The following is a 115,343-nucleotide window of genomic DNA, read 5'->3' as shown; positions in this document are numbered from 1 at the left end:
TAAGCGCTGGATGTCGAATAGCTATGTAGATATCAAGAACGAGGGGCCTGTGAAAGCCAAGCAGGTGATTTTGAATGAACGGCGCAAATCCCTCATCTTGAGAAATACCCGATGGATGGATATCAAACGTCTCAGTACCGAAACGGAGTATGCTGTGAAATTAAGCCGAAAACTAGGCGATCAAACCTTTGAATTAGCCAAGGGTGATCTCCGTTTTGCCTTTCTTATTCCGATAAGGGTCGTTAACCAAGCTAGTACTATTCAGCAAAATCCAAGATAATAAATCGAATTTTTTAGTCACTTCTAAAAAACAAACATAAAAAATGAAAAATTTTATAAAATATATCTGCATCAGTTGCATGCTTTTAAACAATATAGTGTCCATGGCGCAGGAACAAAAACTGTCTATACGAAATCCTATCAAATGGCAAAAAAATTATAAGCTATTAGATGGCAAGGAAGAGTTGCCGGTTAAAAAGTTTGGATCTAAGCTGGTGCTGCTGGATTTTTTTACCACTTCCTGTACCTCATGCATAGCGTCATTTCCATTTATGAATGATCTTCAAGTAAAATTTAAAGATCGGGTTCAGGTGTTGATGGTCACGCCCGAAACTAAGGCCGTTGTGGCTAAGTTTTTCGGCAAGAACGACTTTGTGAAAGCGAATAAGCTACCTATTGTGATTGAAGATAAGTGGTTTAGTGAATCGTTTCCGCATAAAGGCGTTCCTCACGTTGCCTGGATTTATCAGGATACTGTAGTAGCGATTACGGGTAAAGACATGGTGACTATGGATAATATCGACAAAGTATTGACCAAAAAAGATCTATCCAAATGGCCTATTAAAGATGACTTTGCAATTGATGCCGCTATGGATGATAATTCACAGGAGGAGGATAGCTACAGTTCAATGTTTGGCCCCTACAAAATCGGCTACCCGCTTAAATATCGGATCGACAGCACTTCGCAAAAGATAGCCTATCATATGACCAATGTAGATGCTATTCCTGCCGTACTCTATACGATTGGTTTGGAAAGGAAGTTGCCCTTGATGAAAAAGGAGCGGATTATATTGAACGTTCGTAATCGGGATAGATTTGTGAATGTTGATAGTATCCCTAAATCCTTTTGGTCACAAAAAAATGCTTTTTGTTTTTCTTCGGAATGGCCTTTTGAGATGGATGCTTCCCAGAGGCATGGAGCATTGTTAAAAGAACTGACTAACAGACTAAACATTCGTGTTACCTATGAACCTCGGGATGTTAAAGTTTGGGTTATTAGACCAAGTAAGCAGAAAAGCGATGCCTTATCAGCGGGGGATATGGAGATCGGAAATTGGTTGACTTTTGTGGAAGTTACTAATCCGCATCTGCCACCCCTGATTATAGAAGGTATTCCGTTAAGTACTAAAGCAGTCTCGTCATATGAAATAAGTGATCTAGCGAGTTTGAAAAAAGCCATGGAAGCAAACGGTCTAACGGTTGAAGAAACGGCGCGCAAAATTGACTGTCTGATCATTGATGATAATTAATATAACAAAAGGCTGGAGTTTTTAATTCCAGCCTTCGCTAAATCGGGTCAGTAGAGGTAGGGATTAAGCGTCTTTTAAGGAAACGTTAGTTGTATTTGAATGTGTATTCAATGCAGTAACCATTTCACTTAAAATTGCGCTATCTAGTACTGGTCTTCCTGAACCGTCATTTGCAGCTTCGATCGTACAAATGTTTTGGTCGCCTACACACGAAGGTGTTCCTGAAGCTAATGAATAGCTTGAAGGATTCGATGGCGCACTTTGATTGTTCAATTGAAATAAAGCCATGTTGCAAAATTTTAATCAATCAATTTCTGTTAATTAATCAGATATAGCTGAGATAGATCCGGTTTCACAGATTCTGCCGGGCTGGCCGAAACACCTTACTGAGCCAGTCCTTTTTGAGTATTGCTTTATTGTACCGCCACGCGGGAATGTCGTAAACCTGCGTCCATGCCGATCACGTACAGGGCCGGCACAGCAACAGGTAGCTGGTTGCAAAAGCTCCATCTTAGCCAAGCCGGAGTACTTTCGCTGCACCAATTGTGAAGGCCATTGCCGACGCGGGGTTCTCAAATCCGCGGCGAATGGTTTCTCATCGAGAGAATGTATCCTGACTCGTCCTGTACGCTGTATATGCTCTTGCTTGATCATACTTTTCTGTTTATAAATTCACCCAGTCCTAGGGGTATATATTTCATTGATCCTAAGATAGCGGCAAAAATGTCCTGGTTTTTGATTGAATACATACTTTGATTTGGTCAAACCCATAATTAATCTTCGGTTTTGGGGGGCAATAGGGATCTCATGTATTCACTCGGTGTCAGGCCGGTATGCCGCTTAAAGAAATGACAGAAGCTGGACTGATCACTAAAGCCACATCGGCTGGTGGTTATTTTGATCGATAGATGCTGCTCCAGGCAATGTTTGGCTTTTTTCAATCGCTCCTGATTACTGTAATGCGTTATCGGTACGCCATAGCGCTCTTTATGGAGATAATTTAGATATTGAGATTCGATAAATAAACTTTCGGCAATGTGGGTGATCAATAGGAGATCGTCACTTTCGGCGATCCGACTGATGATAAGCTCCCGTGCCAGATGTACGATCAGATCAGGATGGCGCAATAGGCCCTTTGCTTTGAGCATTTTGTCCTTGCTCAAGTAAAGCAGCTCCTGAATTTTTTTTAGGATACATATTTTCGGGATCAGGGGTCTTTTAAGCAGCTCGGTGCTTAGTTCGCCCAGGATACGCCGGGTATGCTCCATGGCCTCAAAATCAAGGCTCACCCGATATTGTGGATGCTGCTGCCTATTGGCGGCCACAATTTCATCCAGGTAATCAAAGCCTGACAATCCATTCAGGTCAAGCAGCTCCAGGGGTAATGTAAAACCTTGGATATGATACTTGCCTGGCTCAAAATGTAAGGTAATAATCGTTAGGGGCGCATAGAAAAATGCACCGTGAAAAGGACGGAAGAGAAACTCTTCCTGAATCTGGGGCTGGTGATAATGCACGGGTTTGCGCCCATCCAGGTGATAAAGTAGGTGAGTCTGCGGGCTGAGGATCTCAAAACTGATGTGGGTAGAGGCGCTGGCTTCGATGGCATAACTGTAACTTTCCAGATTGCCTGTTTTTAAATATTCTTCGTAAATACTGATCTGGTTATTGCTGAGCAGTCTTGTCCGGCTACCTGGTAGCCGCTGATGAAAGGATTTTGTGAGCGTACTCTTGCTCACAAAATCCATTTCTGCTTCTATCAACTTGAATGATTGGGTCTGCATATAGCTGTTGATTTTGGGGAATTTCCACGTTTGTTTCGGAGAAACATGGATTAGCGATAGGCTGAATTCCGATAAACAATGCGGATAGAAAAATAACCGGTCGGCAGCAAGCTGCTAGCGACAGGTGGGGTACTGGATGAATTGTATCGTGAAAGGATGATGTCCTTGGGTGTATCTTCCTCCTCATCGGCCATACTGCTTTCTTTTTGGAAATCGACAGCCAGATTGTTAATCCAGCTATCGGCGATACCGATGCTAAGTGCTGTTTTGAGTGCGGTGGACATATTATTCAGGTATTGGATCTGGCTGGGGCTAAGATCAAAGTAGGCCAGTATAAAACCCACAAAATCGCTCATCACAAAATTGATGATGGCAAGGCGGTCGTCAAAAATGGTCGTCAATACTTCTTCTTGCAGGTCGAATACACCTGCCGTGTTAAATGTTCTTTTCATATTTTTCCGTTTGAGTAAAACCACAAATAAAATGGCAAAAACTGCGAAAAGCAAGCGCTTGGATCAGATATGACAGGATTCCGTAAATTTTGACGGAATGTTTCAGGCCGAAATAAATTGGTAATTAAAGGAAATTTTGTAAATTTGAGATAAGTGTTTTTTGCAGGGGTGATCCTGATAAGAGGATGATGTATGGTAGTTTGGTGCGATAATACTCCTTAAAACACCTGTTTATTTGTTTTGAAGCCAATTACCTAAAGATTATCCAACAATTATGTGGCCTGAAAAATTAAAGAAAAGTAAAGGGGTATTTTCGTATTTATTAAATAATACTGCTGGGCAAAGGAGCGAAATATTCTTTTATCTGGTTTATATTTTCTGTTGTGCCATTTTTTCACTGTGGATAAACCTAGGCTCTGCAGGGCTTAACGCGGCTGAACGTATGGCAAATAAGCGCTTTATATCGGTATGGATTGGTACTATTTTATTGCTGTTGTTGTATGCTATTCTGATTAAATATATACATACAGCTTTGGTAATCCGTCGAAGATTTACAGGGAATGCCAAGCTGAATTTTAGCATCTATGTGCTGTACTCGTTATGCATTGTCCTGGCCATTCATGGGCTTATACTTGAAATTTTACTACCCCATAAGCCGGGATTGATCTTGTTTTCTTATGCTTACCTGACCACAGACTTTTGGTTTTTCTTTCCGATAGTGGTCGACTATATACTGTTTATCCACTGGTTTCCGGGTTGGGCATTGCTGCAATTTCCGCTCTTTGGCCAGATTAAAATTTATAAGCCTATCCCAGAGCCTGTGGCTCGTCCTACTGAAGTACTGTTATTGACGGCGGGGGTACAATCTGGGGAGCATCAGGCAGCAGATGAAAGTCAAAATCCTGTAGTTCAGCTGGATGAAAGCTTAATGGAGCCACCACTGGAGGATAGCGCTCAAACAACGGTAGACTTTTCGCATCAAAATGAGACGGCATCACAGGATACACTACTGGATTTATGGAAGCGGGATCGGGATAGGCCTGCATTGATGGTCTACCTGCTGCGCAAATGGGAGATTGAAGAGCTATTAGACTCTACGACTATAAAATGTCTGCACGCTGTGATCATCTATAAAGAACAGCGTACGGCGGATGTGTATATGCATGATGGCAAATTCTGCCGAATAGATGTGACCACCAAAGAACTGCAGGAAAATCCCTGGTTGGTAAAAATACGGGCGCGGGTGTATGTCAATATGTTGTACTTTCGGGTGCCTGTAAACCGGCCTAATAAGTTGGAACTTAATGCTGAGATAAAGGAGAAACTGGAACGATGGTTGCCGGAGGACAAACTCAAAATGTTGATCACGCCCTCCCGTGACCTCAGCAAAAACTTAAAAGATTTTTGGGGAATATTAAAATCGCTGGATGAAACAAAATTGGAGGAAGAGTTTAATCTGGCTTAAAATGGAAGTATTGTTTAACGCTGTGGTGATGGAGCCCCTGTACAATGCCAATTGTGTGAAGCGGCTCGTTTCGGCGACCAGCATGTCTAATTGCATGGTTATGTTAAATTTAATGAATCGCATATGTGACCTGTTGGAGGTCATATCTTCTTTGCTGCAAGCGATATTGAAGTATATAACGGAAGAGATGAATAAAGTTCCCACAGAAACGGTGGACGCATCTGCCGAATTGGAACATATGCTTGATATCACGCATGTACTCGATAAATTGGGTATTTCTGAATCAAAGTATTATCGGCTGGTCCGCGAGGGAAAGCTCAGGCCGAGGAAGCTCGGCAAAAGACATTATTACTACCTGTCAGACCTGCACCAGCAGCTCGAGGAGAGTAGGCGGAAGGGGCGGATTTAGTTCATTCAAAAGGGGAGCCGAGCGGCTCCCCTTTTTAGTATAGGGCCTTTGCTAATGCTGGTTTATAAAATATATTTTTATTTTTTCAATCACCGGATTATGTGCTGGATTTACCGGTAGAGCTTTGCTGATATTCGGCTTGCTTTCGACAGCGCTTCGGCTCTCGTTTGGCTCCGCTTCGGGACTGCTTCGACCCATGCTCGGGTCTCCTTCGGCTGGGCTTCGACTTCCAGCCGAACAGTACCCGAACGGCACCCGAATAGTACTCGAACAGCAGCCGAGGCGGAGCCGAACCTGTCCGCACCCCGAGTCGAACATGGCCTGAAGGACAGCCAATAATTACCCCAATAGTAGCCGGGCCACCGACCTCATTGGGGATGATAACTTCCAGGTCTTTCGCAATGCCAAATTCCCTGAATGGCTACGCCAATCTGTTATCCAGCATTCAATATATGGTTCAAATCTGACAGGCAATGACAGTCCTTCCAATCATTTAAAATCAATCCCTGTACTTCTTCGCTTAAGGCCAAAAGTACTCCTAATTTAGCTCTTGCTAGCAAAACAAAGACTGCGCATGCCAGTCGTAATTATTTATAAATCAAACATGTATAATCATGGCAAGATTCTTAAAAGGTATACACGGAGCTTACTCTGGGAAAGTAGGTAGTGTAATAGGAAGTAGTTGGCGAGGAGTGGATTATGTACGCTCACTCTCCAAGATCACAAACAAAAAAGCAAGTGAAGGACAGATCGCTCAGCGGGCTAAATTTGCGATGGCGGTAGCCTTTCTGTCGCCGATCATGGATCTGCTCAACCTGGGCTACTCGGACAAGCTGCAGGGGAAAGCAACGGGCTATAACAAGGCGCTGCAATATTTGATGAACAATGGCGGCGTGACGGGTACGTACCCAACGCTGGAAATCGATTATTCAAAGATCGTGATTGCCAAAGGCTCATTGTCCAATCTGATGGCGCCCGAATGGTCAGAGCCTTTTCCGCAGGAGGTCGCGCTGACCTGGGCACCGGAACTCAACAAATACAACTCCTTTGCTGATGATTCGGTCATCCTGCTCATGTACAACAAGAACAAGAATTTCTTTAGTATTCTGGAGTCTTCGACCAGGGCGGCTGCAAATCTGAGTTTCACACTGCCGGCCAGCTATGCGGGTGATGTGCTCGAAGGCTGGGTCTTTACCGGTCATCGGGATGGCGTAAAAACCTCACCGAGTTTCCACCTGGGCGAACTGACCATTAGCTAATATGGCTGTCCAACACACCCTGCTGCTCCTACGAAAGTATGGAGCACAGGGAACTAATGGAACAATCAGCTATCGGGGTGAGCATATCTGCCATACCATCGAATTGCCGGATCATAACAACCTCCCCAGGATCAGCTGTATTCCGGTAGGTCGGTACCGGCTGGAAAAACGGCGCTATCCAAAGCATGGGGAGCAGATTGGTATCCCCAATGTGCTGGGACGCGAAGCGATATTAATCCACGCGGCTAACAATGCGTTGAAGGAATTGCATGGCTGTATCGCACCGGTAACGACCTTAACAGGTGAGGGGACGGGGGATTACAGTGGTAAAGCTTTAGCAAAACTTAAAGCATTGGTGTATAGTCTGTGGGATATGGGGGATGAGGTGTATTTGAATATTCGATAACAATGGGAGGACATGAATTTGCGCTGCATTCCTTTGTGCCGTCTTCTTAGCAAGATGACGGCATAAATCAAACTCGCTTCGCTTAGACAGTGATTTATGCTACCGTCATATTGCGTCAACGATTGGCAGTCGAAATGCAATGCTTTCAATTCTTTGTCCTCCTATATTGTTCGAATAAAGATTGGGACGAGGGGATGGGAGAGAAAGCTATATTTTCTATTCCTGGCCCTTCATATTTATCGAAGCGGGTTGTTGGAGTGAGAGGGTATACTGTCTATTTAAAAGTATCAATCATGAAAAAAATCTTAGACAAAATAGGAGCAGTGCTGCAGGTGGTTCTCGCAGCGCCGCTCAAACTGCCGGGTAAGGCATCGAATATACTGAAGTACATTGCACTGGGGCTAGGGATACTAGAAACGGTGATGAAAGAAGATAAGTCACCGCCCGAAGAAGCTGATCGGCCGGAGGGCAATACTGATCCAAACGATGCTGCTAGGGCGGAAAGGAGCGGGACAGATGAAAATCAATGATATCCGCGTTTCGGCCATCGGGGGAACCATCTGTTCCATCTGGGCCAGTATCTCGCTGGGTGATGTGCTGCAAACGGTAGTGACAGCGGCATTGGGCACCCTGGTCAGTTTCCTAACGAGTCGGCTGATCGGACGATGGAATAACAGGGGCCGAAAACGGCCGTAAATAGGATAAAAAGAAAGCGCACTAGGGGGTGCGCTTTCCTTCTGAACGCCATGTGCGATCAATAGCCTGCTGGAAGAATCATCAATGTACCAGTGCGCTGGACTCGCTCATCAGCGTTGTCATGGCATGATAATCTATTTTTCCATTGCTGGTCCGTAATATCGAGGGCAGCTGCTGAAAACGGATCACCTGGGGCAGGATATGCACCCGCTTAAACAGCAATTCTTTGATCGTTTCCTGCTGAACGTTGGGGTCTACATAACAGATGCTGATGTATTTATCCGAACTGCCTACACAGACCAGTTCTTTGCCGGGAAACTGGGCCGCCAGCAATTGTTCTACTTCATCCAGATTGATCCGGATACCAAAAAGTTTGACAATCCGCTTGAGCCGTCCGGTAATATAATAGTAGCCGTCTTGGTCCTGACGGGCCAGGTCACCCGTGGCTAAGGACTTGGGCGGATCAAAATGTTGAAGATCTGCCAGCCCCTCGGCGTAGCCCCCAAAAACATTAGGGCCCGTATAATGGAGTTCGGAGCTCTCTGGATCGATTGTAAACTGACCGTTTTTAATGGGTTTGCCAATCGCACCCAGTTTGTCCAGCAACTGCCCGGGCGGCAGAAAGGACATCCGGGCCGTAGCTTCGGTCTGTCCGTACATCACAAAGAAGTCAAGCTGTTTCTCCTGTGCATACTGGGCAAATTGGGCCAGTAAGTCCTTGTTGAGCTTGCCTCCAGCCTGGGTCAGGTAACGCAAATGGGGATATTCTTTCTTCATAAATCCCAGCCGGGCAAGTAGCTCATAGACATAAGGGACTCCGGCAAGGCTCGTGTAGCCGAAACGTTCCATTTCCCACCAGAATTCTTTTTGCATGACCTCGCTATTGGTACAGACGAGTTTACCCCCGCCAATGGAGTTGCTTGTAAAGACCGAGAGTCCATAGGAATAAAACAGCGGAAGATTTAAGGGGGTCACATCCGTGGGTCTTATGGGTAAATAATCCATGATGGAAAGGGCATTGGCGATTATATTGTGCTCGGAGAGCTTCACAAACTTGGGTGAGCCCGTTGTTCCCGATGTACTGAGCAGTAGCTTTAAATTTGGATGCAGTTGCTGCTCAAGCTGTCGGTCGGCATAGAAAAGTCCGGCTTTGTGACGCCAAAGCGCTTTGGTATATCCGTTTAGACTGCCACGCTGTGGGTCGTAGATCAGATTGGGCTGGTAGCGCAGTTCAAGCCGCTCTTTGAAAGGAACGGCCATATTGGGCGGCAAGAGTGCAATGGCCCAGTTTTCCCGAAAGAAATGGAGCAAAAGGCTGACGGATTCAATCGAGTTGTCGAGGTATAGAAAGGCGAGCCCCCGGCTGCAGGGCAGCGCAAGGGAAGTTGCCAGATCACTGAGGCTGTAAGAATCGCCATGCGTATCCAGGTAGCGGAGCGACTTGTTACCGCTCAGCAACTGGGATAAATTGCTTTGTGAAGTGCTGATCATATCATTAGGGGATTTAGATGCTGACATCGTATTTTTTTAAGACAGTGGTGATACGCTGATAACTGGACATCTCCAGGATATCTTCGGTTTCAATCTGGATCTGGAAGGTTTCTTCCAGCGCGGCAATCAGAAAAAGATGCGACATGGAATCCCATGCGGTAATCCCCTGATAGGCTAGATCGGTATGAATGGCGTTCGCCGGAATGGATAGGCCCTGCGCGAAGGCTTGATGTAATTTTTCGGTATTGTTCATTTCTTTTTTAAATTTTAATTTTCTTCCAGTTTCCCTTTTTGAAAACCAGCACACAGGCGGTCGCCAGCACGATCTCCGACAGGGTAATGGCGATAAAAATGCCGGTAGACTGCCAGTTCAGGCTGATCGCCAGCAGGTAGGCCAGGGGCAACTGGACAACGTAAAACATCAGGATATTTAATAAGGATACAGTGTTGACTGCTCCTGAGGCATTCAGCGAACGTGAAATCACCATGGTGTACCCAAAGAAAAAATAGGCAATGGCCATATATTTCAGGTAGGTAGCCGTGGTCTGCAGGATCAGGGGGTCTTTGGTGAAAATAGCCGCCAGGGACTCCCCGTAAAAAAGTAGGAGTGCAGCCATGAGGCCGAGGTAACAGAGATTGGCCTTGCCCGTCTTCCAGACGGATTCCTCCGCCCGCTCGGGCTGGGAGGCCCCCAGGTTTTGTCCGGTGAGTACACCTGCAGCATTGGCGATGCCCCAGGCTGGCAATACCGTAAACATAATGATGCGGTTGGCCAATATATAGCCGGCCAAGGTGCTCTCACCGAGTTTGGCGACAATCATAATCATCAGAAAACGGCTGGAGGAGGGGATCAGGTACTGCAGGGTGCCCGCGGAAGCCAATCTCAGGATACGCTTGATCAGTGCGGGGACGAGCAGCAGCTGCTGTCTGCCTATGCGCAGTCGCCGGTTGCGGAAGAGCAGGTGCCAGAGCTGATAGAGCACCACAATAAAGTTGGCACTCACCATGGCGATCCCGGCGCCCAGAATTCCTAAAGCGGGAAAGGGGCCCAATCCATAAATCAAGGTGGCACAGAGGATCAGGTTCAGCGCATTGGCGATCAACAGCGCCCGCATGGCGCGGGCGGCATCGCCGGATCCACGAAAGATACCGTTTAAAATAATCCGTAAGATCATCAGAAATGCGCCGGCAAACATCACCTGGGTGTAGCGGGAGCCATAGGCGATCAACTGCTCGTTGGCGCCGGAGAAGCGCACAATCTCGCTGCTGAAAAAGTAGGCCGCAAGGCTGCAGCATAGGCCGATAAAGAGTCCTGTATAGAGGATCTGTATGGCGATAAGGCCGGCTTCTTTCGGTTTTTGCTGCCCGATACGGCGCGAGATCATTGCCGTGGCGGCAATACCCAGCCCCGTTGCGACGGACTGCATCAAGATCAGCACCGAATTATTGATGCCCACGATGGTAATGGCCTTTTCCCCCAGACTGCTGACAAAGAGCAGGTCGACAATGACAAAAAGGGACTCCAGGCTGAGCTCCAGCATCGTTGGAATGGCCAGCAGGAAGGCTGCCCGGTTGACGTTTCCCCGCGTGAAGTTTTGCTCCGTTCCCTGCAGGGCAATCCAGAACAGCTGCACAAAGGCTTTAATTTTGAGTAGCATACCTGACCGGATTAAGCTTTTTCAATCTGTGGATCTGCAAATACGGCCCTGCTGTCGTTTTTTTTCGGCGCTGCTGCTGACAAGGCTGTCGTGCCGAAGGACTGAAAGGCAATGGCCTGCTCCACGGGATAGACGCTGCGCCCGAGGATTTCCCGAAGGATATAGGAGTTGCGGTAGGCACCCATCCCGAGGTCGGGTGTGGCAATACCATGTGTCTGGAGCTCGGCATTCTGCACAAAGATCTCCTGCTGCTGCTTGTCAATGGCATAATTGCGCGCCACCTGAAATGTTCCCTTGGGTGTGCGTGCAATGCGCTCCTGGATATTGCGCAGAAAAGCGGGTTCCTGGTATTTGTAACCGGTAGCCATAATCACAAAATCCGTTGGGATAACATAGCTTTCTTCTTGCTCTTTCTGTATAAAATGGAGCTGATAGCTGCCGTCGGCAGCGGTCTGCAGATCCTGCAATTCGCTGTTGGCAATCAGCTTGACATTGACTTGGCCATCGGCAGTTTCCATGGTATACAGTGTATTGAAAATTTCATTGATCAGATCGTAATTGATCCCCTTATACAGGATACTCTGTTCTTTCAGTAGTTGGTCGCGCTTTTGGTCGGGCAGTGAATAGAAATAGTCCACATACTCCGGCGAGGTCATTTCCAGGGTAAGCCGGGCATGATTTTCCAAGGGGAAGAAGCGGTCCGAACGTGTCACCCAGTTGAGCTGTAGGCCATCGCGGGTATGGGGCAGCAGGTCGCGGACAATTTCGGCAGCACTCTGTCCCGAACCGACAACGGTGACCGAACGCTGCTGCAAAAGCTGCTCCTTGCGGTAGAGGTACGATGCGGTATGGATCACCTTGTCCAAATCGCGGTTCTTGATGAAACCTGGCATAAAGGGGGAGGTGCCTGTTCCCAATACGATTTTTCGGGTGCTGTACTGGCTGATCTCCTGGCTGCTTTTGTTCAGCACCGTGACTTGGTAGTGTGGATCAAGATAGACGATATCCAATACCTCGTGGCCGAATTTACATTGCTCCAGCTGATCGGCAACCCATTTACAGTATTGGTTGTACTCGCGGCGCAAAATAAAAAAGTTCTCGCGGATATAAAACTTATAGATCCGCCCGCTCTGTTTCAGGTAGTTGAGAAAGGAATAGGGGCTGCTGGGGTCGGCCATGGTCACCAGGTCCGCCATAAAGGGAACCTGTAAGGTGGCATCGTCGAGCATCAATCCCAGGTGCCAGTTAAACTGCTCGGTGCGATCAAAGAAGATGGCTTTACAGTCTGCTATGGGTTGTGTCAATGCCGCAAGCCCCAGGTTGAAAGGACCGATGCCAATGCCAATAAAATCATATGTGTAATTTGTGTTATTATCCATTTTTTGTTTTTTTTAAGTGTTCGTTTCCTTAATAGATCTCGGTCGCTTCCGGATAGGTTTGCGTCAGTTCGGGTTCCAGTTCCTGGGGTTTGTTGGCCGGAAATTTCTCCCAGTACCACTCCCGGTAGCAGAAATTGAGATGTGCCTTTTTATGGGGCATCTCAATAACTCCCTGCAGCTTAAACCCGACATGAATTTTATTCATCAGGGCTGCCATGGATTCGATGGCGCCTTCGCCGACCAGGCGGCCTACTTTGGGCTGGGCGAACAGCCAGCTCAGGATGCTCTGCATGGTCAGCGAGGGGAACTTTTTCTCCTTGTCTGTCGGGGCGATAAAAAGATGGGTGCCATAATCTGTTGGCAGCACATCGAAATAGTTGCCGACGATATCGCGGGTAGCCCAATAGACCTCCATATTGAAGGTCGGAATGCCATTGATCTCGCCGATGTAAGCATGCCCGGCTTTGTCGGCAAGCAGGCTGCGGTAAAATTGCTCCAGCCGGGGGAGATCCCAGTTCATCTGCCAGATGGCTTTGGCATGATCCCGGTGAAACCAGCGGTGTACCATCTCCAGATCGCGGTCCAGATCAAAAGGCCGAATGCTGACCGTCACCTGCTCGTGGACGTAAGTTTTGGAGAATACGGGGGCAAGTCCCTGGGGTCTTAACAGCGTCGCATCCCAATAAACCTCGTGCAGTGGATTGGGAATGCTGCAGCTGGCCTTTGCTGAATCCTTGGCGAAGCGGTCGCGGATGTTAAAATGACGCGCCGCAATAAGAAGGGCTGCCAGCGAATCTTGCTGCTTGCGGGATCGCCGCTGATAATACTGATAAGTCAAGGTGATCAGCGCTTCTTCATCCTGTAAGCTATAGCGGCCGATCAGGCCGATCAATGGGAACAGATGACCAATAAGGACGAGCTCAATCCATTGGGATCTGGCCGCGGGATCGTCGCCGGATATTTCCTTCCCCTCGATTGCTGCCGGAAATCCATTTTCATCGACCGTCAGGACGGCATCCAGCTGCTTGTAGCCCAAAATCCGGAGGTACTGGTGAAACCAGTGCAGCATGGCATCCCGACGGTGGCGCCGGCTTGCGCTGTATTGCTCGATATACTGGAGTATGGGGGCTAACTGCTCCTCGGGCATGTCGGTAGAGGCCAAAGCGCCCGCCGCTACACCCGCGAGGGTACAAAAGCGGTCCAGGGTCAATTCGGTGATGGTTTTACTGACCAGCTGCCGCTCAAAGGCCGGAAACTGAAACTGATGCTGGCCCACAGCTGAATCATAGACCAGGGGAATATAAACCTCGGTGGATGTTTCCGGAAAATCGATCCGTAGATGCATTTCTGTCTTCGATTTCGCCAGGTAATGGGCCAGTTTAGCATCGTATCGCGGAATTCCCCGATAATGGGTCCAATTGGAATACTGCCGGCAGTAGGCATTGAGCAGTCCCTCGAATTTAATTTGATTGCTGTCCATGCTGCTGTCCCGTTACTTTGATTTTGTGAAAGATATCGTGGAGGTCTGCAGTCGTCAGCAGGGGATTGAAAATGGTGAATTTGAGGTAAAATTTGCCATTGACCTTGGTGCTGGCGAGCAGGACCTGCCCATTGTGAAACAGTTGTTTTTTGATCTGCTGGTTGACGGCGCAGCGCTGCTCTTCGGGCAGGCTTTCGGGGGCGTAGCGGAACAGCAGGATGCTGATATCCGAATCGCTCAGCAGCTCCAAGTCCGGATCAAACCTGACGATCTCGGCGGCTTCTTTGCAGCGGCTGATCAAGGTTTCGATGTATTCACCCAGCTTGTTGCGTCCGATCAGCCGTAGGGTGAACCAGAGTTTAAGGGCATCAAAACGACGGGTACTCTGAGTAATCGATTTGTTGATCTGGGCAGGATACTCTTCGTAATCCTGATCTTCGGGATTGAGGTAATCCGCATGGTGTTTGATGATCTGCAGCAGTGTTTTGTCGCGCACAATAAAGGCACTGCCACTAATGGGCTGAAAGAAAGATTTATGGTAGTCGATGGTCACCGAATGGGAGCGTTCGATGCCATTGAGCAGGTATCGATGGTTATCGGTCAGCAGCAGACCACATCCGTAGGCTGCATCGACATGCATCCAAAGGCCATATTGGGCCGCGAGATCGGCGATGTCGCTCAAGGGATCAATATTGCCAAAATCTGTGGTGCCGGCGGTACCGACAATGGCAATGGGGATATTGCCGAGGGCGATTTCAGTTTCAATGGCCGCTTCCAGGGCGTCCATGCGCATACGGAAACGGCTATCGGTCGCTACCGAAACAATACTCTGCTCACCCAATCCCATCAATGCCGCATTTTTCTGATTGCTAAAATGGGATTTTTCGGATACGAAAATACGGAAACGGTGTGCCGCAAGTGGGTTGCCATCCTGTTTGATGTTGTGCCCATAGCGGTTGAGCGCAAAATGATCGCGGGCAAGAAGCAGCCCCATCAGATTGCTTTGGGAGCCACCTGCCGTAAATATCCCATCGGCCTGGGGGGCATAGCCGATCTGTTGTGCGGTCCAGTCGATCAGGCGACGTTCCATCAGCGTACCGCCTGCACTCTGGTCATAGGTATCCTGTGACGAATTGATGGCGCTGACCAGCACCTCAGCCGCTAAGGCCGGAATGACAACGGGGCAGTTGAGATGGGCAATGTAATGGGGCAAATGAAATGCAGTGGCATGTTGCACATACAATTGGTCGACTTCATGAAAAAGCTCGGGATAGGAGGCGAGGGGGACATTGAGGTCCACCTGTTCAAACAGCAGGTTTAGCTGGGCCGGACTGATACCACTGAAAGGCTTTTTCTGACGGTTTAAAAAAGTGATAACAAGTTCTTTGGCTTGATTTATAGCAGCGTCGTAGTCTGCACTGCTATGTTGGCTAAAGATGTCTGCAAACAAAGACTGTTCAGGCAGTTGCGCGTCAATAGCTTCGACGGATGATAATTGAAGTGTGTTGTTGTCCATGATCTAAGTTTTTGTAAGGGGATTTTATTGGGGATTGATTGTTGATGGATGCGGGGTGAAGCCGCTGACTTTTTCGCTGATTGGCGTTCTACGTTTTTTTGTATGCGCCTTATTTGGGCTGGGGTGGCCAATGAAGAACAGCCCGAAGGATTGCTCCCGATCTTGGTGGATAAAGCGTCTGACATAGTCAATCGCAGATCCTCCAGAAGCCCAATAAGATCCAAGCCCCATCGCCGTACAGGTCAACGCCATATTTTGGACGGCCGAGGAAATGGCGGCAATCTCTTCCCATTCGGGTAAGACAATACGCGTACTGGGCTGAAAGATGATGCCAATGATCACTGCTGCATGAAGGGGATAGTTTCGCAGGTATTCGAATTTGAGCAGGCGGTCTTGGGGGGAAAGGTTTGGGTAGTGATCCCGGTAATATTCGCACATGTACCGGCCGTAGTCCGACTGCTGTTCGGCTGACAAAACGACAAAACGCCAAGGTTCGGTCATTTTATGGGTCGGTGCCCAGGTGGCGTTGGTCAGAATTTCCTCCAATTGTTGCGGACTAATCTCTTTTTTATCGTAAGCGTCGGCATAGATACTGCGGCGTTGCCGGATGACGCTTGTTACAATTGCAGCGCGTTCGGCGAACGTTCGATTAGGGGCTGAATTCAGTGAATAAGACGATTTCATGATGATATTTTTTTAATCTTTATTTAAGATTTTCAAAAAAAAATTTGCTGTTTTCAATTTTAGCAAATACATTTGTTCTGTAGTTCTTATTTAGACTGATTACATATAACGATAAAACAAAGATAAGAGGAGAATGGAATAATGCAAGAAAAAAATAAAATTTTGACATTTCTTCAGTCTGTATTTTTGTTTTAATGTATTGTCTTTTAAGATTTTACAATTGGAAAGGGAGTGGTGCAAATTAATTTACATGTTTTACAAAAAAATAAGCAAGACTTATGCAACCAATGCAATTCCAGGGCAGCCAAATGTATTTAGCGGACAAAAAACCGTTAATGCCCGCTCCAGCGCCGCGAGCGCCACAACTGATCGATGTTAAGTTTGAGGAAAAAATGGCCTTGATGAAAGTAGCGCGGCAACTCGCTGATGAATTTGGCCATTATGAAGATCCGACTTATATCCAAACCTTACATTTATACGCTTATCAGCTCTTGCCCCAACGTATTGCCCGGCTGCTGACACAATTTGGATCTGATTTTTCGGCCAGCCAATATGGGGCCCTTGTCCTGCGGGGACTTGTCGAGGTGGATCAGGAAAAACTGGGTCCGACACCGCCTTCCTGGAAAGCTTATGATCCGGAAAAACTGCTGTTGTACGGCTTTATCTGCTCCTTGCTCCATGGCGCAGTACCGGCCAAACCGGTGCAATATTACGTACAGCGCAAAGGGGGCGGCCTGCTGCACCCGATTATTCCAGATGAATCCATGAGCATGTCGCAGACGGGATCGGGATCAAAAACAGATCTTTTTGTGCATACAGAGGATGCTTTCCTGTTTAATCAGGCTGATTTTCTAAGTTTTCTTTACCTGCGCAATGAGGAGCAGGTGCAGTCCACACTGTATTCGATCCGCTCGCATCCTGCGATTAACGCAAATATGGAGCAGCTGTTCAGACCTATTTTTCGCTGTCCCAAAGATGCCAATTTCAAAGATGAGCAGCCAGCTGGAACAGATGTGATGACCAGCATTCTGTATGGAAACCGGCAAACTCCTTTTATCCGCTTTGATGCTGCCGAACAGCTGTACAACGCTGATGCAGGGCAGAGCCCGGAGGCACTGGAGATCCTTTCCCGGTTTTGGACAGAGGCCAAAGAATATATCTACAATGATTTTATCCCACAATCGGGCGATCTGGTTTTTGTCAACAATCACCTCTGTGCGCATGGAAGATCGGCCTTTAAGGCGGGTATGAAGCAGGTCGGTGGGGAATGGGTCAAGTGTGAAAGGCGGCAGATGCTGCGCATGATGAGCAAAACCAACCTGCTGCAGATCCGCGAAATGACCCATCCTGACAACCCTTATTTTATCATCGAAGACCATTACGGAAAGATTGCCAAATTCTAAAACCAGAACCAAAGACATGAATAACTTACTTTATCAACCGGACCTCGCCGCAGCACATCTCTCACCGGCGGTATGGCGATCCGTGAATATACAGCTCTTGCAAAAGATGCTTAGTGAATTTTCCCATGAGATGCTTATCGTACCTCAACTGATTGCCGGGAAGGGCAACTGGGATGTCTATGAGGTAAAACATACTGAAAAGCCGGTTTATTACCGCTTTTCGGCACGTGTACTCAGCCTGGATCATTGGGATATCGATGCTTTTTCCATCAGCAAGGTCGACAATGGCCAGACAGCTGAGCTGGACGCCGTCGCATTTATTGTTGAATTTGCCGATCAATTGGGGCTGGAACAGGAAAACATAGGAACTTATCTCGAGGAGATCATCAGTGTCCTGTTCACCTATGCCTATATGCGTGATCAAAATCGGATGGGCGTGGATGAATTGATCAAATCGGACTATCAGGAGATCGAACATGCCATGTCTGCTGGGCATCCTTGTTTTGTTGCCAATAGCGCACGGATCGGTTTTGATGCCATAGATTATCAGAATTATGCGCCCGAAGCGGCGTCTCCACTGGCCCTTGTATGGCTCGCGGGGCATCGTGACCGTACCGAATTTACCAGCATAGCGGGGGTATCCTATGACGATACCATCCGCCAGGAATTAGGCGGGGAGCATGTGGCTGCATTGGACAAAATGTTGACCGATGAGGGCTTAGATCCGCAGGACTATTTCTTTTTCCCGGTGCACCCCTGGCAATGGTTCAACAAGCTGTCGCACATCTTTGCGGCGGACATCGCCAGCCAGAAATTGGTCTGTCTGGGATACTCAAAAGATCTTTATCTGCCACAGCAATCGGTACGGACACTGTTCAATGTCAGCAATCCGCAGCGGTCTTATGTCAAATCTGCTCTTTCGATCCTCAATATGGGCTTTATGCGCGGGCTGTCGCCGTACTTTATGCGGACAACACCGGCCATCAATACTTGGGTATATGACCTGGTGGCCAATGATGCTTATCTGCAACGCCGGGGCTTCACGGTGCTGCGTGAGTTTGCTACGGTGGGGTATACCAATGCCTATTTCGAGGAAGCGATGCAGATCGATACGCCGTATAAAAAAATGCTGTCCACACTTTGGCGCGAAAGTCCATTTACCGGAGTTCATGAGGGGCAGCAGCTGATGACCATGGCGGCATTATTACATATTGACGTTTATGGAAAAGCATTTTTACCGGCGCTCATCAGCTCCTCGGATTTAAGCACCGCCGATTGGTTGCGGCATTACCTGAACAGCTACCTGAGTCCGCTACTGCATTGTTATTATTACCACGATATGCGCTTTATGCCCCATGGTGAAAACCTGATCCTGGTCATGGAAAACCATGTCCCGGTCAAGGTGATCATGAAGGATATCGGTGAGGAGGTGGCGGTGCTGTCACCGGAGGTTTCCTTGCCGCCTGATGTGGAGCGCATCCGCATCCCGGTTCCGGAGGAACTCAAGATTCTGTCCATCTTTACACAGGCCTTTGACTGCTTCTTCCGTTTTTTAAATCAGGTCCTGGTCGCGCATGCCGATTTTCCGGAAGCGGAATTCTGGGAACTTGTTACCGAATGTATCCTGGCTTACCAACAGGAATTTCCAGAACTGCAGGAGCGCTTTGACCGATATGATCTTTTTGCGGCCGAAATTCCTAAAACCTGCCTGAATAGACTGCAGCTGAAAAACAATAAAAAGATGATCGACGGCTCCAATCCATTTAAACATCAGCAATTTGCCGGAAATCTCAAAAACCCACTTGCGGTATACAAAACAACACTTATTTGATGCAGACTCTCATTTGTAAATTTTATGAAAATAGCTTATCCGATTCAACCAAAGCAGGCTGTCGCGCATTTAAATGCGGACAGCTGGCAGCTTATCAACCGACGACATATCCGAAAAATACTGGCCGAATTTGCCCATGAAGGGATTATTCTGCCCCAGCTCCTCCGTACACATGCAGACGGGGGAAGCTACCAGCTAGCAGTGCCTTCCAAACCGGAGGTCATCTATTATTTTGACGCCAGCATACTGGCACTCAACCATTGGTCCATTGACCCGGATTCGATCGTCAAACAGCAGTCGGGCCAGACGGTGCCCCTGGATAGTTTGGCCTTTGTGGTCGAGTTTAATAGTGAGATGGGGATTGAGCAGGAGATGTTACCCGTGTATATGGAGGAGATCAGCAGCACTTTGTCCGGAAGTACGTACACTTATTTTCAGGGCAAAAAATCGGCTGATGAACTCGTCGGCGCTAGGTATCAGGAGATCGAGGGTACCATGACGGGGCACCCGCGTTTCGCGGCTAATAATGGCCGTGTGGGATTTGATGCGGCGGATTATCAGTATTATGCACCGGAGGCCGCCAGTCCCTTTCCCTTATTGTGGCTTGCAGGCCATAAAAGCGGCGGTGAGTTTACCGGTATTGCGGGGCTTGATTACGATCAAGTGATGCAACAGGAACTGGGACCGGAGTTGCTGGCGCAGTTTTCCGAAAAAATTAAAGCGAAGGGATTCGTACCGGAAGATTATTATTATTTCCCCGTACATCCCTGGCAATGGTTTAATAAACTGGCCAATATTTTTTCGCCCGCCATTGCCACTGGTCATCTGCTGTGCCTGGGCTATAGTACAGATCATTACCTGCCGCAGCAGTCTATCCGAACGTTTTACAATGTGAGTAATCCAACAAGATTGTACGCAAAGACGGCACTCTCTATCCTGAATATGGGTTATGTGCGGGGCTTGTCGCCCTTCTTTATGCGGACCAATCCGGGGATCAACCAATGGATTTACGAACTCACGCTGGATGATCCCTATCTACAGGATGTGGGTTTTTGCATCTTGCGGGAAGTGGCCAGTGTCAGCTATAGCCATAGTTATTTTGAACAGGCGCTGTCTGTCGATAGTCCCTATAAGAAAATGCTGGCCTGCCTCTGGCGGGAAAGCCCGGCCAGCGTGCTGCGTGAAGGCCAGCAATTAATGACCATGGCGGCACTTTTGCATGTGGACGATAATGGAAAGGCTTTGCTACCGGCACTGATCCAGGCCTCGGGACTAGCTATTGACGAATGGTTACAGACCTATTTTAACTGTTACCTGAGCCCACTGCTGCACTGCTTTTACAAATGGGATATGGTCTTTATGCCGCATGGCGAAAACCTGATTCTGGTACTTGAAAACCATATTCCCGTACGGGCAATTATGAAAGATATCGGTGAGGAGGTTTCCTTGCTGAACAGCGATCTGGATGTACCGGAGGTTGCGGAACGGCTGAAAGTTTCGGTTCTGGAAGAAAACAAAACCCTGCCCATATTTACCCAGGTATTTGATTCCATTTTCCGTTTTGTGGCCGCGATCCTGGTGGAACAGGCGGGGTATCCGGAGCAAGCCTTCTGGAAAAATGTCGCTGCCTGCATACAGGCTTATCAGCAGGCACATCCTGAGTTTAAAGCGGCTTACGAAAGGTATGATTTCTTTGTGGATTCCTTTCATTCAGATGCCTTAAACCGGATGCAGCTACGCAACAATAGGCAGCTGCGCGACCGAAAAGATCCTTATAATGGCCGCACGAATGTCGGTATACTCATAAACCCCATTGCTCAATTTAAAAACAATAAATAATAACATCAAAAAAAACATGTATCTATCTTTGAAAAACAGTAAATCAATTTTCTTTTTTTTGTGTTTGCTTGCTTTCCTATTTGCTGGAAATGTGCTGGCACAAAAGAACACGAATAATCTTATCCAGGGACAGGTGACCACCCGTGATGGGAGTCCTGCGGCCTACAGCACCATTAAGCTCTCGAATGGGAGGAGTGCGCGGGTCGACAAGGAGGGGCGGTATACCTTTCGTGGTCTCCTCCCCGGAACGTATGTGGTGACGGTGAGCTTTGTGGGTTTGCCGGAGCAGTCGCAGACCTTATCGCTTGCAGTAGGTGAAAGTGCTGTGGCGGATTTTGTTTTATCCGCCGATGGAAAGACACTGGATGAGATTCTGATCATTGGCCAGAAATATGCTATTACCTCCAAAAAGGAAAGTGACTATGTGGCGCGGCTGCCGCTCAAAAACCTTGAAAATCCCCAGGTATATAGTGTAGTAGACAAGGAACTGATCAAGGAGCAGATGGCGCTCACGTTGGAGGAGTCCTTTCGGAATGTGCCGGGAGCGGCTCCATCGAAGACCGGAGCCGGAATGCCTTCTTTCTTTTCGCGTGGCTTTCAGACCAGCGAAAATTTTAGAAACGGGATGGCGACTTACTTGCGTACAGGGATTGACCTGGCGCAGGTGGAACGCGTGGAAACCATAAAAGGCCCAACGTCGACACTATTTGGTGCACAAATGACTTCCTTTGGCGGGATTGTGAATTATATTACAAAAAAGCCTTATGAAACATTTGGCGGAGAGGTGGGGTACAGCATGGGAAGCTGGGACATGAATAGGCTGACGGCGGATATCAATGCGCCGATTGCTGCCGAGGAGGGTTTGCTCTTTCGCGTGAACCTCGCACGGCAGAAAGAAAATACATTTCAGGACCAGGGCAATAATGCGACTGTGCTGATCGCACCAAGCCTTTCTTATCAGGTCAACGATCGGCTCAAACTGTCCCTGGATGCTGATTTCTATGCGGTAAAAGGAATTACTCCTGCCGGTTGGATGATTGATCCGAAACTTGGGAAAACAAGCTTTGACCAGCTGCACCTCGATTATAGGCAGTCGCTGAACGACAATTCGCTGGTAAGCCGGCAGTCATCGAGCAATATCTTGTTTCAGGCCGACTACAAACTGTCCGATCAATGGCAGTCGCAGACCAAGTATGCCTGGGGCGGTGGAAGCTACGATGATCTCTATATCTTTGATATGATCTGGAAAACAGATAGTTTGGTGAATAGGATTCTGCGCACCTTTACCGACGAGGAATCTGCCCGTAAAAATTTCCAGCAAAATTTTATTGGCGATTTTAAGATCGGCCAATTTAGGAACCGCATGGTCATCGGACTGGACTATATGTCTAATTACCGGAAGACACGCTATGACGGACTGGGCTACGGTGGTGACGTGTTTGCGCCGGCGCAGCTCTATAACCTTCCGGGTACACCCGTAATCCGGATCGAAGATGTCAATGCGGTACTGGCCAAACGGAATACAGGCCAGAATGTGACCAAAGAAGCCAGTTACAGTGCTTATGTATCAGATGTCTTTAATGTGACCGACCGTTTATTGGCGATGGCTAGCCTACGGGTAGATCGCTTTATCAGTGAGGGGACGACAAATACACTGAGCCGGAAACAGACGGGTAATTATAACCAAACGGCCCTATCACCAAAATTTGGGCTGGTTTATGAAGTATTGAAAGAGCGGGTTTCTTTATTTGCGAACTATATGAATGGTTTTAAAAATGTACCTAATTACATCAACCCGACCGACAATGTTGTGCAGGTGTTTAAGCCCCAGCGGGCCAATCAGCTGGAAGGCGGTGTGAAAGTTGAATTGTCTGATCTATTCAATGCTACGGTCAGTTACTACAATATTGATGTCACCAATAGTATCCGTGTTGACGGAACAAATAGAATACAGGATGGAAAACAAAAAAGCAAAGGATTTGAAGTTGAGCTGATCGGTAAGCCATTCACAGGCTTTAATTATGTAGCCAGCTATGGGTACAACGACAATGAATTTGTCAATGGAGCAGCGGCCGGTAAACGAGCCTTAGGGACACCGGAGCATGTGTTCAATATCTGGGCAAGTTATGCCTTGACAGCCGGTAGGGCCAAAGGCCTTGGTCTCGGGGTCGGTAATTCCTACATTTCCAAAGCCTTTCTGGATGCCGCCAATACCTTTACTTTAGGTGCCTATAATCTATTGGATGCAACAGTCTTCTATAACCGGCCAAAATATAGTGTCCGTGTAAAGGCAAATAATATCTTGGATAAAAAATACTGGGTCAGCGACGGCTACTATGCCCGCCCGCAAAAGCCATTCAATTTTATGGCCAGTGTAGCCTATAAGTTTTAAATTTCTTTGGCTTCTGGGAACAGCCTGTTTCCGGAAGCCAAATGATAAGATTCAGACAAGCGATTCATGGATTGCCATCCTTTAATATCAGCAGCTTATGTGGATTAGACTTTCCTATCCAAAACAGGATCCACGCAATCTTTTACTGGGGATTGTGCTCGCCTTCGCGATGCTGGATCATACCCGGATGTTTTTTTATTACTGGAACGTGAATCCGACAGCGATCGGGGATACCGGCATCTTGCTGTTTCTAACACGTTTCCTTTCTCATTTTTTCGCACCCACCATTTTTCTACTGTTGGGGATAGAAATTTATCAGTATGGTCAGCGTTATGGATCGTCAAGATTAACAAAAGCCTTGTGTTATACGGCTGTGATGCTGTTGGCTTTGGAACTTGTGGTCAATAATTTTCTTTACACCTTTGATCCGTACTATCGAACCATCGGTCTGTTTATTCTCGGCCTGCTCGGCCTCTGTTTTTTTTGTATGGCCGGATTGCAGTACCTGGGGCCTAAGTCGCTGCTCGTCATTAGTCTGCTGCTGCTGTCAGGGCATCATTTGCTGGATGGGATCCAGCGCGAAGGGAATTCCTTCGGGTCAATCTGCTGGTACTTGCTGCATCAGCAGAAATTTATTCCCCTCCCGGATCGTTTATTTATCGTGAATTATACGCTTATTCCCTGGTTGGGGGTACTGATGCTGGGCTATGGCATGGGAAAGCTATTTCTGCCTCATGCGGACCCGCTGAGGCGCAAGCGTGCCTTGCTTAGGCTGGGCTACGCAAGTCTTGCTTTGTTTTTTATGCTGCGTTTCACAAATGTTTATGGGGATCCTGTCGGCTGGAATGCCTATGCGGATCCAGTGAAATCAGTGCTATCTTTTCTGAATCTGACAAAGTATCCGGCTTCGTTGGCTTACCTCTCGCTCACTTTGGCTGCTGTATTTCTTTTCCTGGGCTACACGACAAATTGCCGGGGCGACAAAATTTTCCTGTTTTATGCGTTGGGTAGAAGACCCTTGTTTATCTATCTGTTCAGCACATTTTTAATTCATTTTATGGCAATGGTTTTACTGTGGCTAACAGGAAAAGATCCAGCAGCAATGCTGATTACTTCAAAGTCTTATACTTCGGCAGGCCCTTTAACGCAATATGGTTATTCCATTGGGGTGGTATACCTCGTCTGGACCGGAATCCTTCTGCTCTGTTGTGCGATAAATGGCCTGATCGACAAATGGGCTGTCAAATTGTAAACAAACCTTGCTTGCGTTTAAAACGAATCAGGGGAAGAAATAGACAGTAAATTTCTGTTGATCTACTTCTTTAGGATAAATGCATGATCTGATGTTTTTTGATGTAAGGGGATAATGAGTGGAAAAAAATGCTCCTGGCTCTTGGTCTCGGCCAATTACCTCGTTAATTGATCTAATAATTCGATTTAGTTGCTTGTTTTCTTATATTTGAGTGATAAACCAACCTTTGCTTATAACTGAATTGAAATGATGAACCGAATGAAATGTCGACTGATAATCCTACTCATGGCGTGCTTAGCACTCGAAGTGGCAAAAGCGCAATCCCTAGCTGATTTTACACTGCCGACCCCTTGGACGGCCGAGGCATTAAAAGCTGAGATACCGCTGCCGGAATATCCGCGTCCGCAAATGCAGCGTAGCGAATGGCAAAATCTCAACGGACGATGGGATTATATGGGCGGCAGTTCGCTGCAAGATCCGCGTCAAGCTGGCGCTCCACCAACATTTCCGAAAAAAGCCGAATCCATCCGTGTGCCTTTTGCTCCTGAGTCGGAACTGTCCGGAATTGCCCGCAGCGGGGAGAAATTTCTCTGGTACAGACGCGCTCTTACCATTCCATCCACATGGAAGGGTAAACGTATTTTATTGCATTTCGGTGCCGTAGACCAATATGCGGTGATCTTTGTTAACGGTAAAAAGGTCGGTGATCATATAGGTGGATACCATGCTTTTAGCCTGGATATTTCGGATTTTCTAAAGGCGGGCGACAATACCCTTGTCGTGGGTGCCTATGACGCAAATGATGGTAAAACGGCATCTGGAAAGAACGGCGATAAAGGTGATTATACCTTTAGCTCCGGCATCTGGCAGACAGTCTGGATGGAACCTGTACAGCAAAAATACATCAGCCAGCTGAAACTGATCCCTGAGCTAAAAAATAACCGCTTGCAGCTAACGGCGCTCACTGAAGGCAAAGACCTCAGGGTTGTTGCTACCGCGTATGCGGATAACAAGCTGGTGGCGACAGCGACAGGAACGGATCACAAAGCATTTTACCTCGATATCAGTAATCCACATCCATGGAGTCCCGGAGATCCCTTTCTCTATCAGCTGAAAGTGGAACTTAAAGATAAAGAGGGGCGTATAGTGGATCAGGTGGACTCTTACTTCGCGATGCGCTCAATCAGTATTGGTAAGGTGGATGGCATCAATAGGACTTTGCTAAATGGCAAATTCCAATTTCAGATCGGCGTGCTTGATCAAGGCTATTGGCCTGATGGCATTTTTACGGCACCCACCGAAGCGGCTTTGCTGTACGATATTGAACTGGCGAAAAAGGCGGGATTTAACGTCATCCGTAAACATATCAAAGTGGAGCCCATGCGCTGGTACTATCACTGTGACCGGCTTGGCTTAATGGTCTGGCAGGACATGCCCAACTTGTGGTATCCGGACGATACGGATTCAGTAGCGGTACGTCAACAGTTTAGGACCGAACTGAAGCAAATGATGGATCAGCTGGTTAGTGTTCCCTCGATCGTCACATGGGTACCTTTCAATGAAAACTGGGGGGCATTTGAAGTGGCAGATATAACCAAATGGACAAAAGCATATGATCCTACGCGCTTAGTAAACGGCAATTCGGGCTATAATTACGCACCTGGATATCGGCCTCCGCAGGGTGACCCCGGGAATGGCGACTTTGTGGACAGGCACCACTATGGAAAGATGGAAGATAAAGCCTTTCCGCAGCCAGACCAAAATCGGGCCGCATCGTTGGGCGAATTCGGAGGGAAGGGTCTTTTTGTGCGCGACCATATGTGGCCTGTGGCAAATAACGCCTATGAAATCCTTATCAATAAAGATATACTGTCGGATACCTACGTTTACCTGCTCAATGAGATCGAACAACGTATGTTGTACAGGGGTTTAAGCTGTGCGATCTTTACACAAACGTCAGATGTGGAGCATGAAATCAACGGGTTGGTGACCTATGATCGGCAGGTGGAAAAGTTCGACATGAAGAAAGTGAAGGAGATAAATCAAGCAATCATCCGCAACAGCGAAAGATTAGGGAAAAAGAAAAAAATAAGTTCTATTTCAAGGCTGTATCCGGTGGAGTAGCGCTGTAATCGTTCCATCATAAATTGCTGTTGTTTAAAAAGAAAGGCAAAGTTAGGGATTTAAATCCGGCGGCGAAGCCTTCGCGCCGGATAGATATTGGATTTCTTTGTTCGGATTAGGCTGTGCTGGCCTGTTGCGTACGGAGCAATCGCAGGTCGTCGGATGCCGGTAGTTCAAATACCTGCAGGTGAAAGTGTTTAATGGCAGCCAGTAGATGGTCAAAAATATCGGCCATTGTATCTTCGAAATAAGCCCATTGTGTACCCTTGGTAAACATGTAGAGTTCCAGCGGAATGCCGTATTCACTCGGTGCGAGCTGGCGCACTAACAGGGTTAATTCCTGATGGATATTGGGGTTATGCTTGGCATAGGCGAGTACATAGGCCCTGAACAGACCGATATTGGTCATCCTGCGGCCATTGACAGGCGAAGAGCTGTCAGTATTCCAGGTTTTATTGTAATCAGCAATCTCGCGTTCACGTTTTTCGATATAGGGAGCCAGCAAGCGGATCTTTTTTAATGCCCTGATTTCCTCCTTACTGAGGTAGCGCACCGAAGCCATTTTAATGTTCAATGCCCGTTTTATCCGACGGCCGCCCGTCTCTTGCATCCCACGATAGTTTTTGAATGAATCGCTTAGCAAGGTATAGGTCGGTATGGTGACAATAGTCTTGTCCCAGTTCTGTATCTTCACATTGTTGAGGTTGATCTGCAACACGTCGCCGTCCACACCATATTTGGGCATTTCTATCCAGTCTCCCACGCGGACCGAGTCATTGGCCGAGACCTGAATACTGGCCACAAAGCCCAGAATAGTGTCCTTAAATACCAGCATGAGGATGGCGGACGCCGCCCCCAACGATACCAGAAAAGACCATGGCGAATTGCCCGTCAGCAGGGAAACGGCCAGCGTGCCGATTACAAAAATCAAAAAGATCTGTACCACCTGCAGGTAGCTGTCGATGGGCTTGTCTTTGAACGCATTGGAGCTGCGAAAAATATCGCGGCAGGTTTTTAACAGGCTATTGACCAGATGATAGATGGTCAGCAACACCACGATATCCAGCAACTTGACAAGGGCAGCGGTCAGCACCGGAAAACCAAGGAAGATCATCGGAAGCAGCTGCCGTGTGAGCAGCACGAGTATAGTACGGCTCAGGCGTACATGCACCTTGTTTTTCAACAGAAAATCGTCCCATTTGGTTGAGGTCCGCCGGGCAATCCTGTTCAATGCGGAATAAAAGACCTTGCGCATGATGTAATCGAATGCATAGAGCAGCACCGCGAAAGCGAAAAGTAATCCAGCAGCCGTAATAATATGCGCCTGCTGATCGGGTAAACCTAATTTGGCAAAGAGATCGAAAATGTACTGATAAATTGAACTTGTTGGTTGTTCACTGAAGTTAAGCATGTCTAAATTTTTCATATGAACAGACAAATTTACGGAGAAATATAAAAACGGGTTTTGAGGTGTAAAATACCCTTTTACACCTATTTTTACGCTTAAAGTTTGCTTATTGATTAATTTTTACGTATATTTGTAAATTAATAGATAACCCGATAGCGAAAATTTTCTGTTTCGCGTCTTAAAAACCCCCAACGATTTGAATGAGATTAGTGTGATAGGTGGTGGGAGTTGGGCCACGGCCCTGGTTAAAATTTTGACAGAAAATAGCATTTATACCAACTGGTACATGCGGCGTTCCGAGCAGGTGCGCGCGATAAACCAGGATGCTATTAACCCTGACTACCTATCGTTTTTAAAACTTGACAATACAAAAATTTATGCGTCCGATCAGCTGGACGAGATCGTGGCCCGATCGAAAGTAATTCTTTTCGTCGTGCCCAGTGCGCATCTGGACAGTGTTTGCGCCGCAATCCCCAAAGAGGACCTTGCTGAAAAATTTGTCATCACCGCCATTAAAGGGACCGTCGGCCCTGACAATCTGCTCCCAAGTGCTTACCTAGCACGGTATTTTGAGCTGAATGATTTTCAGCAGGCGATCATTGCAGGGCCTTGCCATGCCGAAGAAATCGCGCGGAACAAGAAAACCTATATGACTCTGTGCGGTCCGAATGAAACCTTTATCAGTAAGATTGCCAAGGGCTTCGCTTCATGCTATATGCAGGTGAATTATAGTCCCGACACCCTGGGTGTGGAGTACGCAGCCATTTACAAAAATGTGGTCGGCATTGTCTGTGGCATGGCCGAAGGACTGCATTATGGCGATAATTTTATGGCGGTGCTGGTTGCCAATGCCATTGACGAACTGGGGCTGCTGCTGCGTGCCGTCGGTGCACCCCATGTCCGGCTGGGCAGCTCTACCTATTTGGGCGACTTATTGGTGACGGGTTACTCCGCACATAGCCGCAACCGGACTTTTGGTAAATACCTTGGCCAGGGGTATTCGGTTTTCGAAGCCCGTCAGCTCATGGGCATGGTCGCCGAAGGATATTTTGCAACCAACGGGCTGATGGCGACGGTCACGAGCCTTCGACTCAATTTACCCTTGTTACAGACAGCCTACCGTGTGCTATACAACCATATGGCTGCAATTGATGAATTTAAACTTTTAGAAAGGAATATAAGATAATATGCTATTAGCAACAGATTTAGACGGAACTTTTTTAGGCGGGAAGATGGAAGACCGCCTCAGATTATATAGACTGATCAAGGCCAGCCCGAATATGCAGCTGGTTTTTGTAACCGGAAGAGGACTGGAGTCGGTATTGCCGCTACTGAGCGATCCGCTCATTCCGGTGCCGGACTTCATTATTGCGGATGTAGGCGCCACGGTCGTTAACGGCCATAGCCTGGAAGCGATTGAGCCGCTGCAGAGTGAGATTGAGGAAAAATGGCCGCAGACTTATGCGATCCGGGCAGCGCTGGAGGAAATACCGCAGTTGAATTACCAACATGTGCCACAGCAGCGCCGCAGTTCATTTTATTATGAAGCAGGGGTTGACCATCGTCTGGTGCAGCAGGTGGCCGACAGGTATGACTGTGATATTATTACTTCGGCCGATAAATACCTGGACTTGCTCCCCAGAGGTGTGAATAAGGGGACAACATTAAAGAAGCTGGTTGAATTTTTGGCTGTCGATCCGGATGATGTGATGGTGGCCGGTGATACCCTTAATGACCTGGCCTTATTTCAGATCGGTTTTCGGGGTGTTGCGGTCGGAAAGTCCGAACCGGGGTTGCTGCAGGCCATTGATCAATTGGATACAGCGTACAGCGCAGAAGCTGCCGGGGCAGGCGGTATACTGGAATATATGGGCAAATACCGCCCGTTTCAGCAGTTGATTCGTGGAGAACAAAAATTAGTGCCTCAAAAAAGAAAGTCCAAAAAATCCGATCAGCTGGTGATGGTCTACCATCGGCTGCCGTTTGAAAAGGAATCGGTCAATGGTAAGACGGTGCGGGTAGCACCCAAAAGTCCAAATGGCATTATTCCCTCGCTGCTGGGCTTATTTGAAAAAGGACGGTCTGGTCTCTGGATCGGGGAGGAAGTCATCCAGCAGGATGGCCAGCCGGTTCCAAATCAGCTGGTGGATGAAAGCCGATATCCTAATCTAGTCGCTTCCACCATATCACTGTCAAAAGAGGATATCGATAAGTTCTATCGTGTATTCTCCAAGGAGGCGTTCTGGCCGACGATCTTTTCCTTTGTGGACCGGGCAAAGTTCAACCGCGAGGACTGGGACCATTACCTGATGATCAACAAGCGCTTTGCCGAGCGGATCGCTCGCGAGGCAGACGAGGAGGCGCTGGTCTGGATCCATGAGTATAATCTGTGGATGGTACCTTCTTTTTTAAAGACCATGCGCCCCGATCTGAAAATTGGCTTTTTTCACCATACGGCATTTCCGGCAGCAGATATTTTTAATATTATTCCCTAGCGCAAGGAGATCATCGGCAGCCTGCTGCTCTGTGATTTTGTCAGTTTTCATATCCCACGTTATGTGGAGAATTTTGTGGATGTGATCCGCAGTCATACGCCGTTTAAAGTGGTCAAAAAAGTAGACGTCGCCAATCAGTTTCTGACCTACAGCTGTGCGCTGGGTGTCGATCAGATGACCAAGATCATTGAGGTGGACGGGCGGCAGATCAGGTTGGGGGCACAGCCGGTGGGTATCAACAGGGATCATATCGAACAGATTTTGACGGATGATAACGTGAAAGCGGAGATCCATACGCTCAAAGAGCGCAAAGCTGAATCGGGAATAACGCGTATCATATCCATCGAGCGCCTGGATTATGTCAAAGGACCATTGGAAAAAATTCAGGCTTTTGGCGAATTTCTTGCCGAGTATCCGGAATTTAGGGGCAAGATTGAACTGGTCAATGTCTGTACACCGCCATCGCAAGGGATGACGATCTATGATGAAATCCGCGACCAGGTGAATCAGGCCGTGGGTGAGATCAATGGTAAATATGCGACGATGAACTGGACCCCGATCCAATATTTTTACAGGGCACTGCCCTTTGAGGAAGTGGTCAAGCACTATGCGTTGAGCGATATTGCCTGGATTACGCCTTTGCGTGACGGGCTGAATCTGGTCGCCAAGGAATACATTGCAACCCATGGACTACTGGAAACTGCTGGGGTCCTTGTGCTTTCGGAATTTGCGGGTGCTTCGGTTGAGTTGCCCTATGCCATATTGACCAATCCCTATGACCGCAAGAGCATGAAAGATGCGCTGCTGAAAGCTTTGGTCATGGAACCCGGAGAGGCCCAGGTCAGAGCGCGTAGGCTGTATGAGCATATTGAGCACTACGATATCCATTATTGGGGGCGGGATTTTGTCAAAGAGCTCGAGAAATCGGGCAAGCGACCATAAATAACAAAGCGGGGGCTAATCTAGCCCCCGCTTTGTTTAACGCAATAAGCCAAGGGTTAAACTGGCGGTATAGCGTGACCGGCCTCTTTCAATGATCCCCAGAAACTGGAAAAGGCAGCCTCCTCTGGCTGCCTTTTCTCGTGCTTGTATTTTACCGTAATCATCCCGTTGTGATGCATCCATCTAAGGGATTAGTGAAACAACACGTTCTTGCGATTGCGTATTGAATTATAAATTGATCAAACGATATTAATGGCTCAGCTGTAATTTTCCGATAAAGGGGCGGCTATCGATCGTCGTAATCGCTTCTTTAATGGAATAGCATAGCTGGTAGTTTTCGCCCAGTATTTTTTTGCTAGATTCTATTTTGTTGCTTTCAACCTTATCGACAATCCAGGTTGGGTTTAACGGATCTGAATTAAATTTGGTGATTAATACTGTAAATCCTTCTTTCTGAGCACTGATTAAAGTGTCTTTTGTGATTTCTACTATTTTCATAGTGAGATAATATACGAAAAAAAAAAGGAAATAGGGTTTGCCTAGTTTAGTTGATGTGCTTGTCAACATCCTTACAATTGAACGGAAATATAGCTTCTTTAATGGATCCGGGCCTAAAATTAGCAGGTTCAGCGATCGGTCTATCCATCGTGAAGCAGATCGCAAAATAAATTAAATGTAACTAAAGGTGGTCTGTATATGCATTATTCTACTGGTTTTAGTAGAAATCCATCATAAATTGACTTTCCTAAAAATAAAGCCTAATTTTGAGTGATCAACAATAACTAAACTATCAGGATGAATGTAACACATGTCAGACAACTGTTTACCCAGCTTTACGAAGAAAATTGGGTGAAGTTGTATGTACATGTTTTCCGGATGTTAAATGATCGGGACGAGGCCCGTGATATTGTACAGGAAATTTTTGCAAACCTCTGGGACCGTATGGAACGGCTGGAAATCGAGCATTCTTATCAGTCTTATCTTTTTCGTTCGGCCCGTAATTTGGTGATCAATCGCATCGCAAGCCAGGATGTGGGGCGGAAATATGAAAATTACCTCGAACATGCTGCCCCAGCATTTGAAATGATGCCCGACGAGTTGCTGCGGGAGAAAGAATTAGCCGAGCAGATCGATCAAGCGATTGAAAAGCTGCCGCGCAAAATGGCGCTGATCTTCAAAAAAAGCCGTTTCGAGCAACGGAGTTATCGGGAGATCGCCGAGGAACTCGATATCTCTGAGCAGACTGTCAAAAAGCAGATATACAACGCGTTGACAGTCCTAAGAAAAAAAATACGAACTATTTTCATTTTTTTCTACCACTAAACGGGCGCTATCCTGTCTTCTAAGCTGTAAACAGGATAGAACCTATGAAACAACGATTATCGAAACAATTACTGCAGAAGTATCAGCAGGGGATGTGCAGCGCCGAGGAAATTGCGTTTGTCGAGAGTTGGTACAACCAACTTAGCAAGACAAATAACGCAAAAGATATCCCGGAACTTGATCTGGCTGCCGAAGATCGCTATTTCCAACAACATGTTTTTGGTCCCGAATTGCGAGCCAATCGCAATAGAAGAGCCTACCTGAAGGTCGCAGCCAGTATTGTATTCTTTTTGATGGCTGGAGCAGCGATGTACTTCTTTTCTGGACGCCAGCGATCTCCACAGCCACTGCCTTTTAGTGTCGGTCAATTCCAGGCTGATCTGCTGATCGGAAACGAAGTGGTCCGCCTGGACGAAAAGAAGCAGTTCAGCCCGGCATTGATGGAGCAGCGCAAGGGGGATCAAGTGGCAATCAAGACCAAAAAGGGGCAAGAATTCAAGATGGAGCTTCCGGACGGTACGACGGTGTGGTTAAATGCGGACAGTAAGCTGGAAATCGGGCCGGGATACAACGTACAGGAGCGCTCGGTATTATTGACGGGTGAAGCCTACTTTAAGGTGGCAAAAAATAAAGCGAAGCCCTTTATTGTTCATGTAGGCAAGACGAGCATTGAAGCCCTGGGGACAGCTTTCAATGTCAAGTTGTATCCGAATGATAGTCAGCTCTTGACCACGCAGCTCGACGAAGGAAAAATACGTGTCAGCAATGCCGGCCTGCAGGAGATTCTGCTCCCTGGACAGATCATCCAGCTGAATGTGCTGAATGGGGACTTCCAGCTTCAGCAAGAAAACAAACAGCAGGATGCTGCCAACTGGAAAGACGGTTACTTTGAATTTGACCAGACACCGCTTCCTGAGATTTTGGCTGATCTTGCCCGTTGGTACAATTTCACCTATAGCCTGTCACCTGTCTATAAAAATAAAGTGCTTAGCGGAAAAATCAGCAAAAAAGAGTCCTTTGAGGAAGTGCTGAAGATATTGCGGTTCGCCGGCATAAATTATACAATCGACAAGGACAGGCTCTTACTTGTTCCCTAACCAAAGACCAAACAAACGAATTTTCAATCTAAATACCCTATGAAACAGTCTGTAAAAACACTGCTATTTATGCTGATGCATGTCAATGGCTATGCCTTTAGCCAGCAGGGAGACAAGCCATCCGACCATGTTCAATTTAAACAGCTCGTCAAAGCCATCGAGCAGCGTAGCGATTATCGCTTTGTGTATGATCCCAATGAAATTAGCCCCGATCTGCGTGTCGATGTCAATTTGACCAATGCCAATATCCCTGAACTACTTAAACAGGCATTCTCGGCAAAAGGCATCCGCTACCAAATTGTCAAAAACACCATCGTGCTCCAGGGGAAAGCAGCTGGTAAAACCTCGCAGGCTACGATCAGTGGTCGGGTCAGCAATGCTGCCGGTGCAGCGCTTGAAGGGGTTAGTGTCCGAGTTAAAAATAAGGTAGTCAGTACGGTGACCGATGCCAGCGGCCGTTTTAGTTTAAATGGGCTGCTGCAGGATGATATACTGCTCTTGAGTTATGTGGGCTATCGCAGCAAGGAAGTGAAGCTTGCGGGCAACGGCAGCATTGAAATAAGTCTTGATATAGACCCGGGTAATCTGGATGAAGTGGTCGTTATCGGTTACGGTACCTCTTCGATACGCAAAAATACAGGTTCGGTTTCCAGTGTGACCGGCAAGGAAATAGAAACACAGCCGGTTTTAGATCCCCTGGCGGCATTGCAGGGCCGCGTGGCCGGACTCAATATAGCATCCAATTCGGGGCTGCCGGGCAGCTCTTTTCAGGTGCAACTGCGTGGTGTCAATTCACTGAGCAATGGCAGTAGTCCCCTTTACATTATCGACGGTATTCCATTCTCGGACGAAAGCATGAATCAGTTTGCCTCGGCCAATGGGAATCAAAGTCCACTAAGCCTGATCAATCCAAAGGATATTGAACGGATTGATGTGCTTAAGGATGCCGATGCAACAGCCATTTATGGCTCCCGAGGAGGGAATGGAGTGATCCTGATAACCACGAAAAAGGGAAATAAAAGCGGGCTTAAAATAGATTTTAATGCCAATATTGGCACTGGTAAAGCCATTCGAAACCTCAAGATGCTCAACACCGAGCAATATCTGGAAATCCGTAAGGAAGGATTTAAAAACGATAATTGGACCGCGACGGCAGATAATGCGCCGGATCTACTGACCTGGGATCAGTCTGCTTACAGTGACTGGCAAAAAGAGTTTTATGGTGCAAGTGCTCCTTTCTCAACGTATCAGTTGTCATTTTCCGGCGGAAACGAGTATACCCAATACCTGGCCAGTGCCAATTTCAATCGCCAGGGTGATCCATTGCCCGGTAATCAAAATTATCAGCGTGGAGGTGCGCTGTTGAATCTGTCTACGCAGTCCAAAGATCAGCGATTTAAACTCAACAGCAGTTTCAACCTCAACCTGGACCGTAACAATACAGTGCCGACGGATATTGCTCAGTTTTATAACCTGGCGCCCAACTATCCCATATACGACGAAAAGGGCGACTATTATTGGTTTCAGCAGACCTTGCAGAATCCCGCCGCCTACATGGAGCGGTCGAGTGTCTCTAAATCAAAATCCCTGCTGGCCAACTTTTCAGCTGAGTACGCGATCTTGCCCGAATTGGTTGCTAAAATCAATGTAGGGTATAATCTCAAAAGCATGGACCAGACACGCCTGCTGCCCAATGCAGGATTTAATCCATTGACCAGTACGGGGTCAACGGCCTCTTACGGGAACTCGGATTATCAGTCCTACATCGTTGAGCCGCAATTGAATTACAGCAAAACGTTTGGTAAACATGAATTTAAGTTCCTTTTGGGCGGTACCTGGCAGCAGCGGATCAGCGAAGGTAAATACTTGGATGGCAGCAGTTACCCAAGTGATTCCCAGCTAGGCAACTTGGCTGCCGCAGGTGTCATTACGATCCGCAACAATCAGTATGCAGATTACCGCTACCAGTCTGCATTTGGCCGTATCAATTATGCGTATGCCGACAGGTATCTTGTGAATGTCAGCTACCGAAGGGATGGCTCGTCCCGCTTTGGCCCCAACAATAAGTACGGTAATTTTGGGTCGATTGGTGCCGCCTGGGTATTCAGCAGCGAAGAATTTTTAAAGGATCAGTCTATCCTTAGCTTCGGAAAGCTGCGTGCCAGCTGGGGGGTGACGGGCAATGACCAGATCGGAGATTACCAGTACCTGGATACCTGGGGAACGGGCTTTGCCTACCAGGGCATCACCGGGCTTTATCCGGCACGGGTGTTTAATCCCAATTTTGGATGGGAAGAAATTAAAAAGAAAGAACTGGGCCTCGACCTTGGATTTTTCAGGGACCGTATTTTCCTCACAGCCAATTATTACAACAATAGATCGGATAATCAGTTGATCAATATCGTGCTCGCGCCGCAGACGGGCTATAATTCCTATTTTGGTAATACCCCGGCACTGATCGAAAATAAGGGCTTGGAGTTTGAGCTGAGCAGTGTTAATATCCAAAAAGAAAAGTTCAGCTGGAAAACCAATTTCAATATTACTTTTCCATCCAATACCCTGCTCGAATATCCTGGACTTGCAAATAGCAGTGATGCGAGGCGATACGTCATTGGCGAGTCCACACGTATCGTGCGTGGATTTCAGTTTACCGGAGTGGATCCGCAAACTGGGGTCGCTCAATTCCGGGATGTGGATGGCGATGGGAAGATCAGTGATTTCAATGACTATGTAACCTTGGGATCACTGCTGCCCAAGTATTATGGTGGTATCGGCAATAATCTAAGTTATGGCAATGTGAGCCTTGGATTCCTATTTCAGTTTGTCAAACAGGAGGGACCATCCATTGGTTATGGCCCACAGGCGACGACCATTGGCGCTTTGGCCAATCTGGATGAATATGTATTAGACCGTTGACAGCAGCCTGGGGATGTGACGGATGTGCCACGCGCTACCGCCAATAGCGCCAACGAAGCCAACGTAGCTTATCGTAATTACTACCGCTATTCATCAGCTGTATGGGACGACGCTTCATTCATCCGCTTGAAAAATGTATCGCTCAGTTACGATATTTCCAAATGGACCCAGAAGATCAATATCAGCCGGGCGCTGGTACAATTCAATGCGCAGAATCTCTTTACCTGGACAAGCTTTAGGGGGATGGATCCGGAGATGCCGGGTTTTGATCGCACGTATCTCTCGGATGTCAATCCTTTTGGTTCGGTACGGAGCAGCGCCACGCCATCGATGCGTACCTATACTTTTGCGGTTCAGCTCACTTTTTAATGATCATAAAACGACTAAAGACTTATCCCATGAACAAATATATCATCTACAGCCTTTTTGCAGCACCACTGATGAACATATCCTGCAATAAATTTCTGGCAGTGGACCCACCCAAGACAGAAGTGGCGGCAGAGTCGGCCTTCAGTGACGAAAAGACTGCCACAGCAACCCTGGGCGGACTCTATACCAGTATGAACAACTACAACAACCAGTTTGCCAGTGGACTGATGACCATTGTGCTGTCCAGTCTGGCCGACGATTACAACTCAGCCTTTACAACCTACGATGAGTACAAATACAACAAACTAAGTCCGGCGACCTCTTATCTCGATCGGCTCTGGTCGCAACCTTATAGCTATATCAATCACAGCAATAAGATTATCGAGGGAGTTGAAGCTTCGGCACTCAGCAGTACTGTAAAGGCACAGCTATCGGCTGAAGCTCGTTTTACGCGGGTGTTCAATTACTTTTATCTGAGCAACCTCTTCAATAAAGTGCCCTTGATCACGGATACCAAAGATCTGGAAGCCAACAACCGAAAAGGTCCGGCCTCCCGGGAGGAGCTCTATGCGTTCATGGTGGATGATCTAAAGAAAGCGGCTGCCGATATTGCTGATGCCTATCAGGGCAATGAGCGTACCCGCCCAAATAGAAAAGCGGTTGACGCGCTATTGGCCCGGGTATATCTGTATCATGCAGACTGGGCCAATGCCGAAGAGATGGCCGACAAAGTCATCGCTGATAATCGGTATGAACTGTCGCGTGATCTAAATACCGTTTTTTTGAAAACGAGCAAAGAGGCGATCTGGCAGCTGCAGACCGTTAATCTTTCTACTGCCGGGGTCAACACCTGGGAAGGTTTCAGTATCGTTCCGGCAGTAGCTACGGCACGGAGTTACTATCAGGTGTATGATACCACGGTAGCGGCCTATGAAGATAATGACTTACGTAAAACAATGTGGTTAAAGCCCTATGTTGTAGGTGATAAGACGCTTTATATGCCCTATAAGTACAAGCTGCGTACGGGCACACCTGTTACCGAATACAATACCGTGCTGCGTCTTGCCGAGCAGTATCTGATCCGTGCCGAAGCGCGGCTGAACCAAAATAAGTTGCAGGCGGCACTACAGGATATCAACCTGATCCGTGAGCGTGCAGGCCTTGCCGCGCTGCCACAAACGATGGACAAGGCGGGCATCGCCCTGGCGCTTGAAAAAGAACGCCAGTTGGAACTGCTCGGTGAATGGGGCCACCGTTGGTTTGACCTGGTCCGCACGAACAGGGCCCTGCCTGTACTTTCAAAGGTCAAAACAGACTTTAGTGAAAGCGATATCAAAATACCGATCGCCAGTGCTATTTTAATCACAAATGCTAACCTCCAACAGAATGATTAAGCTATTCAAATACGCGTTGCTGCTTTGCCTGCTCCAGGCAAGCCTGCTGTTGCAGGCACAAGTCAGCATTTTGCCAGAAAAAGCAGCGGCCGGTGATACCGTGACCATCAGCTTTGATCCGGGTAAATCTGCTGCTGTTCATCGTGCAGGGCCATTTTTCGTGGATTTCAATTATTCAAATTTTTATGAATTCCCGAGCCGGATGCCCATGCAGCAAGAAGGCGGACTGTGGCGTGTACGGTTTAAATTGCCCGCCTATGCCAACTTTTCCTGCTTTACGATCGCCGACAAAGACAAAAAATTTGTACAGCAGGCAAGCGATAGCAGTCAATATGAGATCTACGTCTATAAGCAGGGGAAACTGATCGCCGGTAATTACCTGGGAAAATCCTACAGCGTACCGGTTCAGGATAAAACCTCGGATCATATCGTTGCGACACAGGAATATTACCTCAAAAAAGAGTTGAGCTTATATCCCGACAACTATGAGGCGCAGCTCCGTCTGATTGTGCTACAGATGAAAACCAGTAGTCCGGCCCAGCAGGCGCGGCTGTTGAAAAAGGGCTTAGCGGTGGTTGAGAAAAAATTCCGAAGCAATCCACTCTTTGAAGGTAACCTCAACAAGGTGACCATGGGCTATCTGATACTTGGCCAAAACCAAAAAGTGGATTCGATCCGTCAGGTCGTGATCAACGAGTTTCCGAACAAGAAGATCGGGATATCTTATCGGCTCAATAAGTTGTTCCGCGAGCAGGATTCCGCCACCGTGGTCGCGAAGATAGGGGAGCTTCTTTCGCTCAAAACGGCCGATAATGAGACGGCCTATGGCAGCGCTTACGAATATCTTTTTAACTACTATGTGCGGCACGGCGACAGCGTACAGGCCCGGAAATATCTGCCCCTGATTACCCGTTGGGAACAAGATCCCTATAAATGGCGCACCTACAATGAGTATGTGCAGCTGCTATTGGATCATAAGCTAATACTGCAAGATGCATCCAAACTCAATTTATATCTACTTGATAGTGTTGCGGCCTATCCCGTGAGTCTAATACGCTATTTCCCGGAAACAGGTTATCTGGTTGCCCATGATCCGGCCAAGGCCGATAAGCTCAGGGCGATAAAAGCTGAAATTATGGCCAATCAGGGACTGATAGCCGCTCAGCTAAATCAGCCCGAAGCTGCCCGAGAATGGTTTGCCAAAAGCATCCCTACACTTCAATCGGCGGCATTGCTCCGCGCAGTGGCCGTGCAGTATCAACAGTGGAATGATCCGACCAGTGCTATACCCGTGTTGGAGGCAGCCTATCGGCATGCTCCTTTTGACCCACAGATCCGGCAGCTTCTCGACAGCGCGCTCGTTAAAACAGGGATGAGCAATGCTGCTGAACGGCAAGCTTATTTTAGCAAGCTTGACAAGCAATGGAAACAGGGGTATTACCAGGAGTTTCAGAAAATCATCGGCAATACGCCATTTCCAGAAGACATCAGCCTAGTTGATATGGACAAGAAACCTTTGCTGAAAGCGGAACTCATGGACAAGATTGTCATCATTGATTTCTGGGCCACCTGGTGTAAGCCCTGCATTGCTTCTTTTCCCTATTTGCATCAGGTGTACAAAAAATATGCGGACGACCCGCAAGTGAAATTCGTTGTACTCAATTCGGGCAGTGGAAATAGCTGGGATGACGCCTACAAATGGGCACAGGCCAATCCCCAATTTGACTTTCCATTTTATTACAACCAAGATAAAAAGCTCAGTAGCAAGCTGGAAATAACGTCAATTCCGACAACGTTAATCCTGGACAAAAAAGGAAACATTCGTTTTCGAAAGGTGGGGTTTGAAGGTGAAAAGCTATTACAAAGCCTCGATGCCATGATCGAGTACCTGAAAGAATTGGAACAATAATGCGTTGTTTTTTCATTCCTTTGTTTGACCTGGTCGCGGGCAAGCAAAGGAATGAAAAATTAGCGCAATGAGCTATTGTCGTGGTAGCTATTCATGACCGTGAGGTTTCAATAAGGTTTTGTGTTACTACCTTATTGATGCCTATTGCCTTTATGGTAATACGAAATATTTTTGTTGATCCCTTGCGCCGCATCATTTCTGTCAGGCGATACCAATACGGGCACATATTGCAATGACACAATATCAATCGTGTCGATTTCAGGCATTTTAAGCGGGCGGTACCAAGAGGGTGGGTTCGCTAGATTGCCCGTCTGTTTGCCATCTGTTTTTTCTGTTGATTCTTGTACAGTTCCTTGTTTCCAGCGTCTGTATACAAGCAATGCTGCTCCAGCAACTGCCGTGATAATCAGTCCGATTTGTGCTTTCATGCTTTCTTTTTAAGAATTGAACAAAATTCCTTACAAAAAGTTCAATAAAAAACAAATCGACGGCTTTTGGTCCCCTTTGTAAGAACGATCACAACGATCAATAAAAAAATCTACTATTTTAGTATACATTATTTTATTTTAATGCTTACATTTGTTTAATCGTAGTTTCAATTGGCGTTGGCGACGATTTAATCACTATCTAAACAAAGTAAAAATGAAACAGCATTATCTAAACCATCTTTTCACAGTAAGTACACCATCTTTTCCAAAAGCTTATAGGGCGTTCTCTGCGCCTCGAATGTGTAGCTAGTAAAATTCTCCAATTCTTGTGATAAATAGGGCAATAATTCGGGTATTGCTCGCTATCCTTTTGCTATAAACATGTTTATGGCCAGTACATCTATTTTTTAAACTAAACGATTCTACCTATGAATAAGAGAAGAATACTACACTATTCGGCGTACCTGTTATTGGCAGGCCTGGCAGAACAGCCATTGGTAACTTACGCACAGGAAACTCCAAAAACGATTATAAATGCATCCTTCCGGGGGCAGGTGATTGATGCCGAGAATGGCCAGCCTATTGAAGGTGCTACGGTCAAGCTTTATGGTGTTACGCATGCTGTGACCACAGACCGAAAGGGCAATTTTGCTTTTGTCACCGGACAAAAGCTACCGGCACGTGTCGTCGTCTCATCCGTCGGCTATAAGGAGCAAATCGCCCTTATTGAAGAGCCGGGGGATACTGTACGCCTGGTGCGTGAGGACCGTACGCTGGAAGAAGTCGTCGTCGTGGGCTATGGAACCCAAAAACGAAAAGACTTTACGGGTGCAGCATCAACAATATCCGCAGAAGCAATCAAAGATATCCCCGTACAAAGTTTTGACCAGGCCCTGGCGGGAAAAGCCTCGGGGGTAAGTATATCTTTGCCGAATGGATTGCTCAATAATCCACCTGTTATACGGGTGCGGGGCCTGAATTCGATATCCCTCAGTTCGTATCCTTTGATTGTCATCGATGGTATTCCCGTCAATACGGGTAATATTGGTACATCTAATGTGGCCAATAATCCGCTGGCGGATATCAATCCCTCGGATATCGAATCTATTGATGTCTTGAAAGATGCGGCTTCTACTTCAATCTATGGTTCGAGGGCAGCAGGCGGTGTACTGATCGTAACGACCAAAAAAGGTAAACAAGGCCGCGCAAAAGTCACCTACGATGTCTGGGGCTCTGCGGTATCCGCGACACGTTTGCCTAAGCTGCTGAATGCCAATCAGTATATCGATATCAAAAATGAAGCTGTATTGAACAACAAGATCCTGTCAGGAAACGCTACCAACGATAAGGTGGCTAGTGCGCTTTTCTTCCCGCAGTATGATGCCAATGGTAAGCTGGTTGAAACGAATTGGTACGATCATGTCTATAACACCGGCTATAGCCACAACCATAGCCTCGCCGTAAGCGGAGCCAACGCAAATACACAGTATTATTTTTCGGGAAATTACTCGGACCAGGAAGGCTTTTTTGCAAAAAACAGCTTCGACCGGAAGGGCCTGCGGTTTAATATAGAGCATAAAGTTAACGATTGGTTCTCGCTTGGTAGTAACCTGACTTACAACAATACCTTCAACGACGCCAAAAATTCGGGTTCATTGCCCAGCAGCCAGCTGCTGTTGATCGGTGGCGCCCGATTGGCGCTGGTATTGCCGCCAAATGTTTCAGCATATAAAGATGACGGTAGCTACAATTTAAGCAGCACGGGTTTATTAGGGTCCGGAGCCAACTTGTTTACGAACACACTTTACAATCCTGAAGCATTATTTGCCTACAGCAAATACACGACTGGCAACGATCATATCTTGGGAAACCTGCATGCCTCGCTCAACCTGTTGAAAAACTTAAAATTCACCACGACCTATGCGGTAGACCGTAACCTGTCCACTACCAAAACGTATTTGAGCCCCAATCTGGGCTCATCGGGCTATACAAATGGTGGATCGGTCACCAATGTGAGCAGTCTGCGCAACAACTGGAATTTTACCAATAGCCTAAGCTATGATCAGGTGTTTGCCGAAAAGCATGCCCTGACGCTGTTAGTGGGGTACGATATTCAAAAATACGACAACGATAGCTGGAATGCATCGCAAAACAACGCCTCTGATCCGTTTTTTGAAAACTTTCAGGGCAATTGGACAACACTATCCGGGGCTGGCGGGAGTGTTACGGAGCGTTTCTACCGCTCTACCTTTGTCCGTGCCACTTACAACTACAACAAGCGCTATTTCCTGACGGCCAATTTTAGAAGGGATGGTAATTCGGCTTTGGGAGCAAACAGCAAGTATGGTGATTTTGGTGGCGTGTCGCTGGGCTGGTCTATTTTTGAAGAGGATTTCTATAAGAATAGCAGCTTGGCAAACCTACTGGGCGACTTGCGTTTCCGGGGGAGCTGGGGTAAGGTCGGCAATGGAAATCTTTCGGCTTATGAATCGCTCAACCTCTATAGCTCATCGCTCTATGGAACAGTGCCTACCTGGAGCATGTCGCAGGCGGGTGATCCGGATCTGGGCTGGGAGACTTCAGAACAGACCAATTTGGGGCTGAGCTTGGACTTAGCCCATAAGCGCCTGCATGTGGATGTCGATTACTTTAGAAACAATGTGAATGGACTTATTCTGGATGTACCGCAGTCGCCATCAAAAGGTATTCCAGGTAACAGTATCCTTAAAAATGTCGGCAGCATGTATAACCGCGGGATCGAATTTGCTATCAGTGGTGATATCGTCAAAAAAAGGGATTTTACCTGGAACTCATCGCTTAATTTTACGCATGTAAAAAATAAAGTCACATCGCTGTCGGCCGGCAATGCTGATATCATTGGCTATACACACACCACCACTGAAGCCAACAACATTACACGTGTGGGGTACGCGGTGGGTAGCCTCTACGGTGCAGTCACTGATGGTGTAAATCCTGAAAATGGGCAGCGGATATTTATCAATAAAAATGGCGAGCGTGTGCAATATAGTGCTGCGGTAGCTTCAGGACAGAGCAATTGGACCTATTTGGACGGCCGCGTTGCTAATCCGATCACGGTAGCCGACTATCAGGTCTTGGGGACGGCATTGCCAACTTATTACGGCGGCTTTAATAATTCATTCCGCTATAAAGCTTTTGATGCTGCCGTCAATTTCACCTTTGCAGGTGGTAATAAAGTCATGAACGGTACAAGGGGTACGCTACTGGATCAGCGTTTTTACAACAATTCGGTCGAAGTGCTCAATCGATGGACTACGGCAGGGCAGCAGACTGACATACCTCGACTGGTCTATAACGATGTGATCTCAAACGGTTCTGCTGGATTTTCCATCGATCAAAATGCCGAGAAAGCTGATTTCCTACGTTTGCAACAGTTAACGCTGGGCTACACATTCCGTGGTAACCTGTTTAATAAGATCGGACTTTCCAGTATCCGGATCTATGGTCAGGCGTCGAATCTTTTCTTGATCACGGGGTATTCGGGTACAGATCCTGAGTCTTCTTCCAACGGAAATTCTAATACCTCCATCGGTGTGGAAAAGAACTCGATCGGACAGGGACGTACCTGGACAGCTGGTTTAAATGTCTCATTCTAAAAATCTGAAAACATGAAAATTAACACAAAAAGAAATCTCTACTTAGTCAGCGCATTATTACTGGTATCTACCCTGAACTCCTGCAAAAGGGATGACGGATTGTTTCCTGTGCCGACTACATCTATATCTGATAAAAACGTCTTTGATACGCCTGCTCGGATCGAGGGGGTCGTCAATGGCATTTATAAAAGTTTAAAAGGAGCCAGTTTGTATGGCGGGCGTTATCTCCTTTATCAGGATGTCCGTGGCGAGGATTTTATTAATGTTACGGCAAATAGCTATACAGCCTATGAAAGCTGGAACAATTCCTACAGTTCGGGATCCAATGATATCAACAACCTCTGGTCTGCAGCTTATACCACGATTAACGGTGCAAATATCCTGATTGCTGCCCTTAGTCCCGGGACTGAAGTCATCGGGACTGAACTTTCCAAAGCTTATATTGCAGAAGCAAAGTTCCTGCGTGCAGTAGCTTATTTTAGCTTGGTAACGGTATTTGCGCAACCCTACAACAAAGATCAGGGGGCCTCGCCGGGACTACCATTACGTCTGCAGGCCGAGGTCGACGGAAACAACAATGATCTGGCCCGCAGTACGGTTGCACAGGTGTACAAGCAGATCTTGAGCGATCTCGATGAGGCTGAAAAGGATTTGCCAGAAAACTATTCAACGGCACTGCTCAATACAACGCGGGCACATAAAAATACAGCCCGGGCATTCAAAACCAGGGTTTACCTGACGATCAATAATTATGCAAAGGTACTGGAGGAAGCAAAAAAGATCGTCCCGCAGCAAATTGCACCATTTAGGGCGCAGCAAGGCGTTGCGAATGAGTTACAGACAGATGTTACGACGATTTTTGGTGGCAATTATACCACGCCGGAATCCATTTTAAGTATGCCGGCGAGTACCACCGATGCACTTTCGGGGCAGTCTGCGATAGGTTATGTCTATCTGGTCAATAAAGAATATTATCTTAATCCAAATGGTATTCTAAACGACACGCAGTGGCGTCAGGCAGACAAACGGCGCAGCCTCCTTCAGGCAAATGGTGACAAACAGTACCTGAAAAAGTATGCTAAGGCTTCGCCCTACGTAGACTATATTCCGGTTATTCGCTATGCTGAGGTCTTGTTAAATTATGCAGAAGCTGCTGCGCAGGCGGAACAGCTAACGATCGCAGGGACACTCTTAAAGGCTGTACATCAACGATCTGATGCGAGTTTTGAATTTCCTGGGGCCGCTCTGGCAAGCAAAACGGCCATCTTGGAAGCTATTGCGAAAGAACGACGAATTGAATTGCTCGGTGAGGGCTTGCGGGGACATGATTTGCTCCGTCAATTGAAAGAGCTACCTGCAAAAGGTGATGCGAATATACAGACACCTTCGGTACCTACAACAGCCCAGAACTATATTTTTCCAGCGCCGAATACCGAATTGGCGGCCAATAAGCTTTTTAACTAAACTAGTCAAACATGAATAAGACAAGTAAACTCCTTATTCCTTTACTGCTGGCCAGTGCAGGATCCTTACAGGCACAACAACAGACCTTGTCACTCAAAGGAACGGTCAAGAATGGCGATGCTACTGTTGTGTATCTGCAACGTTTTGAAAACAAAATATTTACGGTGATTGATTCTGCTCAGGTGAAAAAGGGCTCCTTTGCTTTCCGGAAGCAACTTCCGCTGCCCGACCTGTATGGCATTTCTACAGAGCGGGATGTGGTTCCGAGCTATGTTTTTCTGGATGTAGGGGATAATAAAGTGACGATCGATGCAAAAGATGACAACAGACAGTCGGTATCCTTATCTGGGTCAAAAAGCCAGGAACTCTTTGAAGAATATCGGGCGCAGCGCAAACCCGATATACGATCTTTCATCCAAAAATATCCGGATAATATCGTTTCTAGCTACCTGCTTTACAGGGAATGGTCCTATCGATTGTCTCCGGAAGAACTGGAAGCGCATATCGCCCTGCTCTCTGGGCCTCAGCAGCAATCGCGTTATATACAGGATCTCCGCAAAATCATCGCCGTGACGCGGCAGGTAGCCGTAGGCAAGAAAGCCCCGGCCATTGTCGCCAATGACCCTGATGGAAACCCGCAGGCTCTCTACGATCATTTGGGGAAATATACATTGATTGATTTTTGGGCTTCATGGTGTCCTCCCTGCCGAAAGGAGAATCCGAATATTGTGGCCAATTATCAAAAATATAAATCCCAGGGCTTCGAAATTTATGCCATTTCATTGGACAAGAAGAAAGAAGCTTGGCTCAAAGGTATTGCCGACGATCACCTGACCTGGCAGCATGTCTCCGAATTAAAATACTGGAATAGCGAAATTGCCGCTACCTATGCTGTCCGTGCAATTCCCGCCAATTTTTTGGTGGACGATAAGGGGACAATCATTGCCAAGAATGTCCGTGGCGAAGAACTGGGCAAGGTGTTGGACAGTTTGTTTAATCAAGGGAAAACCGAGATCGGCGGACTGAAAAAGGATTTTAAAGGGCAGAATCCGATTAGCTATGAATCGACCAAATCCCAAGCTATCGTCAAACAGGAACGCGGCACTTTCACAGTGGATCAACGGGTCTTTTTTAGCAATGACTATGATGGTGCCCGACTGAATGGCCTCACAAAATCCAGTGAAGGCGTATACCACCTGCAGGTCGCGCCGGAACGCACGCCGATCAATCCGAGTCCCTGGTATGGTTTTCAGGTCTGGTCCACCCGCGATACGACGATAAAAATCCAGCTTGACTATCCTTCCGGCGTGCGTCATCGCTACGACCCGAAAGTGAGCACAGACGGAACGAACTGGAATAAGCTCAACGGTGCTTCTTTTGACCTGCCGATCTCCAGTAAGAGAACATGGATCTCTGCACAGGCAAATATTCCCTCCAAAGCCGTATATAGCTGGATTGAGCAGGTAAATCCAGCTGTTCAAATACAAAAACAGGAAGTGGGTAAAACGGCCCTTGGCAAGCCAATTAACGTATATGTGGCGGGCAATCCGCAAAGCAAAAAGGCGATTGTGGTCCTCGGGAGACAGCATCCACCTGAGATTACAGGGCATTATGCATATGCCAGCTTTGTCGAATACCTCTTGGGCAACAGCGACGATGCAAAGCGGTTTCGTGAGAAATATAGTATTTACCTGATCCCCATCGTTAATCCCGACGGAGCGGATCTAGGGCATTGGCGTGCCAATGCCAATGGCGTTGACCTCAACCGTGACTGGGCCGAATTTAACCAGCCCGAGACTGTGGCGCTGCGCGATTATTTTAAACGGGAAATCGAGCAGCAGGGCCGCGAGCTTTATTTTGCCATCGATTTTCATTCTACGGGAAGCGATATTTACTACACGGTGGATCCTGCCTTGCCAAGTCGGTTTCCAGGTTTTATTCCCACCTGGATAGCCGCAGTCAAAGAAGCTATTCCAGGGTATGAACCGCTGGTAAAGCCCCTGTATTTGGGTGGATCGACCTTCACGGCGTATAGCTATTTGTATAAAACGTATAATGCCGAAGCATTGGTCTATGAAATTGGCGACAACACCGACGCTGATTTTATACAGCGCAAAGCCCGTATTTCTGCACAAAAATTAATCGAAAAACTCAATGAAAGCTAGTCAATACAAACGCTGGAAGTACCACCTAATTTGTCTGCTGCTGCTGGGGAGTATTTCTCCAGCTTTTGCCGGAGCATCGGCTACGGATAGTTTGATCGTGGCGAGTGATCTGGTTCGAATAAAAAATATCGTTGACCTACAGGTGAAACCGGACGGAAGTGAACTGGCTTATGCCGTGCGCGGGATTGTTGCCGATACGACCAAGCATGCCGGTTTTCGCTATGAAACGCTCTGGTATGTAAACAGAACGGCATTGGCAGCAAAGGCTGATCCGCTAAAGGTGGACCCGCAATTTACACAAATCTTGTACAGTACGGATGGACGCAGATGGGCTGTTGGCAAGGGAAGTAACAAACGTTCGCAGCTTTTTTTATTTCCATCAGATGGTCAAGAGCCTCAACAGCTAACCAAGCTCGAGCAGGGGCTGGGTACTGTACGATTCAGTCCGGACGGTTCGAAGGTACTTTTATCAAGTAGCTTTACACTTGGCGAGCTGGTAAAAAGTAAAGATTTCAATCCTGCTGGCCATGTGCCACCATGGTCGACGGAAAAACCAGCGGATAGCCATAATGCATCCTTATTAGCTGAACCTGCACAAGAAGATCGTGACGGCGGCCTAGCGGAAATAATTGCTTATCTCAAACGTGATGAGCAGCAGGGTATCGCCAAAATGACCAACAAATTGCAGTTTCAGACAGAAAATTCAACGACGGGCGAAATCCGCTTTACACATTGGTACATCTTGGATCTCGCCGCTAAGACACCGCCTGCCCCTTTAACCCAGGGCTTTCGAAGCCATACAGGAGCGGAATTTTTAGGAAACAACAAGGTGCTTTTAAGCGTAGAGACCGAAAATGGTCTTCATCCGGACCGCGTAGCATCGACTGATCTGATCTTATTTGACCTGACTAATAAAAAAAGGAAAGTAATTTTTGGGGATAGCATACATCGCTTTCAGGTGGCTGCAGTATCGGCATCAGGAAAATGGGTTGCCGTGAATCGAGGCCTGCAGAATTCATTGACAGTCGGTGAATTGTTTATCTATGATACCCAAAACTGGAAAGGTAATAGCCTGGCTGTAGACCGTAGCCTAAGTAATATACAGTTTTCAGCAGATGAAAAATCAGTCTATTTTATTGCGTCGGATAGAGGCGGACGTACCATAAATCGCGCGGATATAAAAACCGGCAATATACGCACCTTGAGTTCGGTGGAAGAGGGGATCGGTGACTATTGGGTAAATGGTCAGAAAGCTTTCTACACAAAAACCACCTTCGCAAATCCATCAGAACTGTACCGTGCGGACGCCAATTTTAAAAATAGTGCGGTCATTAGTGCGGTCAATTCGGGATGGCTATCGGAAAAAAATATTGGTATTGCACAGAAAAACAGTTTTCGAAATGAAAAGGGGCTGGAGGTCGACTATTGGCTCTTGAAGCCTGCAGATTACCAGACGGACAAACGTTATCCGCTCTTAGTAGAGATTCATGGTGGGCCAGCTTCGATGTTCGGTCCTGCGGATGCCAGTATGTGGCACGAGTACCAGTACTTTCGTGCACGTGGCTATGCGGTTTTGTTTTCGAATCCCCGCGGTTCGAGCGGCTATGGGGAAAGGTTTTTAAAAGCTAATTTTAAAGACTGGGGACCTGGACCATCACGTGATGTTCTTAAGGCTGTGGATCTGTCGCTTGCGACCGGTATTGTCGATAGCACGCAGCTTTTTATCACTGGCGGATCTTATGGTGCATATCTAACCACCTGGATATTGGCACATGAGAGCCGGTTCCGTGCTGCATCCAGTCAGCGTGGGGTGTATGATCTCTATGTATTTTTTGGTAGCGCCAATGTGTGGCCCATGTTGAAACGCTATTTTGATGGTTTTCCGTGGGAAAAGGGGATGCGGGATACCCTTTTGGCGCAATCGCCTACAACTTATGCCGAGAAGATAAAAACTCCTTTACTTATTTTCCATGGCGAGCAGGACAATCGTACAGGCCCTGTGCAGAGTGATTTTCTGTACAAGCAGCTCAAATATTTGGGACGCGATACGGAATACGTCCGACACCCGCACGCAGATCATGAGATCACACGCTCCGGAGATGTAGGCCAACGACTCGATCAGCTGTTGCGCACTTATGAATTCTTTGAACGTTATCGGCACTGATTCTTATGCTTTACGATGATGATCGAGCATCCAGCCTTTTATATTGAAGCCCAAAAGGCTTTAGCAGCGGTTGCTTAGTTTGGTTGATTGCCAAGTCTATTTTCTCGGCAATCAACCAAAATTCAATCCACAAGCTCCATAAGCATACCGGCCAATTTTTTCGGCTCTGTGAGCATGGCATCGTGCCCCGTAGCGATCTCCCGATACTGCCAGTTGAGCTTGTGGTCGCTTCGCACCTTTTCACTCATCTCCTTCATAATGGGAAGTTGTGGATCCGTGCATGCGATATAGACCAAGGGTAATCCATTGCCATATGGATTTTTTAGGTGCAGCCGCTGGGCGAATGTACCAAAGGGTTGTGGGCTGAGCCTATCCTTGACCCAGGCGACCATGCTGGGTACTGTAACACCAAACAAAGCAACATCAAAAGGAGCGAAATTTTCTTTGCGCTGAATATTTTTGAGCTGAACTTCTTGCACAGCCTTGGGTTGCAACGAAATGGGGCTCTGGCCATCTTCAATAATCATAGCGTCTAGAAAAATCAATTTGTGCAATCGTGACGGAATGCGATCGGCAACTCCGGCAATCACGGCACCGGCATAGCTGTGCCCCACGAGATACACATCATGCAGATCTTCCATCTCGATCAGGTTGACAATGTCCTGGATATGGGTGTCAATATCGACCGACGGCTCGATCAGATGTTTACGCTCGCCCAGTCCGGTCAGCGTAGGAGCGTAGACCTTGTAGTGTGCATCAGTTAGCCTTTGTGCGACGTCTTGCCAGCACCAGCCACCATGCCAGGCGCCATGCACCAGCACATAGGTCGGCCGATGACCTTGGTTTTGTGCGTAGCCGGATAGGATACCGCCTAATAGCAGGAGCAGCAGAAATAAAGTTCTCAGTTGTTTCATTTTTTTATAATTTTATACTGTTTTTTAATACCTGACAAAGGTATAGGCAAGCTTTTGTCCACACAATAACTCATCCTGAAGTGAGTGGCTGTAAATTGATATTTAAAATGGCAACACCCCGAAAAGAACAATCGACCAATACGGAAAATCTGCAGACGTTGGCACAGGCATGCGATGTGAACGAAGTACTGCTACAAATAGCACTGCGTTGGAAAATGCAGATTTTATATTGTATTGCAGAGGATGTATCGCAATTCAGTACCTTAAAAAAAATGTTTCCAACACTTTCAGATCAGGTGCTGAGCAAACGTTTAAAGGAGCTGAAAGAAGAAGCGCTTGTCGTTACCGAAGATATTGAAAATACCATACCTCCTCAGATTCGCTATAGCCCAACAGAAAAGGGTAAGGAACTGCTGAAGATTATCCTTGATCTGCACCACTGGGGGCTAAAATGGAAAATCACAGGCAATGACTATTGCCAACTGAATGTGGTAAGCGGAAAGCTATAAGGATCACTCTTGTTAACCCTATTTATATCTCATGGAATCACTCTTTAGCGCCTGGAAAACGAGCAGAAAGGCCTACCTCAAGTTCTTCGAAAATTATTCATTGGAACAGCTCAATCGCATTCCCGACGGCTTCAGCAACAACCTCATATGGAATATCGGGCATATCATTGCCACACAGCATAAATTGATTTATATTGGATCTGATGTTGCAGGACACATTCCCGAGGAAGTCTTTTTAAACTACCAGTCCGGAACAAAGCCTACTGCACCTGTAGGGCAACAGGAAGCCGACTTGCTGAAAAGATTGCTCCTTGAACAGATAGAACCGACGATCAGTGATTTTAACAACAACAAATTTGTGACCTACCATGAACGTACTACGGGGACGGGCTTTCATCTCACTTCGATATACGATGCCTTCGAATGGAATAATTTTCATGAAGGGCTGCATCTAGGTTATATGATGAGCATCAGAAAGTTTATTGTGTAGCTATACGCATAGAAGATTAAGGTACATCCTGCTTTGATTCATTAAACAAGTGAATTATTGCGTAATCCCAATATGATGACCAATGTTTATCTGAAAGATAGGCTCAACATTTTGCAATTGACTAAACGCCTGCTTCGAGAGCGTCTCATTTGATCCCACAGATTGCTCCCTTAGCGCTGTATATTTCTGTAATATAAAAAATACGAAAACGTTGTAGTTAAATTTTGTCTGCTCTGTTTTTTGGAAGTTTCTGGTACAATTTCATACCCAACCACCTACTCATATTGATTTTTTATATTGAAAATCGTGTTATTGAGACAAAATAGCACTTTTTTGATACGATCGAGTCCTGTTTTTCTAAGGGCTATTCTTCACTTTTACAGTTAAAATCCCTTAACACGAGGGAGCCAATTATAAAATTTATAAATCACCTAAAGTGAATATTTCTTTATGGGAAATAATTGTAAACTAAAACAAAATCGCTTTTATCGCTTTGGAACTGGCAAATGGATGCCCTGTTCCTGCCTGCTCTGTCTGGTCTCGCTGGCTGCTCCTGCAATGTCGTTAAAAGCCAATGTGCCCTCCGATTCAATGGTTAGCCTTGAGGTACAAAACCGCGAAATTACCGGTAAGATATCTGATAGCAATGGCCAGCCGCTAGCAGCAGTGACGGTCAATGTACCCGGCAGTAACATCAGTGCCGCGTCAAAAGCTGATGGTACCTATGCTATTTCGGTACCCCTGGATGCAAAAAAACTGGTATTCAAGCTGCTGGGCTACAAGAGCCAGGAAATTGACCTGACGCCGGCCAAGGTCTACAATGTGCAGTTAACATCCGCCACCGGCGAGCTGGATGAAGTGGTCGTGGTGGGCTATGGCACCATGCGCAAAAAGGACCTGACGGGCTCGGTATTGCAGATCCATCCGGATCGCATTGCCAATGAAAACCCCAAAACCGTACAGGATATCCTCCGTGGTTCGGCAGGGATGAATATCGGCTATGATGCCTCCGCAAAAGGTGGTGGCTCCATTGAGGTGCGTGGTAAGCGTTCGGTTTACGATAGCAACAGCGGGCACAATAATCCTTTGCTGGTACTTGACGGGATGATTTTCTATGGTGAGCTTTCTGAAATCAACCCGGATGATATCGAGCAGATCGACATCTTAAAGGATGCCTCTGCGGCGGCCATCTACGGGTCCAAGGCTGCCAGTGGTGTCATTATCATCAGTACCAAAAAGGGCAAACAGGGGAAGCCAACCATCAATATGACCATGAATGCGGGTGCTACTCAACTGAGCGAATACCGCAAAAGATTCAGTCCGGAAGCTTATATGCAGCATCGGGAAGACTGGTATACCAAGAATACCTATGGCATCGATCCGACGACGGGGATCTATGGGGCCTATCAAACGCGTGACGACAACGGAAACCTCACCGTGCCCTATGGCTTTTACCTCAATCCCGGCCAATTGCCTTCATCCTTATCGCTCGATGCCTGGCGCGCGCAGTCGACCAATCAGAATGGCGAATCTGACCAGAGTATCTGGGGCCGCCGATTGGGCCTGCAGGGAAATGCACTGCAGAACTTTCTGGACGGAAAAACGGTAGATTGGGCCGACCATACTTTTCGCACGGGTTTCAACCAGGATTATAATGCCAGCGTCAGTGGTGCCAGCGATAGGGTCAACTATTACCTATCCATGGGGTACCTCAAAAATGAGGGTACCGTCGTCAGCGATACATACAAGGCTGCCCGCGCCAATATGAAAATCAATGCACATGTAACCAACTGGCTGGAATTGGGCGCGAATGTGAATTTTCAGGATCGCTCCGACGGTAACATCGATATCGATATGGATCAGACACTGCGCAATAGCCCTTACGCCGATTATGCCGATGCCAACGGCAACCCCCTGCAATATCCGCTCAGCGAGCAGTTCAGCCAGCGTGGTTATAACTATGATTTTCAGAAGAAATATCTCGAGCTGGACAAAGGGTATACGGTATTTAATTCCATTTTCAATGCGAAAATTAAACTGCCTTTTAACATAACCTATTCCTTCAACGCGTCGCCGCGCCTGCAGTATTTCCACGACCGCTATTTTATGTCGGCCGAGCTCCCCGGATCTAACCCCGCCGATCGTGGGGCAAACCGCGAGCAGACCAAACGCTTTGACTGGTCGCTCAACAATACCATCAGTTGGGAACAGACCTTTGCGGACAAGCATCGACTGATGCTGACTTTGGTGCAGGAAGCCGAGGAGCAGCAATCCTGGAGAGACCGCATTGAGGCCCGTAATATCTTACCTTCGGATGCGCTGGGCTTTCACAATACCGAAAATGGCTCGAAGGAAAACAGCAGCTTCGATAGCTACGACACGCACCAGACAGCAGATGCCTTATTGGCCCGTTTATTCTATTCTTACGACGATCGCTATTTGCTTACGGCTTCCATCCGGCGGGATGGCTACTCGGCCTTTGGTACCTCCAATCCGTATGCGACCTTTCCTTCGTTGGCCCTGGCCTGGAACTTTACCAAAGAGAAGTTCTTTAAATGGACCGATGTGATGGATTATGGGAAATTGCGTGTTTCATACGGTAAAAATGGCAATCGACAGCTTGCTGATCCCAACCTGGCACTTGCCAACCTGTATTCAGGCAGCGGCAAAATGCATGGTTACCTCAATTCGGCCGGCGAACTCCTCCAGTATCGGTACCTGATGGTAGACCGCCTGGCTAATCCCAATCTGCAATGGGAAAAGACCACGGCATGGAATTTTGGCCTCGACTTCGGCTTCCTAAAAAACCGGATTTCGGGTACACTGGAGTACTACCTGATGCAGACCCATGATATGATCATGGAGCAGAAGCTGCCCAATTTTACAGGATTTAGCCGCATCACCACCAACTTGGGGCAAGTGGACAACAAGGGAATTGAACTGACTTTAAATACGGTCAACCTCAAAAAGGAAACGCTGCAATGGTCCACCACCTTCAGTTTCTCGTACAATAAGAACCAGATTGTGCATCTGTATAAGAACTACGAAGACGTGCTGGATGCCAATGGGAACGTGGTCGGCAGCAAGGAAATGGACGAGATTTCGAATGGCTGGTTTATCGGTCAGCCCATCGGGACGATATGGGACTATCGTGTGACAGGCATATGGCAGGCCAATGAAGCTGCCGACGCGGCCAAATATGGGCAGGCACCCGGTGACCCCAAAGTGGCCAATGTGTATACAGCAGATGATGTGGTCAATGCCAATGGTACAAAACCGGTGTACAACAATAACGACAAGGTCTTTTTGGGACAGACCGATCCGCGTTTCCGCTGGTCGATGCGTAATGAACTGACTTTATGGAAAGACCTTAGCTTTTCGTTTAATATCTATTCGTATATGGGGCACAAAAGCCTGTCGGGCAATTACCTGAACAACGACGATGATGGCGGACGGATGGCTTATGGACTGGCTAACCTGCCAGCGAAGGAATACTGGACGCCAGATAACCCCACAGATCGCTATGGCCGTATTGAGGCCAAAGGACCCATCGGGGCCGAGGGTGCACAGCGGCTTTATGACCGCTCTTTCATCCGCCTCGACAATATTTCTGTAGGCTATACGCTGCCAACGGCATTTACATCCAAGTATAACTTGAACCGGGTGAAGCTGTATGGCACCGTGCGCAATGTGGCCACCTGGACCAAAGAATGGGAGTATGGTGATCCGGAGACGGGTTCCTGGGCTTCACGGATGTTTACCTTCGGTGTGAATTTATCTTTATAACCTGATTAATTTGATCGCTATGAACTTGACAATAAATAAATCCAGATCCCGTAAAAGGGGGATCGTCATCCTACTTGCTGCTGCGCTGGCCATAAGTAGCTGTTCGAAAGAATTTCTACAGCCTGACCCACTGTCTATCTATCTGCCCAATGAGACCTTTAATACCGAGTCTGGCCTGCTGTCGGCCATGGCTATCTGTGACCGCCACCTCAAGGGGTATTGGGCCACGGATCATAATGAGATGCTGACCCTCGGTACGGAGTACATCTTCTCCGAACTGATGGTGGCCAGCAATACAGACAAGCGCAGCATGATGGCGGATGTGGCCAATATGCTCACCCCGACAAGCGACAACTCCAGCCTACAGAACCTCGACCGCTCCAATAGTATGTGGTACCTGTGGGAGGAAACTTATAAAGGCATCAGTTATGCCAACACCATTATCAAATATGTGGATCAGGTGCAGACCTTGAGCGAACAGGATAAAAATGCCTACAAAGGGCGGGCATATTTTCACCGTGCATTCCGGTATATGGCCTTGGTCTTTGAATACGGCGATGTCCCTTTGGTCACGACTATTATCGATGTGCCCAAACAAAATTACCGGAGCACCAAACGTGACGCTATTCTGCAGATGATTACCAAAGACCTGGAATTTGCCGTACAATGGGTGCCCGACCAGAAAAATATGAACCTGATTGGCATGATCAACAAAGGGGCCTGCCGGATGTTGCTGGCCAAATGTTACCTGGCCCTGGGAGCGTATCAGAAAGCCAAGGAACAGACCGATATGCTGATCGATCAATCGGGTTATGCGCTGATGACCGAAAGCTTCGGAACGTTCAATGATGGGGGCGAGGCGCAGACCTGGCCCATCACGCGTAACGTCATCTGGGATATGCACCGTCCTGAAAACAAATTGATTCCGGCCAACCGCGAGGTGATCATGGGGATGCCCAACAGGGGTGCCGATGCGGAGTCTTTTGTGAAAATGCTGACCATGCGGATCTTATATCCCTTTGTGTTTGACACCCGTATACAGACAACGGATGGTAAACAGGCCTTGTTGAACATCAAACGCAACAGTGGGGATTATAATGCAAAATATGACTATATGCGCGCTTTTGGCCGCGGTATCGCGACTTTCCGGCCAACATCTTTCCAATCGAAGGGGGTATGGGCTGTAAACGGTAAGCAAGACGAAGGTGATCTGCGCCACAGCGCCAAAGTGGGAAACTGGCTGCGGATGGAAGACTACAAGGTAAACAATAAGGCTTCAAAGGATTTTGGGAAGCCGGTCACGCTGAAAGATCCCGAAACGGGTAAACTCCTTTGTAGCGACTCCATCCGCCGCTGGTATGATGTGCCACACTATAAATTTTTCCTGGATGATCCCGTTAGTGAGGCTAATATCAGTGGTTCGGACGGTTCACGCGGGGCGACCAATGGCAGTGTTGCCGACTGGTACCTGTATCGCCTGGCCGAGGCTTACCTCTTGCGCGCCGAAGCTAAATATTATATCAACCCAGCCGATGGAACGATCAAAGACGACCTAAACGCCGTGCGCCAGCGCGCAAAATGTACCGAGCTGTATCAGGGAACAGTGAGCATTGGGGATATCATGAACGAAAGGGCCCGCGAACTCTACTGGGAGGAATGGCGCAATGTGGAACTGAAAAGGGTATCGCTCTGCCTGGCACGCAGTGGTAGACCTGATGAATGGGGAAATGTATACAATCTGGACAATTTCGACAAACAGAGTGGTACTGATGCGATCGGTGGAAGCTACTGGTATCAGCGTATCGTGCATTATAGCTTATATAATAAAGCAATCATTCATGTCAATGCAACGGGTCTAAGTGATATCAAGTATACCATGGACAAAAAGAATATGTACTGGCCGATTCCAAATGTGGCGATTACTTCCAACATTAAAGGCCAGTTAAAGCAAAATTATGGCTACGACGGTTATAATCCCGCTACTCCGGTATGGGATAAATGGGAGGATGCCGTTGCGGATGAAGCAACAGCAGACTAGTCCTGTCGATGCTCCTGAACCGATCCGCTCTCTTGAGATCGGTGCAGGATTTTTTTAAACACAGTAATTTAAAACATAAAATGATTTGGTATGATAAAGAAAATCCTTTTGTTTTTATTGGTGCTTCCTGTTCACTATCTAATGGCACAGGCCGATCTGGCAAATTTTCCGGCTGCTGCGGACCCCAAGGAAGTAGGACACCGCATTGCACATCGTTTCATTGCAGGCAAGCATATGCTGCACGCTGGGAAATGGATCAGTTATCCGGAGACGTTTTATTGGACGGGTGCTATTAACTATGCACACTTAACCGGTGATGAGGAGTTGATGCAGGCCATGAAAGACCGCTTCTCGAAATTAACGGCAAGCGAGCAGCTGCTGCTGCCCATTAAAAATCACGTCGACTTAAATATGTTCGGGAGTCTTCCGTTGCGGCTTTATCAGCTGACCAAAGATAGAAGCTACCTGGACCTTGGCTTGCCCTACGCCGATACGCAATGGGAGTTGCCACAAAATGCCAGTCAGGCCGAAAAGGACTGGGCACAAAAAGGATACTCCTGGCAGACCCGCCTCTGGATTGACGATATGTACATGATTACGATCGTACAAACTGCCGCGTTTAAAGCGACCGATGAATCGAAATATCTCGATCGCGCAGCCAAAGAAATGGTGTTTTATCTGGATGAATTACAGCGCCCCAACGGGTTGTTTTATCATGCACCAGATGTGCCTTATTACTGGGGCCGTGGTAACGGATGGATGGCAGCTGGCATGACCGAGTTGCTGCATATGCTCCCACAGGATCATGCGGACCGACCCCGTATATTGAAGGGCTACCGTACGATGATGAAGAGTCTGAAACAACAGCAGCGCAAAAGTGGGATGTGGAATCAGCTGATCGACGAGGCCGACTGCTGGGCCGAAACATCCGGGTCGGCTATGTTTGCCTATGCAATCATTTCGGGTGTAAAACAGGGTTGGCTCAGTGCAAAACAGTATGGTCCTGTGGCCCGTCGTGCCTGGCTGGCGCTGGCCAACTATGTGGATGATCAAGGCGCGGTTTCGGAGATCTGCGTGGGCACCAATAAAAAGAATGATAAACAGTATTATTATGATCGTCCCCGTCACAGCGGCGATTACCACGGTCAGGCGGCCTATATGTGGTGCGTCAATGCGCTGCTGGAAGGAAAGGAGTAGACCGGCAGATTCGCCTCAACTAGAACCGGAGCAACGGTAAACTTCTGGCGGAAAAGCTGGATCAGATGTACCAGAAGCCGTGGAATATCAAAGCTTAAAAACAAAAAGCGTCATGGCTGGATTTTCAAAAAATAGGTTTTTAGGCGACCTGTAGGTTTTGGAGCGGATAGCTTACGACCTATGCCACTGGAACCGGAAAAAAGCAATGGAGTCTCCCATAAAAAACGTCTCGCTATTTGGCGGGACGTTTTTTATTGTCTTGCGTCGTGTTTTTTCTGAGAATTTCCTTTACACCGGCTTTTGTTAGAATAATGCTATCGTAAACGCCGCTTTTGCCCTTTACGAATTCTATGGTCCTGTCGTTATCGTCTGATCTGAAAAATTTGGTGCTGGACTCGGGAATAAGTTCTGTTTCGGTGTCATTGTAATACAGTTTTCCATTCAGGCTTAGGATCTGAACCTTTTCATACCGGCCCAGGTAGCGATGGTATTGTGTTGAATCCCCCTGAATACGCTGATGGCGATAGGGGAGCTCGACTTCTTTTCCCAATGCAATTGCTGAAAGTCCATAAGCAATCATATGGGAGAGTGATTCGTTATTGGAAAGGACCGTGACAAAAAGTTTGTCATCCGTAAAGCGGTTAAAGGAACTCATTGTGCCGAAAAAAACCACCATCGTGTGCGATCAGCTGATGCCCATGGTTATAAAAGGGATTGATGATAAAGCCATAGCCCCAGTTTTCGGCGTTATGGGCCGTAAACATTTTTTTCTTCATCTCGGCAGATAAAATAGCGGTTCCATAAAGCAGGCTGTCCCATCGCGCCAGATCTTCGACGGTCGAGTAAACGCCATCATGACCAAGATTGATCTGCCAGTTGATATAGGGATTGCGTATTAGGCTATGCTCGCTATGGCAATAGACCTTTGCCATTTTGGATACGATGGAGTCATTGTTGCTGACGCCTGTATTGTTCATGCCTGCTTTTTCAAAGATATTTTTCTTTAAAAAAGTAGCATAAGGTTCACCTGAAACTTTTTCAATGATCTTCGCCAATAGGTAATAACCGATGTTGCTATAAGCATTTTGGCTGCCGGGTGAAAATACATAAGGAATCTGCTTGATGGCCGCATAGGCGGAATCACTGCTGATGCTGGATACAGCGATTTCTTTGAAACCCATGGCCAGCCCGGAGGAATGGGACAATAGCTGATGGATGCTGACACTGTCGGCTTTGGGATAATCTGGAAAAAATCTGCTGAGTTTATCATCAAGGGATAACTGGCCGCGATCGACCAATTGCAGGATCGCTGTCGCAGTAAATTGTTTGGTGACTGAGGCCAGCTGAAATTTGGTATCGACGGTATTGGGAATAGACCACTCATAATCGGCCAGCCCATAGGCTTTTTTGAGTAGTGGGACAGCATCTTTTGACACAAGCACTGTTCCGCTAAAATGATTAATGGCAACCTGTGCTTGCATATAGTCGGCTAGTTTTGCCGATGTGTTCTGCTGTCCAAGAACCAGCATCGGACAGAGGATAATGAATAGAATAAACTTCATGGACTGTTGCATCAATTAATTATGCAGCAATGTTACTATTAAAAAAAATGCGGTCATTGTATTTTTGTAAACCCCTTAAATAAAAATCCATTTGATCTCATCCCGCTCCAGGGCTGCTATTTTGGAAAAGAACACTTTTGGTGTAAAACCTGTCAATTTTTTAAAATCCCGGATCATGTGCGACTGATCAAAATAATCGACATGATAGGATCGGCCTATATTGTTTTTATCATCCTGCTGGCTTTGAATAGCTGCCCGGAACCGGACTATTTTTTTGAATTGCGATGGACTCTTGCAGATATGCTGATCAAAATGTTTGTTGATCGTTGTCCGTGATCGCCCGATTTTGCGCGACAATGTCGTCATGGACTGATTCAGGTTGTTGGTATCGAGCATTTCGCGGAGCACATTTTCCAGCAGCAGATCTTCAAAAGGTTTGAGTTTTGAGAGCCAATAGGCTTCCAGGGCCTGGATGCGCTCCTGATGATCTGCGATGGAGAGAATGGTGGCCATGACCTCTTTATAATCGGCGTGGGGATTAAAATCGGGAAAAGTTCCGCTGTTGTAGTGCCGCAGGTCATGCGCGATAAAAGCACTTAGCCCCAGCGGCTTGAAGTAGGTGGTGATTTCATTTATTTTTCCCTCGTAGCTGATCAGGACGGGCTGATTAAAGTCGCAAACAAGGTTGGTCTCTATGGGGGCTGTGGGGCAATGTGTTGTAATGATCTTGTCGGCTGTGACGAACGTACTGGTCTGTTCGCTGATGGTCACGATGGTATAAATACTGGGAAAGGTAAAATAGGTAACAGGCTTCTCGCTTGCAGTTTTCTCGAGGATATAAAAACACGCAATATAGCGCTTCAATAGGGGGCTCTCAGGTTGATAGATTTTTAGGATCATTTGTTATACAGCTGTTTTTTTTAACCTTCCTTATGGTTAAAGGTCGTCCGATGAATTTTTTTATTGGTATTCGAACGAGGCTTTAAGTTACACTTTTAATCAATGCGGACAAGTGGGAAGGCAATGGTATTTGTGAAAATTTCGACCGGTGGAAGAATAAAAAATAGGGACGTCATGCCTCATTAAATCAATGAGTTGTGTAAATTTAGCAAAGCCTAATCCCTGTTGTACGGAAATTTTTGGGAAAATTGTATCCCTAAGGGATCTTGTAGTGTGATCGGGTCGTTGGCTTATTCATCAGTAATCGAAAAAAATAAGGGAATGAACAGACACCTACTAAACCTATTTTATTGCATTTTTTTATGTTTTTTCTATGGTCAACCAAGTTGGGCCGCTGAAAAATCCGACGCATCCATTTTTCCCGATCAATTGACCTGTGAATACCGGACAAACCCGCTGGGCGTAGATCAAAGGCAACCTCGGCTGGGTTGGCTGCCGCAGGCAACCAATAACAATGCGTATGGCCAAAGGCAGCGCGCTTACCGGATTCTCGTCGGTACAGACTCTGTTGCATTAGTCCGCCAAAAAGGGGAAAGCTGGGATTCGGGTTGGATGCAATCATCCGATACGCAACATATCCGGTATCAGGGTAAACCGCTGACTTCAGACCGGGTCTATTTCTGGTGTGTTGCTGTTCAGGATGAACGGGGTCGGATATCCGCTTATAGCCCGATCGCAAAATGGACAAGCGGACTATTTGACGAAAAGGACTGGACTTCCAGCTGGATTGGAACAGGGGATACCTATGACCCGAGGGCGAAAGACTGTAACCTGGATGATCCCTGGTTCCGGAAAACGATCACACTAAAGGAGACAGTTGCGGATGCCCGGATCTATGTTGCTTCGGTCGGATTTCACGAACTCTATGTCAATGGGAAAAAAATTGGAAACTCGATATTAACACCCGCAGTAACAGACCATAGCAAACGGGCCCGTTATGTCACGTATGACATTGCACCGTATCTGCGCCGGGGGCAGAATACAATCGCATTTTGGCTGGGTACAGGCTGGTCCATCTATGCACCTTATGCAACAGCCGATAAACCCCGAAGCCCCATTCTTCGTGCACAGGCTCAGCTTTATGATACAGGTGGAAAACAATTCGCGCTGATCTCAACGGATAAAAGCTGGAAAACACATCCAAGTCCCAACAAGCTCTTAGGCAATTGGTCTCCGAATAATTTTGGTGGCGAATTGTTCGACGCGAACAAGGATATTCCCAATTGGAATTCGTCGGAATTTTCGGATAAATCCTGGCAGCAGGCGCAGGAATTTCAGCCTAAACTTGTTTTGTCTGCGCAGGCTGTGGAAGATAATGTTCTTTTTAAAGAAATCCGTCCAGTAGCTATAGCATCCCTGCCAAATGGTGATTATCGGGTTGATATGGGCGTTAATTTTGCGGGCTGGACTGAGATTGAAGTAAAAGGCAGTCCAGGTAAGCGGATTGATTTCCTCTATTCCGAACGATCGCAGGAGGAGATGACCTTTAAAAATCGGAGTGCCTATATCCTGGGGCCGACAGGGCGGGGTACGTTCAGAAACAGGTTCAACTATAGTTCGGGGAGATGGATTACAATTCGGGGGGCAAAGGAAAAGCCGGCCCTCACTGCCATAAAAGGTTGGGCCATCCGCACCGGATTTGCGCCAGTGACTGAATTTAGCTGTTCTGACAGTTTACAGAACTGGATCTATGAGCGTATCTTATGGACCTACAGCAATCTTTCCCTGGGGGGAATGATCGTCGATTGCCCACAACGCGAACGTATGGGCTATGGGGGCGATGCTCATGCGACCTCAGAAACAGGAATGGCCAATTTCAATATGGCGGCATTCTATGAAAAATGGATGCAGGACTGGCGCGATGTGCAGGGCACAGAGTCTATGGTGGGCGATATGAACGATCCATCCTGGGCCCGAAAGAATGAAACGAGTGGCCGTATATTCAATAATGGTATACTGCCGCATACAGCCCCTACGTATTGGGGTGGTGGTGGTCCGGCCTGGGGCGGGATTGTCGTTATTCTCCCTTGGAACCATTATCAGCACTATGGTGACCTGAGCATATTAAAAAACAATTTCAATCTGATCAAGACCTGGATCGCGTACATAGATACCCATGTCCATGATCATATCCTCCAACCCTATGGTGGTACCTGGGACTTTTTGGGGGATTGGCTGTGGCCAAATGCGACCGCGGAGGGGATGAATAACAACAAAGCTGAAAACATTTGTTTCAATAATCTATATAGGGTATACAACCTGCGGACAGCTGTCCGGATTGCTTTGGCGATCGGCGAAAAGGAGCAGGCGCAGGTATGGCAAAAACAGGCGGAGCTAGCAACGGATGCCATTAACAGCTTATTTTACAATACACAAACGCAGTTGTATGCTGATGGCTCCATGGCCAATCAGGCGCTAGCGCTGTTGTCAGAAGTTGCCAAAGCGGAGGACAGGGAAAAAATTATTGCACAATTGGCACAGGATATCTTGGTCAAACATCAGGGGCATATCCATGCCGGTATCACTGGCGGAGCATTACTGTTCAAGTACTTGCGGTCTGTCGGTCGTCATGATCTGCTCTATAGCATGCTGAAACAGGAAACCTACCCCAGTTGGGGATATATGAAGGCTAATGGAGCCACAACAATATGGGAAATGTGGGAAAAAGATCTTCCGGGACATTCGCTCCTCCATAGTTCATTTTTATATCCTGGCGCATGGTATATCGATGGGCTTGCCGGGATAAAACCATTGAGCCCGGGGTATCGCTCATTTGTCATACAGGTGCCGAGAAGCCAGGATGTGCCTATCAACTGGGTGAAGACAGCCTTTAGGGCTCCGAGTGGTTTGATCAAGATTCACTGGCAAAGGGATGCGGGCAAGCTGCAGCTAGAGACAGTTGTTCCGCCCAATACGGTAGCCATCCTAAAGGTTCCAAAGGAAGATCATATACAGCTGCTGCCGGATGAAAAAAAGATCCGTCCGCTAGCGACAGAAGAGAATTATCGGGTCTTTGAATTGCAGCCTGGCGTATACCGTTTCTAAGGGAGTATACAACGAAGTGATGGTGATGCTATGCCCTTGTGGAGAACTAAGCTTGTCGGTAGAAGCGCTATTGCTATTTTGAAGTTAAAATAAAAATTGGCGATAACGCGCGTTTAGCCTAGATGTGCGTTATCGCCAATGATTACCTGTGGATGCCGTTAATCCAAATAGAAGAAAAGCCGGCTGAATATTTGATTTGGCACTTTTGGCGCAATAAAATAGGGCTGAACTTTTCCCTTGTCGTTCAATTTTGGGAAAAAGAATCCACCGGCGGGCAACTTACTTTTTGTTTCATCACCGTCAAAAGCCCATTCATCTGTATTGGCCTTCGTGAAATTAACTGTAGCACTCATTAGATCGACATTTTTGTCAAAATCCTTGAGTGGCAGATAATCGACATAGACCCATCTTCCGGGAAGCACATTTTTTGCAATGTACTCTTTACGGACATCGCCCGAAGTTGCATTGACCTTTTGTAGCGAAATATCAATTGGAAAATCAATGCTTTTATCATAAATGTAAAAGCCTAATTTATTGACATTGGGATCCGCAGCGGGAGGGGTCACCTCCTGTACTTTTCCATCAAAATAGAGGTAGTTGAAATTTACTTTGATGGTGTTTTCAGGCAATTCAGCACTATAGACCACTTTCTTTGTCACCGTGTCGGTTAAAGTAACCAGTCTTTTCTTTGGTACTTTGTAGCTATAAGCAGTAGCAAAATGGATATTGCTCTGGGGTTGGATGATAAAATCACCATTTTTATGATCAAATACGGTGGTATCAATCGCGATCACTAAAGGGTGCTCACCGCCATTATAACCATTGATCAGAATATGCATAGCACGTTCTACCTCAACAGTGTCTTTGTTGCAGGCGCTGAAAAAGAAGGAAATGCTGATCAGCAGTACCATAATAGGTTGGAAAAATGTCTTTGTCAATAAATTTTTCATAAATTATAATTCTAAAACCTTATTAAACCTTATAATATTATTAAGCGGAGCTTCGTTGATGATAAACAGCTTGGAGATTGCTTTTGTGGGTGAGGGAACAGGTGCACCCGAGGTAAGCTGGCTAAATTCAAATGAAGATCCTTCCGTATAGGGGATGTCGGTCCCGGCTTTATAAATATAGGCCCGAAATAATACCGACGTTTTTTCCCCCTTGTAATCCTGTATTCCTAACGGAAAAGGGTCAAAAGTTATGGGTTTGGAGAATTCATTGGGTTTTAAGTTTTTGATCCGGATGACCTCTTCAAACACTTTGGGCGTAAAATAGTATTTCCCAAATACAATATCCACGGGTTCTCGGTAGTTTAAAATATTGGACTGGAGCATATAGATTAATTGGACCTTGCCGTCTACTGGCGCCGGAAGCGTTGGAAAATCGGCCACTTTTCCGTCCATATAGATAATATTGAGGTTTGTCGAGACCGCCGTATCGTTGGCCCTGATGTCTCTTTCCAGTAAAATTTTATCGGTCGCTTTGGACTTCATGGTAAATTTTAAGTGCTGCTTGCTAGGGTCATTGAAATTATAGTTCGCCCCGAAAGCGATTTTGCTAAAGGCCGGAGTCACTGTCGCACTAAAAGTATCCAATTGGAGAATAAGTTCCTCATTGCTGTTATTGTATCCACTTAAATTGATCATATGTACATTGGAATGATACAGTAGATCGTCTCCGCCTTTATTGCATGACAGGAGGGTGAAGAGCAGAAAAAAGGAGATCGCCGTAGCTGTTAAAATTATTTTTGGTTTCATAGCGGTTTATTTAAAATGTATATCCGATGGATAGGCTAAAGGAACTGCCCACTTTCCGGTTGAAGGTTTCTTTGTCACCTACGCGTGTCTTTTTGGTTCCATCGGCGGAGGTCTCGTAGTAACCTTCCTCATATTTTTGAGAAAATCCAAACTTCCATTCGTAGATCTCATCCCACTCTTGTGTCGGCCACTCGGAGTTTGACAAGCCTTTCCATCGATCTTGCACTTTGAACGTTTCGGGTCTGTTCACATAAAAACGGAATGGACTGTTCAATAGATTGCTCAGGTTGAGTTTGACATCCAGATTTTTATTTTTCAATAATTTGTAGCTCAGCTGTGCATCTAGCTGATTCCGGGGACGCTCGTATTCGATAAGGTCTTCGCTCATGGCAGTCATAAAGGTTTTGTACCCCATATGATTGAAGGCTACGTTAGCACCTAAGCGGTCTCCGGCATATTGTAATGCCGCATTATAGACTACAGGTATCTGTCCATAGAGCGGGCGCTTACTTTTCAGGAATTGTTTTTCCCGGTATTCAAAGGTATTTCCATATTTATCGGTGCCTATGCCTTTGGACCTGAATTCGGCCGATTGTACTTCTGAGCGTTGAAGTGTGACGTTTCCACTAAAGTTAAAATTCTCCAGCAGGGAGCCCGGAAGCATAAATCCTAAGTTTTTGCGGATATCAAACTCCAGGCCCTTTACTTTGGCCCATTCCGAGTTATTGGTCGTTACATAGATGCGGTGCGAGGAATCCATCATCTGCTGGTACAGCTCGATCGGGTTCTGGAAATATTTATAGAAAAATCCAATTGAAATGACTTCCGCAATGGAAGGATACCATTCCAGGCGCATATCATAGTGGTTAATTACGGTAGACAGGACGCCTTCATTTCTGCGGTAAGCACCACCCAGTGCCGGATCCTGTCGCACCATCCTGGAGTTTTCAATCAACGCGGGACGGACCACCGACTGCGAATAGGCCATCCGGATATTGAAATCCTGTAATGGCGTCAATGTCAAGCTCGCCGATGGGAGGTAACGCCAGGTTTTCTCTTCGGTTTCTGGATCTGCCGTCATGCCCACCAGTTTTCCGGTAGCTGGATCGACAAAGCGTTGCTTACGCATGGCAATGGTGCGTGCATCCATCTGCAGGTCATTATCGCCGTTTTGCAAACTTTTATACTTGAAGTATTCGGCACGTAATCCCCAGGTCAGTCGAATCCAGGAATTGAACCTGTTGTCCATCATTCCATAGACAGCCTGATTGATATTTTTCCCTTCATAGGCACTGATGGAGAATGCAGCGGGATAATAGAACATCCCATGCAAAGGGTCCTGAAACTCCAGGTATTTCGACCAGGTATTTACAGGGGCAAAGGTGTTTGCACCGACCGAAACGATCGGCAGGGAGACCCATTCGAATAGCCCATGCCGATCCATAAATTGATAGCCGGCTTTCAGGGTTTGCTTTTGCCCGAACCAGTTCGTCTGGTAGCTCAATGCGCCCTCGGCAATTTTGTTGGTCTCCGTATAATGGTATTCGGAGCGTGTAAATGTTCCGTCACCGGCATTGGCATAGTGCGAAGGGATAATATTGTAAATGGTATCATTTAAGGTACCGATCGGGGCGAGCCAGGCTTCGGTAGCATCTTTCTCGAGGTTGTTCAGACGATTGCGGGCAATATTCCATTCTAGCTTAAAATCGCCAAAGCGATGCTCCCCATCCAGCCTGTTCTGAAGCATATTGATGAATTTGGGGCGGTCATACTCCCGGATGGCAGGCCTCGAATCGTGGCCAATATCATTTCCCCAGCCCTGGATCACTGAAAACTGGTTGTTGAACATGCGGGAATAAAAGTTGCGGGAGGTTATTTTGTGATTTTTGCTGTTCCAGCCCAGGTTGATCAATCCGCTTAAGCTCGAATTAAAGTTGTACTGCATCGAGGTCGTTGGATGGATTTCTTTTCCAGTGCTTATATCGTAGGTTGTCCCCTCGACTTTTTGCCAGTTGCCGCGTTCAAAATTTGAAATGTTATCAATAGATTGTTCATTTCGATAGCTGAGCGAGCCTACAAATCCAAAGATACCTTTCATCGTATTGTAACTCCGCCCCAGGCTGAACTGATAGTTTTGTCCGGGTAGCGCGGTATATTTTCGTGTACCCAAACGTTCTAATCCGCCGATGCGTTTGTTTTGTGCAGCGATCATTTCGGGTGTAAAAGGCGTCACTCCTTCAGGCACCGGTTTATAAGGGTTGGCAGGGTCATAATTGATACCGTTGAATACGGTTAAATCCCTTGGAAAATTGCCCCGTGTGCCATCGTCAAATGCCAGGTAGTCCCAGCTGCCGCGGCCATAGCCCATGAAATCTTTGCCCGTTGACCCATTGATATACTTGCTTCCTACCGAAAAGGAGGTGAAGTTTTTGACTGGAATGGCCAGGGTATTGATCTTGACCAGTCCACCACCAAAACCAAAGCTCAGATCTGGCGATGAAGTCTTGTGGATAACGACATTGTCGATCAGGTTGCTCGGTACAATATCAAATTCGAAGTCCCTTACCTGCACGTCGGTACTCGGGAGGGTAGCTCCATCCATCATGGCTAGGTTATACCGTTCGGCAATACCCCGGATAACGACCCGGCGGTTGTCATTGGTACTGACACCAGAGATGCGTTTTAAGGTCTCACCAACGTTTTTGTCCGGTAAAACGGCTATTTGCTCGCGACTGATTCCGTTGGAGATTGTCGCTGCATTTTTTTGTTTGGTATATAGGGAAGCAATACTTTCCTTTATAACTTCCCGTGACAACGACCTGCTCTAGGCTTTTGACCACATCCTTTAAAACGATGCTTAGGTTGGTCTGCTTCCCGGCATGGACAACGATGTCGGTGATCCTTTTTGTCTGATGGGAAATGTAGCTGACCTCAATCGTATAGGTTCCGGCTGGGAGGTTCAACGTATAGCTTCCATCGGCTTTACTTTTTAATGATTGGCGGGTTTGGAGCACAGTGATACTTGCATCTACGAGCGCTTCACCATTTTCATTTGTAATTCTCCCGCTGATGTTTCCTTGTTGTTGCGTCCCGATTTTGTCTGTGTTCCGGGATAATGAAACGGGGATAGCTGCTGTTGTTTTTGCCGAAACGATCACGGATTGGTCTTTCAGCACAAAGGTCAGCGGTTGATTTTTGAAAATTTCTGCCAGTACACTATTTATATCGGTGTTGCGGGTTTCTATCGTGACCGGTCTGGACATTTTAAGAAGGCTGCCTTCTACTAAAAATCCATAACCTGTCTGCGTACTTATTTTTTTGAATACTTTGGCCAGGGAGCTTTTCTTCTCGGAGAGACTGATGTTTTGTCCTATCGCCCCAAAGCTGATCTGTAGCATGCCAAAAAGTGTCATGAAGGTGGTTAGCTTCATTTTCAATAGTATTTTTGTATTTTTTTTATACATTTGTTAAGCTGAAATATGTGTTAAATCGGATCGAGAAATTCATTTGCCTATTCCGGCTATCGGCCAGTAGTGTTACGACCACTATTGGCTTTTTTTGGAATTAGGCATTAGGTTGTGTGTGTTATTTTGTTTCTACAATAAGCCTCCTTCCTTGCATCTCTACCTTAATGCTTTTAAACGTTTTTAATAGATTCAATACTTTTTCAAAAGGCCAGGACCGCGGTATTCTTCCCGTAAAGGTTTCATGTGTTGCGGTGCCATTATAGCGGATGTCGACATTATACCAACGGCCCAGTTCGTCGATAACGCTACCGATATCAGCATCCGTAAAGTCAAAATATCCCTCTTTCCAGGCGATTACTTCAGCCGGGTCCACATTTTTTACGGACATGGACCGGCCGGCTACAATGCCTTGTTCACCAGGCTTGAGGATGATGCGCTGATGGGTATTGGTCAAGGCGATGGAACCGCTTAAGAGGGTTGTTTTGGCGCTAGATTTGGCGTTGTAGGTATTGACGTTAAAGTGTGTTCCCAGTACTTCGATCAGTTGATTTTCTGACCGAACACGGAAGGGCATCGTGGCGTTGTGCGCAACCTCAAAGTACACTTCGCCCGTGATCGTCACTTCACGCGCAGAACCCTGGAAGGCTGAAGGGTAGGTGATCGAAGATTGCGCATTCAACCAGACTTGGGTACCATCAGCTAAGGTCAACTGGTATCTGCCACCCCGCGGGGTAGAAAGTGTATTGGAAAGCACCTTGCTTACCTTTTTGCTGGCTGTATAAACTAGATTGCCCGGTTTCAGTTTGTTGATACGAATGTTGCCTTCGGCACTGAGCTCTCCGTTTTTGGAGTCATCCAGCAGGATCTTTTCACCATTGCCAAGTGTTAAGATGGCTTGATCCGTTCCGGGATTGATGGTGCTGCTTTGCTTTTCTGCGCTGATGGGCAGCTTGTCAGACTGCTTCTGGAAGATGTAAAATGAGACTGTACAAAGGAGAACTAGGGAGGCGGCTGCCTGCCAAAGCCTATTGCCCAGGTTTAGGGAAAATCGCTTTTTGGGCATTTCTGCTGTTGAGGATGTCTCGGTACTAATCTGATCGAAGATTTTTTCCTGCAGTTGTTTTTTTCTGACTGCACGTTCTTCGGGGCTTAAATTATCGATGAGATCTGGATTGGCTTCAAATGAAGCGTACCAATCTTCAAGTAGTAGCAGCTCATCTTCCGTTATTGTTCCTGCTTCGTATTTAGCGAGTATATCGAGTATCTGTTGATTTTGATCGTCCATTTCCTTTGCTTTATACTAACTAGTACCCTAAGTATTCAAAAGCGGGAACAGGAATTTCAAAAAAAAATGATTTTACTTAATTTTTGTGCATATACAACAGCAGCACCAGATAGAAAATATCCATTTGGTGTTCTTTGATTTCGCTGCGCATGATATTCATGGATTTCGTAATGTGTTTACGGACCATGGCTACAGAAATGTTCAACTCGTTGGCAATATCCTGATTAGAACGTTTTTCGAAACGGCTCAATAGAAAAACCTCTTTGCAGGTAGCTGGCATTTTTTCGGTGATCTGAAAAATCTCGGCATGGATTTGCTTAGCCTCCAGGATATTGTCGGGTTGAATAGGAGCGGTATGCCCGCTGTAGGATACTGTTTGGATATATTTATCCTGGATCTTTTGCGCCCGATAGGTTTTAAAGACCTGAAATTTAATCGCCGTTTTTAAGTAAGCCGAAAGGGAATGGCTGACTTGGATCTCCTTCCGCCGTAGATAAAAATTGACAAAAACATCCTGAACGATTTCCTCAGCCATAGCAAGGGAGAGCGTCCTTTTCCCTGCAAGATTGATTAAGGGTTCCCAATAGCGGTTATAGAGTTCGGAAAAAGCAGCTTTATTGTCTTTCAATTGGACCAAATCGAGCAGTTCCTGATCCGTAAGCGCTGTATATTCACAATTAGCCATGATAGTTAAGCAAAGACCAAATGTAAGGAGCTAATTATACCTAAGCGTTTTACGAATATTAATAAATTATTAATATTCATTTGGTCTGTGGTAGCTGGAGCACAGTATTTTTTTATTCTTTACTTTTGACTATTGTTGTATTATGGTCAAAAAATTTTATATTTGTTACGCTAAATAACGGGCATATCGCCTAAGCTGATCGGGAAAATCAGTGTGGAGGTATGGATTTCGTCATGGACAAAAAAAATGACATGAAAAAAATGAAATATTACTTACTTACCTTCGCTGTTTCGGCCCAGGTGCTGGCCAAACGTGCTGATCTAATAACTTATCTCAGTCGGCATATTGCTGATCTGAAATATATTTCGGCAGACTTGCAGGATAAACTATGTACGATAACGGTGCGCACCTTAAAACGTGATGAGGCCGCTATTCTTAATCTTATTGCAATTAGAGGATTTAACGCGGCATTTTTATCCGCGACTGAAAGCGCATAAAGCGAGCTTTGATTTAGGGGCGCCCAACATTTCATAGCGCCCGCATGAATTTGTCGCTTTTTTGCTTGCCAGCATGGATGATCGGGATCCCCGGCAGATCGCCGAGCCAACCGGTATGATGATCGACAATATTTGACTCTGGAAATGAATTGATCCTTGCTTACTGTTTTACAGGGATCAATTCTATTCGTATTACAGACTGAAAAATTGCGAAGCCTTTCCTGTTAAAATAGTATGAATATAGTTTTAAATTACTATATTAACCACCGAAAGTAATCGATTTTAACCAGTTCAGTTTCATGCCGTCGAACCTAATGGAAAATAATATAAAAGCACTATTTGAGCAGAATTATTACGGGCTCGTAGAACTTTCGTGCCGTTTGGTTGGGTGTAGGGAGACTGGGGAGGATATTGTACAGGATGTGTTTGTTAAATTGCTGGACAACGATACTGTCCTTCCAAAAGATACCCAAGCTGCCAAATCCTATATTTATGCGATGGTCAAGAATGCTTCGCTAAGTCATCTCCGAAAAGTAAAGGTAATCCACAATTATCGTCAGGTCAATCCAGCTACTGAAATATCCGATGAAGATCTATTGGAAAATATCATTTATGCCGAAGCCATTAACCAGCTCTATGCTTCCATCCGTAATCTACCCGAAGCCAGTCAGAATATTTTTAAAATGGCTTACATAGAAGAGAAATCTAATCTGGAGGTAGCTGAAAGCTACGGAATTTCGATCAATACGGTCAAAACCCAAAAACGCAGGGCTATGGCAACAATTAAAAAAGTATTGTTTCCGGTGTTGCGTTCCATCAAAATCCTATTGTTTTAATTTTTTTTAATTTTCTTGTCATCCTTTCTTCCTGCTCGCGCGTCTTGTTAATAGATGGCGTCTTTTTCCTGTGCCTATAACGGAGACATGACCTCATATATTTAAATTATGGAATCAAATTATTTAAGGATAGCTCAATTAATGGAACGGTACCTCAGTGGAACTATCACCGCTGAGGAACTGTTGGAGTTGCAGCAATTTCAGGCATTATATCCACGGATAAAGATCTGGTTGGAGAATAAGGAGGTCAAACAGGACGAAATTCGCAAACTGCTGAATGCGCATATGAACAATGATATTCAGTTCAAGTGGGAATCTACCTTGGGCAAGGCCCAATTATATCGTAAACAACAAAAGAAAAGACGATGGTTGGTGGCAGCTTCTATTGTGACTGCACTCTGTCTTGGAGTCTGGGCGGTCTCGTATTTTTCCGGAGTTGAAAATGCACCCCTAGTTGCTCAAATAAATAAAAATGTACTTCCGGGAAAACAGCAGGCCGTGTTGACCTTGTCAAATGGCGAGACGATACACTTGGGCGGGAATGATAGTACGACAATCCGCGAAGGTGGAAATCTGATGAAAATAGCGGATAATCAATTGGACTATGCTGCGACAGACAAAGATGAGGTGCACATCCATAAACTCAATGTACCTGTTGGCGGAACCTATCGTATTCAGTTGAATGATGGAACAGTTGTCTGGTTAAACGCCGATTCTGAAATAGAATATCCTTCTGTATTTACGGGTAGTGAACGACGCGTAGCGATTAAGGGTGAAGCTTTTTTTGAGGTCGCAAAGGATCCTTCGAGACCATTTCGCGTAGAAGTGGGTGAATCTACTGTTGAGGCCGTGGGTACAGCTTTTAATATCAATACGCACCTCAAACAAGGTCAGATCAAGACCATACTGACCGAAGGGAAGATAAAAGTAAGTGTCGCGGACGAGTCGGTATTGATAGGTCAAGGAAATGCAACATTGATCAACAATAGACAGATCACTGTGGTAAAAGCGGATCCAGAGGAAGCTCTCGCCTGGAAGGAAGGATATTTTTATTTTGGCGGAAAAGACCTCAAGAGTATCATGAACGAGGTTGCTCGTTGGTATGATATTGATGTCGAATATAAACATGCGGTCAGTGAAGAAAAATATAAAGGGGGAATCAAACGAACCGAATCTATCCAGGCGGTATGTGCGGTACTGAAAGGGGTAACCGGTCTGGATATCAAGATCAACAATAGAACACTAGTGATAAAATAAAAAGGAGGTCAATGATAAAATAATCAACAAGCAACATAATAAAGAATCTTAAAAAAACTGGAGGTACGGGAATACCCCCAGTCAGCATATAAGGTTCTAAACGAACTATAGTACTAACACAATTACAAGTAAAACCTTATCTAATCAAATGTATGGAATTTAAGTATATATGGCAAAATCTATTTGTCAGATGGCGTAGCCATATGCTGTTCAAAACACTACTAACCATGAAACTTACTGTATTTCTCGTAATTATGGGGACGTTGAGTGCAGCTTCAAAAGGTCTGGCCCAGAAAGTTAGCCTTAAATTGAACAATTCAACGATGGAAAATGCCTTGGGAGCAATTAAAGCGCAGACAGGTTTTCGCTTTATTTATAAAGAAGCTACCTTAAGGAAAGCTTCCAGTGTCAATATCAATTTGACAAAAGTGCCGTTGGAACTTGCTTTAAAACAATTATTGCAAAACCAGCCTTTAGATTATCAAATGTACGAAGGGACGGTTGTCATCGTACCGAAGCCTACGAAAAAGAACCCCTCACCGGGCACGGTAAGCAGCACGATCCAGCGTGAAGTGCAAGTCACAGGTACGGTCAAGGACTCCCTCGGTACCATATTGCCCGGTGTATCCATCTACCTCAAAAGCAAGCCTAGTGTAGGAACTACCACTGACCTCAACGGTAATTATATTCTCAAGGTACCTGCCACGGAGGTGCTGGTATTCAAAATGGTGGGTTATCGTACGGAAGAGGCTCCAATCGCTGGACGGACTAAAATCGACATTATTCTAGAGCAGTCTTCGGCTTATGTCGATGAAGTTGTGGTGACTGCATTTGGTCAAAAAACCTTGCGGGAGAGTGTGGTCGGTGCAGTTACTACGGTATCTCCAAAGGAATTGCGTACCGGAAGTAGCAATCTTACCACGGCCTTACAGGGGAGGGTTGCGGGGATGATTTCCTTCCAACGCAGTGGTGAACCGGGACTCGACAATGCTGACTTCTTTATCCGCGGTGTCGGAAGCTTCGGTGTCAATAATTCGCCGCTGATCTTGGTTGATAATATGGAGGTTACCGCGAATGATCTGGCCCGGATCCCTGTGGATGATATTGAAAGCTTTTCGGTTCTGAAGGATGCCGCAGCGGCGGCAGTATACGGTTCACGAGGAGCTAACGGTGTATTGCTCGTAACGACCAAAATGGGGAAAGAGGGCCCTGCGCGTCTTAATTTTCGCGTGGATCAACGCCTGTCGTCACCAACAGAAAAGGTGAAGATCGCAAATCCGGTCACGTGGATGAAAATGCAGAATGAGGCCTATATGACCCGCGACCCGCTGACAGAACGTCGCAACTTATATTCTCCGGAAAAAATTGCCCGAACAGAAATTGGAGATGATCCCTATGCCTATCCGGCTGTTGATTGGCTCGGTATGTTGATCAAAGAAAAAACCAATACCCAGAACTATAACCTGACTATTACTGGAGGAAGTCAGATCGCGCAATATAATATCAGTGGAAATATGACCAGGGACTTTGGCTTGATCAAAGTGGATCCCCTGAATAATTTCAATAACAATGTTGATTTCAAGGTGTATAACCTTCGGAGCAACATCAATATCAATGTGACCAAGTCAACCACACTTGCGGTAAGAGCATTAGCAAATCTTCAGGATTACAGTGGTCCGATTGTGGGGGGAGCTGATGCATTCAGGTATGCCCTGCGTTCAAACCCAGTTCTTTTTCAACCGGTATACAGACCGGGAGTGGAACAATCCTATATCCGGCACCCCATGTTTGGAAATGCAGAGGATGGACGTTACTTAAACTCTTATGCGGAGGTGGTAAAGGGGTATCAAAACTACAAACGCAGCAATATTGTGCTTTCTGTCGAATTGAACCAAAAGTTGGATTTCCTGACTGAGGGACTCCGTTATCGTGGCATGCTAAACGTGACGCGTAATTCTTATTTCGCCGAAAATAGACAGTACAAACCCTTCTATTATGAGTTTATGGGGTATGATGCGAGTAATTCGCCCTATTATAACCCACTCAATCCCGAGCAGGGAACAGAATATCTGGATTATAGTCCCGCAGATCGCACCAACGCTGCTATCTTTCGCCTGGAAAACCAGATCCTTTATGACCGTACATTTGGCAAACACGCGCTTAGTGGAATGTTTTTAACAGCAATCCAGGACCGTGTAGAGCCTGATACCCGTACCCCATCTTTACTGAATACATTGCCTTACCGTAATGTTTCCTATTCGGGACGGTTTACTTATTCGTTCGATAAACGGTATTCCGCAGAATTTAACTTTGGATACAACGGTTCGGAACGCTTCGCAGACAAACATCGCTGGGGATTTTTCCCATCAGCGGGCCTTGCCTGGAATGTACAGAATGAAAGCTTTATGGAACCCTATAGGGATGTTGTTTCACTCCTTAAATTGAGGGCTACACACGGTCTGGTGGGGAATGATGTGATTTCTGCGACAAGTTCCCGCTTCTTTTATCTTTCGGATGTAGAGCTCAATTCGGGAAATCAGTCCTATACATGGGGGATGCCCGGCGAAACCCGCCGAACGATCAATGGTATCGATATCAGACAATACCAGAACAACGACATCACATGGGAGATTTCCAGACAGTCCAATCTTGGTCTTGAGCTGGGACTTTTTAAAAGCTCATTTAAATTGACCGTTGACTATTTCAATCAAAAACGCTCGAATATCGTGCAGACGAGAGCTTCCATTCCATCTACAGCAGGTTATTCGGCGAATATCCTGGCCAATGTTGGCAAGTATAGTTCACGGGGTGTTGATGCCGAAATGAACTATTCAAAATCTGTAAACTCCGACCTATGGTTTCAGGCCCGGGGTACTTTTACTTACGCGACCGGTAAATATGTCAATTACGAAGAACCGCAATACGAATACCCTTACTTAAGTAGGATTGGGCTAAGTGCCACACAGCAAAGAGGATATGTTGCCGAAAGGTTATTTATTGATGATGATGAGGTACGCAACAGTCCTGCACAAACTTTTTCTGAGCAGGTACTCGGCGGGGACATAAAATATTTGGATATCAATAAAGATGGTGTCATTAATTCCAATGATATGGTGCCTATTGGTTTGCCGACCACACCTGAGATCAATTATGGTTTTGGCTTGAGTACTGGCTATAAACGACTTGATTTTTCTTTCTTTTTTGCAGGCATGGCGCAGACCTCCCTGTTTATCAATCCGACTTATACCGGATCTGCTCCATTTGGCAGTGTAACGGCGCCGAATGCCGTGCTACAGGTCTGGGCAGACAGCTATTGGTCGGAAGGTGACCAAAATCCATATGCCCTATGGCCACGATTGAGTAGTACGCCGATGGCGAATAACACGCAGACAAGCACATTTTGGATGCGTAATGGTAATGTCTTTCGTCTCAAACAGGTCGAACTGGGATTTGAATTAAATCCGGAAGTGGCCAAACGCTATAAATTTCAGCGGTTTAGAGTCTACGCTAGCGCAACCAACTTGCTGAAATTCAGTAGTTTCAAAATGTGGGATCCTGAGCTCGGTGGTAATGGATTGGGCTATCCGCTACAACGGGTGTTTAACCTTGGTATTAATGCAAGCTTTTAATTATGAAAAGAGAAATTACAAAATATTTAATTGGTGTGTTATTGGTCATTGCCAGCGCATCCTGCAGCAAATATGTGGATGTTGTACCGGATAATGTGCCGATACTCGAACATGCTTTTGCAAGCAGGGTAATGGCCGAACGCTATCTGGCTACATGTTATAATGCCATGCCCAATTTTAGTGGTTACAATGCTAACCCCGCAATCATGGGTGCAGGAGAGATATGGACAAATGAACAGATTGCGTCGGCCGGTAAAAACATTCTCCGTGGCGCACAGAATGCGGATAGCCCCTTGCTGAACGAATGGGATGGTACATCCAGCCTCTGGCGTGGTATCTCGGATTGCAATATCTTTATAGATAGTATCGGTCAAGTACCGGATATGCCTATCGAAGAACGTGATAAATGGAAAGCTGAGGCAACATTTCTCAAAGCTTTTTACCATTATGAATTGTTGAAACGTTATGGACCTATTCCTATCATGGACAAATTTATCCCGGTAGGGTCGGATTTGGAAAACTATGCGGTTGAGCGGCAGCCAGTCGATGATGTGTTTACCTATATTATCAAAACGATTGATGGTGCCATGGAGTTCCTTGACCCCAATGTGGTTGATGTGAATGCCGAAATGGGACGTGTGAACCGGATAGCTGCTAAGGCAATCAAAGCGGAAGTACTGGTGTACGCTGCAAGCCCGCTGTTCAATGGTAACCAATCGTTGGTGGCTACGATCAAAAATCAGAACGGGAAGCAGCTTTTTAATACCACTTATTCGGCTGAGAAATGGATCAGTGCGGCAAATGCCTGCCGGGAAGCTATTGAAGCTGCTGAGCAGGGAGGGAAGTCGCTATTTGTCTGGCAAGCGCCTCCCGGAGTTAATATTACCCGCCCTGAGGCTATCGCACAGCTGAGCTCGAGATTGGCTTTTAGCCAGAATAAAGATAATACCGAAGGACTCTGGTTTTACTCCAATAACCTTATCAGCAATGAAGTTCAGTTATCCTATATGCCACGCGGATGGGATGCCAATACACAGTCGAATGCAAGTATTCGCTCCTTTCTCTCGGCTAGCCAGAATATGATCGCTAAATACTATAGCGCCAATGGAGTGCCCATAGATGAGGACAAAAGTTATCCTTATAGCCAGCGTTTTGAGGTAGTCAATGTGACCGATCCCAAATACCAATATGATGTGGCACTCAACAACCAGACTATTCGTCTACACTTGGACCGCGAGCCACGTTTCTATGGCAATATCTCTTTCGATGGCGGACGTTATTTTATGCGTAGCAATGCGACAGAAGCAGGTGCCTTCAGTACCTTTTATCGACTAGGGGGAAATGTGGGGATAAACAATGGTACTTACTATAACGTCACGGGATATGGTGTTAAAAAATATGTGAACTATGAAAATACCTTTGGGGCTTCCAATTCAATGAGTATTGTATCCTTCATTGCTCCAGTGATCCGCTTAGCAGACCTTTACCTGCTTTATGCCGAAGCACTTAACGAAGTGAACGGCCCCACGGCGGAAGCGGTATCCTATATTGATAAAGTACGTGCCAGAGCAGGGCTAAAAGGGGTAGAAGCAGCTTGGCTGGAGTACTCAATCTACCCAAGCCGCCCCGCGACAAAGGATGGTTTGCGGAAAATCATAAAGGATGAGCGGACGATCGAACTTGCATTTGAAGGTAAACGCTTCTGGGATCTACGTCGTTGGAAAGATGGGACTGAGGAATTGAGCAAGGAGGTCGTGGGCAATGATGTGAATCAGCAAAACCCCAATCTTTACTACAGACAGATGGTATTCTATTCCCCGAGTTTTACAGAGCGGGATTATTTTTGGCCGATCAGCCGCGCAGAGTTGCGTAGAAATCCCAAAATGGTTCAAAATTATGGATGGTAGTTTTTAAAATAATCAATATGAACTTAGTATATAACACAAAAGGATTACTTGGGCTCTTGATCTTTGTAGGGCTATCTATTGCTCTTTTTCAGGGATGTAAGGAGGATGTGGGGATACAGCCGATCAAAGAGGGCGCAGTAGCAGGGCAGGTGACAAATGTGCGCACCTATGCATTGGCCGGTGCTGCTGTAATCAAATATGATCTTCCTATAGACAAGGATTTCCGCTATGTAAAAGCAGTCTATGTATTGAACAACGGCAGTCGTGTAGAGACTAAATCTACCCAGTACAAGGATTCTCTTCGGGTAGAAGGATTTTCTGTTGCGGGCAGATATGATGTCGAACTTTATTCTGTAAGTGTTGGCGAGGTCGCGTCCAAGCCGATCGTCGTCACAGTCGACGTTGCTACTCCTTACAATCGACTGATCTCAGAGAGCCTGAAAAGTGATTCAAAATTTAATTCCACCTATGGCGGAGTCAATATTTACATTGACAATAAGGAGAAACAACCGCTGGTTGTCATTGTCATGAAAAAGGATGCGGAAAACAACTGGAAAAATATTGATACAGCCTATACGAGCCTAGAAACGCAGACCCTACGTGTACGCGGCATAAGCGAAGGTATGAGCACCTTTGGGGTATTTATTCAGGATAAATGGCGCAATAATTCAGATACCATTGCAAAGGAACTGGCTCCACTGGAAGAAATATTGATTCCCAAAGATACCTGGCAGCTGACCCAGATTGCTGTAGGCGCCATTGGTGGGGATTGGGATACGTTTAATGGAACTTACGGCGGGCGTAGTTTGAAATATAAGACATTATGGGATAACAAGATGACATCACATGGAGATGAGGCCTGGTTTGCATCGACACCAATTCCTTTTTCTTTCTCAATTGATCTTGGCGCACAGTCTATCCTAAGCCGTATCAAAACCTGGCCACGGATGTCTGATTTAAATGGATCGTATACGACCACCCATGTGAAAAAATTCCAGGTATGGGGATCTAACAATCCAGATATGAATGACCCAAGCTTTGACAAATGGTTTTTATTGGGAACGTTTGAAAGTGTAAGACCCTCAGGGTTACCCTTTGGACAGGCTGCCACAACGGATGACAAAAATTATGTAAAACAAGGTGAAGAATGGGATTTTCCGGATGTAAACCCTACAGACCCACGTTATAAGAACCGCTATATCCGTATCAAGGTATTGAGTACATGGAATGGTATTGAAGCTTCAGACAAAAATCCTTCTGCTATTATCATGTCCGAGATCACCCTCTGGGGACAGCGTTAGCAGATGATTGTTTAATAGTAATGAGTGAAAATTATGAAAAGAAAAATAATATATATATGTGCGCTTATAGTTGGACTGGCAGCCTGTAAGAAGGAAGATCACTATTATAAGGCCTATTTGGAGAATGCTGAGCGCTACTATCCCGGAGCATTGGATTCATTGGCAATATATCCCGGCAACGGGAGAGCTCAGGTGCATATGCGTTTGAGCACCGATCCAAAGATAAAGCGGGTACGCTTGGTGGTAACCAACGACTTAAATGCGCTGCGGGACACATTGTATTATAATATTGCAGCTTCAGAGATCGGAAAAGAAAAAAATATCTTTCTGGACCAACTGAAGGAAACGCGTTACACGGTCAGTGCCCGTGGCTTTAGTGCAGAAGGAGACAGTTCGAAGGCGATGACAGCAACGACATCCGTGGAGGGTGAACGTTACGGCGCGACGGTCTTGAGCCTCAATAGGGTATTCAACAATTTTACAACTTCGCCGGGTGGCCGAAAACAGGCTATATTTTTCGTCGAGACCGTAGGTAGCGGTTTCTCCCCATTACAGGGGACGCGGGTATATTTTGATAGATCAGACAATAAGCGGGATTCAATTTTCTTGGCGCCATTGGATTTCGCTGTGGAGTTTCCCTCCGACATCCAAGCCAAAGGAAGTATTTCTTTTGTCAGCTATTATAAAAAGACAATGTTCTCCTTGGATAATTTCCAGACAAATGAAAAGGTGGTCAGTTATTAACCTTGCAGATTAACCTAGTAGGATGCTGTTTCAATTTACTGAAACAGCATCCTACTAGCTGTTATTTTTTAGTTGCGCAATCGGAGCTGATCAGCTTTCCTGCCGATGCAGACCCGAAGGCCCTCGGTCATAAAATTGCCCATTGTTTTATCGAGGGGAAACATGCACTTCATGCGGGCAAATGGATTAGTTATTCGGAGACTTTCTACTGGATGGGAGCTGTTAACTATGCCATTTAACGGGTGACAGGGAGATGATGCAGGCGATGAAAGATTGCTTTTCCAAATTAACCTCAAGCGAGAAGCAGCTGCTCCCAATTATAAATCATGTGGACTTAAATATGTTCGGCAATCTCCCTTTGCGGTCAGGCTGCAGTGTCGGAGGTCTGTGTGGGCACCAATAAAAAGAACGATAAGCAGTATTATTATGACCATCCCCGCCATACGGGTGATTATCATGGACAGGCACCTTACCTATGGTGCGTTAATGCGCTGCTGGAAAACAGCGGCGAGTCGGTCTGATAGGGCTTTGCTGGGTTATGTTGTTAATATATTCTTTACCTGGCCTTAATGCTGTATTTGTATTAAACCCTGATCTTTACGGCAGACGAAGAATTATTGGATCTAAAAAGTATGCTTGTGAAAACCATAGACGCCGTACTGTTACAACGTCTAAAAGATGCAGATTACAGTGCTTTTGATGAGATTTATGCGCATCATTGGAGCGCTCTTCTCCAAATTGCAGTGAGGAAGCTGGACGATGTGGATCTGGCCATGGATCTTGTTCAGGATCTCTTTGTGGACCTCTGGCAAAGACGGTACATGATCGATATCCATAGCACATTGCGAGCCTATCTTGTTTCAGCCCTATACCATAAGCTTTTCCAGTATTTCAGAAAGAAAGGTGTACAGGAGAAACATATTGAGCAATATAGCTTAATGATACAGGATGGCTTACACGATGTTTTTCCGATTGATGGCTATGAAGAAAACTATACAGATGTATTGGTTGCGATCGAACAGTCTGTGGTGGAGATGCCCGACCGGATGCGGATCGTTTTTAACCTGAAATATCAACGTAGCCTCAGTAACCACGAGATTGCGGAACAATTGGGCATTTCGCTTCAGACCGTAAAAAACCAATTGAGTAAAGCCTTGAATCTTGTGCGCCAGCACATGCAACAGCGGCAGCTGAATCCAACGGTTTTTTTGTCATTATCTTTTCTACTCTTCTTTTAGCAAAAATAGTACATCTTTTTTGGAGAAAAAAGTTCGTGTAAAATGCACCTGTTTTTTTAAAATAAACTTTACATAAACTTAATACGTTTGGGATGGTACGATCGGCCTATTGTAGCAACTATAGGATGTATGCAAGAAAGAAAAAGAGAACTGGAAAAATTAATTCAGAAGTATTCATCAGGACAGCTAACCGATCTCGAGCGTGAGCATTTAACAAAATGGCTGCAGGAGCTTGATGTGACTAAAGGGGATAACTTCGAGCTGGAAGGGGCAAGTCGTCAGATGAAAGAAAAGATTGATGCACGCCTATTGTCCACTGAGACGACTGTGAAAATTCAGCATCCCTCTTGGCTGTTTCTGTGTAAAATTGCAGCGTTTGTTCTTTTTTGTTTTTCGTTTTCATGGTTTCTGCTGGAAGGGAACTCCACTGGAGAATCAGAGCAAAAGCGCTCCGTTAGTGTCGCGAAAAGTTTGCCTAAGTCCATAAAGAAGACATGTACGGTAGTGCAGGATAGTATGATTTTATTGGAAGATGGTAGTAAAGTGCGTCTTTTAGCAAATTCTACAATGAGCTGGCCGCAACCTTTCCCAAAGGAGCAGCGTGCGATTCAATTGCAGGGAAAGGCTTTTTTTGAAGTGGCGCATGATAAAACCCGCCCATTTACCGTTCTGGCAAGCAATATTCTGACGACGGCATTGGGAACCTCATTCTGGGTTACACAGGATACGAAAAATGCCAAACCCAGGGTGCGCCTGATCACAGGAAGAGTTTCCATTAAAGAACGTGGCAAAGATGGGAAAGAAAGGCTGCTCGCATATTTGACGCCAGGGCAAACCTGGAAGGAAAGGCCTGTAGACCTGAAAAAAGAACAGCTTTCGGCAGCTGAAAAACCAGTGGAAATGGCGGTTCCGATCGCATTGGTATTTCACCACAGACCCCTCACGGAAGTGTTGCCCGCCATTGCGTCGTTCTACCAGACAACCATTGTCTTTACTGCAGATGAAGTCTCTGGATTATCATTATATGGTACCTATACACACGAAAATGATGTTGCGCAAATTCTACAGACCATCTGCCTTGCAAATGATCTGGAACTCAAGTTTAATTCCGAAACAAATACCTATACGATCGTAAAGAACAGTCAATAAAAATCAATAAAAATTCAATGATAAGCACCCCGAAATAGGGGAGCCTGGGAAAACTATGTACCATTATTAATGAAAAATATGCAACTATCTTTAACAAAGACAAGCCCAGCCAAAGGGGCTTTATTACTGCTTTTGGCAATTGCTTTTGGTCACAAGGGCTTTGCGCAACAGCAGGGAGAGCTTGTTGTCATCGTGCAGGACGAAAAGTCGAAAGGCTTGGCCAATGCAACCGTCACGGTGAAGAACAAACTGAGTAACTTCAAACGTTCGGGTCAGGCTGATCAGCAGGGAAAGGCAATGTTCAACGATCTGCCTGTAGACAGCAATTATTGTATCGCAGTTAGCTATACGGGGCTGCAAGGCAAAGAAGAATGCCAGTTCATCGTCACTGCGGGAAAGCGCTCGAGTGTAGTCTTTCAGTTGAGCGACGCAAATCAGATAGACGAAGTTGTCGTCGTGGGCTATGGTACACAGAAAAAGACCAATCTATCGGGGGCTGTGGACCAAATCAGTGGCGAGGTACTTGCCAGTCGCCCAATTTCAAATGCGGCACAGGGGCTCCAGGGAATCTCGCCCAACTTGAACATCCAATTCAATTCGGGCGAACCGGGGGTAGCACCCAAAATCAATATCCGTGGTATAACGTCAATCAATGGGGGAGATCCCTTGATTCTGGTTGACAACGTACCTATTTCGGCAGCCGAATTAATCCGGATTGCACCACAGGATATTGAATCATTTACAGTCATCAAAGATGCTTCCGCTGCGGCAATCTATGGGGCCCGCGCGTCTTTCGGCGTCCTGATCATTACGACCAAAACAGGAAAAGGTGATGTAAAGGTGAGCTATTCCAATAACTTCACCTGGAATACGCCCACTGTAATGCCCGATAAAATCACAGATCCCTATGTGTTTTCAAGATTATTGCAAACTTCTACGGATAATACCCCTTGGAATAATGTCAATTATTCGGATCAATTTTATCAATATGCCAAAGAACGCTCGGATAACCCCTCGATCGCCGGTGTGCGCATCAACCCATCTGATCCAAAAGCCTGGGAATATATGGGCAACCGGGATTGGACGCGTTATTTCTTGTCGGACTGGAACGCGACCAATACGCATGACTTGTCTATCTCGGGTTCAAATGAAAAAGTACAGTACTATATCAGCGGGAGCTACAATCGGCAGAATTCGCCCGTTAAACTGACGGCGGACTATTTTGACCGTTACAACTTACGGTCGAAAGTGAACTATAGACTTTCTGATTTTATTTCATTCGGCAACAACACGGTCATCGGAAGTATACGTCGGCTGGCCCCTTCGCAGATGAGTCTAGCGGATATTTATAATATTTTTCCAACTTCTTTTGATAAGAATCCGGATGGCACCTGGGCCAACTCTTCGGCAGGTGTTATTGCGGCACGGATGGTTGACGGTGGAAAGAGTGATCGGAAACATCTGGATGTGCAATCGACCTTTAATACTGAACTTCGCTTTTTTGGAAATAAATTCAAAGTAAATGCCGATTATACCTTTCAGCGTAACTCGTTGAACCGAAATTGGTACACCAAGCAGTATCAGATCGGTTACGGACCGGATGACATCCGCAAAGAGGGAACGACGGGGGCTTATCGTGAAGCTGGGTTTTCCTATTATAACGTATACAATATATATGGTACCTATCTGCAGTCTTTTAACAAGCATCAGGTCAATGCGGTACTGGGATTCAACCAGGAAGATTATCGGTATGAAGTCATCACTGCAGAACGTGCAGGTTTGATTTCGGAATCCTTTCCAACGATTCAATTTGCGACCGGAACGATGAAAATGGGCGAAGCTATTGATACCTATGCCCTGCGCGGTGCGTTCTATCGGTTGAACTACACCTATGACGATAAGTATATCGTCGAATTCAATGGACGCTACGATGGTTCTTCGCGTTTTCCCAAGAACAAACGTTTTGGCTTTTTCCCTTCGGGATCCGTTGCCTGGCGTTTAGATCGTGAAAATTTTATGTCTTCCATTTCAGGCCTGGATTTATTGAAGTTGAGAGCTTCCTATGGTCAACTGGGGAATCAGTCTGTCGCTAACTATGGCTATCTCCCTTCGATGGAAAAAAAGGATTCGGATTACTTGTTTGGAAGTGAACGCGGTATCTTTATTGATGTGCCTTCGTTGGTCTCCCCTAATTATACTTGGGAGAAGGTGAATACGGTGAACGTTGGCCTGGATGTCGCTGTTCTCAAAAATAAACTGTCGGCCAGTTTTGATTATTATTCCAGACGTACCCTGGGTATGTTGACCCTGGGTAGGGATCTCCCCAATATATTAGGTGCGGATGAACCAAAAGAGAATGCGGCCGATCTAAAGACAAATGGCTGGGAATTGACTGTGAATTTTCAGGATCATTTCGAATTGGCTAATGCCCCATTGCACTTTAATGCCAAATTGTTGCTTTCGGATTCACAATCCAAAATTACACGTTTTGACAACCCCAATAAGAGCATATTACAATATTATGAAGGCATGCAAATGGGGGAGATTTGGGGTTTACAAAGCAATGGTCTTTTCAAAGATGTGGCCGAAATCGCCAAGTTGGACCAGACTTCCATCATACCTTGGGGGGCATTGTCCATCGTACCGGGCTGGCCTACTTATATAGACCAAGATGGTAGCGGTAAGATTGAAAAAGGATATACACTGGGGGATACCAAAGATCTTAAAATTATCGGCAACTCCACTCCGCGTTATCAGTTTGGTATTGACCTTTCTGCAGATTGGAAAGGTTTTGACCTACGCGCATTCTTTCAGGGAGTCGGTAAACGCGATTATTACCCCTTGGATTACCTGTATTGGGGCACTTACCAACAGCCTTATGGAAACTTCTATGGACATTTGTTGGATTTTTATCGTCCAGAGGGAGACTCAGAGGCCGAACGTGCCCGCCATTCACAAGCTTACCTAAATCTGGGACTTGCGGATCAAAATCTCGATGCAGCCTATCCCATCTTACAATCTTGGCTTGCCGACCGTAATTTAGGTACCCGCATTGATCAGGCACAGGGATTGGCCATTCCCCAGACCAATTATCTATTAAATGCGGCTTATCTGCGTTTGAAAAACCTGACCATTGGGTATACCTTGCCCAAATCAATTACTTCCCGCGCCAAGATCAGTAACCTCCGCGTCTATCTGAGTGGTGAAAATATCCTCGAATGGTCGGCTGTGAAACGCTATTTTGATCCGGAGACGTTAAACGAAAATACCTATACCAATCCTGGAGAGAAGCCTGAACGCGTGGGCAACGGGCTGACATATCCATTCCAACGGAGTTTTTCTGCTGGTGTTCAAGTCACATTTTAATTGCTTATCATGATACATAAATATATAAAATTAGCCTTTGTATGTTCGGGACTTTTCCTACTTGGAAGTTGTAACGACAGCTATTTGGATCGTGTTCCCGAGACTGCGATCAACAATGAAAATTTCTTTAATACAGCGACCGATTTAGATTTGTATATCAACGGTTTGTATGATTTTTCAGGATTGGGCATCTATCAGGCAGATGCTACCACCGACAATGCAAGCACGACAGGCAATACGGAGATCAAAACCATTATGGCTGGAAATGCCTCCGCGGCGACAATCGCTGGCGGCTGGGAATGGAAACAGCTCCGCAAAATAAATTTCTTCCTGCAGCATATGGGAAAGGCGAGCATCAGTGCCAGCGAAAAGGCGCACTATGAGGGATTAGGACGGTATTTTAGGGCACGGTTTTACGCTGAGAAAGTGCAGCGTTTTTCGGATGTGCCCTGGGTAGACAAAGCTTTGGAGGTCGGTGATACAGATTATCTGTTTGCCAAACGTGACCCTCGGGCTACCATCGTCCAGAAAATTATGGAAGACTTTGAGTTTGCAGCACAAAATGTACAACCTCTAATCAAATTAGGAAAGGTCAACAAATGGGTTGTCTTGCAGGAGTATAGCCGCTTTGCGTTATATGAAGGAACATATCGCAAATACCATAATGAACTTGAACTGAAAACCTCTGCCAATACCTTTTTGACCAAAGCACATGAACTGAGTGATCAGATTATGCGTGAAGGTGGTTTTTCCATTTACACTACCGGTAAACCCAGTCAGGATTATGGAACATTATTCTTTAGTGAAAACCTGGAAAACAACAAAGAGGTGGTACTTGGCCGCTTTTATGCCAACAATGTACTGAATGCGGATTCTTGGCCTGGGATGTTCGGCAATTATGAATATTATCCGTTACGTGATCTGGTTCAGGCTTATTTAATGAAAGATGGGTCATTTTATTCTGCGCAAGCTGGATATGACAAGAATACCTTTGTCAAGGAATTCCAAAACCGTGATCCCCGTCTGGCGCAGACCTATGCCTACCCAGGATGGGAACTGATCTACTCGCATACCTATGCACAGGGTGCGGGTCTATATGTGCAACAGCTGGCGAAAAACTTTTCGGGCTACCATCAGATCAAGGGATTTCAAAATATATTAAGCCTGGAAGCGCGCAACAACCTGGATATTCCCTTGTACCGTTATGCCGAAGTCTTATTGAATTTTGCCGAAGCGAAAGCCGAGCTGGGACAGCTGACACAGGCTGATCTGGACCGTAGCATCAATCTGTTACGCAAACGTGCAGGAATGCCGGATATGGCCCTCAATGTGACTATAGATCCCGTTATGGCAACGCGCTACGCCAATGTCGAAAGCAGCCAGCGTAATCTGGTCTTGGAAATCAGACGGGAACGTCGGGTCGAACTTGCTTTCGAGGGATTCCGTTTCACTGATCTGATGCGTTGGAATGTCGGTGAGTTATTGAAAAATAAACGGGAGGGTATCTACTTCGCTGGATTGGGACAGCATGATATGACAGGTGATGGTATTCCAGATATCGTGTTGCTGGCATCCTCCGGAACTATTCCAGCTGTCAAAGAGAAAAATAGCCTTGGAAGGGAATTGCAATATTATCGTGTAGGACGTTTTGGGCAAGATGTAGGTGTCTTCCTTTCGGATGGAAATAGCGGTACCGTTGAAACCATCGAAAATACAGGGACTTTTGAGGTGCCTAAATTCTATTATCGCCCTATACCACAAGGGGAGATCCTTTTAAATGATAATCTTAAACAAATATTTGGATGGTAATGAACAGTTCAATAACACGTACTTTATATTTCCTTTTCGTAGCATTCTTGAGCTTCGAAACGGTACATGCACAGGAATTTAAGTTTGCATTTTTAACCGATATGCATGTCCATAGCGATTCGACACTTGGTCAGGTGGACCAACGCTTAAAGTCCTTGTCGCCAAAGGTCGAGCTGATCCTGAGCGGCGGCGATAATGTCGATATTGACAATTTAAAACCCGCTGATCTATCGGGTGGTGAGCAACGGCTCAAGCAGTTGAAAAGCCTTTTTGACCGTGTAAAAAAGCCTTACCACATGGCAATCGGCAATCACGACAGATTACCGCGGGATCTGCGGAATGGCAAAAATGACTTTGAGCTCTTTGAAAAGACTTTTGGTCAGACCTATTACAGCTTTGATCATAAAGGTTGGAAATTTATCGTATTAAATAGTGTCGAAACCAAGGATAACCATTACGTCGTTGGTGAAAAACAGTTGGCTTGGTTGCAGGATGTCCTGAAGAATACAGCAAAAGATCAGCCGCTGGTGATTATTTCTCATGTCCCCTTTTTATCGGTCTACTATCCGGTGTTGGAGGGCCGTTATACCGCCGCGGATACCTTTATCAATCAGAAGCAAATATTTGACCTTTTTAAAGAGCATAGCCTCAAGCTGGTGCTGCAGGGCCATATGCATTTGTATGAAGAAATTAAAGTCAAAGGTGTTCAGTTTATAACAGCAGGAGCAGTGTCAGGAAATTGGTGGAGCGGAAGTTTCGAGGGGACTGCACCAGGCCATCTTGAAGTGGATGTGAATGGAAAAGACTTCAGCTGGAACTATGTGAAATAAACTGATATTCTGCCTGATACGGTTTTTTAGCAAAAGGTTTGGTTTTTACATCAAAAGTTAATTCGTTCGCCAAATATAAGAACTCCTTATAGTCAGATTGTTTTTGATTGTAGTGGATGTGAAGATGTCCGATTCCAAAAATTTTTCGTACGGAATCGGACAATTTCAACCTGTTATCTTTTGACTGCAATTTTGTACGGTGAATAGTGGGTTACCAAGGAATCTCACCTGTTGCAGGGTTTGTCTCTTCGCAGAAAAATTTTCCTGTGGCCAATGCAGCGCTCAAAGAGAATAAAAAAATAATGTGGGTGCTTGTGATTTTCTTATTTAACATTATTGGTAGCGTCGAGCCAAACGCAGGTTCGATATTTATATCCTGACAGGTAGGCAGGGCCTATCCAGTCAGATGTCGGATTCTTTCAAATCCTGCTCATACCAAAACGATAAGCTTCGCTTTAAACTAAACTGCCGCGAACAAAATTGGCTATAGCTAGAAATGTTATCTTTGTTACTATGAAATTATATGGTTATTTAATTACGTTATCCAGTATTGTTTTGCTATCATTTACAAAGCAACACAACGCAATTCACAAAAGGTGGAAACTCGTTGCCGAGGAAATATCCCATCTTAATTTTGATTATACAAAACAGGAAGGATCCAGGGACAGGCTTGATTCCATTAAAAATGAAACGGTCCAATTCCTGCCGGATGGTTCATTTAAATCAGGTGATGGAGATGGTACTTACATTGTAACGAAAGACTCCATTCATGTAAATCTCAATGGAAAGAAGAGGACTTTTAAATACACATTGCATCATTCAAAATTAGTTTTGGAAACCTATATTAAGGATAGTAGACGTATTGTAAGATCAAGACTTTACTTGGAATAGGCGGGTTCCGGCCTGACCTATATCGGTGTGATCCGGTACATTGAACGAAGGGTACTGCCAAGAAGATTTAATAAGATGTCGTAGTCATTATAATCACTGTGGATACCGTATGCCATAAGAGTTGATCCAGGGTTAGGTAGATATTCCCATTGGGATAATCGTCCCGCATGGGGCTTCATGTATTTTCAAGCAGTTCATCATTCCGACTGTCGCATTTTTCTGAGCGATAATTTCTTGTAGTTGTTTTTTTATTGCTGCGTCGATTGTGCTTTGAGCTGAACGGTGATGACCAGCAAGGTAATGATCAGGAATATATTTTTCATCGAAATTGTTTAAAGCTTCTTAAATTCGAATGGAATTTGCAGACTATCTCCTGATACCATCGCATTTAATTGTGTGCCATCTCGCCAATATTTTATCCTATTTGGGAATGGCAGGGAGTCATTCTGTTTTATTTTCACTCTTAAGCAGTGGCAGAGCCATATCCTATAAAATTTTAAACAATCGATTGCACGACTTTAAGTTTTCTCCAATTTGATTAAATCTCCTATATTTCAGGTACTGAACTGTTTTATAAACAAAAGGAAACACCAATCACCTAAATAAAGAACATGAGATTTAAGTTACTTTTAGTTGCATTAGCGTTAATAGCCGCGGAAAATGGATTCGCACAGAAAAAGGAGAATAAGCCGCAGGACTGGCTGATCAGTGGCGCCGCACCGTACCAATCCCGCATTGTGGTCGATGGCCAGAATATTGTCTTGGACAATGGGCTCGTGCGCCGCTCTTTTTGGATCAAGCCAAATGCTTTCTGCTATGATTTTACCAACTTAACTACAGGACAGCAGCTGATTCGTGCCGTACAGCCTGAGGCTCAATTGCAGCTCAACGGCAAGTGGTATAATGTCGGTGGGGTGCATGGGCAGAAGGAACGCGCTTATCTGCGACCGGAATGGATGCCCACATTTACGGCAAAACCCGAAGATTTTAGTTATGTCAAACATGAGGTCAGTGAACTGGATCCACTGCTGCCCTGGAATGGGGACAAGTGGTGGTCTACACATAAGGCTGCCGGTAAAGGGAAGGTCCTGACCTTTACCTATGCTGCTCCGGCCGCCGCAGCATTATCCGGGATTGAAGTGAAAGTACATTATGCCATCTACGATGGGATCTCGCTGATCAGTAAATGGGTAACCATTCAGAACGGCGGTAATCAGACGGTGCAGATCAATCAGGTGATTAATGAAAAGCTGGCGCTGGTCGAAGAAGAAAGTGCTGTGGTGGGTTCGGTCGAGGATATGAAAAAACAGCATGGCCTTTACGTCGAAAGTAATTTTGCGTTTAATAATGCCATGCGTTATCACCTGAGTGATCAGTCTTTACACTGGAAAGCGGATTCTACCTATACCTCACAGGTGAATTACGACTTGAAAACGCCGGCGATCATGGAGGTGTATCCGACGGTGGGGGTAGGTGTCAAGCTCGCCGCAAGGGACAGCTTTAGCTCGATCCGCTCCTGGGAACTGCTGATGGATAGTTATGATCGGGAGCGCCGTGGACTGGCCATTCGAAAGATGTATAGGACCATTGCGCCATGGACCACCGCCAATCCGATCTTTATGCACCTGGTAAGCAAAAAGGACGAGCAGGTCTACACTGCCATTGACCAATGTGCCGCCACAGGATACGAAGCTCTCATCCTTAGCTTTGGCAGCCATGTAAATATGGAGGATACAACAGCCGCAAACCTTGTAGCGTTGAAAAAGCTGGCAGACTATGCGCACAGCAAAAATATTAAAATAGGAGCCTACTCTTTATTTAGTTCGCGCAAGATCAGCGAAGCGGATGATATTATCAACCCGAAGACGGGAAAGACAGGTGGTACTTTTTTCGGGAATGCACCTTGTTTTGGCTCAAACTGGGGGATAGGTTATGCCCAACGGATCAAAACATTTTTTGAAAAAACAGGATTTGATATCTGGGAAAATGATGGCCCTTTTCCGGGTGATCAGTGTGCTTCAACAAGCCACCCCGGTCATCATGGACTTGAAGATAGCCAATGGGTGCAATTTAATATGCAAAAGCAGCTCTATCATTGGCTGAATGCCCGCGGCGTATATATCAATTCCCCGGACTGGTACTTTTTGGATGGTTCCAACAAGACAGGGATCGGGTATCGGGAAGTGAACTTTTCACTCCCTCGCGAAAATCAGCGCATCCTCAACAGGCAAAATATCTTTGATGCACTCTGGGAACAGAACCCGTCCATGGGCTGGGGATTTGTACCCTTAACTGCTTATCAGGGTGGTGGAATAGAGGCGGTATTGGAACCGCTGCATGAGCATCAGGAGGATTATAAACAGCTGATGATGCAATATTATGGTGCTGGTGTGCAGGCCTGCTACCGCGGTCCCCGTCTCTATGATACGGAGCAGACCAAGCAGACAGTGATTGATGTCATCCAATGGTATAAAAAATACCGCACGATCCTCAATGCTGACCTGATCCATCTGCGCCGTGCGGATGGCCGCGATTGGGATGGCTTTTTGCATGTGAATGCAGCTGAGAAAGGGCGTAAGGGATTGGGTATGCTATTTAACCCGTTGAAAACTGCAATCACACGGACCATTGAGATCCCTCTTCATTACACGGGTTTAAGGGGAAGTGCGAAAATAACCTTTGATGACAAGACCGTAAATACAGCATCTTTAGATCATCTGGCTAGAACGACAATGACCATTACCATACCGGCCGAGAGCTACCGCTGGTTTACGGTGGAATAGAATCTCTGGAGGAGGTGCCATTTGACCAAAGCGGCATTAGCGGCCAAGGTGATCCATCAGAACATAGATTACACAATGAAGCTGCGGGAAGATTCCAGCAAAAGAATAAGGGTAGTATCTGTTTCTGTCAGCCATTGGCCACTTGCAGCTCTGGAATTTAGCCTTTTACATCTTTAAGGGATGCACCGAAGTTGATATGTAAAACATTGCCATCCGGGGTAATCAGTGCGGGTACTGACTGGACGCCTAATTTTTCAGCTTCGCCAATGCGGGATCTGTCTTCACCGATATTGACAATTTCTACGTTGGATTCGCCGATAAGACCAATAATGTCTTGCTCTGCGCTGACACATACGGGGCAGCCAGCGTGATAAAAAGTTGATTTTTTCATATTTATTGAATCATTAAGTGATGACTTTATTGCCAATACAAACTTAGTTAGGAGACTTAACTCGCCACTGATCCAGAAGGAAGAAATCTAGCAAATAACTGGTGGAGGGATGGTTTGTTAATATACCTTAATGTTTGTTAAATCTTTGTTTCGCGCTATAAATATTTGTAAATAAAGTCGTTAATTAGTTGTAAACGGGAATATGATGGTTTCTGAATTTATTAAAAATAAGCATTTGGCGAATCGTGCCGGATTTGGAATCAGCCTCCAGCAGATCGCCGCCTTCGAACAGCAGTCTAACGTTGATGTTTGGCAAGTGTATTCCGCTGTACGGGAATTTGAACCGATCAACTTTAACAGAGATGAGGTGAATTTTGATTATGTAACTCTTTCAAAACTGAAAGCTGCGGAGAAAAAACAGATACAACAGCGTAACCGGCAGCGCAATATTGAAATTAATCTCAATTTTCTGACAGCTATGGTTCATTCCGAGGACCAACTGCGGGAGAAAATGGCTTTTTTCTGGCATGGACATTTTGCCTGCCGGGTAGTCAATTCAAAATTCAGCGTACATATACTCAATGAAATTAGAAAAAATGCGCTCGGAAATTTTCGCGATCTCTTGTTTGCCGTTTCCAAAGCCCCGGCTATGCTCAGTTTCCTCAACAACCAGCAGAATAAAAAAGGGCATCCGAATGAGAATTTTGCAAGGGAGGTCATGGAACTTTTCACGATGGGACGCAGTCATTATACTGAAGCGGATGTGCGGGAGGCCGCACGCGCATTTACGGGCTGGTCCTATGATAAGGATGCCAGATTTATAGAAAGGAAAAAGTTTCATGACCCAGGTTCGAAAACATTTTTGGGGAAAACAGGAAATTTTGATGGAAATGCTGTCCTGGATATTATTTTGGAACAACCGGCAACCGCAAGATTTATTACAGACAAATTATATCGTTTTCTGGTCAATGAACAAGTAGATAACGAAATCGTAAATAGCCTGGGAAAGGAATTCTATGAATCTGGGTATGACATAAAACGGCTGCTTGACAGCATATTTACCTCCGCTTGGTTTTACGAAACCAAAAATATTGGTAGCAAAATAAAATCACCGATAGAACTTATGGTGGGTATTATGCGGATGCTCCCCATGAAGGTCGAAAAGCCTGAAAACCTGATTGTGTATCAAAAATTATTGGGACAGATGCTATTATATCCCCCCAATGTAGCTGGATGGCCCTCGGGAAAGGCTTGGATCGACAGTTCGACCCTTTTGCTCCGGATGCAGATACCCCAGATATGGAGCGGACTCCGACCACTTGATCTCAATCCGCGGGAGGATGACGACCTGGACATGGGCTTAAGGCAAAATCGGAAGCTGGCCAAAGCCTTCAAAAATCCGAACATGTCGATCGCTTGGCAACAGGTCGAAGCTGCATTTGCTGGAAGGGAGCCGACAGAGCTCTTATTGCAAAAGAAACCGTCCTTTAAACAACGTATACTGGAAAAATACGCTGCTGGAAACACCAGAATGTCCATTATTGAAACGATGAGTATTCCCGAGTATCAGCTCTGTTAGCTAACCTAAAAAATACGACCATGATCATCAAAAGACGCGAATTTCTTAAAGTAGGATCCCTAGCAACAGCATCTATGTTACTGCCCAATTTTTTGAAGGCAATGACTTTGCCAAATGCCTTGGAAAGAGAGCAGAAAGTCTTGGTTATTTTACAATTGAGCGGTGGAAATGATGGACTTAATACAGTCATTCCCCGACGGAATGATATCTATTTTCGTGAGCGGCGGACCATTGCCGTCGAGAATGCACTTCCGCTCACGGATGAAGCAGGTATTAACCCGGCTCTAGGCTTCTTTAAAGAGCTATTTGATAATGGAGAACTGGCCGTGCTCAATAACGTCGGCTACCCCAATCCGGATAAGTCGCATTTCCGGAGCATGGATATTTGGCAGAGTGCGAGCCGGAGCGATGAGTATCTGGAGACCGGCTGGTTGGGACGGTATCTTGATGAAGCCTGCTACGACTGCACACATCCTACCCAAGCGCTGGAAGTCAATGATATGCTAAGTCTCGCCCTCAAAGGAAAGCAGAAAAAGGCTTTTGCCTTTAAGGATCCTAAAAAACTCTATCAAACCAGTCGTGAAGAATATTTTAAGTCGCTTTATGAAGACCATCAACATGAGGATGAAACAGTGGGTTATCTCTATCAGACATTGGGCGAGACAATCAACAATGCGGACTATATCTTTGAGAAGAGCAAAGCGAAGTCTACGGTAGCTGCTTATCCCGATTCGGCATTGGGAAAGGATTTCAGGACAATCGCCTCACTGATCAAATCGGATATCAATACACAGGTTTACTATCTACAGATCGGCAGTTTTGATACGCATATTAACCAGCGACAACGACAGGAGGGTTTATTTCGGACCATTAATGATGCGGTAGAAGCATTTGTTGGTGATCTTAAGAAAAACGGGCTTTTTCAGCATGTGATGCTGATGACTTTTTCGGAATTTGGCCGTAGGGTAGCACAAAATGCCAGTAATGGTACAGACCATGGAACGGCTAATCAGCTTTTTTTTATCTCAGGTGGTTTAAAACACAAGGGACTGCGCAATGCTTTGCCGGATCTTGAGCATCTAAACGAGGGAGATTTGATTTATTCGGAGGATTTTAGAAAAGTGTATGCTACGCTACTCAAGAACTGGCTAAATGTGGACTCTTCCAAAATATTGGGCTGGAAAAATGGGATTTATGATTTTATCTAAATAGGTTTGACTTCTTGACTGGGAACTTGATCGCCACTAGGTATTTTTACGTTTTTTATTGAGATTTATGTATTATTACGTGATTTTTAGCTCTTGCGTTGCTTTTTATTTTTTTTATCTACATCTTTAATTCGTTATAAACGTAAAATTTGAGTCCATTACATAACCTTCCTGAAGAAACCTTGATTCTTTTACTGAAAAAAAAGAACCAGCAAGCCTTTAGCTATCTATATGATAACTATATGGATGCGCTCTATGGGGTGGTGTGTCGTATCGTAGCATCCTCTGAACATGCCGAGGAGGTGATTCAAGATGTATTTGTTAAAATTTGGAAACACGTCGATCTTTTTGACGCCGAGAAAGGCAGATTATATACATGGATGATCAATATTGCGCGCAACACGGCATTGGATTACCGAAAATCTAAGGGCGTGGTGAACGAATTGAAAAACCAACCGCTCTCAAATATCGTAAATACAGAAGAAGAACAAGATCAAAGCCAGAGCGAACAGAGCGCAAAAGCAGATTTTATTGGATTCAAAAATATTTTGGATAAATTAAAGCCTGAATGTCGTATATTGATCGAGATGGCTTACTATGAAGGATATACGCAACAGGAAATTGCTGAACAGCTCGATGTTCCTTTGGGTACCGTAAAAACACGGACCAAAGCTGCATTTTTACAGTTAAAACAATTATTAAAGGACTTTCGTTAATTTTGGATATTGCAGCATACATATCATCAGGGATTATTGAATCATACGTTTTAGGGCTCGCATCTGAAGAGGAAGTAAGCATCCTAAACTGTATTCGAAAAAATAATGTCGAAGTGGAACAAGCCATTGCCGAAGCCGAAAAAGCGCTCGAGGGATTGGCCGATATCCAAGCGATACAAATGCCTGTTGCCTTAAAAGACGATATTTGGAATAGACTTGAAGCTGAAAACCTGGTCGCTAAGGATGACCAGATAGCTGATTTGCCAGCAGAACAAGCACTGTCCGAAGATACTGCTCTTCAATCCCCAATATTGGGCTCTGAAGAAGAAATTAAATCACTCGCACTACGTAAGTATTACGGCTGGGCGGTAGCGGCAAGTGTATTACTTGCACTCAGTATCGGTGCAAATTTATTTTTCTACCAACAGCAGAAGGAGAATAAGGAGATGCTAGTCCAGGCAAATGCCACGCTAGATATGCAAAACTCCACATTGGTTGTTTTACAGGATAAATGGAGCCTGGTGCAAAATCCGGCGGTGAAAACTATTGCACTAAAAGGTGTTGAAAATAAACCTGATCTACACGCACTCGTATTTTGGGATCAGACTTCAAAAGCAGTATACCTTAGTCTTGAACAGATGCCGGCTGCGCCAAAAGGCAAGCAGTATCAATTGTGGGCCATGGTCGATGGTCAGCCTGTAAGTGCTGGCGTATTTCCATTGAATGGCAAAGAAGCGATGGCCAACAAAATGCTTGATATTCCTAAAGCACAAGCCTTTGCAATTACACTCGAAGATGAGGGGGGCAAAGCTGTACCTACGCTCACCGAACTTTGTGTGATGGGCAGCATATAAAAAGGTATACTGCCCTCATTGTTCTATTTCTTCAACATTATCCTCTTATTTACTGTCCGAAGTATTCTGCTGGTATTCAAATATTTCAATAATGTTTTCGGCCAGTTCTTTTCCATAATGCTGCTCCACAAGATAAAGCGCCGCATCTATTCCTGCGGTTATCCCAGCAGTGGTGATCAACCGTTTCTGATCGACAAACCGAACAGCACGTTTGACGATACTTTTTGGATTGTGCTGTTCTAAAGCATCTACCAGCATGGCGTGGGTGGTAATTTCATAATGATCCATAATACCGGTTTTGGACAGCAGCATGCTTCCGGTACAAACTGAAAAAATAATCGCCCCTCGGCCATAGTGGTCTTTTACCCAGTTCATTAAGGTTTGCTGAAAATCATTATCCTGTAGGTACTCCATGACGCAATCGGGATTGGCTCCGGGAATAACAATCATATCTGGAAGAGGAGCGGTGTGTATGCTGTGCGTTGGGATGAGTGCCATGGTCGCCGCTTCCATTTGCACGGCTTCTCTGGTCTTCCCGACGGTATAACAATGATAACTTCCGGGAGCGATAACATTGGCCTTGATAAATACATCCAGTGGGCCATTGAGATCAAGTGCTTCGACTTGATCATAAATTAAAAATGCGACATTCATGCTTTTGTTGTTTTGGTTTGAATTCATCATGATATACAAGTTGTTGTTCGTTAAATTGGAACATAGTTTTCCCTGCCAGTGATTGAATACCAGCATTTTTTGTGATTTTAACTAAGGTGAAATGGGTTACTCGCTACCTTTACAGGTCTTTCGGAATTGCACTGGAGAAATGGAGAGGTATTTCAGAAATAGGCGCCGAAGGGAGACCACATTTCCAAATCCGCATTTTTGGGCAATCATAGCTAAGCTCATATCGGTATATTCCAACATGTTTTTGGCCTGATCCAATCGCATTTTCTCCAGAAACTTACCGGGTGTCATACCCGATTCTTTGAGAAATACCCGCGAGAAATTACGGACACTCATATGGACCGATTCCGCCATGTAGTCTATACTGACCGCTTGGCCAAGCTTATCTTTGAGCAAATCCCTGATTGCCTTGGTGAAGGGCGATAACAGGTCATAGTCGCCAACCAGGTCTCCAAATTGGGTCTGTACACCTGGACGTTTCAAATATAGCACAAGATGTTTGGCTACTTCAGAAGCTAAAGGTTTTCCAAAATCTTCTTCCAATAGTGCCAAGGCGAGATCTATTCCTGAGGTTACTCCACCTGAGGTATAGATGCCCTCATCACGGATAAAAAACGGATTGACATTGACTTCAAGCTCCGGATAGTCCTTTTGCAGGATAGCAGCGTATTTCCAATGGGTAGTGACCTGTCTACCTCTTAATAATCCCGCTTTGGCCAAAACAAATGCCCCGACACAGACTGATCCGATACGTCTTACACTTGTAGCCCGACGTTGCAGGTAGCTGTAAAGGCCAGTGTTGACTTCATCCAGCACGCTAAGTTCGGTACCGGCAACGAGTAGCGTGTCTATCGGAAAATCATCATCAATAATGGAATGCCCGCAGGTAAGGGGAATTCCAGCACTTGAATATACGATCTTATCTGAGGTACTGGATATCAGCTCCACTTCATACTTCAGTGCACTATCATCTGGCAAAAAGTGGTTGGCAGACATAAATACATCACAGGGACCCGCAACATCCAATAACTGTACCCCCGGCAAGATCAAAAGTGCAATTGTTTTTATTCCTGTTTGTTTCGCTGTGTTTTCCATCGTTTGCGCTGTATGGTACAAATGTACGAAGAAGGTGATATGGCTACAATGACAAAGAATGGACAGATTCGGCCATTTCGGGGATGATTTAAATTTACCGGACTTTTATTCTTAAGATCAATTTTCCATTGGGAATGTCATGGAACAGAATTGAAACAATTGTCTTTTTAAATCTTTTAAGCCTATAAATTAAATTTGGATAATTGACGATAACTTCTAACTTTGATTTATTACACCAATTGTTTTGACATCGTTTGTGTTTAATACCTGAAAAACGGATTCAATATGGGAAATTTATCCAATGAAGAAATAAAGGTCTATTTCGATCTGAATTATCATCGCTTGTATCTTTTTGCTAAAAGCTTGGTAAACGATGCGGAGATCGCACATGATCTTGTTCAAGATAGCTTTATGGTGTTGATACATGCTAATATGAAGACCTCGGATGCTCCTCCTGTCATCAAATCTTTTTTATATACAACGGTCAGAAACCTCGCTTCCAAAAATATCAGAAAACAAAAATCGGCGCAACTTTTTTTTCGTAAAGAGAAGGTAGAGGAGTGGGAAGATGCGGCTGTTTTTGAGAAGCTTTTTCGGTCGGAAGTTATCGCCGAGCTCTACCTTGCCTTGGAATCTCTGCCACAGGGCTGTAAGCAAATATGTAAATTAGGCTATTTAGAAGGATTTAAAAATCAGGAGATAGCTGATATGCTGGGTGTTAGCATTAATACCGTCAAGACGCAAAAGAAACGTGCGCTCCAACTCTTAAGGGACAAAATCTCTCCCCAAGCTTTCGCACTCCTATGTATTTACCTTTGTCACTAAAAAAGTATATTTTCTTTTCACCCCTTTTTATTAGCAATGGTACATAGTATTAAAAAACCTAAGTTACCGTATGGATAAAAATGGAGAACACCTTTATTTTGCCGGACTTTTAGCGAAGTGCATTCAGGGAGTGTCATCTGAAGAGGAAATCGTGAGATTGAAAAAATACATGGACGAAAATCCTCAAGTAAGTGAAATACTTGTTGACCTAAGCGAAGCTAATCTGCTTGATCAAGATCTTGAAGAATTGGGCAAAATAGATCTTGAGCAGCAGTGGGCTAACTTTCAAGAAAGAGGGGCAACAAAAGCATCACCTCGTAAACGTGTATCGACCTTGATTATTTGGTTATCGGCGTCTGCGGCGATATTTATTGCTACATTTTCCTTATTTTTAAACCGTCAAATCGAATCCCATACATCGATTATTCCGGACCATCAATTTGGTTATAAAAATGACGTTACACCCGGGCATGCAGGGGCTACATTGACGCTAGCTGATGGACGTGTTGTAGAATTGGGGGCAACAAGCCAGCAGGGAATGGTAATTGATACAAATATGATTCATATTTCCAATGGTTCTGTTGAATTTAGGAATCAAGCAAATGCCAATGAATACAAGGCCAACCGTATCCACACGCCAAAAGGAGGAACTTTTCAGACTATTCTCGCTGATGGTACCAAAATATGGTTAAACGCAAATAGCGAAATCGAGTTCCCGACCCAGTTTTCTGCTAACGAAAGACGTATAAAGCTGCTTTCTGGAGAAGCTTTTTTTGAGGTTACCAAGAACAAACAAAAACCATTTATTGTAGAAACACAAGGCTATGCTGTACATGTAACAGGTACGGCGTTTAATATCAATAATTATCAAGATAATATTGTCAAAACTTTATTGACAGAAGGTAAAGTGGACGTAATTGGCAAGCAGACACGTGCTAGCCTATTTCCTGGGCAGGCCGTGTTTAATAAAGGGGAGTCCCTGCAGACAGAAACGGCAGATATCAATGAAGCGTTGTCCTGGCGTGATGGTTTTTTTTACTTTGACGGAAAGACTCTCCCGGAAATTCTTGGCGAAGTATCAAGATGGTATGATGTCAGCCTCGACTATCAGATAAGTTTGGATCAAACTACGTATATGGGTGGCGCAAAACGCTCGAACACTTTAGGTACGATCTGCAAGATGCTGACGGATATGTCCCAATATGCGTTCGAAATCAATGGAAAGAAATTAATTGTCAAAAAAAATAAAGGAGGAAAAATGAAATAAACTGACCTAAATGATGATGGTATAAGGAATCCGGAGATACGGCAAATATCTCCGGAAGTAATTCGGCATACCAAATGTGTAGTAACAAATAGTTTAATAACCTAATCAATTCAAAATTATGTATAAAATCTGGTTAAGGCAATACCCAGACGAGCCTCGTTATGGCATTAACCTTCGAAAAACAGTATTAGTCATGAAACTTTCTTTAGCGTTTTCACTTGCATTGACAGTAAGCGTTCATGCCAGTGTTTTGGGGCAAAAAGTAAACCTTCAAAAGAAAAATATCACTTTAAAAGCATTGCTAACTGAATTGCAAAAGCAGACAAACTATCGCTTTATGTATAAAAAGGGTATTTTGGAAAAATCTCTACCAGTGAATCTTGATCTACAAAATGCCCCGTTGAGCGAGGTCCTGGAAATTGCTTTCAAAGATCAGCCTTTTGAATACCGTATCTATGATGGGACAGTAACGATTTCTCGAAATTCGATTGTCGTACAACAAGCTGCTGTGCGTGGAAAAGTAGTTCAGGCAGATAATCAGCCCTTGGCTGGTGTATCGGTCAATGTCATCGGAAAAGGAATCACTACAGCCACAGATGAACAGGGTAATTATGAAATTAAAGCCAATATTGGAGATCAGCTGGAGTTCAAATACATCGGCTTTAGGTCAAGTACCGTAGTTGTTGGATCAAATAGGATGACAACTATTACGATGATTCCAGCCGGAGATAGTAAATTGGAAGAAGTTGTGGTGATCGGTTATGGAACACAGAAGAGAGCTGATCTTACAGGTGCCATCAGTTCCATCAAAGCAGAAGATCTTCCGAAAGCTGCCACTGCTTCGGTGGAACAGATGTTGGCAGGTAAAGCCGCGGGAGTACAGGTACGGTCAACCGATGCTCAGCCTGGAGGAGGAGTCGAGGTGTTGATTCGGGGTGCAGCTTCAACAGGAGCAGGAAACGCACCGCTATATATAATTGACGGGTTCCCAGTGACTGGTGGTGTGGATCCTGGAACAAATACCCGCTATTCTATCGGTAGTCGCAGTCCGCTCAATTCGATTAATCCCAATGATATCGAATCCATTGAGGTGTTAAAGGATGCAAGCGCAACAGCAATTTATGGTGCCCGCGCTGCAAATGGGGTTATCTTGATCACTACAAAATCCGGCAAACAGGGACGTGCTAGGGTTTCCTATGATCTGAAAACGAGTATGCAACGTGTTCAGAAACCCTGGGAAATGATGGATGCCGGTCAGTGGATGCGTGCGCGCAGTAACTATCTATATGAACTTTGGATGGTCAATAACAAAGTTGGTGTATACGGTGGTAAAGATCCCTCAACTGTACCCGCATTTACTGCCCCATATACCGAAGATGAAATTAATGCCGCTGGTACGGGTACAAACTGGATCGATGAGGTTACTCGAAAAGGACGTATTCAGGATCATAACTTGAGTATCAGCGGTGCGAATGATAAGACAAATTATCTCATATCATTTAATTATTTTGGACAGGACGGTATTGTCAGGAAAAATGACTTCAATCGTTATACTGGTCGCGTAAATATCACTCAGGAGGTAAATAGTTGGCTTAAAGCGGGTGTTAGGGCCAGCGGAAGCCGTATAGATATCAATAATCCAGCCTTGGGAACCGGGGGAGCAGAGAATACCGGCGTATTGGAGTCGGCACTTAAATTTACACCTACATTACCGGTTTATCTCCCGGATGGCAGTTATTCCATTGTTCCGAACTCGACCTTCTTCCCGAATCCCGTTTCCCTGCTCGATATAAGCAATATCACCGAGCAGAACCGTTTGATGGTGCAGACCTTTGCTGAAATAGAGCCGATCAAAGACCTCAAAATACGTACACAGCTGGGATTCGACAAGCAGGATGCGGTGAACAACACCTATCTTCCGAAGTCCACGTTATATGGAGAGGCTGTAGGAGGACAGGCAACCATTGGACAGAATAATCGTTTTGATAAATTATTTAATACGACTGTGAGTTATAGAAAGCTTTTCAATGAGGTACATGACCTAAGCATGTTACTTGGTTATGAATGGCAATCCATGGGAAGCTCAGGTCATAATTTATCCAATAATAAATTTCCGACAGATGCCTTTGGCACGAGCAACATCGGCGCCGGAGAATCGGTACGTCCAGCAGTTGGGTCTTACAAGAGCATCAATGAACTTGCGTCATATTTCGGAAGGTTAAATTATAGTCTGATGGATAAGTACCTCTTTACTTTTACCATGCGTGCTGATGGCTCAAGCCGTTTTGGAGCAGGAAATAAATTTGGATATTTTCCATCGGGTGCATTTGCATGGAAGATTGACCGAGAATCTTTTATGTCTGATACGAAATGGATCTCAAGTGCCAAATTGCGTCTAAGTGCTGGTCAAACAGGTAACAGCAACATTTCTGGTGCCTTTGCCTTCTATTCTTTTGGAAGTGACTACCTTTTTGGGAATGCCGTAAACACGGGGACTTACCTTTCTTCTTATGCCAATCCTGATCTGAAATGGGAAACGACAACGGAGTATAATCTCGGGCTGGATTTTGGCTTATTTGATGAACGCATCAGTGTAACGACAGAATTGTTTTCCAAAACGATATCCGACCTATTGGGTGAAAGGCAGTTGAAGACTTATCTTCCCTTGGATAAGGTAGCGGCCAATCTTGGTAAAACCTCTAGTAAAGGTTTTGAGGTGACCTTGAATACACAGAACCTTACAGGTGCATTTCAATGGACTAGTACATTGACGCTGTCTGCATATCGTGATCGCTGGAAAGAGAGAAGTCCAGATGTGGTTCTTCGATCCTATGAATCAGCTACAGATCCTATCCGCGTGCATTGGGGATATTTACTGGATGGTCTGGTGCAACCAGGAGAAGTGATCCCTCATATGCCGGGAGCATTGCCTGGTGTGCAAAAAGTCAAAGATATCAATGGTTACGATGAAAACAATCAACTGACAGGAAAACCCGATGGTAAGATTAATGATGCCGATGTCGTCAAACTTGCCAATGCTGATCCTAGATTCATCATGGGCTTTGGTAATACCTTTCGATACAAAGGTTTTGACCTCAATATCCATGTATATGGTATGTTTGGAACGAGACGCAACAATGATTACATGGGCTATGTGACGGAGATGAATCCCAATATCAACCGGGGTTGGAATATTCCGAATATGGTCGATCAATTTTGGTCGAGCAGTAACACGCAAGGAAAATATCCGAATCCATTTGTTGTCAATCCATTTCCGGGTGCGGGACAGTTTTTACTGCAAAAGTCTGATTTCGTTCGGGTGCGCAACATTACATTGGGCTATGATCTCAACCCGTTGTTTCACAAAAAATGGTTCAACACCTTTCGGGTATACGTAGATGCTTCAAATCCTATTGTTTTTACCAGCTTCAAAGGTATAGATCCTGAATTTACGGGTATCTATCCACCAGCGAAATCCTTTACACTGGGACTTAGCGTTGGATTTTAATCAAATTACTGGCTTTAATACATTTATTATAATGAAAAAAATATTTCTTTTGTTGCTAGGAGCTTCCTTGTTTTACTCCTGCGAGAATCTCGAACCACAAGTGTTCGATCGCTTGAGCCCGTCGAATTACCCGAAAAATGAGGAAGACGCACGTACGCTGGTCACGGGAGTCTATGGTATTCTCAACCGGGGTGCATATGGTGGATTTTCGGATATATCCTGGCAATCACGCTGGGTGATGAATACAGCTACTACCGACGAGTTTGTCTGTTATTGGGGTGGTGGTGTCTGGGAGACGTATGCCAAGTTTCTCTGGAATTCGAATAGTGAGCACGTGACGGCCAAAACCTATGGTCCCTACATTAAAGCAATTACCAATTGTGTCAGTATTGCTGAGCAGCTTGAGCCTATTAGTATGGATGCCGAACTCAAAACGCGTTATCGTGCTGAACTAAAAGGGATAACAGCTTTGTTAGCCTACACCTTATATGATTTCTACGGACCGACAGCTATAGTGACAGATCCTGCAATAACCCTGGATCCAAACACGAATTTTCAACCGGAAAGACCTACGAAAGCATGGATGTTGAATTTTATCAAATCTACAGCACGGGATGCAGCGGATAAGCTCCCAGTTGCCTATTCGTCACAGGATTACGGTCGTGTTACCAAAGGAACTGCATTGACGGTACTCCTCAAACTGGCGATGCACGAAAAAGACTGGACTGAAGCCGCTAAAATTTCGAAGGAGATCATGGATTTGAAACAGTATTCGTTGCAGGTATCCTATCCGTCCATCTTTGCTGTGGATAATGAGATGAATTCAGAAATCATCTTTGCTATTCCATGTCTGACTGTAAACGATCGCTATAATAACTGGCTTGCCCATGTGTTGCCCTCTGAGTATGTTGAACCCAATGGTATACCGATACAAAAATGGGGCGGTTATAAAGTCCCTTGGACAATGTTTGATAAGTTTAAAAATGGCGATGAGCGCCTGAAATCAATCTGGGGCAGGATCAATACCAGCAAAGGCATGGTCGATTTGCGCTCAATAAATGAGTCTTGGGCACAGATGGGTGCCGTACCCTATAAATATCCTGCTGATCCTGCTTCGACGGGTGAGGCACACGGGAATGATTGGGTGGTATATCGCTATGCAGATGTGCTGCTACTTCGAGCCGAAGCCTTAAATCATATTTCGCCACTCAGTAGTGAAGCGATAGGTTTGATCAATATGGTACGCAACCGTGCGAAAACAACAGCTATTGTTGCTTCAGATTTTGTCGGAGAAAATGCATTAAATGACTTTATATTGGATGAAAGATTTAGAGAGTTATTTATGGAAGGGCATCGTCGGGAGGACTTGATCAGACATGGGAAGTATCTTGCGGAAGCTAAGAAACGTGGAGCATCTTATTCAGATGAAAGTAGGCTGTTGTTTCCCATCCCGCAATGGGCAATCAATGAAAATAAGAAAATTCAGCAAAACCCTGGTTACTAGGATTCATTTTTGAAAAAGATGGGAATATGAAAAAAACAATCAAACAGCTGACTTTGGTATGGGCGCTATTGGCGCCCATATATCAGGCTTTGGGAGGTGTTTCGACAGATACCTTACAACAAAAGGATCAGCATATGCAAATTGTTGCCAAAAATGCGATCCATAATCCTGAGCGGGGTTATCATTTGGAGTCCAACTATTTTGCGCATAATTTATATAATCCTTTCCACAAAGTTGCCTATCCAAAAGGGTGGATAGACGAACAGATTAGCCGCTATGGTAGTCCCGATGACAATATTTCGGTGTTGCAGCTATACTTTTATCTCACGGATTATGTGGGGGGAGATATTGCGAAAGAAGGGCTAGATAAGATGCAATTGATCTTTGATGAGGTTAAAAAGAAAGGTTTTAAGGTGGTGTTGCGGTTTGCTTATGATGTCGATTATGGAAGTACCAAAGCGAACTTTGAGGATGTCTTTCGGCATATAAACCAGTTGGAACCGCTGATCAAAAAAAATATAGGTTTAATTGATATTTGGCAGATTGGATTTATTGGCGCTTGGGGAGAGGGGCATAGTTCGCCGATGAGTTCCGATGATGTCAACAAAGCAAAAATGGTACGGCGCATACTGGATATTTTTGCAGATAGACAGACAACAATCCGTTACCCCAATCAAAAGACAAAACTTAAGCTGAAATCGGCTTATTTAAATCGAATAGGATATAATAACGATTATTTTACGGCATCAGAATACCCAAAAGCACCTGATAATGATTATACATTTGGGAGTCGGGCTTATGAACAGGTCAAACGAGAATCACCTTATGTGCAGGTGATGGGGGAGATTCCTTATGCCGAAGCGACTGAGTGGGGACTACATAGCTTAATTTCGGTACAGAATAGCCTCAAAGCACTGAAGGAACATCATTATAGTCTCTTTGATATTACACAAAACAATGAACTGAATATTGCGAACTGGAAAAAAACAGCATTGACAGCTGATATGCTCCGGTCTATGGGGATCTTGTTTGATCCAAGCTATTTTACAGAAAACAAACATACTGTAGCCCGATCAGCCTATGATTTTATAAGGGATCATCTAGGTTATAGGCTTTATATAGACCGTGCCAATACAACAGTTCAACGTCATAACAAGGGACTGGCTGTCGACATCGTTGTCAAAAATGTAGGCTTTTCGACTATTCACAATCCCAGGCCAGTATACCTTATCGTATTAGATAAGGATAATAAAATTGTGGAAAAGAAGAGAGTATCGGTCGATCCACGTCATTGGCAACCTTATGATCCAAACGGAAAGGAAGATGTCGCTTTGCTCCATCATATTCAAATGGAAGTGCCCTTGTCTAGTATAGTACATGGCTCTATTGGTTTGTGGCTGCCAGATCCGGAGGAAGAGCTAGCAAGTAAATCTGTATACGATATCCAATTTGCCAATGATGATATGGGCATCATTACCAACCATCCTACATATGGACGAATTAATATCATTGCGGACTTTTAATCCGCCAATAACACAATCCAAACTATAAAATTATGAGAATAATAATGCGAAACTTGCAGAGGCTTGCCTTTGCCTGGCTGCTTGTATCTCTTGCCTCCTGTGGCAAGAACATTGTTAAGGAAGTAGAACCTTTACTAGAAGAAAAAAAACTCAAGGTGTCAGCTGCTGGTCCCGCACATACTTATTTAGGTCTACAAGCTGGGGAACAGCTCAGTGATCCATTACGAAATCCTGAACGCGGCTACCGAAGTGAATTTTTTGTCTATGCGAATAATCGACAAGGGGTGTTCAACGGACAGAACTATACCAGTGGATTAGGGAACGCAATTACTGCCTATCCTTTGGGACAGACTCCTACAGGTTCTTCAAGTGATAGTCTGACGTTAACACAGTTTTATATTTACCTGACACAGGAGGCACAGACAGATTTAAGTACGACCTCGTTAGCTAACATACAATATTATTTTGATGAATTAAAGAATGCACATATCAAAACACTGCTTCGGTTTTCCTATGATGGATCACCGCTGATAACAACAAAGATTCCCTACACCGTACAGCATATACAACGGCATTTACAGCAGCTAACACCAACTTTTACAGTGAATAAGGGACAGGTCCCTGTTATACAGGCTGGATTTGTCGGTGATTGGGGAGAGTGGGGTGCTTCCTATTATAACCACACGAATTATGCTGATGCTACTTCTGTTATATTTAAGTCTATTTTGAATGCAACGAGCAATGAACGCCAAGTGATGGCGAGATACCCTAGACTTAAAAATAATGCGCTTTCGGGGAGTGTAAGCTGGTTGCCTTTTACGACAGCTGATTATAACCGGATCGCATTTAATAATGATTTTTTTACGACAGGACTACAGGCTCCTGGCTCTGATTTTACAATAGGTTCAGCTGATTATACTCAGATTAAGAATGAGAATGCTAAGGGGCTATGGATGGATGGTGAAATTCCCTATTTTTCCAATGGCTCAGGCCCTTATGATTTTAACAAAGAGATGAATTCAATGACGGTATTGCGGATATTGAGTGAACATAGATATACTTCATTTAGTATGCGGGATCAGCTCAATGGCGGAAGTAAAAACAACCTGCAGATTTGGCGAAATAAACAAGTATCGCTGGCTGATATTGTTAACTCCGGTTATTCCAGTATACCAAGGGATACGGCGTATTTTACGAATGCTAATGGACAGCTTGTAACACGTTCTTACTACGATTTCATCCGTGATCATTTAGGTTATCGGTTTCAGATAAGGGAAGCTCGCTTCCAGGGAAATGTGACGCGCGGGAGTAATTTTGATATTCAGATCCTATTGACCAATCTAGGGTTTTCAAATCTGATTAATTCGCGCAACCTGTATTTAGCTTTAATCGATAGTAACAACGAAGTAACAACGTTTTCCCTTCAAGAGGATGCACGAAACTGGAATGTATCTACAAATACAGCTTCATACTTGATTACGAAACAGGTTGTACTGCCAATCAGTCTTCCCGTGGGACAGTATAAGCTAGGGGTGTGGCTACCCGATGCTGAGACGGCATTAAAGTATGATGCTGAATATGCCATTCGTTTTGCAAATCGTGGAATACAACATTGGCGGGATCCTCAGTCTAAATATCTGATTAATATCTTGGGGACAATCAATTTGCAATAAAAGAGATTGAATTTTAATTGGAAAGAATGATCCTGCTCGAATGTTAATTTAAGCAGGATCATTTGCTTTTTTTATTTGGTGATCTGTTGTTTTCAATATGTTTATTAACTTCTTGTGGTCCATATCGAAAAGTGATACCGACCTATAGGTTTTTGTTATTCAACTTTGGTCAGACATTTAAAAGTCCTGGGTAGGGGATCACTGGAAAAAGGTAGAAACGCCTTGTGATGACCGGTTAAGTGGTCGACGAGTTCATACAATGACCGGCCAACTTTTCGAAATCCCACCCCTCTAAAGTCTGTTAGATAGATATCGAATTCATGAGCTGATGCGGAGTCACAATCCCAAAAAAGATAATAGCCATTGTCGCTGCAAGCAAAGGGGAACAGTCGTTTTAATAATTCGGGAGATCCGTCGGGCGCGATGTCAAACCAGATATCCCCAAGCTCAACATCGGCAATGTAAGTGTTTTTTATTGCAGCTGTTCGCACAAATAAAGAATCACCATACTCGCCCATTGGTAGATAAATATGGAATTCTGCCAACGCTAATCCATATCCGTATGTTAATACAAATTCTTTATAAGATGTGGGAAAGCTTCTTCCATTTGGAAATGTAAAATCGTCCAATGCTGCCAGATCTCCAAATTCTGTCGGAATTCCAGTTAAAGCTAAACCAAAACCTTTATTGACCATAGTCCAATCGTTCGAAACTAAAAATATTAAACAGATAATTCGTCAGCATATTGTTACCCATCGTATGGATCACTTTTTTGTACGAATAAAAATCATCGCGATCGCCGTTGTGACTGCACCGAAAATGAAAGCAAAAATAGTAGAATTAATGGCATAATTCTTATAATTGAAATTTGCCTCCGCTTCGGCTGTTGTTTTATAATAGCCTATTTCGACCGATCGCTTGATGACATTGGGGAAATACTCGGGCGTGATGACATAAGAAATAATCCATTGTGTCAGCGGACTTAATAAAGCGATAATAGCAGAAAGCATTAAGCCCGAAATTAATCCTTGGATATAGCTTATATTGCCATGGTAGAAATTTGTCTTCTTATCTTTCAGTGCCAGAACCATAAATAGGATTGCTGGGATAGCAAAAAGATTGGTCAGATAACGGTGATAGTCAATATACTTGCCATGGAGACCGCATATTTTTTCTAAGAGCATCCACACTAAAGTCATCAGTGTGAAAAAAATAGCCCATTTGATCTCAATTTTAATGTTTTTCATGATGCTCAGTTTTAGATGGTATGTTGTTATTTCTCTGGAAAATCATCAATAGTCGGTTTATTAAATATAATATTAATTCGGCTACAAATAATGAGGTTTTATCCGTTTTTTTCGCTGTACTTAAATTGATCAAACTCCAGTCACAAGCGATTCATCTCCGAAGTAATCCTGTAGAAATATTCCGTACTGACAAGCAGTTGTCTTTTGTTTTATTAATTTTATATACCAGTAATAAGCAAGTTGTGTGCTGAGAATGCAGTAAAATGCTGCGCCCTGTAGAAATTTATTGGGGTGGATAATCCGTCAAGATCTGGAAATAATAAATAAACCAAAAATGAATAAGATACAACAGGTAAAGGAAGTGCAGTCCATCAGTATTCATACACAGACGGAATGGCGGCAGTGGTTAGTGGATAACCATCTTGTGGAGAAATCCGTGTGGATTATCTGTAATACAAAGAATTCGGGGCAGCCGGCTGTAGCCTGGAGTGAACTGGTCGATGAAGCATTATGTTTCGGTTGGATTGATAGTACAAGAAAAACAATTCAGAAAGGCTCTTTTAAGCAGTTATTCAGTAGACGTAAGCCCAGGGGAACCTGGTCCAGGGTCAATAAAGAAAAAATTGAGAAGCTTATAGCCAGTGGACAGATGACTCAAGCAGGACTGGAAGTAATCCGGCTGGCTCAGGAAAACGGCTCGTGGTCTGTTCTTGATAGCGTAGAGGAACTGTTTATTCCAGAAGATCTGGACAGTGCATTGAAGAGCTATCCCGAGGCTGAAGCATTCTTTGCCGGTTTGAGCAAATCAGCAAAAAAAATGTTGCTGCAATGGATTGCTTTAGCGAAACGTCCCGAAACCCGAAACAGACGGATCGCGGAGATTGCGGAACAGGCTGCTAGCCAAATGAAACCAAAACAATTTCGATAATCTCAACGAATTGAATAAATAAATGTACTATTATTTGTAATTATTCTAAATAAGACTTATCTTCGAGACGACATAAGCACTTAAATTTGTTGTTTCATAGGAAGACTAGTCGTGAGATTAGTCTTTTTTTATTTAGACTGCCGTAATTTTTTACGACAGTCTAATGCGCGATTATTACTTATTCTCAAGGGCAACTTCCTGTGCTTTGTAGTAGCTTTCGATCAGGGCCTGGTAATTTGGCATGACCATGGACAGTGCTTTAGCGTACTTCGCCGCATCCTTGTGTTGCCAGCTTTTTAATACCTCACTGATGACAGCGGTGGTCGTGATCGGAATAACTCCTGCTAATTGTAATCTTGCTAGGGTTACCTGTGTCGAGAGCGCACTCATATCGCCAGAGGCATCAATGACTGCAAATACCTCATAACCTTCGGTGATCGCTGAAATAGCAGGAAAGGCAACACAGACACTCGTCAATACTCCTGCGATCACTAATTTTTTCTTCCCGGTATTCTTTACAGCCTGAACGAAAGCTGGAGTATCCCAAGCATTAACCTCGCCAGTACGGCCAACATATACAGCATGCGGCGCATGCTCATGGATTTCAGGCATTAATGGTCCATTGGGGCCTTTGGGTTCTGAAGCAGTAGTGATGACCGGAATATTTTCTATTGCGGCAATTTGGGATAATGCCACAACATTGCTCCGCAAGGTGGGTACCTCGATGTCTTTGACTGTTTGAAATAGACCACTTTGGTGGTCGATCAGTAAAAATGCAACATCATCTGCATTGATTCTTGTTGTAAGTGCCATGATTTTAAAATTTTAATTTGTGTAATAAATCTTTGGTTAAAGGTAGGTACGGTATTTTTAGTGGAAAATGAAGCAGATTAAGCCTAAGACTTAATGTACCTTAAGTTTTAAGGAATGAACTGTTTCGAAAGAAGCCGTTTATTAGGAATGCAGTCTGGTCCGGAACCAATGGGACACTCCTTCATGCCGTACGTAAGTATGCAAATGGGAGAATTTAGCTGCGGTTAGCGAATCATAAGTCTTCTCAAGCGGATATTAAAACAACTCCTTTTGCTATTTGCGGTATATCTATTTTTATGATCAGATAGACCTACACGATAAAAATGAAAAGAAAAATAGAAGGACTACTGAATGTTTTCATCCCATTATATAGCATAGTAATCGGAATAACCATGGCTTCATGTAATAATGGCTCTCAAACTGCAGCTGTATCAAAAGCGGTGAATGAACATTCGCAAAAAAACAAAGAGCTTGAGCCGATGGTAGGGCCTAAATGCCCAGAGGGGGATAGCTCACATCTGAATATTACAGCATATAAGGGGATCTCTTTCTTTACAGAAAATACCATGCGTGGAAGTGGTGTTGTCAATTTGTCCATCGATCAGCCGATCGACATCTTAAATCTGGACAAAACGATCTACGGACGTATAGTTCCAAGTATAGTTAGGGGTGTAGACGGAGAGTTTACCGATTATGAAATTAATCTTCCGGAAACTGTAATTGCCCGTCAGATTATACCCTATAATGAATTGCGGATTTTTGAATTTGACGCGGAATCTCCTGATCAGGACAGTACTCATTTAACTGTTTATATCAATAGGGAAAGAAAACTTATTCT

87 protein-coding genes and 1 pseudogene (2 of these 88 cut by a window edge) are annotated in these 115,343 nt (G+C 45.4%); 59 read left to right on the top strand and 29 right to left on the bottom strand.

The window, feature by feature from the left end:
- Positions 1-280, top strand: partial view of a RagB/SusD family nutrient uptake outer membrane protein gene (locus AC07UV_RS00670; RefSeq protein ID WP_495182336.1) — the final stretch only. Its footprint begins 1,076 nt before the window's first position; the window shows 280 of its 1,356 coding nt (coding positions 1,077-1,356); the start codon falls outside the window, past its left edge; its stop codon occupies positions 278-280.
- A gap of 43 nt (positions 281-323) precedes the next feature.
- The gene (locus AC07UV_RS00665; RefSeq protein WP_495182335.1) at positions 324-1,529 is read left to right on the top strand and encodes a TlpA family protein disulfide reductase; all 1,206 of its coding nucleotides are present in this window, start codon (positions 324-326) and stop codon (positions 1,527-1,529) included.
- A 63-nt stretch (positions 1,530-1,592) separates the two neighbouring features.
- Here AC07UV_RS00665 and AC07UV_RS00660 read toward each other — a convergent pair whose 3' ends face one another.
- From AC07UV_RS00660 to AC07UV_RS00650, 3 genes are all read right to left on the bottom strand, one after another.
- Positions 1,593-1,817: a hypothetical protein gene (locus tag AC07UV_RS00660; RefSeq protein WP_495182334.1), complete on the bottom strand. Its 225-nt coding sequence runs from the start codon at positions 1,815-1,817 to the stop codon at positions 1,593-1,595.
- Positions 1,818-2,302: 485 nt separating this feature from the next.
- Complete coding sequence (locus tag AC07UV_RS00655) at positions 2,303-3,313, bottom strand: AraC family transcriptional regulator (RefSeq protein ID WP_495182333.1); 1,011 nt, start codon at positions 3,311-3,313, stop codon at positions 2,303-2,305.
- Positions 3,314-3,363: 50 nt separating this feature from the next.
- The gene (locus AC07UV_RS00650; protein ID WP_282253960.1) at positions 3,364-3,765 is read right to left on the bottom strand and encodes a hypothetical protein; all 402 of its coding nucleotides are present in this window, start codon (positions 3,763-3,765) and stop codon (positions 3,364-3,366) included.
- Positions 3,766-4,207: 442 nt separating this feature from the next.
- Between AC07UV_RS00650 and AC07UV_RS00645 the strand changes: the two genes are divergently transcribed.
- The 6 genes from AC07UV_RS00645 (at position 4,208) to AC07UV_RS00620 (ending at position 8,000) form a co-directional block, all read left to right on the top strand.
- Entirely contained in the window at positions 4,208-5,230 is a 1,023-nt protein-coding gene (locus AC07UV_RS00645) for a hypothetical protein (protein ID WP_495182332.1), read from the top strand.
- Entirely contained in the window at positions 5,193-5,639 is a 447-nt protein-coding gene (locus AC07UV_RS00640) for a helix-turn-helix transcriptional regulator (RefSeq protein ID WP_495182331.1), read from the top strand. Before AC07UV_RS00645 ends, AC07UV_RS00640 begins: the two co-directional genes overlap by 38 nt.
- Before the next feature lie 614 nt (positions 5,640-6,253).
- Positions 6,254-6,898 (top strand): DUF6266 family protein, encoded by a 645-nt coding sequence (locus AC07UV_RS00635; RefSeq protein WP_282253963.1) that lies wholly within the window; start codon positions 6,254-6,256, stop codon positions 6,896-6,898.
- Between the two features lies 1 nt (position 6,899).
- Positions 6,900-7,304: a DUF5675 family protein gene (locus tag AC07UV_RS00630; RefSeq protein ID WP_495182330.1), complete on the top strand. Its 405-nt coding sequence runs from the start codon at positions 6,900-6,902 to the stop codon at positions 7,302-7,304.
- A 134-nt stretch (positions 7,305-7,438) separates the two neighbouring features.
- The gene (locus tag AC07UV_RS00625; RefSeq protein ID WP_495182329.1) at positions 7,439-7,834 is read left to right on the top strand and encodes a hypothetical protein; all 396 of its coding nucleotides are present in this window, start codon (positions 7,439-7,441) and stop codon (positions 7,832-7,834) included.
- Positions 7,791-8,000, top strand: coding sequence for a hypothetical protein (locus AC07UV_RS00620; protein ID WP_495182328.1), 210 nt, complete (start codon positions 7,791-7,793; stop codon positions 7,998-8,000). The genes AC07UV_RS00625 and AC07UV_RS00620 overlap by 44 nt, the downstream gene beginning before the upstream one ends.
- Positions 8,001-8,081: 81 nt before the next feature.
- Here the strand turns inward: AC07UV_RS00620 and AC07UV_RS00615 are convergent, their stop codons facing one another.
- From AC07UV_RS00615 to AC07UV_RS00585, 7 genes are read right to left on the bottom strand one after another with little or no spacing between them, the layout of a single operon-like run.
- Positions 8,082-9,518 carry an AMP-binding protein gene (locus AC07UV_RS00615; RefSeq protein WP_495182327.1) on the bottom strand — a complete coding sequence of 479 codons (1,437 nt, stop codon included), beginning with the start codon at positions 9,516-9,518 and terminating at the stop codon, positions 8,082-8,084.
- Positions 9,505-9,744, bottom strand: a complete 240-nt coding sequence (locus AC07UV_RS00610) for an acyl carrier protein (protein WP_495182326.1) — start codon at positions 9,742-9,744, stop codon at positions 9,505-9,507. The genes AC07UV_RS00615 and AC07UV_RS00610 overlap by 14 nt, the downstream gene beginning before the upstream one ends.
- Before the next feature lie 7 nt (positions 9,745-9,751).
- Positions 9,752-11,149, bottom strand: a complete 1,398-nt coding sequence (locus tag AC07UV_RS00605; protein ID WP_495182325.1) for an MATE family efflux transporter — start codon at positions 11,147-11,149, stop codon at positions 9,752-9,754.
- A gap of 11 nt (positions 11,150-11,160) precedes the next feature.
- A complete protein-coding gene (locus AC07UV_RS00600; protein WP_495182324.1) occupies positions 11,161-12,528 on the bottom strand; it encodes a lysine N(6)-hydroxylase/L-ornithine N(5)-oxygenase family protein in 1,368 nt (455 codons plus the stop codon).
- A gap of 28 nt (positions 12,529-12,556) precedes the next feature.
- Positions 12,557-14,008: a GNAT family N-acetyltransferase gene (locus AC07UV_RS00595; protein WP_495182323.1), complete on the bottom strand. Its 1,452-nt coding sequence runs from the start codon at positions 14,006-14,008 to the stop codon at positions 12,557-12,559.
- On the bottom strand, positions 13,989-15,524 hold the full coding sequence (locus tag AC07UV_RS00590) for a pyridoxal phosphate-dependent decarboxylase family protein (RefSeq protein ID WP_495182322.1): 1,536 nt from the start codon (positions 15,522-15,524) through the stop codon (positions 13,989-13,991). The genes AC07UV_RS00595 and AC07UV_RS00590 overlap by 20 nt, the downstream gene beginning before the upstream one ends.
- Positions 15,525-15,548: 24 nt before the next feature.
- Positions 15,549-16,208 (bottom strand): nitroreductase family protein, encoded by a 660-nt coding sequence (locus AC07UV_RS00585; RefSeq protein ID WP_495182321.1) that lies wholly within the window; start codon positions 16,206-16,208, stop codon positions 15,549-15,551.
- 335 nt (positions 16,209-16,543) lie between these two features.
- On the opposite strand from AC07UV_RS00585, the gene AC07UV_RS00580 reads away from it, so the two are divergent.
- The 6 genes from AC07UV_RS00580 to AC07UV_RS00555 all read left to right on the top strand — a co-directional run bounded on the left by AC07UV_RS00580 (position 16,544) and on the right by AC07UV_RS00555 (position 27,049).
- Complete coding sequence (locus AC07UV_RS00580) at positions 16,544-17,611, top strand: Fe(II)-2OG oxygenase family protein (RefSeq protein ID WP_495182320.1); 1,068 nt, start codon at positions 16,544-16,546, stop codon at positions 17,609-17,611.
- 16 nt (positions 17,612-17,627) lie between these two features.
- On the top strand, positions 17,628-19,442 hold the full coding sequence (locus AC07UV_RS00575) for an IucA/IucC family protein (RefSeq protein WP_495182319.1): 1,815 nt from the start codon (positions 17,628-17,630) through the stop codon (positions 19,440-19,442).
- Between the two features lie 309 nt (positions 19,443-19,751).
- On the top strand, positions 19,752-21,281 hold the full coding sequence (locus AC07UV_RS00570) for an IucA/IucC family protein (protein ID WP_495182318.1): 1,530 nt from the start codon (positions 19,752-19,754) through the stop codon (positions 21,279-21,281).
- Positions 21,282-21,297: 16 nt separating this feature from the next.
- Complete coding sequence (locus AC07UV_RS00565) at positions 21,298-23,673, top strand: TonB-dependent siderophore receptor (protein ID WP_495182317.1); 2,376 nt, start codon at positions 21,298-21,300, stop codon at positions 23,671-23,673.
- Between the two features lie 97 nt (positions 23,674-23,770).
- Positions 23,771-24,925, top strand: a complete 1,155-nt coding sequence (locus AC07UV_RS00560) for an acetyltransferase domain-containing protein (protein WP_495182316.1) — start codon at positions 23,771-23,773, stop codon at positions 24,923-24,925.
- A 285-nt stretch (positions 24,926-25,210) separates the two neighbouring features.
- The gene (locus AC07UV_RS00555) at positions 25,211-27,049 is read left to right on the top strand and encodes a glycoside hydrolase family 2 protein (RefSeq protein ID WP_495182315.1); all 1,839 of its coding nucleotides are present in this window, start codon (positions 25,211-25,213) and stop codon (positions 27,047-27,049) included.
- A 115-nt stretch (positions 27,050-27,164) separates the two neighbouring features.
- Here the strand turns inward: AC07UV_RS00555 and AC07UV_RS00550 are convergent, their stop codons facing one another.
- The gene (locus AC07UV_RS00550) at positions 27,165-28,475 is read right to left on the bottom strand and encodes a mechanosensitive ion channel family protein (protein WP_495182314.1); all 1,311 of its coding nucleotides are present in this window, start codon (positions 28,473-28,475) and stop codon (positions 27,165-27,167) included.
- A 178-nt stretch (positions 28,476-28,653) separates the two neighbouring features.
- On the opposite strand from AC07UV_RS00550, the gene AC07UV_RS00545 reads away from it, so the two are divergent.
- Both AC07UV_RS00545 and ggpS read left to right on the top strand, forming a co-directional pair.
- Positions 28,654-29,643: an NAD(P)H-dependent glycerol-3-phosphate dehydrogenase gene (locus AC07UV_RS00545; RefSeq protein WP_495182313.1), complete on the top strand. Its 990-nt coding sequence runs from the start codon at positions 28,654-28,656 to the stop codon at positions 29,641-29,643.
- A 1-nt stretch (position 29,644) separates the two neighbouring features.
- Positions 29,645-31,894, top strand: a pseudogene (gene ggpS, locus AC07UV_RS00540) (glucosylglycerol-phosphate synthase).
- Between the two features lie 249 nt (positions 31,895-32,143).
- On the opposite strand, the gene AC07UV_RS00535 reads toward ggpS, so the two are convergent.
- The gene (locus AC07UV_RS00535; RefSeq protein ID WP_495182312.1) at positions 32,144-32,392 is read right to left on the bottom strand and encodes a hypothetical protein; all 249 of its coding nucleotides are present in this window, start codon (positions 32,390-32,392) and stop codon (positions 32,144-32,146) included.
- A gap of 297 nt (positions 32,393-32,689) precedes the next feature.
- Here AC07UV_RS00535 and AC07UV_RS00530 point away from each other — a divergent pair, with 297 nt between their 5' ends.
- Genes AC07UV_RS00530 through AC07UV_RS00505 form a run of 6 tightly spaced genes read left to right on the top strand, consistent with a single transcriptional unit; the run spans position 32,690 to position 40,902 of the window.
- Positions 32,690-33,217 (top strand): RNA polymerase sigma-70 factor, encoded by a 528-nt coding sequence (locus AC07UV_RS00530; RefSeq protein ID WP_495182311.1) that lies wholly within the window; start codon positions 32,690-32,692, stop codon positions 33,215-33,217.
- Between the two features lie 44 nt (positions 33,218-33,261).
- Complete coding sequence (locus AC07UV_RS00525) at positions 33,262-34,314, top strand: FecR family protein (protein ID WP_495182310.1); 1,053 nt, start codon at positions 33,262-33,264, stop codon at positions 34,312-34,314.
- A 39-nt stretch (positions 34,315-34,353) separates the two neighbouring features.
- Complete coding sequence (locus tag AC07UV_RS00520) at positions 34,354-37,230, top strand: SusC/RagA family TonB-linked outer membrane protein (RefSeq protein ID WP_495182309.1); 2,877 nt, start codon at positions 34,354-34,356, stop codon at positions 37,228-37,230.
- A 15-nt stretch (positions 37,231-37,245) separates the two neighbouring features.
- The gene (locus AC07UV_RS00515; RefSeq protein WP_495182308.1) at positions 37,246-37,599 is read left to right on the top strand and encodes a hypothetical protein; all 354 of its coding nucleotides are present in this window, start codon (positions 37,246-37,248) and stop codon (positions 37,597-37,599) included.
- Between the two features lie 29 nt (positions 37,600-37,628).
- The gene (locus AC07UV_RS00510; protein WP_495182307.1) at positions 37,629-38,993 is read left to right on the top strand and encodes a RagB/SusD family nutrient uptake outer membrane protein; all 1,365 of its coding nucleotides are present in this window, start codon (positions 37,629-37,631) and stop codon (positions 38,991-38,993) included.
- Positions 38,986-40,902 carry a thioredoxin-like domain-containing protein gene (locus AC07UV_RS00505; protein WP_495182306.1) on the top strand — a complete coding sequence of 639 codons (1,917 nt, stop codon included), beginning with the start codon at positions 38,986-38,988 and terminating at the stop codon, positions 40,900-40,902. Before AC07UV_RS00510 ends, AC07UV_RS00505 begins: the two co-directional genes overlap by 8 nt.
- 131 nt (positions 40,903-41,033) lie before the next feature.
- Here AC07UV_RS00505 and AC07UV_RS00500 read toward each other — a convergent pair whose 3' ends face one another.
- Positions 41,034-41,330, bottom strand: coding sequence for a hypothetical protein (locus AC07UV_RS00500; protein WP_495182305.1), 297 nt, complete (start codon positions 41,328-41,330; stop codon positions 41,034-41,036).
- A 428-nt stretch (positions 41,331-41,758) separates the two neighbouring features.
- On the opposite strand from AC07UV_RS00500, the gene AC07UV_RS00495 reads away from it, so the two are divergent.
- From AC07UV_RS00495 to AC07UV_RS00480, 4 genes are read left to right on the top strand one after another with little or no spacing between them, the layout of a single operon-like run.
- Positions 41,759-44,965 (top strand): SusC/RagA family TonB-linked outer membrane protein, encoded by a 3,207-nt coding sequence (locus tag AC07UV_RS00495; protein ID WP_495182304.1) that lies wholly within the window; start codon positions 41,759-41,761, stop codon positions 44,963-44,965.
- 12 nt (positions 44,966-44,977) lie between these two features.
- Positions 44,978-46,429 (top strand): RagB/SusD family nutrient uptake outer membrane protein, encoded by a 1,452-nt coding sequence (locus AC07UV_RS00490; protein WP_495182303.1) that lies wholly within the window; start codon positions 44,978-44,980, stop codon positions 46,427-46,429.
- Between the two features lie 11 nt (positions 46,430-46,440).
- Positions 46,441-48,594, top strand: coding sequence for a M14 family zinc carboxypeptidase (locus AC07UV_RS00485; protein ID WP_495182302.1), 2,154 nt, complete (start codon positions 46,441-46,443; stop codon positions 48,592-48,594).
- Positions 48,584-50,758: a S9 family peptidase gene (locus AC07UV_RS00480; RefSeq protein WP_495182301.1), complete on the top strand. Its 2,175-nt coding sequence runs from the start codon at positions 48,584-48,586 to the stop codon at positions 50,756-50,758. The genes AC07UV_RS00485 and AC07UV_RS00480 overlap by 11 nt, the downstream gene beginning before the upstream one ends.
- A 122-nt stretch (positions 50,759-50,880) precedes the next feature.
- Here AC07UV_RS00480 and AC07UV_RS00475 read toward each other — a convergent pair whose 3' ends face one another.
- Positions 50,881-51,672 carry an alpha/beta fold hydrolase gene (locus AC07UV_RS00475; protein WP_495182300.1) on the bottom strand — a complete coding sequence of 264 codons (792 nt, stop codon included), beginning with the start codon at positions 51,670-51,672 and terminating at the stop codon, positions 50,881-50,883.
- Between the two features lie 107 nt (positions 51,673-51,779).
- Here AC07UV_RS00475 and AC07UV_RS00470 point away from each other — a divergent pair, with 107 nt between their 5' ends.
- The 5 genes from AC07UV_RS00470 (at position 51,780) to AC07UV_RS00450 (ending at position 59,692) form a co-directional block, all read left to right on the top strand.
- A complete protein-coding gene (locus AC07UV_RS00470) occupies positions 51,780-52,181 on the top strand; it encodes a winged helix-turn-helix transcriptional regulator (protein ID WP_495182299.1) in 402 nt (133 codons plus the stop codon).
- 31 nt (positions 52,182-52,212) lie between these two features.
- The gene (locus AC07UV_RS00465) at positions 52,213-52,671 is read left to right on the top strand and encodes a DinB family protein (RefSeq protein WP_495182298.1); all 459 of its coding nucleotides are present in this window, start codon (positions 52,213-52,215) and stop codon (positions 52,669-52,671) included.
- Between the two features lie 450 nt (positions 52,672-53,121).
- On the top strand, positions 53,122-56,457 hold the full coding sequence (locus AC07UV_RS00460) for a SusC/RagA family TonB-linked outer membrane protein (RefSeq protein ID WP_495182297.1): 3,336 nt from the start codon (positions 53,122-53,124) through the stop codon (positions 56,455-56,457).
- A gap of 19 nt (positions 56,458-56,476) precedes the next feature.
- The gene (locus AC07UV_RS00455) at positions 56,477-58,495 is read left to right on the top strand and encodes a RagB/SusD family nutrient uptake outer membrane protein (protein WP_495182296.1); all 2,019 of its coding nucleotides are present in this window, start codon (positions 56,477-56,479) and stop codon (positions 58,493-58,495) included.
- Between the two features lie 90 nt (positions 58,496-58,585).
- On the top strand, positions 58,586-59,692 hold the full coding sequence (locus tag AC07UV_RS00450; RefSeq protein ID WP_495182295.1) for a glycoside hydrolase family 88/105 protein: 1,107 nt from the start codon (positions 58,586-58,588) through the stop codon (positions 59,690-59,692).
- Between the two features lie 232 nt (positions 59,693-59,924).
- On the opposite strand, the gene AC07UV_RS00445 is transcribed toward AC07UV_RS00450, so the two are convergent.
- The 3 genes from AC07UV_RS00445 to AC07UV_RS00435 form a co-directional block, all read right to left on the bottom strand.
- The gene (locus AC07UV_RS00445) at positions 59,925-60,347 is read right to left on the bottom strand and encodes a hypothetical protein (protein WP_495182294.1); all 423 of its coding nucleotides are present in this window, start codon (positions 60,345-60,347) and stop codon (positions 59,925-59,927) included.
- Positions 60,334-61,254, bottom strand: coding sequence for a serine hydrolase domain-containing protein (locus tag AC07UV_RS00440; protein WP_495182293.1), 921 nt, complete (start codon positions 61,252-61,254; stop codon positions 60,334-60,336). The genes AC07UV_RS00445 and AC07UV_RS00440 overlap by 14 nt, the downstream gene beginning before the upstream one ends.
- Before the next feature lie 75 nt (positions 61,255-61,329).
- Positions 61,330-62,154, bottom strand: coding sequence for a helix-turn-helix domain-containing protein (locus tag AC07UV_RS00435; protein ID WP_495182292.1), 825 nt, complete (start codon positions 62,152-62,154; stop codon positions 61,330-61,332).
- 321 nt (positions 62,155-62,475) lie between these two features.
- On the opposite strand from AC07UV_RS00435, the gene AC07UV_RS00430 reads away from it, so the two are divergent.
- Positions 62,476-65,259, top strand: coding sequence for a family 78 glycoside hydrolase catalytic domain (locus AC07UV_RS00430; RefSeq protein WP_495182291.1), 2,784 nt, complete (start codon positions 62,476-62,478; stop codon positions 65,257-65,259).
- A 158-nt stretch (positions 65,260-65,417) separates the two neighbouring features.
- Here AC07UV_RS00430 and AC07UV_RS00425 read toward each other — a convergent pair whose 3' ends face one another.
- From AC07UV_RS00425 to AC07UV_RS00400, 6 genes are all read right to left on the bottom strand, one after another.
- Entirely contained in the window at positions 65,418-66,209 is a 792-nt protein-coding gene (locus AC07UV_RS00425; protein WP_495182290.1) for a hypothetical protein, read from the bottom strand.
- 3 nt (positions 66,210-66,212) lie between these two features.
- Positions 66,213-67,016: a hypothetical protein gene (locus AC07UV_RS00420; protein WP_495182289.1), complete on the bottom strand. Its 804-nt coding sequence runs from the start codon at positions 67,014-67,016 to the stop codon at positions 66,213-66,215.
- A gap of 10 nt (positions 67,017-67,026) precedes the next feature.
- Positions 67,027-69,738 carry a TonB-dependent receptor plug domain-containing protein gene (locus tag AC07UV_RS00415; RefSeq protein WP_495182729.1) on the bottom strand — a complete coding sequence of 904 codons (2,712 nt, stop codon included), beginning with the start codon at positions 69,736-69,738 and terminating at the stop codon, positions 67,027-67,029.
- The gene (locus AC07UV_RS00410; protein WP_495182288.1) at positions 69,707-70,447 is read right to left on the bottom strand and encodes a carboxypeptidase-like regulatory domain-containing protein; all 741 of its coding nucleotides are present in this window, start codon (positions 70,445-70,447) and stop codon (positions 69,707-69,709) included. The genes AC07UV_RS00415 and AC07UV_RS00410 overlap by 32 nt, the downstream gene beginning before the upstream one ends.
- 154 nt (positions 70,448-70,601) lie before the next feature.
- On the bottom strand, positions 70,602-71,768 hold the full coding sequence (locus AC07UV_RS00405) for a FecR family protein (protein ID WP_495182287.1): 1,167 nt from the start codon (positions 71,766-71,768) through the stop codon (positions 70,602-70,604).
- A 76-nt stretch (positions 71,769-71,844) separates the two neighbouring features.
- On the bottom strand, positions 71,845-72,453 hold the full coding sequence (locus AC07UV_RS00400; RefSeq protein WP_495182286.1) for an RNA polymerase sigma factor: 609 nt from the start codon (positions 72,451-72,453) through the stop codon (positions 71,845-71,847).
- Between the two features lie 251 nt (positions 72,454-72,704).
- Here AC07UV_RS00400 and AC07UV_RS00395 point away from each other — a divergent pair, with 251 nt between their 5' ends.
- The 15 genes from AC07UV_RS00395 to AC07UV_RS00325 all read left to right on the top strand — a co-directional run bounded on the left by AC07UV_RS00395 (position 72,705) and on the right by AC07UV_RS00325 (position 94,690).
- Positions 72,705-72,950 carry a hypothetical protein gene (locus AC07UV_RS00395; RefSeq protein ID WP_282254005.1) on the top strand — a complete coding sequence of 82 codons (246 nt, stop codon included), beginning with the start codon at positions 72,705-72,707 and terminating at the stop codon, positions 72,948-72,950.
- A 314-nt stretch (positions 72,951-73,264) separates the two neighbouring features.
- Positions 73,265-73,786 carry a sigma-70 family RNA polymerase sigma factor gene (locus AC07UV_RS00390; protein WP_495182285.1) on the top strand — a complete coding sequence of 174 codons (522 nt, stop codon included), beginning with the start codon at positions 73,265-73,267 and terminating at the stop codon, positions 73,784-73,786.
- Positions 73,787-73,894: 108 nt separating this feature from the next.
- On the top strand, positions 73,895-75,043 hold the full coding sequence (locus AC07UV_RS00385) for a FecR family protein (protein ID WP_495182284.1): 1,149 nt from the start codon (positions 73,895-73,897) through the stop codon (positions 75,041-75,043).
- A 227-nt stretch (positions 75,044-75,270) separates the two neighbouring features.
- A complete protein-coding gene (locus AC07UV_RS00380; RefSeq protein ID WP_495182283.1) occupies positions 75,271-78,672 on the top strand; it encodes a TonB-dependent receptor in 3,402 nt (1,133 codons plus the stop codon).
- 2 nt (positions 78,673-78,674) lie between these two features.
- Positions 78,675-80,579, top strand: a complete 1,905-nt coding sequence (locus AC07UV_RS00375) for a RagB/SusD family nutrient uptake outer membrane protein (RefSeq protein ID WP_495182282.1) — start codon at positions 78,675-78,677, stop codon at positions 80,577-80,579.
- A gap of 17 nt (positions 80,580-80,596) precedes the next feature.
- Entirely contained in the window at positions 80,597-81,880 is a 1,284-nt protein-coding gene (locus tag AC07UV_RS00370; protein WP_495182281.1) for a DUF5000 domain-containing lipoprotein, read from the top strand.
- 33 nt (positions 81,881-81,913) lie between these two features.
- Positions 81,914-82,624 (top strand): DUF4998 domain-containing protein, encoded by a 711-nt coding sequence (locus AC07UV_RS00365; RefSeq protein WP_495182280.1) that lies wholly within the window; start codon positions 81,914-81,916, stop codon positions 82,622-82,624.
- Between the two features lie 2 nt (positions 82,625-82,626).
- Positions 82,627-82,863, top strand: a complete 237-nt coding sequence (locus tag AC07UV_RS00360) for a hypothetical protein (protein ID WP_495182279.1) — start codon at positions 82,627-82,629, stop codon at positions 82,861-82,863.
- A 399-nt stretch (positions 82,864-83,262) separates the two neighbouring features.
- Positions 83,263-83,862 carry an RNA polymerase sigma factor gene (locus AC07UV_RS00355; protein WP_495182278.1) on the top strand — a complete coding sequence of 200 codons (600 nt, stop codon included), beginning with the start codon at positions 83,263-83,265 and terminating at the stop codon, positions 83,860-83,862.
- A gap of 129 nt (positions 83,863-83,991) precedes the next feature.
- Entirely contained in the window at positions 83,992-85,011 is a 1,020-nt protein-coding gene (locus tag AC07UV_RS00350; protein WP_495182277.1) for a FecR family protein, read from the top strand.
- A gap of 78 nt (positions 85,012-85,089) precedes the next feature.
- The gene (locus AC07UV_RS00345) at positions 85,090-88,377 is read left to right on the top strand and encodes a SusC/RagA family TonB-linked outer membrane protein (RefSeq protein ID WP_495182276.1); all 3,288 of its coding nucleotides are present in this window, start codon (positions 85,090-85,092) and stop codon (positions 88,375-88,377) included.
- A 9-nt stretch (positions 88,378-88,386) separates the two neighbouring features.
- A complete protein-coding gene (locus tag AC07UV_RS00340; RefSeq protein ID WP_495182275.1) occupies positions 88,387-90,186 on the top strand; it encodes a RagB/SusD family nutrient uptake outer membrane protein in 1,800 nt (599 codons plus the stop codon).
- Positions 90,186-91,016 (top strand): metallophosphoesterase family protein, encoded by an 831-nt coding sequence (locus tag AC07UV_RS00335; protein ID WP_495182274.1) that lies wholly within the window; start codon positions 90,186-90,188, stop codon positions 91,014-91,016. Before AC07UV_RS00340 ends, AC07UV_RS00335 begins: the two co-directional genes overlap by 1 nt.
- A gap of 513 nt (positions 91,017-91,529) precedes the next feature.
- Entirely contained in the window at positions 91,530-91,907 is a 378-nt protein-coding gene (locus tag AC07UV_RS00330; RefSeq protein ID WP_282254018.1) for a hypothetical protein, read from the top strand.
- Between the two features lie 611 nt (positions 91,908-92,518).
- Positions 92,519-94,690, top strand: coding sequence for an alpha-galactosidase (locus AC07UV_RS00325; RefSeq protein WP_495182273.1), 2,172 nt, complete (start codon positions 92,519-92,521; stop codon positions 94,688-94,690).
- A gap of 157 nt (positions 94,691-94,847) precedes the next feature.
- On the opposite strand, the gene AC07UV_RS00320 is transcribed toward AC07UV_RS00325, so the two are convergent.
- Positions 94,848-95,081 carry a thioredoxin domain-containing protein gene (locus tag AC07UV_RS00320; RefSeq protein ID WP_282254021.1) on the bottom strand — a complete coding sequence of 78 codons (234 nt, stop codon included), beginning with the start codon at positions 95,079-95,081 and terminating at the stop codon, positions 94,848-94,850.
- A gap of 202 nt (positions 95,082-95,283) precedes the next feature.
- On the opposite strand from AC07UV_RS00320, the gene AC07UV_RS00315 reads away from it, so the two are divergent.
- The 4 genes from AC07UV_RS00315 to AC07UV_RS00300 all read left to right on the top strand — a co-directional run bounded on the left by AC07UV_RS00315 (position 95,284) and on the right by AC07UV_RS00300 (position 99,438).
- Positions 95,284-96,660 carry a DUF1800 domain-containing protein gene (locus AC07UV_RS00315; RefSeq protein WP_495182272.1) on the top strand — a complete coding sequence of 459 codons (1,377 nt, stop codon included), beginning with the start codon at positions 95,284-95,286 and terminating at the stop codon, positions 96,658-96,660.
- Between the two features lie 20 nt (positions 96,661-96,680).
- Positions 96,681-97,868 (top strand): DUF1501 domain-containing protein, encoded by a 1,188-nt coding sequence (locus tag AC07UV_RS00310; protein ID WP_495182271.1) that lies wholly within the window; start codon positions 96,681-96,683, stop codon positions 97,866-97,868.
- Positions 97,869-98,017: 149 nt separating this feature from the next.
- Positions 98,018-98,584, top strand: coding sequence for an RNA polymerase sigma factor (locus AC07UV_RS00305; protein WP_282254024.1), 567 nt, complete (start codon positions 98,018-98,020; stop codon positions 98,582-98,584).
- Positions 98,585-98,697: 113 nt separating this feature from the next.
- Positions 98,698-99,438, top strand: coding sequence for an anti-sigma factor domain-containing protein (locus AC07UV_RS00300; protein WP_495182270.1), 741 nt, complete (start codon positions 98,698-98,700; stop codon positions 99,436-99,438).
- 45 nt (positions 99,439-99,483) lie between these two features.
- Here the strand turns inward: AC07UV_RS00300 and AC07UV_RS00295 are convergent, their stop codons facing one another.
- Both AC07UV_RS00295 and AC07UV_RS00290 read right to left on the bottom strand, forming a co-directional pair.
- Entirely contained in the window at positions 99,484-100,122 is a 639-nt protein-coding gene (locus tag AC07UV_RS00295; protein ID WP_495182269.1) for a DJ-1/PfpI family protein, read from the bottom strand.
- 96 nt (positions 100,123-100,218) lie between these two features.
- Positions 100,219-101,217, bottom strand: coding sequence for a GlxA family transcriptional regulator (locus AC07UV_RS00290; protein ID WP_495182268.1), 999 nt, complete (start codon positions 101,215-101,217; stop codon positions 100,219-100,221).
- A 285-nt stretch (positions 101,218-101,502) separates the two neighbouring features.
- Between AC07UV_RS00290 and AC07UV_RS00285 the strand changes: the two genes are divergently transcribed.
- From AC07UV_RS00285 to AC07UV_RS00260, 6 genes are all read left to right on the top strand, one after another.
- A complete protein-coding gene (locus tag AC07UV_RS00285) occupies positions 101,503-102,042 on the top strand; it encodes a sigma-70 family RNA polymerase sigma factor (RefSeq protein WP_495182267.1) in 540 nt (179 codons plus the stop codon).
- A gap of 70 nt (positions 102,043-102,112) precedes the next feature.
- A complete protein-coding gene (locus tag AC07UV_RS00280) occupies positions 102,113-103,309 on the top strand; it encodes a FecR family protein (RefSeq protein ID WP_495182266.1) in 1,197 nt (398 codons plus the stop codon).
- Positions 103,310-103,502: 193 nt separating this feature from the next.
- Entirely contained in the window at positions 103,503-106,817 is a 3,315-nt protein-coding gene (locus AC07UV_RS00275) for a SusC/RagA family TonB-linked outer membrane protein (protein ID WP_495182265.1), read from the top strand.
- Between the two features lie 31 nt (positions 106,818-106,848).
- On the top strand, positions 106,849-108,321 hold the full coding sequence (locus AC07UV_RS00270) for a RagB/SusD family nutrient uptake outer membrane protein (RefSeq protein ID WP_495182264.1): 1,473 nt from the start codon (positions 106,849-106,851) through the stop codon (positions 108,319-108,321).
- Between the two features lie 26 nt (positions 108,322-108,347).
- The gene (locus AC07UV_RS00265; RefSeq protein ID WP_495182263.1) at positions 108,348-109,844 is read left to right on the top strand and encodes a DUF4874 domain-containing protein; all 1,497 of its coding nucleotides are present in this window, start codon (positions 108,348-108,350) and stop codon (positions 109,842-109,844) included.
- Positions 109,845-109,876: 32 nt separating this feature from the next.
- Complete coding sequence (locus AC07UV_RS00260) at positions 109,877-111,517, top strand: DUF4832 domain-containing protein (protein WP_495182262.1); 1,641 nt, start codon at positions 109,877-109,879, stop codon at positions 111,515-111,517.
- A gap of 155 nt (positions 111,518-111,672) precedes the next feature.
- Here the strand turns inward: AC07UV_RS00260 and AC07UV_RS00255 are convergent, their stop codons facing one another.
- Positions 111,673-112,212: an SMI1/KNR4 family protein gene (locus AC07UV_RS00255; protein ID WP_495182261.1), complete on the bottom strand. Its 540-nt coding sequence runs from the start codon at positions 112,210-112,212 to the stop codon at positions 111,673-111,675.
- Between the two features lie 69 nt (positions 112,213-112,281).
- A complete protein-coding gene (locus tag AC07UV_RS00250) occupies positions 112,282-112,764 on the bottom strand; it encodes a DUF4199 domain-containing protein (RefSeq protein ID WP_495182260.1) in 483 nt (160 codons plus the stop codon).
- 334 nt (positions 112,765-113,098) lie between these two features.
- Between AC07UV_RS00250 and AC07UV_RS00245 the strand changes: the two genes are divergently transcribed.
- A complete protein-coding gene (locus AC07UV_RS00245; protein ID WP_495182259.1) occupies positions 113,099-113,692 on the top strand; it encodes a YdeI/OmpD-associated family protein in 594 nt (197 codons plus the stop codon).
- A 174-nt stretch (positions 113,693-113,866) separates the two neighbouring features.
- Here the strand turns inward: AC07UV_RS00245 and AC07UV_RS00240 are convergent, their stop codons facing one another.
- On the bottom strand, positions 113,867-114,505 hold the full coding sequence (locus AC07UV_RS00240; RefSeq protein ID WP_282254034.1) for an isochorismatase family protein: 639 nt from the start codon (positions 114,503-114,505) through the stop codon (positions 113,867-113,869).
- Between the two features lie 323 nt (positions 114,506-114,828).
- Here AC07UV_RS00240 and AC07UV_RS00235 point away from each other — a divergent pair, with 323 nt between their 5' ends.
- On the top strand, positions 114,829-115,343 hold the 5' portion of the coding sequence (locus AC07UV_RS00235) for a hypothetical protein (RefSeq protein ID WP_495182258.1). Its footprint extends 265 nt past the window's final position; the window shows 515 of its 780 coding nt (coding positions 1-515); it begins with the start codon at positions 114,829-114,831; its stop codon lies beyond the right edge, outside the window.

It is taken from the genome of Sphingobacterium sp. GW821-FHT03E03 (assembly GCF_059420745.1).
This window is presented reverse-complemented; position numbering and strand designations above follow the sequence as displayed.

Bases quoted from the DNA above. Each gene is read 5' to 3' on its own strand.
- AC07UV_RS00665 (WP_495182335.1), top strand. From the start codon at position 324: ATGAAAAATTTTATAAAATATATCTGCATCAGTTGCATGCTTTTAAAC.
- AC07UV_RS00660 (WP_495182334.1), bottom strand. From the start codon at position 1,817: ATGGCTTTATTTCAATTGAACAATCAAAGTGCGCCATCGAATCCTTCA.
- AC07UV_RS00655 (WP_495182333.1), bottom strand. From the start codon at position 3,313: ATGCAGACCCAATCATTCAAGTTGATAGAAGCAGAAATGGATTTTGTG.
- AC07UV_RS00650 (WP_282253960.1), bottom strand. From the start codon at position 3,765: ATGAAAAGAACATTTAACACGGCAGGTGTATTCGACCTGCAAGAAGAA.
- AC07UV_RS00645 (WP_495182332.1), top strand. From the start codon at position 4,208: ATGGCAAATAAGCGCTTTATATCGGTATGGATTGGTACTATTTTATTG.
- AC07UV_RS00640 (WP_495182331.1), top strand. From the start codon at position 5,193: ATGAAACAAAATTGGAGGAAGAGTTTAATCTGGCTTAAAATGGAAGTA.
- AC07UV_RS00635 (WP_282253963.1), top strand. From the start codon at position 6,254: ATGGCAAGATTCTTAAAAGGTATACACGGAGCTTACTCTGGGAAAGTA.
- AC07UV_RS00630 (WP_495182330.1), top strand. From the start codon at position 6,900: ATGGCTGTCCAACACACCCTGCTGCTCCTACGAAAGTATGGAGCACAG.
- AC07UV_RS00625 (WP_495182329.1), top strand. From the start codon at position 7,439: ATGCAATGCTTTCAATTCTTTGTCCTCCTATATTGTTCGAATAAAGAT.
- AC07UV_RS00620 (WP_495182328.1), top strand. From the start codon at position 7,791: ATGCTGCTAGGGCGGAAAGGAGCGGGACAGATGAAAATCAATGATATC.
- AC07UV_RS00615 (WP_495182327.1), bottom strand. From the start codon at position 9,518: ATGTCAGCATCTAAATCCCCTAATGATATGATCAGCACTTCACAAAGC.
- AC07UV_RS00610 (WP_495182326.1), bottom strand. From the start codon at position 9,744: ATGAACAATACCGAAAAATTACATCAAGCCTTCGCGCAGGGCCTATCC.
- AC07UV_RS00605 (WP_495182325.1), bottom strand. From the start codon at position 11,149: ATGCTACTCAAAATTAAAGCCTTTGTGCAGCTGTTCTGGATTGCCCTG.
- AC07UV_RS00600 (WP_495182324.1), bottom strand. From the start codon at position 12,528: ATGGATAATAACACAAATTACACATATGATTTTATTGGCATTGGCATC.
- AC07UV_RS00595 (WP_495182323.1), bottom strand. From the start codon at position 14,008: ATGGACAGCAATCAAATTAAATTCGAGGGACTGCTCAATGCCTACTGC.
- AC07UV_RS00590 (WP_495182322.1), bottom strand. From the start codon at position 15,524: ATGGACAACAACACACTTCAATTATCATCCGTCGAAGCTATTGACGCG.
- AC07UV_RS00585 (WP_495182321.1), bottom strand. From the start codon at position 16,208: ATGAAATCGTCTTATTCACTGAATTCAGCCCCTAATCGAACGTTCGCC.
- AC07UV_RS00580 (WP_495182320.1), top strand. From the start codon at position 16,544: ATGCCCGCTCCAGCGCCGCGAGCGCCACAACTGATCGATGTTAAGTTT.
- AC07UV_RS00575 (WP_495182319.1), top strand. From the start codon at position 17,628: ATGAATAACTTACTTTATCAACCGGACCTCGCCGCAGCACATCTCTCA.
- AC07UV_RS00565 (WP_495182317.1), top strand. From the start codon at position 21,298: ATGTATCTATCTTTGAAAAACAGTAAATCAATTTTCTTTTTTTTGTGT.
- AC07UV_RS00560 (WP_495182316.1), top strand. From the start codon at position 23,771: ATGTGGATTAGACTTTCCTATCCAAAACAGGATCCACGCAATCTTTTA.
- AC07UV_RS00555 (WP_495182315.1), top strand. From the start codon at position 25,211: ATGGCGTGCTTAGCACTCGAAGTGGCAAAAGCGCAATCCCTAGCTGAT.
- AC07UV_RS00550 (WP_495182314.1), bottom strand. From the start codon at position 28,475: ATGAAAAATTTAGACATGCTTAACTTCAGTGAACAACCAACAAGTTCA.
- AC07UV_RS00535 (WP_495182312.1), bottom strand. From the start codon at position 32,392: ATGAAAATAGTAGAAATCACAAAAGACACTTTAATCAGTGCTCAGAAA.
- AC07UV_RS00530 (WP_495182311.1), top strand. From the start codon at position 32,690: ATGAATGTAACACATGTCAGACAACTGTTTACCCAGCTTTACGAAGAA.
- AC07UV_RS00525 (WP_495182310.1), top strand. From the start codon at position 33,262: ATGAAACAACGATTATCGAAACAATTACTGCAGAAGTATCAGCAGGGG.
- AC07UV_RS00520 (WP_495182309.1), top strand. From the start codon at position 34,354: ATGAAACAGTCTGTAAAAACACTGCTATTTATGCTGATGCATGTCAAT.
- AC07UV_RS00510 (WP_495182307.1), top strand. From the start codon at position 37,629: ATGAACAAATATATCATCTACAGCCTTTTTGCAGCACCACTGATGAAC.
- AC07UV_RS00505 (WP_495182306.1), top strand. From the start codon at position 38,986: ATGATTAAGCTATTCAAATACGCGTTGCTGCTTTGCCTGCTCCAGGCA.
- AC07UV_RS00500 (WP_495182305.1), bottom strand. From the start codon at position 41,330: ATGAAAGCACAAATCGGACTGATTATCACGGCAGTTGCTGGAGCAGCA.
- AC07UV_RS00495 (WP_495182304.1), top strand. From the start codon at position 41,759: ATGAATAAGAGAAGAATACTACACTATTCGGCGTACCTGTTATTGGCA.
- AC07UV_RS00490 (WP_495182303.1), top strand. From the start codon at position 44,978: ATGAAAATTAACACAAAAAGAAATCTCTACTTAGTCAGCGCATTATTA.
- AC07UV_RS00485 (WP_495182302.1), top strand. From the start codon at position 46,441: ATGAATAAGACAAGTAAACTCCTTATTCCTTTACTGCTGGCCAGTGCA.
- AC07UV_RS00480 (WP_495182301.1), top strand. From the start codon at position 48,584: ATGAAAGCTAGTCAATACAAACGCTGGAAGTACCACCTAATTTGTCTG.
- AC07UV_RS00475 (WP_495182300.1), bottom strand. From the start codon at position 51,672: ATGAAACAACTGAGAACTTTATTTCTGCTGCTCCTGCTATTAGGCGGT.
- AC07UV_RS00470 (WP_495182299.1), top strand. From the start codon at position 51,780: ATGGCAACACCCCGAAAAGAACAATCGACCAATACGGAAAATCTGCAG.
- AC07UV_RS00465 (WP_495182298.1), top strand. From the start codon at position 52,213: ATGGAATCACTCTTTAGCGCCTGGAAAACGAGCAGAAAGGCCTACCTC.
- AC07UV_RS00460 (WP_495182297.1), top strand. From the start codon at position 53,122: ATGGGAAATAATTGTAAACTAAAACAAAATCGCTTTTATCGCTTTGGA.
- AC07UV_RS00455 (WP_495182296.1), top strand. From the start codon at position 56,477: ATGAACTTGACAATAAATAAATCCAGATCCCGTAAAAGGGGGATCGTC.
- AC07UV_RS00450 (WP_495182295.1), top strand. From the start codon at position 58,586: ATGATAAAGAAAATCCTTTTGTTTTTATTGGTGCTTCCTGTTCACTAT.
- AC07UV_RS00445 (WP_495182294.1), bottom strand. From the start codon at position 60,347: ATGAGTTCCTTTAACCGCTTTACGGATGACAAACTTTTTGTCACGGTC.
- AC07UV_RS00440 (WP_495182293.1), bottom strand. From the start codon at position 61,254: ATGAAGTTTATTCTATTCATTATCCTCTGTCCGATGCTGGTTCTTGGA.
- AC07UV_RS00435 (WP_495182292.1), bottom strand. From the start codon at position 62,154: ATGATCCTAAAAATCTATCAACCTGAGAGCCCCCTATTGAAGCGCTAT.
- AC07UV_RS00430 (WP_495182291.1), top strand. From the start codon at position 62,476: ATGAACAGACACCTACTAAACCTATTTTATTGCATTTTTTTATGTTTT.
- AC07UV_RS00425 (WP_495182290.1), bottom strand. From the start codon at position 66,209: ATGAAAAATTTATTGACAAAGACATTTTTCCAACCTATTATGGTACTG.
- AC07UV_RS00420 (WP_495182289.1), bottom strand. From the start codon at position 67,016: ATGAAACCAAAAATAATTTTAACAGCTACGGCGATCTCCTTTTTTCTG.
- AC07UV_RS00410 (WP_495182288.1), bottom strand. From the start codon at position 70,447: ATGAAGCTAACCACCTTCATGACACTTTTTGGCATGCTACAGATCAGC.
- AC07UV_RS00405 (WP_495182287.1), bottom strand. From the start codon at position 71,768: ATGGACGATCAAAATCAACAGATACTCGATATACTCGCTAAATACGAA.
- AC07UV_RS00400 (WP_495182286.1), bottom strand. From the start codon at position 72,453: ATGGCTAATTGTGAATATACAGCGCTTACGGATCAGGAACTGCTCGAT.
- AC07UV_RS00395 (WP_282254005.1), top strand. From the start codon at position 72,705: ATGAAAAAAATGAAATATTACTTACTTACCTTCGCTGTTTCGGCCCAG.
- AC07UV_RS00390 (WP_495182285.1), top strand. From the start codon at position 73,265: ATGGAAAATAATATAAAAGCACTATTTGAGCAGAATTATTACGGGCTC.
- AC07UV_RS00385 (WP_495182284.1), top strand. From the start codon at position 73,895: ATGGAATCAAATTATTTAAGGATAGCTCAATTAATGGAACGGTACCTC.
- AC07UV_RS00380 (WP_495182283.1), top strand. From the start codon at position 75,271: ATGAAACTTACTGTATTTCTCGTAATTATGGGGACGTTGAGTGCAGCT.
- AC07UV_RS00375 (WP_495182282.1), top strand. From the start codon at position 78,675: ATGAAAAGAGAAATTACAAAATATTTAATTGGTGTGTTATTGGTCATT.
- AC07UV_RS00370 (WP_495182281.1), top strand. From the start codon at position 80,597: ATGAACTTAGTATATAACACAAAAGGATTACTTGGGCTCTTGATCTTT.
- AC07UV_RS00365 (WP_495182280.1), top strand. From the start codon at position 81,914: ATGAAAAGAAAAATAATATATATATGTGCGCTTATAGTTGGACTGGCA.
- AC07UV_RS00350 (WP_495182277.1), top strand. From the start codon at position 83,992: ATGCAAGAAAGAAAAAGAGAACTGGAAAAATTAATTCAGAAGTATTCA.
- AC07UV_RS00345 (WP_495182276.1), top strand. From the start codon at position 85,090: ATGCAACTATCTTTAACAAAGACAAGCCCAGCCAAAGGGGCTTTATTA.
- AC07UV_RS00340 (WP_495182275.1), top strand. From the start codon at position 88,387: ATGATACATAAATATATAAAATTAGCCTTTGTATGTTCGGGACTTTTC.
- AC07UV_RS00335 (WP_495182274.1), top strand. From the start codon at position 90,186: ATGAACAGTTCAATAACACGTACTTTATATTTCCTTTTCGTAGCATTC.
- AC07UV_RS00330 (WP_282254018.1), top strand. From the start codon at position 91,530: ATGAAATTATATGGTTATTTAATTACGTTATCCAGTATTGTTTTGCTA.
- AC07UV_RS00325 (WP_495182273.1), top strand. From the start codon at position 92,519: ATGAGATTTAAGTTACTTTTAGTTGCATTAGCGTTAATAGCCGCGGAA.
- AC07UV_RS00320 (WP_282254021.1), bottom strand. From the start codon at position 95,081: ATGAAAAAATCAACTTTTTATCACGCTGGCTGCCCCGTATGTGTCAGC.
- AC07UV_RS00315 (WP_495182272.1), top strand. From the start codon at position 95,284: ATGATGGTTTCTGAATTTATTAAAAATAAGCATTTGGCGAATCGTGCC.
- AC07UV_RS00310 (WP_495182271.1), top strand. From the start codon at position 96,681: ATGATCATCAAAAGACGCGAATTTCTTAAAGTAGGATCCCTAGCAACA.
- AC07UV_RS00295 (WP_495182269.1), bottom strand. From the start codon at position 100,122: ATGATGAATTCAAACCAAAACAACAAAAGCATGAATGTCGCATTTTTA.
- AC07UV_RS00290 (WP_495182268.1), bottom strand. From the start codon at position 101,217: ATGGAAAACACAGCGAAACAAACAGGAATAAAAACAATTGCACTTTTG.
- AC07UV_RS00285 (WP_495182267.1), top strand. From the start codon at position 101,503: ATGGGAAATTTATCCAATGAAGAAATAAAGGTCTATTTCGATCTGAAT.
- AC07UV_RS00280 (WP_495182266.1), top strand. From the start codon at position 102,113: ATGGATAAAAATGGAGAACACCTTTATTTTGCCGGACTTTTAGCGAAG.
- AC07UV_RS00275 (WP_495182265.1), top strand. From the start codon at position 103,503: ATGAAACTTTCTTTAGCGTTTTCACTTGCATTGACAGTAAGCGTTCAT.
- AC07UV_RS00270 (WP_495182264.1), top strand. From the start codon at position 106,849: ATGAAAAAAATATTTCTTTTGTTGCTAGGAGCTTCCTTGTTTTACTCC.
- AC07UV_RS00265 (WP_495182263.1), top strand. From the start codon at position 108,348: ATGAAAAAAACAATCAAACAGCTGACTTTGGTATGGGCGCTATTGGCG.
- AC07UV_RS00260 (WP_495182262.1), top strand. From the start codon at position 109,877: ATGAGAATAATAATGCGAAACTTGCAGAGGCTTGCCTTTGCCTGGCTG.
- AC07UV_RS00255 (WP_495182261.1), bottom strand. From the start codon at position 112,212: ATGGTCAATAAAGGTTTTGGTTTAGCTTTAACTGGAATTCCGACAGAA.
- AC07UV_RS00250 (WP_495182260.1), bottom strand. From the start codon at position 112,764: ATGAAAAACATTAAAATTGAGATCAAATGGGCTATTTTTTTCACACTG.
- AC07UV_RS00245 (WP_495182259.1), top strand. From the start codon at position 113,099: ATGAATAAGATACAACAGGTAAAGGAAGTGCAGTCCATCAGTATTCAT.
- AC07UV_RS00240 (WP_282254034.1), bottom strand. From the start codon at position 114,505: ATGGCACTTACAACAAGAATCAATGCAGATGATGTTGCATTTTTACTG.